The following is a 112,260-nucleotide window of genomic DNA, read 5'->3' as shown; positions in this document are numbered from 1 at the left end:
CCCCCAGCACGCGGTCGCCGTGGTCCCCGTCGCCGAGGTGCCGCGGCTGCCCAACGGCAAGGTCGACCACGCCGCCGTCGGCCGCCTGGAGCCGCATCGCGTCGGAACGGTCGAGGTCTCGCCGACCGCCTCCCTGACCGCGCTCTACGGCGCGGTCCTCCGTCGGGCAGCCGTCACCCCGGAGGACTCCTTCGCCGGGCTCGGCGGCGACTCGCTGTCCTACGTCGAGCTCGCCCTCCGCCTCGAGCGGCGGCTCGGGACGCTGCCGCCCGACTGGCCGGACCGCAGCATCGCCGACCTCGCCGCACTTGCCGACCTCTCGGCCGACCACCCCCGGTCGCGATGGGTCCGCCTCGACACCGGGATCTTCCTCCGGGCGGCGGCGATCGTGATGATCGTCGGCAGCCACACCAACCTCTTCGTCCTGCTCGGCGGCGCCCACGTGCTGCTCGGGGTCGCCGGCGCGAACTTCGCGCGCTTCCACCTCACCGACGGTGGGACCGACCGTCGCGATCGGCGCCGCAACCTGGTCCGGTCGATCGCACGGATCGCCGTTCCGACCTCGCTCTGGGTGGCGGCGGTCTGCTTGCTCACCAGCCAGTACGGCTGGCGCAACGTCCTGCTCCTCAACGACGCGCTCGGGTCGCACGGCTGGCGGGAGCCGGCGTGGCACTTCTGGTTCATCGAGGTGCTCGTCTACCTGATGGTCGTGGCCGGCCTGCTCACCGCGGTCCGTCGGGTGGCGGCCTGGGAGCGGCGGTCGCCGTACTGGTTCGCGGTCGTGCTCTTCGTCGCGACGCTGGCGCCGCGGTTCTGGGCCACGGCGACCGAGTACGACGGCGACCTCATCCACTCCTCGACGTTCGTGGCCTGGCTGTTCGTCGGCGGCTGGGCCGCCACCCGCGCGCGCCACCACGGCCACCGGCTGCTGCTGTCGGCGCTCCTGGTCGCCGGGACGGCCGGGTTCTGCGGCGACCCGACGCGCGAGGCGACGATCGTCCTCGGCCTGCTGCTCCTGGTCTGGGTGCCGACGGTGCCGTGGCCGCGCGCCGCGATCGGCCTCGTCGGACAGGTGGCCAGCGCGTCGCTCTACGTCTACCTGACCCACTGGCAGGTCTATCCCCACCTCGAGCACCGGTGGCCCCTCGGTGGCCTGCTCGCCTCGCTCGTCGTCGGCGTCGCCGCCTGGCGGCTCGTCGACCTCGTCTCGGACCGGGGCCGCCGGCTCCGGCCCTCGCTTCGCATCTTCCCCACCCACCGCACTCCCGCACGTTCACACAGCAAGGACGCACGATGATCGCTACCCGCACCGCGCTCGGCCTGGCCGCGCTCTCCCTCGGACTCCCCCTCCTCGCCGCCTGCGGCGAGGACGAGCCGACGCTGGTCATCTACAACGCCCAGCACGAGCAGCTGCTCGAGGAGATCGCTCCGGCCTTCGAGGAGGAGACCGGGATCAAGGTCGAGCTCCGCAACGGCAAGGACCTCGAGCTGTCCAACCAGCTGGTCCAGGAGGGCGACGCGTCCGACGCCGACGTGTTCCTCACCGAGAACTCGCCGGCGATGTCGCAGGTCGAGCAGGCCGGGCTCTTCGAGGAGCTGCCGGCGGAGATCCTCGACGTGATCCCCGCGACGTACCGCCCGACGAGCGGTCTGTGGACCGGGTTCGTCGCGCGGTCGACCGTGCTGGTCTACAACACCGACCTGGTCGAGACCTCCGAGCTGCCCGACTCGATCCTCGACCTCGCCGACCCCGAGTGGGCCGGCCGCATCTCCTTCTCGCCGACCGGCGCCGACTTCCAGGCGATCGTCGCCGCCGTGCTCGAGCTCGAGGGCGAGGAGGCCACCCGTGCCTGGCTCGAGGGCATCAAGGAGAACGGCACCGTCTACGACGGCAACAACGTGGTGCTCGAGGCGGTCGACTCCGGCGAGTCGGAGGTCGGCATCGTCTACCACTACTACTGGGAGCGGGACCGGGTCGAGGGCGGTGACGTCAGCGACAACAGCCAGCAGTACTACTTCTCCGACCAGGACGCGGGCGCGTTCCTCAGCGTCTCCGGTGCCGGCATCCTGAAGTCCAGCGACATGAACGACGAGGCCGAGGAGTTCCTCGAGTTCCTCGTGGGTGAACAGGGCCAGCAGATCCTGGCCGACAGCTATGCGCTGGAGTACCCGCTGAACCCGGCCGTCCCCCTCGAGCAGGGCGTGAAGCCGTTCGCCGAGCTGGACCCGCCGCAGGTCAACGTGTCCGACCTCGACTCCGAGGCCGTCGTCGACCTGATGACCGAGGTCGGCTTCCTCTGAGCATCGCCGCACCGCCGGCCCCGGAGCGCGAGACGGGGCGCCGCCACCACCGACGGACCTCGGTGGCCGGCGGCGCCTCGCCGTTGCTGCTCCTCGTCGGCCTGGCTGTCGCGGTGCTGGCGCTCGTGCCCCTCGGGTACGTCGTCACGACGACCGCCGAGCTCGGCCGCCAAGAGGCCGTTGACTTCCTGTGGCGTCCCCGCATCGGTGAGCTGCTCTGGAACACCGTGCGGCTGCTGGTCGCGGGTGTCGTGGCGAGCACCGTCCTGGGCGTCGCCGGCGCCTGGGTCGTCGAGCGCACCGACGTCCCGGCCCGCGGCTGGTGGCACGCCGTGCTCTGCGCGCCGCTCGCCGTACCCGCGTTCGTCAACGGCTACGGCTGGGTCTCCACCACGCACGCCGTGCAGTCGTTCCCGGGCGCGGTCATGGTCGTGACGCTGTCCTACTACCCGCTCGTCTACCTGCCCACGGTCGCGGCGCTGCGCCGGCTCGACCCTGCGGTCGAGGAGGTGGCGACGTCGCTGGGCCGCAGCGGGTGGAGCGTCTTCACCCGGGTGACCCTGCCGGCGATCAGCCCGGCCGTGCTCGGTGGCGCCCTGCTGGTGGGACTCCACCTGCTGGCGGAGTACGGCGCGCTCCAGCTGCTCAACTACCCCACGCTGACCACCGCGATCCTCCAGCAGTACGCGACCGTCTTCAACGGCCCGGAAGCCACGCTGCTCGCGCTCGTGCTCGTCACGTTCTGCCTGCTGCTGCTGGGGCTGGAGCTCCTCGTGCGCGGCCGCCGGCGCCGGGCGCGGGTCGGCTCCGGGAGCAGCGGCGTCCCGGTGCGCGTCGCGCTCGGCCGCTACCGCCCGCTGGTCCTCGCCGCGCTGACCGCGGTCGCCCTCTGGGCGCTCGCGGTGCCGCTCTACGCGCTCACCCGCTGGCTGGTGCGCGGCACGTCGGCGTCCCTCGACGTCGGAGAGCTGGCCGCCACCGCCGGCACCACGCTGTGGCTGGCCCTCCTCGGCGGTCTGACCGCCACCGCGGTCGCCGTACCCGTCGTCTGGCTGGCCGTCCGGCACCGCGGCCTGCTCACGACCGCGATCGAGCGCAGCGTCTACACCGCCAGCGCGATGCCCGGCATCGTGATCGCGCTGGCGCTGGTGACCGTCTCGATCCGGGTGGTGCCGACGCTGTACCAGACTGTGCTCGTGCTCCTCCTCGGCTACACGATCCTCTTCCTGCCGCGGGCGGTGGTCAGCGTGCGGTCGACGTTCGAGCTGGTGCCGCCCGGGCTCGAGGAGGTCGCCCGCAACCTCGGCTGCAGCGGGCCGGCGGTCGCCCGCCGGGTCACGCTGCCGCTGGTGCTGCCGGGTCTCGCCGCTGCGACCGCGCTGGTGTCGCTGGCCGTCGCCACCGAGCTCACCGCGACCCTGCTGCTGGCGCCGCTCGGCACCAACACCCTCGCCACCCAGTTCTGGTCCGACGCCTCCTCCATCCAGTACGGCGCCGCGGCGCCCTACGCACTGGCGCTGATCGTGCTCTCGGTCCCGTCGACCTGGATCCTCGGCAGCCTGAGCCTCAGGACGACCAGGTGACCGCCGCGCTCGAGATCGAGGGCCTGGAGGCCGGGTACGGCGGCGCGCCGGTGCTCCGCGGGCTCGACCTCGTCGTCAAGGACGGCATCACGGCGATCCTCGGGCCGTCGGGGTGCGGCAAGACCACGCTGCTCCGCTCGGTGGCCGGGTTCGTCTCGCCGACCGCCGGCCGGATCTCGGTCGCCGGCACCGAGGTCGTGCGGGGCCGCCGGTCCGTGCCGGCGCGCCAGCGTCGGCTCGGCTACGTGCCGCAGGACGGCGCCCTCTTCCCGCACCTCGACGTCGCCGCCAACATCGGCTTCGGGCTGAGCGGCGCCGAGCGGCGCGGCAACGGCCCGGACCGGGTGACCGCGATGCTCGAGCTCGTCGAGCTGCCGACCGGCCTCGCGCACCGCTACCCCCACGAGCTCTCCGGCGGCCAGCAGCAGCGGGTGGCGCTGGCACGAGCGCTGGCACCGCGGCCCACGCTGGTGCTGCTCGACGAGCCGTTCTCGTCCCTCGACGCCTCGCTGCGCGAGGACACCGGCCGGGCCGTCGCCCGAGCACTGCGCGCGGCCGGCGCCGCCGCCCTCCTCGTGACCCACGACCAGGGAGAGGCGCTCTCGCTGGCCGACCAGGTGGCGGTGATGATGCGGGGATCGTTCCTCCAGGTGGCCTCCCCCGCCGCCGTCTACCTGACGCCGACCGAGCCGGAGGTCGCCTCCTTCCTCGGTCACGCCTCGCTCCTCGACGGGCGGGTCACCGACGGCGAGGACGTCACCTGCGCCCTCGGCAGGCTGCCGCTCCGCACCCCGTGCGCGTCGGGAGCGGTACGGGTCGCCGTACGCGCCGAACAGCTGCAGATCCGCGACGCCGTCCGCGAGGGCCGGCCGGCCACGGTCGTCGACATCAGCTTCTACGGCCACGACGCCACCGTGCGGGTGCGTCTCGACTCCGGCGAGGAGCTCGCGGCGCGCACCCCGGCGACCTCGGTGCCCGCTCCCGGCGAACGGGTGCGGGTGAGCGTGGTGGGTGACGTCGTCGCGTTCGCCGCCACAGGGTGAGCCGGCGAGGTGCGGGTAACGAGCGCCCATGCAGACCATCGAGCGCACCATCTCCGTGCCTACCCCGCTCGCGCAGGTGTGGGACTACCTCCTCGACTTCACCAACACCGAGGAGTGGGACCCGCCGACCGAGTCCACCACGCGCGTGACGGGGGACGGCGGCGTCGGCACCGTCTACCGCAACGTCACGAGCATGCTCGGCAACAAGGTCGAGACGAAGTACACGGTGGCCGAGGTGGTGCCGCACCGCACCCTGCGCCTCGAAGGTGAGAACTCCTCGATGAAGCTGCACGACACGATCTCGTTCTCCAGCGACGAGGGAGGTACGACGGTCACCTACCGCGCCGAGTTCGAGCCGACCGGCGCAGCCAAGCTCGTCGAGCCACTGATGCCGCTCGGCCTCAAGCGGCTCGGCGACAAGACCGCCGACCAGCTCGAAGAGTGCCTGCGTCAGCTGCCGGGTTGAGATCCGACCGGGCAGCCCCGGGCCGACGGTGACCCGCCGACGCTGACCCGCGTCCCCGACGCCGGACGGGTCGGCCTCCGGCGCATCGAGAAGTGCCGGTCCTGCGGGGTCAGGTCGAGGCCGTCGATGCAGGCCAGCAGGCTGACCGTGAGTGCGACCAGCCCGTTGGAGACGCCTTCGCCGGGGCACCGGTGGCCGGAGTCGACCGGCCCGCCGCCCTGGGGCACGTAGTGCGTGATCGTGCACGGGTCGGCCTCGAGGAAGCGGGCCGGCTCGAACGACCACGGGTCCTCCCACTCCGACCCGTGGTTGGTGCCGTAGACGTCGAGGAGCACCCGCTGCCCCTTGCGCACGACGTGCCCTGCGAACCGGAAGTCGCGACGGGCCCGTGCGGCGAGGACGGGAACGAAGGGGTAGTAGCGCCGTACCTCGTGCGCGAACGCGGTCGCGATTCTGCCCGCCCCGCCGGACGCCTGCTCGGCCTCCTCGCGGATCCGGTTCCGCCAGTGGGGGTGCTCCACCAGCGCGATCGTGGCGAACGAGGCCAGCCAGGCCGCTGCGACGGTCGGGCGCAGGATGTTGAGCAGCTCGACGGCCGCCACCCGCTCGGGGAGCGGGTTGCCGTCGTGGTCGACGAACGCGGCAACCCTGGCCAGCCAGCTGTCGGGATCTCCCGACTGGTGGGCCCGTTCGTCCCGGACGAGCTCGCTCGCCCACCGGTCGCAGCGGCGCCGCGCGCCGGCGGCGCGCACGTAGGCGGGGCCGGGCACGCCGAACCCGTCGACGATCCGGGCCAGCCACCGCGCGTGCTCGCGGGCCTGCTCCTCCGGCTCCCGGATGCCCGCCCACTCGATCACGCTGGCGCCGAAGACGTCGACGGCGGCGGCGTACACCTCACCGCTCCCGGCCTCGGTCCAGCTCTCCAGCTCGCTGCGCCACCGGCGCTCGGCGACCTCGAGCAGCCGCTCGACGTCGGCCTGCGTCAACGCGTCGCGGAACATGGACTTGCGGTGCCGGTGCGCGTCGTCGTCGAGCGCGTGCACGGCGCCGGGCCCGAAGAGCGACAGGCCGATCGGCGCCGGCACCGCTCGGCGGCGCTGGACCCTGCCCTCGTCGTAGAACAGCCGGACGCCCGCGTCGCCGGTCACCAGCAGCGCCTGCCGGCCGAGCAGCGAGATCGTGAGCGCCCCGGTGTCGGCGAGCTCGCGTCGCTCCTCGTCCGCCAGCTGCGCGGTGAACAGGTAGCCCTCGCGCGCGAGCAGCAGCGAGTGGTCGATGCGGGACGGGCGGGCGAGGCCGAAGGGCATCCGGGGCTCCTGGGATCGAGGGTGGGTCGGTCCCTCGGGCGGTACCCGGTGCCGCTGGTCGTAGAAGGCGTCAGGCCCGGCGGTAGGTGAGGTGGGTGACGTGCGGCGTCTGCCGCGCACCTGCCGGCACGAGCCCGTGGGCCGGCACGCCGTCGAAGATGCGGGAGCCGGTCGCGAGACCGGAGACGTAGGGGACGACGTGGAGCCGCAGCTCGTCGATCGCGCCGATCGCCAGGCAGGCATTGATGGTCGTGGCGCCGCCGGCGATCGAGATGTCACCGTCGCCGGCGGCGGTCCGGGCCTGCTCGAGCGCGGACTCCAGTCCGTCGGTGACGAAGTGGAAAGTGGTGCCGCCCTCCATCACCTCGGGTTCCCGCGGGTAGTGGGTGAGCACGTGGACCGGGCCGTGGTACGGCGGGTCGTCGCCCCACCACCCGCGCCAGTCGATGTCCCACTCGCCGCGTCCGGGCGTGAACATGTTGCGGCCCATCACGTAGGCCGCCGCACCGACGATCGCGTCGACCTCCGCCCTGTTCTCGGCGCCGTGGTCGAACATCCAGGCGTGCAGAGGCCGCTCGTCGACGTCGCCGAACGGGCGCTCCAGGCTCTGGTTGTCGCCCGCCGCGTAGCCGTCGAGGGTGACCGACAGGTCTGCTTTGACGATGCCCATGCGGGGCAGACCGCGCTGCCGGCCGGAACTCATCGCCGGATGGTCAGGCCGGGTCGATCCCCAGCAGCTCGTGGCGCGGGACCGGGTTGTCCCGGTGCGCCTTGCAGGTGAGCCGGGTCGCGGTGGCAGGGTCGCGCGTGGTGCGGACGCGGACGTCGTACGTCGCGCCGGCGGCGGTGAACGTCGCGGTGGTGACGTCGTCCTCGACCGTGCGCCGCTGGAGGACCACGGCGGTGATCCGGCTCTCGCCCAGCTGCCTGCGGAGGTGGTGCTCGGCGGCCTGGACCGCCATCGGGTACGCCGACCGCCCGCGCAGGTGGTCGAGGTCGAGGTCGCCGGCGAGGTGGGCGCCGGCGAGAGCGACACCCTGCTGCGGGTCGAGCCGACCGTAGTACAGGCCCTCCGGCAGGACGACGAGGTTGCCGGCGAACCGGTCGCCGCCGATGTGGGAGACCTCCCAGGCGTACTCGGGGTAGGCGTCGTCGAGCGCCATCGCGACCGGCCGGCCGAACTCCGCGCAGCAGGCGTCGTGCCGGCCGTTGGTGCAGACGCAGAACAGCGGGCCGTCGTACGTCGAGAGGCCGGTCGAGCCGCCCTCGCGGAACGCCGTCAGGTCCAGGTCGAGCACCTCGCGCAGGTCGGCGACGGTGCCGTGCTCGAGCCGGGGCCGGCGGTGGTCGGCGAACGCCGCGAACACGTTGAGCCGCTCGGGGTCGCGCTTGGCCCGCGCCCGGCGGACCAGCAGGATCTTCGCCCGATAGGCCTTCGCCTGCTGCTTCAGCGCGGCGCCGAGGCCCTCGGGCAGGCGAGCGTCGAGGAGGGCGTCGGCGCCCCACGGTCCGGAGTGCTCGAGCAGCAGCCAGGTGCGGACGTGGGTCGCAGTGCCGGCGAGCGGCTCGTCACGGAGCGCGCTGGCGGCGGCACAGGAGAACCGGGTGGTGCTGGTCTCCACGCCGTCAGGACACCGCCTCGAGCAGCCCCTCCCGGAGCAGACGCCGGCAGAGCACCAGCCTGCTCTCGGCGTCGAGGTGCTCGGCGAGGTCGCCAGGGGTGAACGTGGAGCGGGCGCGGACCTCCTCGAGCGCGGGCCTGATCCACGCGGGCACGGTCATCGAGCGGTCACCGAGCAGCACCTCGACCCGACCGCCCCGGTCGAGCAGCACGCAGGGGTGGCCGGGCCGGCGGCGCAGCCGGGCGTCGTCGTCGATCCCCTGCTTCAGGGCCAGCACGTCGTGCAGACCGCCGGCCAGGCGGGAAGGCCGGCTGGTGAGAAAACGCCGGACCTCGGTCTCGGCGGCGGCAGCGGCGTCGAGACGTCGTACGTCCTCGGCGAGGGCGGCCAGCCGGTCGGCCAGCGGCTCGCTGAGCAGGGCGGGGTCGTCCAGGAAGCCTGCGGGCAGGTGGGTGTCGGGGACATCGGCGAGGACCTTCGCGACCGTGCGCTCGAGCAGGCCGCGCCAGGTCAGCTGGTTGATGCCGAGCGTCACGTGCAACGACACGGACTCCTGGGTGCGGGCCGCGTGGGGGGTGCCGGTGGGGAGGTACAGGGAGAGACCGGGCTCCAGCACGAGCTCCTCGGGACCGTCCTCGCCATGGACCTCCCACTGCTTGGAACCGGCGGTCTGGAACACGAACACGTCGTGGGAGTCGGAGTGGACCGCGAACCCCTGCGCGCCGGGCGGCGTCAGGTAGGCGTTGACCTGGCAGGGGTGGCCCAGCTCGAGCTCGAGCTCGGCAACCAGCTCGGTGAGCGGCTGCCAGTAGCGGTGCACGCCCTGGAAGACGATCGTGGCGCCGTCGTCGAACAGGGCGAGCGCCTTGCGGGCATCGACGAGCCCGGTCAGCGGGCGACCGGTGACGGTCGCGCCCCGGGTGTACGACGACTCCGGCAGCACCGAGCCGTCCTTGGCCAGCCGGATCGCCGGCGTACGGATCGCCGAGGACGTCAGGAGCCGGTCGGCGTCGTCGAGGGTGAGCAGACCCACCAGACCGTCGGTGTCGTCGGGATCGGTCCGGTGGACGTGGACCCGCGACGCCCAGACCTTCGAGAGGAAGGTCTGGGCGTCACCGGTCAGAAGGGTGAGCGCGGACACTCAGGCGTCGGTGCCGTCGCTGTCGCTGGCGTCGCCGTCCGTCGTGTCCGTGGCGTCACCGTCGCTGGCGTCGCCGTCGCTGGCGTCGCCGTCGGTGCCGTCACTGTCGCTGGCGTCGCCGTCGGTGCCGTCGCCGTCGGTGGTGTCACCGTCGGTGGTGTCGGTCGCGTCGCCGTCGGTGCCGTCGGCGTCGCCGCCGACGCCCGGGCCGGAGCTCGCGGTCGGCTCGGTGGTCATGTCGTCGTCGCCAAGGGGTGTCTCAGTCATCTGTCCTCCTGGTGGATTCGTGGGGGGCGCCCGGTCTGCGGACAGGGTCGGGTGCACCCGCACAGTGCCCGTTCGGGGTCTTCACAGACCTGCCGTGGACCGACCCTAGAGATCGACGGCCGCGACCGCCAGGGACGCGGGGCGCCCCGGAGACAACGAACCTCCCCCGCAGCGATCCGCGGGGGAGGTTCCGTTGCTCTCGCGGCCTCGACAGCGGGTGGCTGGACTGCCGGGGCCTGGCCGATCCGGTCGTCCGGGCGACCGTGATGGCTACAGAGGGGATACCCGAGGCGGTCGCTTTCTACACATCAATGCCGGGGTGATCACATGCACAGCCACACCAGGAGGGCGTTCACCGCCACGATGAGCACGACGAGGATGATGCCGGAGAGCTCGGCGTCCTCGGTCGTTCGGGCGTCGGGAACGTGGCTTGCCATGACGGAGTGGCCTCCTGGTCGGGAACGGCGTACTCGAGCCCGCTACCCGGGAGTGCAGTCGCTATGCCCCGCCGGATGGGGAGTCCGTCTCCGGGTACCCATCGCGCCGTGTTGACGACCGCGCTCTACTCCGCGGGAGCATCCCTTCCCCTCGTCGCGGGTGCGCTCGTCGGCGTCCGCTGGACACCGCCCAAGCGGGTGGTCGCCGCAGCCCTGGCGTTCGCGGCCGGAGCGCTGATCATCTCCGCCTCCTTCGAGCTCTTCGAGCCCGCCTACGAGTCGGGCGGTGCTGGGCGCTCTGCCCTGTCCTTCCTGGCGGGTGCCGCCGTCTTCGTCGCTGCTGACACCTACCTGGACCAGCGGACGGCCGGCAACGCGGCCGGACTCGCGCTCCTCGCGGGCGTCACGCTCGACGGCATCCCGGAGAACACGGCCCTGGGCGTCTCCCTCAACGACTCAGCGAGCGTCGCTCTGCTGGTCGCTGTCTTCGCCAGCAACTTCCCCGAGGCCCTCGGCGGAGCGCGCGCCATGATCGATCGCGGTCGCAGTCGACGCTTCACCATCCTGCTCTGGACCGCTGCGGCCGTCCTGCTCGCCGCAGCCGTCTTCGCAGGGAAGTACCTCTTCGTGAACGCGAGCGACCAAGCCCTGTCCTACCCGCTGGCCTTCGCGGGAGGAGCCGTCCTGGCGTCGGTCGTCGACACCCTGGCGCCAGAGGCGTTCGGTGAGGGCGGACCCACGATTGCCTTGGCCAGTGCCGCGGGATTCGTGCTGGGGTTCGTCCTCAGCCTGTGACGAGCCGCCACGCCGGTGGGCCTGCGGCGCATCGTCGTTGCAGTCGGCACCTCGTCGCGCGACGGCGCGACGCGCGCCGCGATCGTGGCGAGGCCGTTGCGCCGATGTGGTCTCGTTGTTGCTCGCAGCGGCGTAGCGTCCTGGGTACGCAAGATCTCGTAGGCGCCTACGTCTTCTGGCGAGGCCCCGCTGGTTTGGAGAGAAGCCGCGGGGCTGCTTCATCCTTCGGCCGGCCGTGCCAGCCTCATGAGCTCACGGGAGCCGGGACGTCGAACCGCCCCTGTCCTGTTCGCACAGGCCAGGGGCGGTCACGTTGCCGTGGCAGGTAGTGGATTCGAACCACTGTAGGCAATGCCGGCTGATTTACAGTCAGCTCCCTTTGGCCGCTCGGGCAACCTGCCAGGGTGTGTCGAGACCGGTTCTGCAGGGTCCTGGTGGGCCCCGGTTGGCCGGTCGGCAACGACGCGAAACAATAGCGCAGCACGTGTCCGTCCAAGAAACCAGCGGAGATCAACTCATGGCCGACTCCTCGTTCGACATCGTCAGCAAGATCGACCGTCAGGAGGTCGACAACGCGCTCGGCCAGACGGCGCGGGAGGTGGCGACCCGGTTCGACTTCAAGGGCACCGGCGCCACTATCGAGTGGAAGGGTGACGACGCGATCGAGATCACCGCCTCCGCCGACGACCGCGCCTCGGCGGTGCTGGACGTCTTCCAGCAGAAGCTGATCAAGCGTGGGCAGTCCTTGAAGATCCTCGAGGCGGGCGAGCCGCGCCCGTCCGGACAGCAGTCCAAGATCGGGATCGCCCTCAAGGAGGGCATCAGCTCGGAGAACGCGAAGAAGATCAGCAAGCTCATCCGCGACGAGGGGCCCAAGGGTGTCAAGGCGCAGATCCAGGGTGACGAGCTGCGGATCTCCTCGAAGAAGCGCGACGACCTCCAGGCGGTCCAGGCACTCGTCAAGGCGCAGGACTACGACTTCGCCGTCCAGTTCACCAACTACCGCTGACCCTCGTGGCCGAGAACCCCACCGCACACGCGGAGATCGACGCCCCGCTCGAGGTCGTCTGGCGGGTCATGCTCGACACCGAGGCCTACGGCGAGTGGAACCCGTTCGTCGTACGGGCCGAGACTGTGCAGCCGCCCGCGGTCGGCAACCCGATCGTGCTCCACGTGAAGTGGGCCAACGGCAAGGGCACGCGCTCGCCCGAGGTGATCACCGGGATCGACGAGCCGCGGACCGACTCCGACGGCACGGCGACCGCCTGCCTGACCTACGCGTACGCCGGTCTGCCGGCCCGGCTCGGGCTGGTGCGCGGCACCCGGCACCAGCGGCTGACCCAGCTGGCGGACGGGCCCACTCTCTACGACACCGTCGAGGAGTTCTCCGGGCCGCTGGTGAAGCTCGCGGGTCCCGGACGGGTAGCCGAGGGCTTCCGCCGGCATGCCGAAGCGCTCAAGCGGCGAGCAGAGTCGCTGACCGCTTGAGCGCCGGGTCTCGATACGTCCTCGCCTAGAGGCTCGGACTACTCGACCACCGAATGCCGGTCAGACGGCGACCATGGCCGGCACCGTGACGGCGCCGACAGCAGCGGTGAGCCAGACCCTCGAGCCCAGCTCGAGGTCGAGGCCGCGGGCGTGGCTGCGCGGAAGCACCACGGACACCGGCTCGGCGCCGGACGCGACCTCCGGGTCGAGCTCGACCTGGAGCCGCACCTCGAAGCCGACGCGCAGCAGCCGGGTGATCCGCCCCGGGAACGATCCAGCGCGGCCGGGCTCGACGCTCACGTCGACGTCGTGCGGCCGCAGCCGGACCGGCCCGAGCCGGGTGACCTCGCCGAGGAAGCCCATGACGAAGTCGTTGGCCGGCTCGTCGTAGAGCTCGTCGGGGCTGCCGACCTGCTCCACGCGGCCCTGGTTGATGACCACGATCTCGTCGGCGACCTCCATCGCCTCCTCCTGGTCGTGCGTGACGAACACCGTTGTCACGTGCACCTCGTCGTGGAGGCGGCGCAGCCACTCCCGCAGCTCCTTGCGGACCTTCGCGTCGAGGGCTCCGAACGGCTCGTCGAGCAGCAGGACGGTCGGCTCGACCGCGAGCGCCCGCGCCAGCGCCATCCGTTGCCGCTGGCCGCCCGAGAGCTGCGAGGGCAGCCGGTCGGCGAACTGCGAGAGATGGACGAGCTCGAGGAGCTCGCCGACCCGGCGCTTGACCTCCGCCTTCGGCGTCTTGCGGATCTCCAGTCCGAACGCCACGTTCTTCGCCACGGTCATGTGCTTGAACACGGCGTAGTGCTGGAACACGAACCCGACGTTCCGCTTCTGCGGCGGCAGCTTCGTGGCGTTGGTGCCCTCGATCGCCACGGTGCCGCTGTCAGCGGTGTCGAGGCCGGCGATGATCCGCAACAGGGTCGACTTCCCACCACCCGACGGGCCGAGCAGCGCGGTGAGCTGTCCGGTCGGCAGCGAGACGCTGACGTCGTCGAGGGCGTGGAAGTCGCCGTACTTCTTGGTCACGTTGGTTACTTCGATGCTCACTTCTTGTGCTCCTTGGGTCGGAGGAGGGAGACGACGACGATGCAGACCACGCTCACGAACGCGAGCACGAACGAGACGCCGTAGGCGCCGGTCTGGTCGAAGCTCTGGTACTGCTTCTCCACGACGAGAGTCGCCGTCTGGGTCTGGTTGGCGACGTTGCCGGAGACGACCTTGACCGCACCGAACTCGCCGAGGCTGCGGGCGAGGCTGAGGACGACGCCGTAGACGACCGCCCACTTGATGCTGGGCAGGGTGATCCTCAGGAACGTCTGGCGGGCGTTGGCGCCGAGGCTGCGCGCAGCCTGCTCCTGGTCGTCGCCGATCTCGGTCAGGACGGGGACGACCTCGCGGATCACCAGCGGCAGGGCGACGAAGCAAGTCGCCATGATCATGCCGGTGCCGCTGAAGATGATCTGGACACCCCACTCCTCGAGGGTCTTGCCGAACCACCCGTCGCGACCGTTGTAGACGAGCAGCAACGACAGGCCGACCACCACCGGCGACACGGACATCGGCAGGTCGATCAAGGCGGACAGCACCCGTTTGCCCGGGAACTCGTACCGCACCAGCAGCAGCGAGATCCCGACGCCGAAGACCAGGTTGATGGCCACGGCCTGCAGCGCGACCTGGGCGGTCAGCGCCAGCGCGTTCACCACCTGCTCGTCCTGGAAGATCTCGAAGAACGCACCGACGCCGTCGGCGAAAGCGTCCTGGACGATCGTGCTCACCGGCCACGCGACCAGGAGGAACACGTAGCCGATCGCCAGCAGCCGAAGCAGCCACTTGACGGGGGTGGAGACCTCAACCACGGCGCGACACCCGCCTCTGGATCACGTCGAGCACGACGATCACCACGAGTGCCACCGCCAGCATCAGGCTGGCGACCGCGGCCGCGGAGGCAGTGCTCCCGTTCTCGATGAACGACAGCACCCGGACCGAGACCACCTCCGTGCTGAACGGCTTGTTGCCGCTGAGCAGCACCAGCGAGCCGTACTCCGCGATGGCCCGGGCGAACGACAGCGCCGCCCCTGCGGTGATCGCCGGCACCAGGCTGGGCAGGATGATCCGCCGGAAGATCGTCAACCTGCTCGCGCCCAGCGAGGCCGCAGCCTCCTCGACGTCGTGGTCGAGCTCCTCCAGCACCGGCTGCACCGTCCGGACGATGAAGGGGAGGGTGACGAACGCGAGCGCGAGCATGACTGCACGGTCGGTGTAGGCCCAGTCGAGCCCGATCGGGCTGTTGTTGCCGTAGAGGCCGAGCAGCACCAGGCCGGCCACGATCGTCGGCAACGCGAACGGGATGTCGATGACGACGTCCAGGATCCGCTTGCCGAAGAACCGGTCGCGGACCAGCACCCAGGCGATGAGCGTGCCCATCACGATGTTGACCCCGGTGACCAGGGCGGCCTGGCCGACGGTCAGCTGGATCGCGGCCATGGTCTGGTCGTTGGTGATCGTGTCGACGTAGCCGGACCAGCCGCGTTCGGCCGACGTCGCGACGATGGCGGTGAGCGGGATCAGCACGAGGAGGCTGAACCAGGTCACCGCGATGCCGAGCCCCAGGGAGGACCCGGCTGTCAGTGTGGTGCGGGCGCCCGCCCGACGCCGCGGTGGCGGCGTCGGGCGGCCCGCTACATCAGGCGCATCCAGGGTTGCGGTTGCCACAGAGGGTCCTACTCCTGGGCGTCCGCGCCGGACTCTTCGATGAGGGTCGGGATGATGCCCAGGGGCTCGCCGTCCTCGCCGTCGGCGAAGAACTTCTCCGCTGCCTCACCCCATCCGCCGAAGTCACCGTCGATGGTGAACAGCTGCTCCGGGGCGGGGAACGGGTCGGCCGGGTCGTTGGCGCCCTCCACCTCGGGCAGCTCGACGCCGTCGACGCCGGCGACCGGCCGGAAACCGAAGCCGGCGTAGATCTCCTGCGCCTCCGCGGACGTCACGAACTCGAGGAAGTCCTCGGCGCCGTCCTTGGCGTCGACGGTCACCGCGGCGGGGTTCTCGATCAGCAGCGTGTCGGTCGGCACCACGTAGTCGATGGCCTCGCCGTTCTGCTTGGCGAGGATCGCCTCGTTCTCGTAGGAGAGCAGCACGTCCTGGTCACCCTCGACGAAGGCCGAGGTCGCCTCGCGACCGCTGGCCGGCAGCGCGGGTGTGTTGGCGAGCAGCTGCGAGACGAACTCCTTCGCCTCGTCCTCGGTGCCGCCGTTGCCGACGATGTGCGCCCAGGCAGCCAGGATGTTCCAGCGGGCCGCGCCCGAGGAGCCCGGGTTCGGCGTCACGATCTCGATGTCGTCCTGGGCAAGGTCGTCCCAGGAGTCGACGCCGAGCGGGTTGCCCTCGCGGACCACGAAGACCACGACGGAGGAGGTCGCGATGCCGTTGGTCGGCGTCGCCTCCTTCCAGTCCTCGGCCACGAGGCCCTCGCCCACGAGGCGGGTCACGTCGGTCTCGAGCGAGAAGTGCACGTAGTCCGCGTCCTTCCCGTCGACCACGGCACGGCTCTGGTCGCCCGAGGCGCCGTACGACGCGGCGAACTCGATGTCCTCACCTGCGTCGCTGTCCTGGAACGCCTCGAACACCGGCTCGTTCGCCGCCTCCATCACCGAGAACGCCACGACCGACAGCGAGTCCTTGGACTCGCTTCCGCCGGCCGAGGTGCAGGCGGTCAAGGCCAGCACCCCGGTCAGCCCCGCGACCGTCGCCTTGATCGTCTTCTTCATGTGTCACTTCCTGACTTCGTGTCCCTGCCGATGCCCCTGTAGGCCCGGCCTTCATGCCAATGACAGGTAGATTACTAGACTTTAGCGAGTCAGTACGCAAGTCCGCGTGTCGGACCACCAACCGCGTGCGCGCTCCGCGGCCCGCGGGGCTGTGAGAGAGGTCACCCCGTCCGGGCTCCCACAGGTCGGCGACGAATCGGGTGCAGCGTGCGGGCCGACTACCCTGGGACGGGTGTGCGCCACGGCCCGTGCGCCGTCGTACGCGGAGATCTCGGACACGTGTCCAGCGGAAAACTGAAACACGTTCTAGAATCAGCAGAGTGCTCAGCGAAAGTGGTCAGCAAGTGAGTCAGACCAAGCAGGTCAAGCAGCTCGACCGGGTGATCATCCGGTTCGCCGGCGACTCCGGCGACGGCATGCAGCTGACCGGTGACCGGTTCACCCAGGAGTCGGCCGTCTTCGGCAACGACCTGGTGACCCTGCCGAACTTCCCCGCCGAGATCCGCGCTCCTCAGGGCACCCTGCCGGGTGTCTCCTCGTTCCAGGTCCACTTCGCCGACCACGACATCCTCACCGCGGGCGACCGCCCCGACGTGCTGGTGGCGATGAACCCGGCGGCGCTGAAGGCCAACGTCGGCGACCTGCCCAAGGGCGCGGCGATCATCGTCGACACCCACGACTTCACCAAGCGCAACCTCGACAAGGCCGGGTACGACGTCAACCCCCTCGACCTGCTGGGGGACGCGAACGACCCGCTGGGCGAGTTCCAGGTGCACCCGGTCGACCTGACCGGGATGACGGTCGAGGCGGTCAAGGAGTTCGGCCTGTCGCGCAAGGACGCCGCCCGGGCGAAGAACATGTTCGCGCTGGGGCTGCTGTCGTGGATGTACGGCCGGCCGACCGAGCCGACCACGAAGTTCCTCGAGGGCAAGTTCAAGAAGAGCCCCGACATCCTGGGCGCCAACCTCGCGGCGTTCAAGGCCGGGTGGAACTTCGGTGAGACCACCGAGACGTTCGTGGTCCGCTACGAGATCAAGCCCGCGACGCTGCCGGCCGGCACCTACCGCAACATCACCGGCAACCTGGCGCTGTCCTACGGCCTGATCGCCGCCGGGGTCCGCTCCGGCCTGCCGGTGTTCCTCGGGTCCTACCCGATCACCCCGGCCTCCGACATCCTCCACGAGCTGAGCAAGCACAAGTCGTTCGGCGTGACCACGCTGCAGGCCGAGGACGAGATCGCCGGCATCGGCGCCGCGATCGGCGCCGCGTTCGCGGGGTCCCTCGGCGTCACGACGACCTCCGGGCCCGGCATCGCGCTGAAGTCCGAGGCGATCGGGCTCGCGGTGATGACCGAGCTCCCGCTGCTGGTCATCGACGTCCAGCGCGGCGGGCCGTCCACCGGGCTGCCGACCAAGACCGAGCAGGCCGACCTGCTGCAGGCGATGTACGGCCGCAACGGCGAGGCACCGGTGCCGATCGTGGCGCCGCAGTCACCCGGCGACTGCTTCTCCGCAGCGGTCGAGGCCGCGCGGATCGCCATCACCTACCGCACCCCGGTGATGCTGCTCTCCGACGGCTACCTCGCCAACGGCTCCGAGCCCTGGCGCATCCCCTCGCTGGAGGACCTGCCGCAGATCGACCCGGCGTTCGCCACCGGCCCGAACCACGCCGACGGCGAGGGCAACGAGGAGTTCTGGCCCTACCTGCGTGACGAGGAGACCCTGGCGCGGCCGTGGGCGGTCCCCGGCACCGCCGGTCTCGAGCACCGCATCGGCGGGCTGGAGAAGGGCGACGGGCACGGCAACATCTCCTACGACCCGGCCAACCACGACTTCATGGTCCGGACCCGGCAGGCCAAGGTCGAGGCGATCGCCAAGTCGCTGCCGCCGCTGGAGGTCGACGACCCCTCGGGCGAGGCACGCGTGCTGGTGATCGGCTGGGGCTCGACGTACGGCCCCATCGGTGCCGCGTGCCGCCGTGTCCGCCGCGCCGGCTACCACGTGGCGCAGACCCACCTGCGCCACCTCAACCCGTTCCCCGCCGACCTCGGCGACATCCTGAGCCGCTACGACAAGGTGCTCGTGCCCGAGATGAACCTGGGCCAGCTCTCCAAGCTGCTGCGCGCGGAGTACCTCGTCGACGCCATCGGCTACAACCACGTCCGCGGACTGCCCCTCAAGGCGGCCGAGCTCGCCGAGGCCATCGGCCAGCTCGTCGGCCAGGCCGAGGGCATCGACGTCGACCTGGGCGAACACGGACTGAACCCGCCTGCCGACCACGAAGAGGCACCCCTGTCATGAGCTCGACCACCACAGACCTCGGTACCCCGTCCTTCCGCTCCGGCACGGAGCTGATCCCGCGGCACGACTCAGCGGACGGCGCGCAGACCGCCAAGGAGTTCTCCTCCGACCAGGAGGTCCGCTGGTGCCCGGGCTGCGGCGACTACGCCGTGCTCAAGGCCGTGCAGTCCTTCCTCCCCGGCCTGGGCCTGCGCCGCGAGAACATCGTGTTCGTCTCCGGCATCGGCTGCTCCTCGCGGTTCCCCTACTACCTCGACACCTACGGCATGCACTCGATCCACGGCCGGGCGCCGTCGATCGCGACCGGCATCGCGACCGCCCGCGAGGACCTGTCGGTGTGGGTCGTCACCGGTGACGGCGACGCGCTGTCGATCGGCGGCAACCACCTCATCCACGCGCTGCGCCGCAACGTCAACATGACGATCCTGCTGTTCAACAACCGGATCTACGGGCTCACCAAGGGTCAGTACTCCCCCACCTCCGAGGTCGGGAAGATCACCAAGTCGACGCCGGTGGGGTCGCTCGACCACCCGTTCAACCCGGTCTCGCTGGCGCTCGGCGCCGAGGGCTCGTTCGTCGCGCGCACCATCGACAGCGATCGCAAGCACCTCACCGCCGTGCTCGAGGCCGCGGCCGCGCACCGGGGCACCTCGTTCGTCGAGATCTACCAGAACTGCCCGATCTTCAACGACGGTGCGTTCGACGCGATCAAGGACAACGACACCAAGGAGCACGCGATCATCCCGCTCGTCCACGGCGAGCCGATCACCTTCGGCACCCGCGGCGAGGACGGCCGGGGCGACAAGGGCCTGGCACGGGGCGCGGGCGGTGGTGTCGAGGTGGTCGAGACGGCGGCGGTGCCGGCGGAGCAGCTGCTCGTGCACGACGCCCACAACCCCGACCCGTCCACGGCGTTCGCGATCTCGCGGCTCACCGACGCGGGCTACCTCAACCGGTCCCCGATCGGCATCTTCCGCCAGGTCGAGCGGCCGACCTACGACGACCTCGCCCGCGCACAGGTCGCCGACGCCCGGACCGCGGCCGCTGCCGGCGGCAGCGACGACGACCGGCTCACCAAGCTGCTCAACGCCGGCGACACCTGGAACGTCGGCTGACCCAGCCAGTCCGGACCGGGTCGGCCCGGATCAGCTCGGGTTGTCGACGATCTTGCCGACGTAGATCTTCGTTGCCTTCGCCCAGCCGGCCGCGGGGATGAGCACCCGGTAGTGGCGGCCGACCTCACCGCGGAAGGTGATGCGCCAGACGCCGCGGGCCGAGGTGCGACCGGTCTTCACCGCGGTCCAGCGGCTGGTGCGGTTGCGCGCCGACTGCAGCGTCACCGCGCGGTTCTTCCACGTGACCACCCGCCCGCGGGTCCAGAACTTGTCGCCGGTCTTGCCGCGGGATGCCCAGCGGACGTCGTGCGGCGGGAGCTCCCCGCCCGGCGCTGCGGCCAGTGCGGCCGACGTCGTCGGGTGGTGGGCGGCCGCAGCGGGAGCGGAGGGGAGACCCACGAGAACCGGACCGACCAGGACGACGAGCGCGAGGAGGATGCGGCGCATGGGGGTCACCCTATAACCGGTGGTGTCATGACCGTCGCGGTCGTACGCTTGTGACGTGACGGAGTCGCGGCGCGGGCTGTTGTTCGGCGTCGGGGCCTACGGCCTGTGGGGCGTCTTCCCCCTTTACTTCCCGCTCCTGAAGCCCAGCGGGCCGGTCGAGATCCTCGCCCACCGGATCCTGTGGTCGGCGCTGGTCATGGCCGTGCTGGTGCTGGCGCTGCGGCGTCGCGCCGCCCTCCGCGACCTGCTCCGCGACCGTCGTACGACGCTGCTGCTGTTGCTCGCCGCGGCCACGATCACCGCCAACTGGGGCACCTACATCTACGGCGTGAACTCCGAGCGCGTCGTCGAGACCTCGCTCGGCTATTTCATCAACCCGCTGGTGACGGTGCTGATGGGCGTCCTCGTCCTCGGCGAGCGACTGCGGGCCGTGCAGTGGTCGGCGCTCGCCATCGGCTTCGTCGCGGTCGCAGTGCTCACCTGGGACTACGGACGGCCGCCGTGGGTGGCGCTCGTCCTGGCGTTCTCGTTCGGCACCTACGGCCTGGCGAAGAAGACCGCCAGCGTCGGCGCGATCGAGAGCCTCGCGGTCGAGACCAGCCTGGTCGCGCCGTTCGCACTCGTGTTCCTGATCTGGCTCGGCTCCTCCGGCGACGCGCACTTCGCCAGCGAGGGCGTGGGCCACGTGCTGCTGCTGATGCTGTCCGGCATCGTCACCGCCGTCCCGCTGCTGCTCTTCGGTGGTGCCGCCACCCGGATGACGATGACCTCGCTCGGGCTGCTGCAGTACCTCGCCCCGATCCTTCAGTTCGCCCTCGGCGTCACCGTCCTCGGCGAGCACATGCCTCCCGGCCGCTGGATCGGCTTCGCCCTGGTCTGGCTGGCCCTCTCCGTCTTCACGTGGGACGCCATCCGCGAGCGCCGCCGCCAGCAGATCGCGCTCGTCACCGAGGCCGCTGCCGTCTAGCGCGACCCGGCTCAAACTCGCACTCAGACCCCGCCGACCCGTCGCGAACTCGCACTCAGAACCCGTCGACCCGTCGCAAACTCGCACGCCCGGATGTGAGTTTGCGCCGGGTCGGCGCGTATCCGGCGTGAGTTTGCGCCGGGTCGGCGCGCTTCCGGCGTGAGTTTGCGCCGGGTCGGCGCGTTTTCGGCGTGAGTTTGTGCCGGGTCGGTGAGGGGGTCAGGCGGTGCGGACGGCGACGACGTCGGCGAAGGCCTCGAGGGCGCTGCGGACCGAGCCCTCGGGGAGGGCGGTGAGCAGGGCCTTCGCCTCCTGGGCACGGGCGACGACGTAGGCGCGGGCCTCGTCCATCGCGGGGTGCTTGCGGAGCAGGTCGAGGGCCTCGGCGTGGAGCTCGTCGTCGGTGAGGTCGGAGCGCGCCGGGTCGAGCAGCTCGAGCAGCCGGGCGTCGGCCGGATCCGTCGAGGCGCGGGCCATCAGCACCGGCAGGGTCGGCACGCCCTCGCGGAGGTCGGTGCCGGGAGTCTTGCCGGACTCCTCGGAGTCCGAGGCGATGTCGAGGATGTCGTCGGAGAGCTGGAAGGCGGTGCCGACGAGCTCGCCGTACTCCGTCAGCGCCGCGACGACCTCCGGCTTCGCACCGCTGAAGAGAGCGCCGTAGCGGGCGGACGTCGCGATCAGCGAGCCCGTCTTGCCGGCGACCACCTCGAGGTGGTGCTGCAGCGGGTCGTCGTCGGGACCGGGCTCGACGGTCTCGAGGATCTGCCCCTCGACCAGCCGGGTGAACGTCTCGGCCTGGATCCGCACCGCCTCGGGACCGAGCTGCGCGGTGAGCTCGGAGGACTTCGCGAACAGCCAGTCGCCGGTGAGGATCGCGACCAGGTTGTCGTAGCGGGAGTTGGCGGAGTCGGCGCCGCGACGCAGCGCGGCCTCGTCCATCACGTCGTCGTGGTAGAGCGACCCGACGTGGGTGATCTCGACGACGCAGGCCGCGGTGCGGACCTCCTCGGCGTCAGGACGCTCGCCGGCCTCGGCCGCGAGCAGCACCAGGAGCGGGCGGAACCGCTTGCCGCCCGCGGCGAGCAGGTGGCGCGCCGCTTCGGTGACGTACGGCGCGCGGCTGCTGGCGTGCTCGAACAGCGCCGCCTCGACCTTGGTCATCCGCTCCCGCAGCCGAGCCGCGAGGGCAACGTCTGCGATCGGGAGGGCGAGCTCAGCTGGGGTCACCTGATGAATTCTCCCGCACCCACCACGAGATCGAGCACCGGGCCCGGCACGATGCCGAGGACGAGCGTCGCCGCGAGACAGATCGCGACGGTCCCGGTCGTCAGCAGCGAGGGCTCGGTGACGGCGGCCGCGCCGTCCGGGTCGGGCTCGCTGAAGAACATCAGCCGGATCTGCCGGATGTAGAAGAACACCGCGATGATGCTCGCGGTGATCGCCGGGAGCACCACCCACCAGAAGCCCGCGGACATCGCCGAGGTGAAGACCGCCCACTTGCCGACGAAGCCCGACGTCAGCGGGATGCCCGCCATCGAGAGCATGAAGAACGCGAACGCTCCCGCCACGAGCGGCGACCGCTTGCCGAGCCCGGACCACGAGGACCCGCCGGTGGCCTCGCCGCCGGCGTCACGGACCACGGTCAGCAGCGCGAAGGCGCCGACGGAGGCGAAACCGTAGGTGGTGAGGTAGAACAGCACGCCCTCGAGCGAGGTGTACTGGTTGTCACCGAGCTCGCCCGAGCCCTGCGCACCGATCACGCCGGTCAGCAGGAAGCCGGTGTGCGCGATCGCGGAGTAGGCGAGCATCCGCTTCACGTCGGTCTGCGCGACCGCGAGGACCGCACCGAGCAGCATGGTCACGATCGCGACCACCGCGAGCATCGGCTGCCAGCTCCACCGCTCGGCGTCGAACGCGACGTAGAAGAGGCGGAGCAGCGCGCCGAACGCCGCGACCTTGGTGGCGGCCGACATGAACGCGGTGACCGCGGTGGGCGCGCCCTGGTAGACGTCGGGGGTCCAGGCCTGGAACGGCGCGGCGCCGACCTTGAACAGCAGACCGACCGCGAGCAGCGCGATGCCGACGAGCAGCAGGGTGTGGTCGGCGGTGCCCTCGCGGACGGCCTGGTCGATGTCGGAGAGCGACACCGAGCCCGCGTAGCCGTAGACCAGCGCGGCGCCGTACAGGAAGAAGCCGGAGGAGAAGGCGCCGAGGAGGAAGTACTTCATCGCCGCCTCCTGGCTGAGCAGGCGCCGGCGTCGGGCCAGCCCGCAGAGCAGGTAGAGCGGGAGCGAGAGCACCTCGAGCGCGACGAACATCGTCAGCAGGTCGCCGGACGCCGGGAACAGCAGCATGCCGCCGATCGAGAACAGCAGCAGCGGGTAGACCTCGGTGTGGTCGAGACCCTTGGTCGCGGCGATCCGCTCCGCCTCGGTGCCCGGCAGCGCCGCCGCCTGGCCGGCGAACGCGGAGAGCCCACCCTCGAGCCGACGCTCGGCGAACAGCGCCGTGCCGAGGATGCCGAAGACGAGCACCAGGCCCCAGAGGTACAGGGTCGGGCCGTCGACGATGATGCTGCCCTCGGCGCCGACCAGGCCGCGGGCGGCGCCGTCGGCGTGCTTGTCGACGTCGGTGGCGACGTAGATGGTCGCGCCGAGCGCGCCCGCGAGGCCGACGAGGGTCACCAGCACCTGCGGGACCCGGCGGGTCTCGCGCGGGAGGAACGCCTCGACGAGCACTCCGAGACACGCAGCGCCGAAGACGACGAACAGCGGGATCAGCTCGACGTACTCGATCGTGGGCTTGCCGAAGTCAGGCATCAGTGGTCACCCTCCGTCTCGGCGTGGGGGACGTCGGCTGGTACGTCGGGGGCGTCGTCCTCGACGCCGACGTGGGCCAGCAGCTCGTCGGTGAACGGGTTGGCGACGTCGAGCAGCGGTGCCGGGTAGAACCCGAACAGCACCAGCGCCACCAGCAGCGGCGCGACCGCCCCGACCTCGCGCGGACCGAGGTCCTTGGCGTCCTTCTCGACCTCGACGGCGGTCGGACCGGTCATAGTGCGCTCGTACATCCACAGGACGTAGATCGCGGCCAGGACCACCGCGGTGACGGCGATCGCGCCGACCCACCAGGCGTAGTCGAACGCCGAGACCAGCACCAGGAACTCGGACACGAACGGGCTGAGGCCCGGGAGGCCGAGCGTGGCGAGGCCGGCGACAAGGAACACCCCGGCCAGCACCGGCGTCGCCTTCTCCAGCCCGCGCAGCTCGCGGATGCTCATCGTGCCGCGGCGGTGGTAGATGTAGCCGGCCGCGAGGAACAGCGCGGCGGTGCCGATGCCGTGGTTGACCATGTAGAGAATCGCGCCCGTGCTGCCCTGGCTGCTCAGCGCGAAGATGCCGAGCGTGATGAAACCGAAGTGGCTGAGCGAGGTGAGGCCGATCAGCCGCAGCATGTCGTCCTGGCCGATCGCGATGAGCGCGCCGTACACGATGGAGATCAGCGCCAGCGTGATCACCAGTGGCGTCGCCCACTCCGACGCCTCCGGGAAGATCCCGAGGCAGAACCGCAGCATCCCGAACGTGCCGATCTTGTCGAGCACGCACACGAGCAGCACCGACGTGCCGGGCGTGGCCTTCTCGGTGGTGTCGGCCAGCCAGGTGTGCAGCGGGAACAGCGGCGCCTTGATGGCGAACGCGATGAAGAACCCGAAGAACAGCCAGCGGCCGGCGTCGGTCCCGATGTCGAGCGCCATCAGGTCCGAGAGCAGGTACGACGGGTCGCCCTGCTCGGCGGAGACGACGTACAGCCCGATGACCGAGGCCAGCAGGATCAACCCGCCCGCGAGCTGGAACATCAGGAACTTCGTGGCCGCCGCGCTGCGTCCGTCGCGGCCGAAGCCGCCGACGAGGAAGTACGCCGGGACCAGCGTGGCCTCGAAGACCACGTAGAAGAGGAACACGTCGGTCGCGCAGAACACCGCCAGCGAGAGCGCCTCGAGCGCGAGCGTCCACGCCACGAACGACCGCGCGCCGGCGCCCTTCGCGTCGTCGGCGGTGAACCACTCGGCGGCCAGCACCAGCGGCACCAGCGCGACCGTGAGCAGCACGAGCAGCAGGCCGAGACCGTCGACGCCGAGCGCGTAGTGGACCCCGAACGCCTCGATCCAGGTGTGGGTCTCGGTCAGCTGCATGCCGCCGTCGACCTCGTAGCGGACCGCGACGACCACGCCGAGGACCAGCGTCACCAGGGCGACGCCCATGCCCAGCGTCTTGCTCAGCGCGCGCGGCGCGACCGCGACAGCAAGCGCTCCCACGAGCGGGAGCCAGATCAGGACACTCAGCATCAGAGGTTCACCGCCACCAGGGTCAGGACGAGGATCAAGGCGCCTCCGAGGACGGACAGGGCGTAGGAGCGCACGTAGCCGGTCTGCACGTGGCGCAGGCCGTGGCCGATGCCGCGGACGATGCCCGAACCACCCATGAAGGTGCCGTCGACGACCTTGCGGTCGGTCTCGACGAGCGCGGTGACCAGCTCGCTGCCGGGGCGGACGACGATCACGTCGTTGATCGCGTCGCCGTAGAGGTCGGCGCGCGCCGCCTTCACCGCGAACGACACGTCGGCCGGGGCCTCACGCGGCACGTCGCGCTTCTGGAAGAGCAGGAACGCGAGGCCGGCACCGAGGGCGACCACCAGGACCACGATGATCGTGATCACGATCGCCGGCAGCGGCGGGTCCTCGTGCTCGACGTGCCCGACGACCGGGCTCAGGAAGTCGACGATCCAGTTGCCGGCCAGCATGATGCCACCGAGCACGGAGAGCGCAGCCAGCACGATGAGCGGCACCGTCATCACGGCGGGCGACTCGTGCGGGTGGACGCCGTCCTCCCACCGCTTCTTGGTGAAGAAGGTCAGCAGCATCATCCGGGTCATGTAGAAGCCGGTGATGCCCGCGCCGATCGTCGCGAGGATCCCGACGAGCAGGTTCTCGGTCAGCGCGACCTCGATGATCTTGTCCTTGGAGAAGAAGCCCGAGAACCCGGGGAACCCGATGATCGCGAGGTAGCCCATCGCGAAGGTCAGGAAGGTGACCGGGAGCAGCTTCTGCAGGCCGCCGTAGTGACGCATGTTCACGTCGTCGTCCATCGCGTGCATGACCGAGCCGGCACCCAGGAACATGTTGGCCTTGAAGAAGCCGTGGGTCAGCAGGTGGAAGATCGCGAAGGCGTAACCGGCCACGCCGAGCCCGGCGCCGAGCATCATGTAGCCGATCTGGCTCATCGTGGAGCCGGCCAGGCCCTTCTTGATGTCGTCCTTGGCGCAACCGAGGATCGCGCCCCACAGCAGCGTCACCGTCGCGACCACCACGACCGCGGTCTGCGCGGTCGGCGCCAGCTCGAAGATGAAGTTCGAGCGGGTGATCAGGTAGACGCCGGCGGTGACCATGGTGGCCGCGTGGATGAGCGCCGACACGGGGGTCGGGCCCTCCATCGCGTCGAGCAGCCAGGCCTGCAGCGGCACCTGGGCCGACTTGCCGCAGGCGCCGACGAGCAGCAGCACGCCGATCCAGTTGAGCGTCGTCTCGGACGCGCCGGCGCTCAGCGCGCTGACGCCGCTGAAGCTGGTCGTGCCGAACGTGACGAACATCAGGAAGATCGCCAGGCCCAGGCCCATGTCGCCGACCCGGTTGATGACGAACGCCTTCTTGGCGGCGGCCGCGGCGGACGGCTTGTGCTGCCAGAACCCGATGAGGAGGTACGACGCGAGGCCCACGCCCTCCCAGCCGAGGAAGAGGCCCACGTAGTTCTCCGAGAGCACCAGCATCAGCATCGCGGCGACGAACAGGTTGAGGTAGCCGAAGAACCGGCGTCGGCGCGGGTCGTGCGCCATGTAGCCGATCGAGTAGACGTGGATCAGCGAGCCGACGCCGGTGATCAGCAGCAGGAACATCGCCGACAGCGGGTCGTAGAGCAGGTCCATCCCGACGTCGAGGCCGCCGACCTCGAACCAGTCGTAGAGGTGCTGCGCGACCTGCCGGTCGCCCTCGTCGCGACCGAGCACGTTGATGAAGCAGACCAGGCTGATGACGAACGAGCCGATCGGCAGGGCAGTGCCGAGGTAGTGGCCCCACTTGTCGGTGTACTTGCCACCGAGCAGCAGGATCGCGGCACCGAGCAGCGGCAGCGCGATGATCAGCCACAGCAACGAGAAGGCGCCGTCGGCCTCGGCCGGTGCGACCACGGGGATGTGGTGCTCGACGTCCGCGGCAGCGGTGAGCAGCAGTTGGGTACTCATCGGCCTCTCAGAACTTCAGCAGGCTGGCGTCGTCGACCGAGGCCGACCGACGGGTCCGGAAGATGGTCATGATGATCGCGAGCCCGATCACGACCTCGGCCGCGGCCACCACCATCACGAAGAAGGCGGCGACCTGACCGTCGAGGTTGCCGTGCTGGTGGGCGAACGCGACGAAGGCCAGGTTGCACGCGTTGAGCATCAGCTCCACGCACATGAACACGACGATCGCGTTGCGCCGGGTCAGCACGCCGATCGACCCGATGGTGAAGAGGATCGCGGACAGGACGATGTACGGCGTAAGGCTCACTTGTGGTCACCCTTTCCCTGGCCTCGCACACCGTGGTCACCGTTGGTCGCGGCCTGATCTTCCTCAGAGCTCGCTGTAGCGCCGGCCTTGCCGCTGGTCTCCGGCTTGGTGGCGACGTCCTGGCCGAGCTGGGCGGTGATGTCGTCGATGTCGTCGGCGAGGGTGTCGGCCGCGCGGACCGAGCCGCGCGCGGCGAGCACCCGGGAGACCGAGGCCGGCGCCGGGCTGCCGTCAGGCAGCAGGGCAGGGGTGTCGACCGCGTTGTGCCGCGCGTAGACGCCCGGCGGGGGCAGCGGGCCGAGGTGGGTGCCCTTCTCGGTGAAGTCGCGCACCCGCTGGGCGGCGATCGCGGCCTGGCCGGCCTTCGGCGAGAGCCGCTCGCGGTGTGCCAGCACCATCGCGCCGACGGCCGCGGTGATCAACAGCGCGCTGGTGACCTCGAAGGCGAAGACGTAGCGGGAGAACAGCAGGTTGGCCAGCGCCTGGACGTTGCCGCCCTCGTTGGCCCCGCCCTCGCCGTCGAGGCCGACCGCGGTGCCGAACGTGATCTGGGTGAGACCGACGAGCAGGACGACGGCGAAGACCAGACCGGTGAGCCAGGCCAGCGCGCGCTGGCCCCTGATGGTCTCGACGAGGGAGTCGGACGCGTCGACGCCGACCAGCATCAGCACGAACAGGAACAGCATCAGGATCGCGCCGGTGTAGACGATGATCTGGACCGCGAAGAGGAACGGCGCCTCGAGCACGGCGTACAGGATCGCCAGGCTGATCATGACGACGGCCAGCAGCAGCGCGGCGTGCACGGCCTTGCGCACGAACAGGATGCCCAGCGCGGCCAGCACCATGATCGGTGCCAGGACCCAGAACGCGGTCATGCGGTGTCCCCTCCTGCCGCCGCGGCCTTGTACTCGCCCTTGTAGTAGTCCTTCTCGTCGTCGCCCAGCCGCATCGGGTGCGGGGGCTGCTCCATGCCGGGCAGCAGCGGGGCGAGCAGGTCGGACTTCTCGTAGATCAGGTCGCGCCGGTTGTCGTCGGCGAGCTCGTACTCGTTGGTCATCGTCAGCGCGCGGGTCGGGCACGCCTCGATGCAGAGCCCGCACAGGATGCACCGCAGGTAGTTGATCTGGTAGACGCGGCCGTAGCGCTCGCCGGGCGAGTACCGCTGCGAGTTCCCGTCGGGGTCCGGCTCGTCGACGTTGGACGCGCCCTCGACGTAGATCGCGTCGGCCGGGCAGGCCCACGCGCACAGCTCGCAACCGACGCACTTCTCCAGTCCGTCCGGCCACCGGTTGAGCTGGTGGCGGCCGTGGAAGCGCGGCGCGGTCGGGAGCTTCTCCTTGGGGTACTGCTCGGTGACGACCTTGCGGAACATCGTCCGGAAGGTCACGCCGAACCCGGCGACCGGGTCCCAGAACTGCTCCTTCAGGGAAGGAGAGCCCTGCTTGCCGGGGTTCTCAGCCATGGGTCGTCCCTCGCTCGTCGGTGCTCTGGGTAGTGGTCACGGGGTCGCTGGCGAACACCAGCGGCCGGGCCGCGCCCTGCACGGCGCCGCCGTCGGGCATCGGCGGGACGGGGAACCCGCCCTTGCGCTGCGAGTCCCGGCTCCGCTGTCCGTCAGCGCCGGTGGTCGAGCCTGTCGCGGCCCTCTCGGGGATGAGGAAGAGCACCAGGAACAGCGCGAGCAGGCCACCGGCGACGATCATCGCGGTCTGCCGGTCGAACTCGAGGTCCTCCCGGGCGACCCGCATCGTCGCGACCGCGACGATCCAGATCAGCGAGATCGGGATCAGCCGCTTCCACCCGAACGCCATGAACTGGTCGTAGCGCAGTCGCGGGAGCGAGCCACGCAGCCAGATGAAGATGAAGATGAAGAACATGACCTTGCCGAAGAACCACAGCACCGGCCAGTAGCCCTCGTTGGCGCCGGCCCAGAGCTCGTCGATCCAGAACGGTGCGTGCCACCCGCCGAGGAAGAGGGTGGTCGCCAGCGCGGACACGGTGGCCATGTTGATGTACTCGGCGAGGAAGAACAGCGCGAACTTCAGCGAGGAGTACTCGGTGTGGAAGCCGCCGACCAGCTCGCCCTCGGCCTCGGGGAGGTCGAACGGCGCCCGGTTGGTCTCACCGACCATCGCGATCGTGTAGATGACGAACGACGGCAGCAGGATCAGCCCGAACCACCAGTCCTCCTGGGCCGCGACGATCTCGCTGGTCGACATCGAGCCGGCGTACATGAACACCGACACGAGGGCGAGGCCCATCGCGACCTCGTAGGAGATCATCTGCGCGCTCGAGCGGAGCCCGCCGAGCAGGGAGTACGTCGAGCCGCTGGACCAGCCGCCGAGCACGATGCCGTAGATGCCGATGGACGCGATGGCCATCACGAACAGCACGGCGACCGGCATGTCGGTGAGCTGGAGCGGCGTGTGCTCGCCGAACAGGTTCACCTCGGGGCCGAACGGGATCACGCTGAACGTCACGAACGCGGGCACGGTCGCGATGACCGGCGCGAGGATGAAGACGACCTTGTCGGCGCCCTTGGGAGTCAGGTCCTCCTTCAGCGCCAGCTTCACGCCGTCGGCCAGCGACTGGAGCAGCCCGAAGGGGCCGTGCACGTTGGGACCGATGCGGTGCTGCATCCGGGCGACGACCCGTCGCTCCCACCAGATGTTGAACAGGGTGAGCAGCACCAGGACGACGAAGATCATCAGCGTCTTGACGACGACGATCCACCAGACGTCGTTGCCGAAGCCGGGCAGTTCGCCGGCCGCCAGGGGCACCAGGTCCGGAGTCATGCCTGTCCTCCCTCGACTCGCACGCGACTGCCCGGTGAGGCCAGGTCGCTGAGAACGCCGGCGCCGAACGAGTTCGCCGGCACCCACACCACACCGTCGACCAGGTCGTCGGCCACCGCGGCGGGCAGCGTGACCGACCCGCGGTCACCGGTGATCGTGATCGTCGGACCGTGGGCGTCGAAGACCGCACGGGTCACCAGCGCGACCGGCGGCCGCGCCGTGGCCTTCAGGTACTTGTCGCCGTCCTGCATCCGGCCGTTGTCGAGCGACTGCTTCCAGGTGGCGAGCCGGAGGTGGTCGACGCCGTCGGTGGTCTCGACAGGCTCGACCGACGACGACGGCTCGACCGGCTGGGCCCCGGTGGTCGAGCTTGTCGAGACCCCGTCCCACGGCCCCAGCTGGGCCATCTCGGCGCGGACCTCGGCAACCGTTCGGAAGCCGAGCGGTGCCGCAGCCGAGACCAGGCTCATCTCCTCGGCGATGCCGGAGAGGATCCGCAGGTCCGGCAGCGAGGACGGGTTGCTGAGCGTGGCCTCGAACGGGCGGAGGCGGCCCTCCCAGTTCACGAAGGACCCGGACTTGTCGCTGACCGGCGCGACCGGCAGCACCACGTCGGCGAGGGCGGTCACCTCCGAGGAGCGCAGGTCGAGCGCGACGACGAAGCCGGCGCCCTCGATCGCGGCGCGCGTGGCAGCGGGATCAGCGGTGTCGAGCGGGTCGACGCCGGCAACCACCAGGCCGCCGAGCTCGCCGGCGGCCAGCGCGGCGACGATCGCGTCGGCGTCCCGTCCCTCGGCCTCGGGCAGCGCGTCGACGCCCCAGGCGGTGGCGACGTCGACCCGGGCGGCCGCGTCGGCCACCGGACGGCCACCGGGCAGCAGGTTCGGCAGGCAGCCGGCCTCGACCGCGCCGCGGTCGCCGGCGCGGCGCGGCACCCAGGCCAGCCGGGCTCCCGACTTCGCCGCGAGCTCGGCCGCAGCGGAGAGGGCCCCGGGCACGGTCGCGAGCCGCTCGCCGACCAGCACCACGGCGGTGCTGTCGATGCCGTACTCGGACTGCTCGAGGAGGGAGCGGATCGCGGCCGGCTCGTCGCCGGGTGCGGTCGGCACCAGCCGGCCGGACAGCTTGCCCAGCCCCCGGGTCGTGTACGGCGCCAGCGCGACCACCTGGGTGCGTCCGGCGAGCACCGCCTTGCGCAGCCGCAGGAAGATCGCACCCGCCTCGTCCTCGGGCTCCAGCCCGACGAGCACCACCTTCGAGGCGGACTCGAGGTCGTCGTACGTCACGCCCCCGTTGCCCGGGGTTGTCAGCACCACCTGCGCGGCGAGGAACGAGGTCTCCTCGGCCGAGAGCGGCCGCGCGCGGAAGTCGATGTCGTTGGTGCCGAGCGCCACCCGCGCGAACTTGCTGTAGGCGTAGGCGTCCTCGGCCGTGAGCCGGCCGCCGGTCAGCACACCGACACCGCCGGCGTCCTTGGCGGCGGCGAGGCCGCGCGCCGCGACGGCGAACGCCTCGGGCCACGACGCCGGACGCAGGTTGCCGTCGGTGTCCCGGACCTGCGGGTAGGTGATCCGGTCGTCCAGGTGGGCGTAGGTGAACGCGAAGCGGTCCTTGTCGGTGATCCACTCCTCGTTGACCTCGGGGTCGTTGCCGGCCAGCCGGCGCATCACCTGGCCGCGCCGGTGGTCGACGCGGATCGCGGAGCCGCAGGCGTCGTGCTCGGCGACGGCCGGGGCCGACACCAGGTCGAACGGACGGGACCGGAAGCGGTAGGCCTCCGAGGTCAGCGCGCCGACGGGGCAGATCTGGATGACGTTGCCGGAGAAGTACGACAGGAACGGCGCGTCCTCCGCGATGCCGATCTGCTGCTGGGCGCCACGCTCGAGGAGCTCGATGAACGGGTCGCCGGCGATCTCGTCGGCGAACCGGGTGCACCGCTGGCAGACGATGCACCGCTCGCGGTCGAGCAGCACGATCGGCGAGAGGTTGATCGGCTTCGGGAAGGTGCGCTTGATGGCGGGGGCGATCCCCTCGTCGCCGCCGGAGAACCGCGACTCGGCGCGACCGTTGGACATCGCCTGGTTCTGCAGCGGGCACTCACCGCCCTTGTCGCAGACCGGGCAGTCCAGCGGATGGTTGATGAGCAGGAACTCCATCACGCCCTGCTGCGCCTTGTCGGCGACCGGGCTGGTGGCCTGCGTGTTGACGACCATGCCCTCGGCGACGGGGAGCGTGCACGAGGCCTGCGGCTTGGGGAAGCCGCGACCGTTGCCCGCGTCCGGCACGTCGACCAGGCACTGCCGGCAGGCGCCGACCGGCGCGAGCAGCGGGTGGTCGCAGAACCGCGGGACCTGGACGCCGACCTGCTCGGCGGCGCGGATGACCAGGGTGTCCTTCGGCACGGCGACCTGGATGCCGTCGATCGTCACGTTGACCAGGTCGGTCCGCTCGACCTCGCCGGCCGCCGCCTTCTCGGGAGTGGTCGTCATGCCGTCACCTCCTGGCCCGCCCAGGCGGTCGACCGCTCGGGGTCGAACGGGCAGCCGCCCTGGGTGAGGTGGGCGAGGTACTCGTCGCGGAAGTACTGGATCGAGCTCGAGATCGGGCTGGTCGCACCGTCGCCGAGCGCGCAGAAGGAGCGACCCAAGATGTTGTCGCACTGGTCGAGGAGCAGGTCGAGGTCGGCCTCGTTGCCCTGCCCCTTCTCCAGCCGGGCCAGCGTCTGCACCAGCCACCAGGTGCCCTCACGGCACGGGGTGCACTTGCCGCACGACTCGTGCTTGTAGAACTCCGTCCAGCGCAGCACGGCGCGGACGACGCAGACGCTGTCGTCGAAGATCTGCAGGGCCCGGGTGCCGAGCATCGAGCCGGCGGCCCCTACCCCCTCGAAGTCGAGCGGGACGTCGAGGTGCTCGGCGGTCAGCAGCGGCGTGCTGGAGCCGCCGGGCGTCCAGAACTTGAGGTCGTGTCCCGCGCGCACGCCGCCCGCGAGCTCGAGCAGCTGGCGCAGGGTGATGCCGAGCGGAGCCTCGTACTGTCCCGGCTTCTGGACGTGCCCGGACAGCGAGAAGATCCCGTAGCCCTTGGACTTCTCGGTGCCCATCGACGCGAACCAGGCCGCGCCGTTGGCGACGATGCTCGGCACGGAGGCGATCGACTCGACGTTGTTGATGACCGTCGGGCTGGCGTAGAGACCGGCGACCGCGGGGAACGGGGGGCGCAGCCGCGGCTGGCCGCGGCGTCCCTCCAGACCCTCGAGCAGCGCGGTCTCCTCGCCGCAGATGTAGGCGCCGGCGCCGGCGTGGACGACCACGTCGAGGTCGAAGCCCGAGCCGTGGATGTTCTTGCCGAGGTGGCCGGCGGCATAGGCCTCCTGGACCGCGGCCTGCACCCGGCGGATGACGTGGAGCACCTCGCCGCGGATGTAGATGAACGCCTTGTTGGCCCGGATGGCGTAGGAGCTGACGATCACGCCCTCCACGAGCACGTGCGGGTTGGCCATCATCAGCGGGATGTCCTTGCAGGTGCCCGGCTCGGACTCGTCGGCGTTCACGACGAGGTACTTGGGCTTCGGGTTGTCCTGCGGGATGAACGACCACTTCATGCCGGTCGGGAAGCCGGCGCCGCCACGGCCCCGCAGGCCGGAGTCCTTGACCGCGGTGATGACGTCGTCCTGGCTCATGCCGAAGGCCTTGTCGAGCGCCTGGTAGCCGCCCTTGGCCTCGTAGGCCGCCAGCGTCCAGGAGCGATCGACGTCCCACATGTCCGTGAGGACCGGCGTCAGCGTGCTGGTCACTTCGCCTCCTTCTTCTCGGCCCCGGCCTCGTCGGCACCGGACGTCTCGTCGACGGTCTCGGCCTCGGCGCGCGAGGTGTCGGCCTCGGCGACCGCGCCCTGCTTGGAGTCGGCCGACCCGACGGCGGCAGCAGCAGGTGCGCCCTCGGGGGCGGTCCAACCCTGCTCGCGCGCGATCTCGAGACCGGCGAGGCTGGCCGGCCCGGCGGCCGGGCCCTCGTCGACGAGCCCGTCGGGGAAGCCCGCGAGCACGCGCTCGGCCTCGCGCCAGGTGCACAGTCTCGGGCCACGCGTGGACCGCACGTCGTGGCCGGCGCGGAGCGACTCGACCATCTGGACGGCGCCCTCGGGCGTCTGGTTGTCCATGAACTCCCAATTGACCATCACGACCGGTGCGTAGTCGCAGGCCGCGTTGCACTCGATGTGCTCGAGGCTCACGGAGTACTGGTCGCCCTGCCGCTTCTCGGCGACCTCGTCGTTGCCGACGTCGAGGTGGTCCTTCAGCCGGGCGAAGATCGCGTCGCCGCCCATCACCGCGCACAGCGTGTTGGTGCAGACGCCGACGTGGAAGTCGCCGACCCCGTGCCGCTTGTACATCGTGTAGAAGGTCGCGACGCCGTTGACCTCCGCCGGGGAGATGTCGAGGATCTCCGCGCAGACCTCGATGGCCTCCGGGGTCACCTTGCCCTGCGCCGACTGCGCGAGGTGCAGCATCGGCAGCAGGCCGGAGCGCTTCTCCGGGTAGCGGGCCGCGATCTCGCGCAGCTCGCCGAGCGTCTTGTCGTCGAGTGGGGTGATCACCGGTCGACGCCTCCCATCACCGGGTCGAGGCTGGCGATCGCGACGACGACGTCGGAGAGCATGCCGCCCTCGCTCATCACGCCCATCGCCTGCAGGTTGTTGAACGACGGATCGCGGAAGTGGGCGCGGAACGGGCGGGTGCCGCCGTCGGAGACCACGTGGGCCCCGAGCTCGCCACGGGGCGACTCGATCGGCACGTAGGCCTGGCCCGCCGGCACCCGGAAGCCCTCGGTGACCAGCTTGAAGTGGTGGATCAGGGCCTCCATCGACTCGCCCATGATGTGGCGGATGTGGTCGAGGCTGTTGCCCATGCCGTCGCTGCCGATCGCGAGCTGGCTGGGCCAGGCGATCTTCTTGTCGGCGACCATGACCGGCTCGCCCTCCATCTTCGCGAGACGGTCGGCCGCCTGCTCGATGATCTTCAGCGACTCCCACATCTCGTTGAGACGCAGCCGGAACCGGCCGTAGGAGTCCGAGGTGTCCCAGGTCTGCACGTCGAAGTCGTAGGTCTCGTAGCCGCAGTACGGCGAGGTCTTGCGCAGGTCCCACGGGTAGCCGGTGCTCCGGAGGACCGGACCGGTGACCCCGAGCGCGAGACAACCCTCGAGGTCGAGGTGCCCGACGCCCTCCAGGCGGGCCTTGAAGATCGGGTTGGCGTTGCAGAGCGCGGCGTACTCCGGCAGCCGCTTCTTCATCAGGGCGACGAAACCGCGGATCTCGTCGAGAGCACCCGGGGGGAGGTCCTGGGCGACGCCGCCGGGGCGGATGAAGCCGTGGTTCATCCGAAGACCGGTGATCAGCTCGAACAGGTCGAGGACCAGCTCGCGTTCACGGAAGCCGATCGTCATCACGGTGAGCGCGCCGATCTCCATGCCGCCGGTGGCGATGCAGACCAGGTGGGAGGAGAGGCGGTTGAGCTCCATCAGGAGCACCCGCATCACGTTGGCCTTCTCCGGGATGGCGTCCTCGATGTCGAGCAGCCGCTCGACGCCCAGGCAGTAGGTCGCCTCGTTGAAGAACGGGCTCAGGTAGTCCATCCGGGTGCAGAACGTGACGCCCTGGACCCACGACCGGTACTCCATGTTCTTCTCGATGCCGGTGTGCAGGTAGCCGATGCCGCACCGGGCCTCGGTCACCGACTCGCCGTCGAGCTCGAGGATGAGCCGGAGCACACCGTGCGTCGACGGGTGCTGCGGACCCATGTTGACGACGACCCGCTCCTGCGCGTCGCCGCCCTGCTCGCCGAGACCGGCCGCGATCTCGTCCCAGTCCTGACCGGAGACGGTGAAGACCTTGCCGTCGGTGGTCTCCGACGCACCGGCGTAGATGTCTTCCGTCCCGGTGGTTGAGCTTGTCGAAACCATCAGGTGTAGCTCCTCCGCTGGTCGGGCGGCGGGATGGTGCCGCCCTTGTACTCGACCGGGATGCCGCCGAGGGGATAGTCCTTGCGCTGCGGGTGGCCCGGCCAGTCGTCGGGCATGAGGATCCGGGTCAGGGCTGGGTGGCCGTCGAAGATCAGCCCGAACATGTCGTAGGTCTCGCGCTCGTGCCAGTCGACGGCCGGGTAGACCGAGCAGATCGACGGCAGGTGCGGGTCGGCGTCGGGGACGCTGACCTCGACGCGGATCCGTCGGTTGTAGGTCATCGACAGGAAGCTGTAGACCGCGTGCAGCTCGCGACCGGCGTCCTCGGGGTAGTGCACGCCGTTGACGCCCGCGCACAGCTCGAAGCGGAGGCTCGGCTCGTCACGGAGCAGCTTGACCGCGGCGACCAGGTTCTCGCGCGCGATGTGGAAGGTGATCTCGCCCCGGTGGATCACGACCGACTCGATGAGGGGGTCGAGGCCGTCGGCGACCACGTCGAACCAACCGGCCCCTCCTGACCCTGTCGAAGGGCCGTAGGGCCGCTGGGCGGCCCCGGGGAGGACGACCGGTGCCACGAGCCCGCCGTACCCGCTGGTGTCGCCGGTGCCGCTGACGCCGAACATGCCGCGGCGCTCGCCGACCGGTCGGACCTCGCCGGTGGGCGCCGGCACGTTCTCGGGCGACTGGTCGACGGCCGGCTGCTGGACGGCAGGCTTCGGCTCCACGACCTCCTTCTCGGCGACCGGCTTGCCGACCTCGTCGGGCACCTCGCTCTTGCCGGTGCGGTCGACGCCGTCCTTGGACTTGTCGTCGGTCACCGCAGGAGGCCCTTCATGTCACCGGTGGGCAGGGCGACCAGGCCCTCGGCCTCGAGCTCGCGGATCTGCGCCTGGCGGTTGGCTCCGAGCGGGGTGCCCTGCACCTTGTCGTGCAGCTTGAGGATCGCGTCGATGAGCATCTCCGGGCGCGGCGGGCAGCCCGGCAGGTACATGTCGACCGGGACGACGTGGTCGACCCCCTGCACGATGGCGTAGTTGTTGAACATGCCGCCGCTGCTGGCGCAGACGCCCATCGCGAGCACCCACTTGGGCTCGGCCATCTGGTCGTAGATCTGACGGAGGACCGGTGCCATCTTCTGGCTGACACGGCCAGCGACGATCATCAGGTCGGCCTGGCGCGGGCTGGCGCGGAAGACCTCCATGCCGAAGCGCGCGAGGTCGTACTTCGGGCCGCCGCTGGTCATCATCTCGATGGCGCAGCACGCGAGGCCGAAGGTGGCCGGCCAGAAGCTGGCCTTGCGGAAGTAGCCGGCGACGCCCTCGACCGTGGTCAGCAGGACGCCGCTCGGGAGCTTCTCTTCGAGACCCACAGGTTGTTCCCTCTCAGTCCCACTCGAGCCCGCCGCGACGCCAGACGTAGGCGTAGGCGACGAAGACGGTGGCGATGAAGACGACCATCTCGATCAACCCGAACCAGCCCATCGCGTCGAAGTGCACGGCCCAGGGGTAGAGGAAGATGATCTCGATGTCGAAGACGATGAACAGCATCGCGGTGATGTAGTACTTCACCGGGAAGCGGCCGCCGATCGCCTGGGGCGTCGGCTCGATGCCGCACTCGTAGGAGTCGAGCTTGGCGCGGTTGTAGCGCGCGGGCCCGACGAAGGCGCTCATGACGACCGAGCCGACCGCGAACAGCGCGGCCAGGGCGGCCAGCACCAGTACCGGCGTGTAGAGCTCCAACTGCCTCCCCTTCCCGTGCGCCGGGCCCTGTCCGGGAGGGCCCGATCGTGATCTTGTGAAAGGAATCACGAGTGGCGTGAGGCACATACTGCCACCACGGGACGCGAACCGCACAAGGGGGGCGGAACGTTCGTAACCCGCCGCTGACCTGCGGATTTACCCCACGAGGACGTGCCCTAAATCATGGTCCGTGGTCACGCGGTGGCGCGGTGCAGGGCGACGATGCCGCCCGAGAGGTTGCGCCACTCGGGAGCCGCCCAGCCCGCCCGGGCGATCATCGCCGCCAGCCCGGCCTGGTCGGGCCAGGCGCGGATGGACTCGGCGAGGTAGACGTAGGCGTCCGGCGAGGACGACACGGTCTTGGCGATCGCCGGCAGCGTCTTCATCAGGTACTCGAGGTAGACCGTGCGCCACGGCGCCCAGGTCGGGTGGCTGAACTCACACACGAGCAGCCGGCCGCCGGGACGGGTCACCCGACGCATCTCCGCAAGACCCTCGAGCGGGTCGACGATGTTGCGCAGCCCGAAGGAGATGGTGACCGCGTCGAACGTGTCGTCGGCGAAGGGCAGCTTGGTGCCGTCGCCCGCGGTGAACGGCAGGTGCGGGAGCTGCTTCTTGCCGACCTGCAGCATGCCGATGGAGAAGTCGCACGGGACGACGGTCGCGCCGGCATCGGCGAACGGCTGGCTCGAGGTGCCGGTGCCGGCCGCGAGGTCGAGCACCCGGTCGCCGTACGACGGGTCGACGGCCTCCAGCACCTCCCGGCGCCAGCGCCGGTCCTGGCCGAAGGACAGCACGTCGTTGGTGATGTCGTAGCGCTTCGCGACGGCGTCGAACATCCGCCGAACGTCGGCGGGTTGCTTGTCGAGTGCTGCGCGGGCCACCCCGGAAGCGTAGGGCTTGGCGGATCTTCGCAACCAAACGGGCCGTCGATGCGTCAACCCGGTACACACCGAGAAACGCACCACCCACGACCCCACAAGGATCCCGCCATGTCTCCCCGGACCGCCCTCCGCCGCTCCGCCATCGTCGCCGTGATCGCGGCGCTGCTGTGTGGCCTCGCGTACGGCGTCGGCTGGGCCGCCCAGGAGGGCAACCTCCCCTGGCAGCAGCGCCCCGCCGACTCCGCCGCGAACGACTCCGCCCCGTCCGCCACGGACCGTCCCGACAGCCACCGACCGGAGGAAGGGCCGTCCCAGCCCGCCGACGAGCCGGACGAGCCCACGGAGCCGGAGCAGGAGAAGCCGGAGCAGCCGGAGCAGCCGGAGCAGCCGACGGAGCCCGCCCTCCAGCCCGGACCCACCCTGCTCGCGCCCGGCGACGAGGGCGCCGACGTCCGTGACCTGCAGGCCCGGCTGGCCCAGATCGACTGGTTCGACGCCGACGTCACCGGCTACTACGGCGACGTGACGGCCGAGGCCGTGCGCGGCTTCCAGGCCAAGCGCGAGATCCCGGTCACCGGCGAGGTGGACCAGCGCACGCTCGACCGGCTCTACGCGATGACGACGAAGCCGACCCAGGCCGAGCTGACCAACCAGCCCACCACCAACACCCCGGGCGCGCTCGACCCGCGCTGCGAGGTGGGCCGGGTGCTCTGCATCGACAAGACCAGCCGCACCCTGCGCTGGGTCGTCGACGGCAAGGTCGTGAAGACGATGGACGTGCGCTTCGGCGGCGAGTACACGCCGACCCGCGAGGGCGAGTTCAGCGTCTTCCAGAAGAGCCGCGACCACGTGTCGAGCCTGTACGACACCTCGATGCCGTTCGCGATGTTCTTCTCCGGCGGCCAGGCCGTGCACTACTCCCCCGACTTCGCGGCCAACGGCTACAACGGCGCCTCCCACGGGTGCGCCAACATCCGCGACTACGACGGGATCGCCTGGCTGTACGACCAGGTCCAGATCGGCGACAGGGTCATCGTCTACTGGTCCTGACCTCAACGGTCGTCGAGCAGGAGCGAGCGCGGCAGCACCCGGTCGTCGAGCAAGAGCGAGCGCAGCAGCACCGGTCGTCGAGCAGGAGCGAGCGCGGCAGCACCCGGTCGTCGAGCAGGAGCGAGCGCAGCAGCACCCGGTCGTCGAGTAGGAGCGAGCGCAGCGAGCGACGTATCGAGACGCCGCAACGACTGCATCCGCCAGCGTGCCGCGTCTCGATACGTCCTCGCGCCAGAGCGCTCGGACTACTCGACGACCAACCGGCGCGCGGACTACTCGACGACCAACCGGCGCTCGGACTACTCGACGACCAACCGGCGCTCGGACTACTCGACGACCAACCGGCGCTCGGACTACTCGACGACCAACCGGCGCTCGGGCTGCTCGACGACCAACCGGCGCTCGGGCTGCTCGACGACCGACCGGCGCTCGGGCGGCTCGACGACCGGGAGCTGTCACATCCTCCGCGGATGCGGTGTCTCCATGTCGTCACGACGAAGAGACACCGCAACCGAGGAGGACCAGTCATGAGTGAGACCCGCATCCCCGCCGCCGAGATCACCGGTTTCAAGGGCGCTCTGCTCAAGCGGATGATCAAGAAGACCCTCGGCCAGGTGCCGACGTCGGTCGGCGTCTACTGGCACAACCAGAAGGTGCTGATGGCGATGGGCGGCCTGGGCGGCAAGCTGAAGAAGTGGGACGCCTGCGACGAGGGGTTGAAGACCTTCGCCCACATGGCCGTCGCCTCCTACATCGGCTGCACCTGGTGCCTCGACTTCAACTACTTCGAGGCCCGCAACAAGGACATCGACCTGGACAAGGCCCGCGAGGTCCCGCGCTGGCGCGAGTCCGACGTCTTCACGCCGCTGGAGAAGGACGTGATGGCCTACGCCGAGGCGATGAGCTCGACGCCGGTCACCGTCGACGACGCGATGGTCGCGAACCTGCGCGAGCAGCTCGGCGACGCCGCGATGGTCGAGCTGACGGCGGTCATCGCGTTCGCGAACTTCACCACCCGGCCCAACGTCGCGCTCGGCATCGAGTCCGACGGCTTCGCCGCCGCGTGCGGGCTCAAGCCGCTCGCCGAGCCGTCCGTCGCCGCCGTACGGTCGTGACCGTGACCCCGTCGTCGGTCGACCCGTTCGTCGAGCACCGCAACCTGCTCTTCACCGTCGCCTACGAGATGCTCGGCTCCGCGGCCGACGCCGAGGACGTCGTGCAGGAGAGCTGGTTGCGGTGGGCCGCCAGGAACGAGGAGAGCGACCGGGACGAGGTGCGCGACCCGCGCGCCTACCTGGTCCGCATCGTCACCCGGCAGTCGCTCAACCGGCTGCGCTCGCTGTCACGCCGGCGCGAGGACTACGTCGGCGAGTGGCTGCCCGAGCCGTTGCTGACGGCGCCGGACGTGGCCGAGGACGTCGAGCTGGCCGAGAGCGTCTCGATCGCGATGCTGACCGTCCTCGAGACGCTCGGACCGGCCGAGCGGGCCGTGTTCGTGCTGCGGGAGGTCTTCGACACGCCGTACGACGAGATCGCGGAGGCGGTCGGCAAGTCGCCGGCCGCCGTGCGGCAGATCGCGCACCGGGCCAAGGAGCACGTCGCCGCGCGGCGACCCCGGATGCAGGTGAAGATCGACGAGCAGCAGGCCGCTGTCGAGAGGTTCCTCGCGGCGGTCCGCGGCGGCGGCATCGACGACCTGCTCGCCGTGCTCGCACCCGACGTGGTGCTGGTGGCCGACGGTGGCGGGATCGCCAACGCGGTCCGCAAGCCGGTGCACGGCGCCGACCGGGTCGCGGCCTTCCTGGGTACGGCGAAGCGGCTGGCCCTCGAGTTCACCAGCATGCCGATCTCGCTCAACGGCCTGCCGGGCGCGCGGCTCGACGTCCCCTTCGACGGCTCGACCACCGCGCTCAGCTTCGTCGTGGAGGACGGTCGGATCACGCACATCTACGCGATGCGCAACCCGGAGAAGCTGCAGCGACTGGGCGAGGAGACCCCGTTGCAGCGGTGAGCGGCGCTCAGCTCAAGCCGGCCTGGGTCGCGACGTCGGCGGCCAGGTCGGCGGTCTGCTGGGTGTCGAGGCCGCCGGCCTCGTAGACGTTGATCGTGCGGCCGCCGGCGACCAGCTGGCACTGCACCTGGAACGGCGGGCCGCCCTCGGCCTTGGCCTGCGACTGGTACTGGGCGAAGCAGACGGCGTCGCCGTGGCGGACGTACTCGCCCTGGGTCTCGGAGTTCGCCGACATCTCCGGCGGCACCGGCGGGCCGGTCTGGATGAACAGCCCGGACTCGCCGTTGTAGATCGTGACCGCCACCCGCACCTGCTCGTCCGGCGTCGCGTAGACACCGACCGCGCTGTCGGTGTCGAAGCTGTCGGTCAGCTGCTCGCCGCCGTACGCCTCCACGTCCTCGAACAGCGGAGCCAGCTCCTGGTTGAGGGAGGTGTAGCGCACGAGCGCGCCGTCGAGGAGGTCCTCGGGCAGCAGGTCGGTCGCGGGCGTCCCGCTGACGTCGGACTGCTCGGTGCCGCCCCCGTCGGGTTCGTCGCCGGTGACCTCCGGGAGGCCCACGGCGAACCCGACGACGCCGGCGAGGAGGGCTGCACCGGACGCGGCGCCGACCAGGGTGGAGCGAAGAGGCATCCGGCCATCATGCCGGTCCGGGTCACGGCCTCACAGGTCGGTGCCCTCGGCGAGACGCACGTAGTCGAGACCGGCCTCGCCGAGGAAGCGCCCGAAGTGGCTGTCCGCGACGCCGAGTCCGGCGTCGGAGTAGATGCGGTCGTGGATCGCCACGTTGCGGGGCGCGCCGACCGACCGCGCGAAGTCGATGCCCTCGGAGACCTTCATCCACGGCGCGCACACCGGCGCGAGCAGCACGTCGACCGGTCGGTCCGGACCGGTCAGCGCGTCGCCGGGGTGGAAGACCGTGGTGTCACCCAGCGTGAGCAGGTAGCCGCTGTTGTCGAACCGCGGCAGCTCGGGGTGGATCACTGCGTGCAGCTCGCCGACCGCTCGCACCGGGATCCCGCCGATCGACAGCTCCTCTGCCGGCGTGACGACGGTGACCCGCTCCGCCAGGTCGGGCGCGCCCTCGCGGATCTGCGCAGCGACCGCCTCGATCGTGTAGACCGCCGCGTCGCTGCGCCGCAGCTGCTCCGGGTCGTAGTGGTCGGGGTGCTCGTGCGTGATGAGCACGGCGTCGGCCCCGTCGATCGCGCCGTGGCCGGTGAAGACGCCGGGGTCGAGGACCAGCACCGTCCCGTCGTGCTCGACCCGCACGCAGGAGTGCCCGAGCTTCGTCAGTCGCATGGGCCCACGCTAACGACGGAATCAACGCCGCAGCTGCCCGGTTGAGGCCGGCATGATCGCCATCACCGGAGCAACGGGAGCCGTCGGCGGCCGGGTCGCCCACCTCCTCGCCGACCTCGCGCCGCGCCTCGTCGTCCGGGACCCGTCCCGAGCCCCGGACGTGGGCGGCGAGGTCCGCACCGCGTCGTACGACGACCGCGCCGCTGCCGTGTCCGCGCTCGACGGCGTCGCGACGCTGCTGCTCGTCTCGGGGTCGGAGTCGGCGGACCGGCGGGCCCAGCACCGCACGATGGTGGACGCCGCCGTGGCGGCCGGCGTCGGGCACGTCGTCTACACCTCGTTCGTCGGCGCCGGACCGGACGCGACGTTCACCCTCGGCCGCGACCACGGTGACACCGAGCAGGCGATCCGCGAGAGCGGGCTGGCGTTCACCCTGCTCCGGGACAACTTCTACCTTGACGTGCTGCCGTACTTCGCCGACGCGAACGGCGTCATCCGCGGCCCGGCCGGCAGCGGGCGGATCGCGGCGGTGGCGCGGGCGGACGTGGCCGACGTGGCGGCCGTCGTGCTGCGCGAGCCGGAGGCGCACGCCGGCGTGACCTACGACCTCACCGGCCCGGAGTCGCTGACGATGACCGACGTCGCGGCCCGCGCCGGCGCCGCTCTGGGTCGCGACCTGCGCTACGAGGAGGAGACCCTCGAGGAGGCCTACGCCTCCCGCCGCGCCGCCTACCCCGACGCCGCCGACTGGCAGCTCGACGCCTGGGTCAGCACCTACACCGCCGTCGCCGACGGCTCGGTCGCCGGGATCAGCGGCGACGTCGAACGGGTCACCGCCCATCCCGCGCGCACGCTCGAGCAGACGCTGGGCCCGGCCCGGTAGGCCGGCTGCCGATCAGCCGGTCACGTGGTGCACGAAGCACCAGCGCCAGTCCTCGCCCGGCTCGACCGAGCGCATCACCGGGTGGGTGGTGGCGCGGAAGTGGGCGGTGGCGTGGCGGTGTGGCGAGGAGTCGCAGCAGCGGATCTCGTGGCAGGTCAGGCACATCCGCAGGGCGACCCAGCGGCTGCCGATCGCGACGCAGTCGACGCACTCGAGCGCGCCGGAGGGGTCGGCGAGGGCGATCGACTCGAGGTGCTCGCACAGGTCGCCGGGTGTTCTGCGCACGCGTTCTGCCTCCACGTCTGCTCGCTCCTGATCCGCGGCGTCCAGCATGGACTCCTCGATGTCGAGCATGGCCAGCACGTCGCTGACCACCTCCGAGGGGACCGACCCGGTCGAGCGGATCTCCAGGACCCGGGCCCGCTCGGCCTCGATCATCTCCTCCCGCAGCCGCGCGTAGAGGGCGGCGGGGCTCTCCTCCCCGGCCGTGGTGCCCAGCCGCTCCCAGGCGGCGAAGTTGCGCTGCTCGGTGCGCTGCTTGATCAGCGCGGCGACGCCGTACGGGTCGTCCTCGGCGTCGACGAGCTCCGCCAGCCGCGCGTGGCCGGCCTTCGAGGCCTGCTGCAGCAGGGTGGCGCGCGCCAGCGCGTCGTCCATCGGGTCCGGTGGCGGCACGTTCAGCCGGCGCGCCAGCCAACCCAGCGTCGTGCCCTGCAGCAGCAGGGTGCCGGCGACCACGGTGAACGCGATCATCAGCAGCACCTCCCGGTGCGGCACCGACTCGGGGATGACGAATGCGGCGGCGAGCGTGACCACCCCGCGCATCCCGGCCCACCCGATGAGGAAGGTGTACGACGCCGGCGGCCGCTGTCCCGTCAACGGATCCGGTCCCGGCCGGATCAGCAGGTAGCGGGCAGGGAACACCCACACCATCCGCAGCACCACCACCGCGCCGAGGGTCGCGAGGCAGGCGCCCACGATGGTGCCGGTCGGCAGCGTGCTCGCCCGGACCTCGTCGATCAGCCACCGGGCCTGCAGACCGATGAGCAGGAAGACCGTGTTCTCGAGCATGAACGCCAACGTGCGCCAGTTCATCCGCTCGGCGATGCGTGACTGCGCGGTCTGCACGATCGGCGCCTTGTGGCCGAGCAGCAGCCCGGCGACGACCACGGCGACCACGCCGGACGCGTGGATCTCCTCCGCGGCCATGTAGGTGGCGAACGGGACCACCAGCGAGATCCCGGTGTCGAGCACCGGGTCGGTGACGTGCCGGCGGATCTTCGCGACGAGCACGAACCCGGCGATGCCGATCAGCAGGCCACCGCCCGCGGCGAGCAGGAAGTCGAGGCCGATCTCCCAGGCCGGGGCCATCGCCGCGGCCGAGCCGATGCCGGCGATCGCCGTGCGCAGCGCGACCAGTGCGGTCGCGTCGTTGAGCAGCGACTCGCCCTCGAGGATGGTGACGATCCGGCGCGGCAGCCCGATCCGGCGGCCGATCGCGGTGGCCGCCACCGCGTCGGGCGGCGCGACGACCGCCCCGATGGCGAACGCTGCGGGCCAGCCCACCTCCGGCAGGATCGCGTGCACGAGCAGCGCGACGCCGGTCGTGGTGAACACGACCAGGCCGACGGACAGCAGCAGGATCGGACGGCGGTTGGCGTTGAAGTCGACGAGCGAGGTGCCGAGCGCCGCTGCGTAGAGCAGCGGCGGCAGCAGCCCGATCAGCACCACCTCGGGCTCGAGGTGGACGGTCGGGACGCCGGGGACGTAGGAGCCCACCCATCCGACGACGATCAGGGCGATGGGGGCGGCGACCCCGAGGCGGCCGGCGATCGCCGTGACCGTGAGCACGGTGACGGCGATGGCCACCAGTAGCAGCGGGATCTCCACGGGCTCATTCTCCCTGGCGGGCGGTGGACCGGTGGATGGGTGGTGCGCGCCGAGACGGGCCGGGTCCTGGCTCAGGTCTCCTCGGCCAGCGCGCGGATCCGCCGGTCGAGGTCGCGGCGACCGGTGCGGTCGACGACGGCCTCGACGACCTCGATGCCGCCGTTGGGGCTGGCCAGCGCCTGGTCGAGCTCGGGGCGCGACGTCACCCGCAGGTGCGGGGTCCGGGTCGCCGCGCAGAGGCTGCCCAGGTCCACGCCGTGCGGCGTGCCGAACAGCCGCTCGAACGCCGCCGCGTGCTCGGGCGCGCCCTGCTCCAGCATCGAGAAGATCGCGCCGCCGTCGTCGTTGACGACGACGATCGTCAGGTCCGGCCGCACCTCCTCGGGCCCGAGCACCAGCGAGGACTGGTCGTGCAGGAACGTCACGTCGCCCATCAGCGCGATCGACCGGGGCGCGGACGAGTGCCCCTCCGCCCGGCTGATCGCTGCACCGATCGCGGTGCTGATGGTGCCGTCGATGCCGGACAGGCCGCGGTTGGCGATCACCTTCCGCCGCTCGCCGACCGGTGCCGGCGGTTGCATGATGTCGAGGTCGCGGACCGGGCTGGAGGCGCCGACGACGAGCAGGCTCTCCGCGGGCAGGGCGGCCGAGACGGCAGCGGCGACGTCGTACGGCGTCAGCGCGGGCTCGTCCGCCAGCAGCCGGTCGATCCGCCGGCCGAGCTCGCGGTCGGCCACCCGCCAGCGGTCGGACCAGTCGGAGCCGTCGGGCTCGGGCGGCCCGGGGAACCCGTCGAGCACGGTCGACCCCGGCGGCCGCACCGGCCACACACCGCGGCCCGGGACCACCAGCACCTCGACGTCCGCGCGCGCGAGCAGCCGGCTCACCGGACGGGACAGCGTCGGCCGGCCCAGGACGACGACCCGCTCGATCTCCGCACCGAGGGCGGTGGCGAGGAGGAGGCGGTAGGTGCGCAGCGCCTGGGTCCCGCGCCGCGCCCCGCTCGACGGCTCCGCCAGCAGCGGCCAGCCCGCCCGCTCGGCCAGGAGGCGGGCCCGGGGTCCGGCGTCGTCGCCCGCCACGACGACGGTGCGGGGTCCGGCGGGCAGGAGGTTGACGGGCAGCTCCGGCGGGTTGTCGGGCACTGCAGTGGCCGACAACCCTGGGGAACCCCCGGCCGACCGGGGATTCCCCGCCGGGTCGACCAGCGGCTCATCCAGCCGCACGTTCACGTGCAGCACGCCATCGGCGTCCCACGGGACGGCGTCGAGGTCGGCGGGCGTGGCGACGTCGTAGGTCGGGACCAGGGGGCCGAAGATGCCGACCTGGTCGGTCGTCTGGTTGGCGCCGGTGCCCATCAACCGGGCGGGCCGGTCGGCGCTGAGGACGACGAGGGGCACGCCGGCGTGGGCCGCCTCGAGCACGGCGGGGTGCAGGTTGGCGACGGCGGTGCCGGAGGTGCACATCACCGCGGCCCGGCTGCCCGCCTTCGAGAGGCCGAGCGCGAGGAAGGCCGCCGAACGCTCGTCGATGCGGGTGTGCAGGTCCAGCCCGCGCTGCCAGGCGGCGAAGGCGAGCGGCGCGTTGCGCGAGCCGGGCGACAGCACGACGTCACGGACACCCTGGGTGCCGAGCCGGTCGACGACCGCCCGGCCGAGCTCGACGCCGCTGATCCCGCTCACGACCGACCATCCTGCTGCAGCGCCCGGACCTCGGCGAGCCGGGCCTCCCAGTGCGCCACCCGGTCGGACGGTGCCGCCACCCGGTCGAGGGCGCCGGCGTCGATGACCGGGCGGAGGACGGGCAGGGCGCCGTCGACCGGCAGCAGCGGGTCGGCGACGACGTCGTCGGTCAGCAGCTGCACGGTCGCGAGCCCGCAGGCGTAGGGAAGCTCGGGCAGGGCCGCGGCCAGCGCGACGCCGGCCGCGATCCCGACGGACGTCTCGAGCGCGGAGGACACCACGACCGGCAGGCCGATCTCCTCGGCGATCCGCAGGCAGGCGCGGACCCCGCCGAGCGGCTGCACCTTGAGGACGGCGACGTCGGCGGCCTCGAGGTCGCGGACCCGGTAGGGGTCCTCGGCACGGCGGATCGACTCGTCGGCCGCGATCGGCACGGAGACGCGACGGCGGACGGCGGCCAGGTCCTCGACCGAGGGCGACGGCTGCTCGACGTACTCGAGTCCGCCGGCGGCCCGGTCCAGCGCTCCGATGGCCGCGACCGCGTCGTCGACCGACCAGGCCCCGTTGGCGTCGATCCGGATCCGGCCGTCAGACCCCAGGGCGTCGCGCACCGCCTCCAGCCGGGCCCCGTCGTCGGCCAGCACCTGCCCGGGCTCGGCGACCTTGACCTTCGCGGTCCGGCAGCCGCCGCGGGTGACGATCGCGTGCGCCGTGGCGGGGTCCACCGCGGGCACGGTGACGTTGACCGGCACGGTGTCGCGGACCGCCGCGGGCCAGTCCCCCACCGCGGCCTCCTCGGCGCAGCGCAGCCACGGCTCGGCCACGCGGGCGTCGTACTCGAGGAACGGGCTCCACTCCCCCCACCCCTCCGGTCCCTCGACCAGCGCGGCCTCGCGCACGGTCACGCCGCGGAACCGGGTGCGCATCGGGATCGAGACGACCCTCATCGGGCGCGGTCCTCGTGGAGCGCGAGCAGCCCCTGCCGGTCCGGCTTGCCGTTGGCGAGCAGCGGGACCTCGTCGAGGGCGACGAGCTGGCGCGGCGCCCAGGCTCGCGGGTGCACCTCGGCGACCCAGTCGCGGGCCGCGTCGAGGCCGAGGTCGCCGACGACGAACGCGACGACCCGGTTGCCCCACTCCTCGTCCGGCACGCCGAGGACCTCGGCTGCGGCGACGGCGGGGTGCTCGCGCAGCCGCGTGGCGACCGCGACCGCGGGCACGTTGACGCCTCCGCTGACGACGACGTCGTCGACGCGGCCGAGCACCCGGAGCAGGCCGTCCTCGTCGAGGGTGCCGGCGTCGGAGGTGAGGTACCAGCCGTCGACCAGCGTCCGCGCCGTGAGCTCCGGGTCTCCGACGTACTCCTGGAAGAGCGTCGGCCCGCCGATCCGGATCCGGCCGCCCTCGCCGATCGCGACGGCCACGCCGTCGAGCGGCAGGCCGTCGTAGACGCAGCCGCCGGCGGTCTCGGCGGCGCCGTACGTCGCGACCACGTGGATCCCCGCCTCGGTCGCACGCTGCCGCAGGGCCGGGTCGATCGGGCCGCCGCCCAGCAGCACGGTGTGCGCCCGTCGCAGCGCGTCCGCCGCGCCGGCGTCGTCCAACAGCCGGCCCAGCTGGGTCGGCACCAGCGAGACGAACCAGCCCTCGTCGTCGGGCCAGCCGTCGCGCTCCAGCCATACCGGGTCGCGCCCGGCGACCAGCGAGCGGACCACGACCTGGACGCCGGCGACGTACGTCGGCGGCAGCGCGAGCACCCAGCGACCCGTTGCGCCGAGCCGTCGGGCAGAAGCGGCCACCGAGGCGAGCACGGCGTCCCGGGTGAGGGCGACCCGCTTAGGCGCGCCGGTCGAGCCGGAGGTCGCCACGACCAGGCGCACGTCGTCGGGCCCGTCGAGCCAGGTGCGGACCTGGTCGACCACCTCCGGCGCGGCGTCCTGCGGGGACCAGAAGCTCACGGGACAGCAACCTACTGGCGGCCGTGACGCTGCCGGAACCCGCCGTAAATCGATGGCGGCTGTCGGTGGCGAGGTGTGGAATCTGCGGAGTGACGACCACCCTCTCGGGCGAGCGGCGGGGCTTCTTCCGACGTCTCATCCCGCCCACGCCGCTCTCGCGTCGACTGGCGACGCAGTCGATGCTCTTCTCGACCGGCGAGGGCACCTTCCTCACCGGGAGCGCGGTGTTCCTGACCCAGGTCGTCGGCATGAGCGCGGCCCAGTCCGGCCTGGCGCTCACCATCGTCGGCGTCGCCGAGTTCCTCTTCGCCTACCCCGCCGGCCGGGTCGTCGACCGGCTCGGCCCGAAGCGGATGTGGGCCGGCAGCACCGTCGGCCGGGCCGCCTGCTTCGTCGCGCTGCCGTTCGTCGACGGCTTCGGCCAGTACATCGCGGTCGGCGTCGTGTTCGCCGTGTTCGGGTCGCTGGGCGGTGCCAGCCACGGGGCCTACATCCTCGACGTGCTCAAGCCCAAGGAGCGCGTCGAGACCCAGGCCTACATGTACTCCTCTCTCAACCTCGGCTTCACCCTCGGTGCCGCCATCGGTGGCGTCGCGCTCGCGACGGGGAGCCTGACCGTCGTCCAGTACACGCCCTTCTTCGCTGCCGCCCTGATGCTGGCGAACGCCTACTGGGTGACCCGGCTCCCGGCTGCGCCCCACGACCTGCGGGTCGCCAGCGGCGAGCAACGCGAGCGCCCACCCGGCCCGAGCGCCCACCGCAACGTCGGCTGGATCCTCACCAACTTCTGCATCGGCGTGCTGTGGACCAACCAGGTGCTGCTCAACGTCGTCATCCCGCTCTGGCTGGTCGAGGCGACCGACGCGCCCCACGTGCTGCTGGCCTGGCTGTTCGGCACCAACACGGTGCTCTGCATCTTCCTGCCGGCCTACACCTCCAAGGGCGTGCGGACGATCGACGACGCCCTGCGCTACGCGTGGGTCTCGACCGGGTTCTTCGTGGTGTCGTGCCTGATCACGATGTACACCCACTCGACCGTCGGGTTCGTCACGGTCGTCCTGGTCTGGCTCGGCCACGTCACCGTGACCGGCGCCGAGCTGGCGATCTCGGGCGCGACCTGGGCGATCCAGGCAGAGCTGATGGACCCGCGCCGGCGCGGCGACTACCAGGGCGTCGAGGAGGTCAGCCGGGCGCTCGGCGGCCAGTGGGCCCCGTGGCTGTTCACCGGCTTGGCGATGTCGTGGTTCGCCGAGGGCCGTGGGTGGCTGATCATCGCCGGCGTCATCGTCGTCGCCACGATCGGCCTCGGCCCGTCGGTGCGGATGGCCGAGCGGTTCCGGGACCGGCACTTCCCGGTGCAGCCGGAGGACGACGACCGGGCGGGGAATCCCCGGTCGACCGGTGACTCACCAGGGTTGACGGGCATTGCAATGGCCGACAACCCCGGGGAGTCCCCGGTCGACCGGTGATTCCTCGCCTCACCTAGACTTATCTTGATGTCAAGAGATCTCCTCGCCCGCGTCACCCGACTGGCGGGTCCCACCTCGCTGGTCCGCCGGCTGTCCGCCCAGTCGGTGCTGTCGGCGTTCGGTGACGGGGTGTTCCTCACGGGCAGCGCGGTGTTCTTCACCCAGATCGTCGGGCTGTCGGCCTCCCAGGTCGGACTGGGCCTGACGATCGCGGGGGTCGCGACGTTCGCGCTCGCCGTACCGCTGGGCAAGCTGAGCGACAAGTACGGCGCCAAACGGGTCTGGGCGCTCGCGTCGCTCGTCGAGGCGGTGGTCTACCTGGGGTGGCTGGCGATCGGCGACATGCTCACGTTCGTCGTCATGCTCATCGGGCTCGAGCTGGTGTCGACGGCGAGCCGGTCGGCGCGCAACGCCTACCGGTTCGACGTCTTCCCGCGCGAGGAGCGGGTCCGCTCCAACGCCTACTTCCGCGCCGCCCGCAACGTCGGCTACACCCTCGGCGCGCTGCTCGCGGGCATCGCGCTCGCGACCAACAGCGACGACGTCGTCCGGACGGTGCCGGTCATCACCGCCGGCCTGCTGCTGCTCAACGCCGCGCTCGTCGCGCGGCTGCCGCGCGCCCTCCACCACGTCGGGACCGAGCCGCTGCTCGAGGTCGCGGTCGAGGCGGTGCTCGAGGGCAAGGACGGTCGCAGCGCGCTACGCAACCGCGCGTACCTCGCCATGGCGATCCTCGGTGGCGTCCTCTCCACCCACCAGGTGCTGCTCAACGTCGTCATCCCGCTGTGGCTGGTCGAGGAGACCGACGCGCCGCGGGTGCTGATCGCGTGGCTGTTCGGCACCAACACCGTGATGGCGGTCCTGCTCCAGGTGGCGGCGGCGCGCGGCATCACCACCGTCGCCGACTCCCTGCGCGCCCAGCGCCGCGGGGCCTTCTTCTTCGTGGTGTCCTGCGGCATCGTGGCCGTCACCCACGACACCGTCGGCTGGGTGACGATCGCGCTGGTCTGGCTCGGCCACGTCACCGTCACCGGCGCCGAGCTGTTCCAGTCCGCCGGCGAGTGGGGCCTGCAGGCCGAGCTGTCCGACCCGGAGCGGCGCGGCGAGTACCAGGGCGTCTCCCAGCTCGGCTTCACCCTCGGGTCGGTCTGGGCGCCGGCGCTCTACACGTTCCTCTCGATCTCGTGGGGCACGCCGGGCTGGATCGTCATCGGCGCGATCGTGGTCGTCGCCGCCGCGCTCATCCACCCGGCAGCGAGGGCGGCCGAGCGCCACCTGACGCGCCTGGGGATCGAGCAGCCTGCTTGAATCGCTGCATCATGGCGACTCCCGGACAATGGCTGCAGGGCGCCCGTCCGCGCACCCTCCCGGCGGCGGTCGCGCCGGTGCTCGCGGGCACCGGCGTGGCGACGTACGACGACGAGCTGGTCGGGTGGAAGGCGCTGCTGGCGCTCGTGGTCAGCCTGGCGCTGCAGGTGGCGGTCAACTACGCCAACGACTACTCCGACGGCATCCGCGGCACCGACGACGAGCGGGTCGGTCCGCTGCGGCTGGTCGGTTCCGGGCTCGCGACGCCGGGAGCGGTGAAGCGGGCCGCGTTCCTCGCGTTCGGCGTGGCCGGTGCCGCCGGGCTGGTGCTCGCCGCGACGACCGCGTGGTGGCTGGTGGCGGTCGGCCTGCTGTGCGTGGTCGCGGCCTGGTACTACACCGGCGGGTCGAAGCCCTACGGCTATCTCGGCCTGGGCGAGGTCATGGTCTTCGTCTTCTTCGGCCTGGTCGCCGTGGTCGGCACGACCTACGTCCAGACCGAGGAGTGGGGCGACTCCGGCTGGACCGCCCTCGTCGCCGGCGCCGGCGTCGGCGCGCTGGCCTGCGCGATCCTCGTCGCCAACAACCTGCGCGACATCCCGACCGACACCGTGGCCGGCAAGATCACGCTGGCGGTGCGGCTCGGCGACCGCCGTACCCGTGTCTTCTACGCGCTGCTCGTGGCTCTCGCGCTTGCCGCGCTGGTCGGCGTCGCCGTGCTGGCCACGCCGTGGGCGCTGCTCGGCCTGCCGTTCCTGGCGCTGGCCGTCCCCGCCACCCGGACCGTGCTCGCCGGTGCCGCCGGTCCGGGACTGATCCCCGTGCTCCAGCAGACCGGGCTCGCCGAGCTGGTCTGGGCGCTGGGCTGTGCGGTGGGGCTCGTCGCGGGGTAGGTCCCGGACGCCTGCGTGGAATACCCGGTCGACCGGGTGTTCCGCGGGTTGTCCGCCTCTGCAATGGCTGACAACCCGTGGGATACCCGGTCGACCGGGTATCCCGCGCCCCGTCAGTCCGCATCCTCCTTGGACTTCTGCGCCTCGAACCTCTCCGCGGCCTTCGCGGCCCGGCCCTCGACCTTGGCGGCGAACGCCTCGCGCTGGCGCTCGAGCAGGAAGTACGAGCCCACGCCGCTGACGACGAAGGCGATCACGATGACCCACAGGACGGGCACGTCACCGGTGATGAGGAACCAGAGCCCGAAGACGATGGCGAACGTCCCGACGAACAGGCCGAGCCGCAACAGGGTGTAGGTCCAGAACTCCTTCACGGTTCCAGGGTAGGTCCCGCGGGACCAGTGTTCTCAATCCGTGACCTCCGCCTACCAGGGACGATCTACCCTGGAGGCGTGGGCAAGTTCCTCCTGGTCGTCCTGGTGTTCGCAGTGGTGACCTACCTCGTCACCCGGGCGCTGCAGCAGCGCGGCCCGGGCGAACGCCCGACCCTCCAGCGGCCCAAGCCACCCCGCCGCCCGAGCCCGCCGCCGCGGATGGTGGCGCCGGACGACGACGAGGACTTCCTCCGCGACCTCGACCGCAAGCGGCTCAACCCGCCGGACGACGCGTAGTCCGTCCGACGACGCGTAGTCCGTCCGAGGACGCGTAGCCCGTCCGAGGACGCGTAGCCCGTCCGAGGCACGAGGACGGGCTACGAGATCGTCCGAACATCGAGTAGCGACCGCGAGCGAGGAACGAGCTCGCGACGTCGCGTATCGAGATGCCCGCACCCGACCGCCGGCCGTCCCCAACGGCACTGGGCACGTCGCCGCGTCTCGATACGCCGCCGCTCGTCCCTCGCGGCGGCTACTCGACGACCAAGGGCCCGTCCCTCGCGGCGGCTACTCGACGACCGGATACCGCGCGTTTCTCGCGGCGGCTACTCGACGACCAGGGACTCGTCCCTCGCGGCGGCTACTTGACGACCAAGGGCCCGTCCCTCGCGGCGGCTACTCGACGACCAGCAGGACCGCCGGAGCCTGCAGCGCGTACGCGTGCTGGCTGCTCGTCGAGAAGTAGTTGATGCCGATGAAGTTGAACCACAGCGTGGCGAGACCGACGAGGGCGAGGATCGCGGCGTTGCGGCCCTTCCAGCCGGCGGTCGCGCGGGCGTGCAGGTAGCCCGCGTAGACGACCCAGGTGATGAACGCCCAGACCTCCTTGGGGTCCCAGTTCCAGTAGCGCGACCATGCCTCGTGCGCCCAGATCGGGCCGGTGATGAGCACGGCGAAGGTCCACACCGGGAACGCGAAGGCGTGCACCCGGTAGGCGAGCTTGTCGAGCGCCTCGAGCCCGGGCACCCGGGCGAGGAACCCGGTGGCGCCCTCCTCGGGCTCGCCGGCGCGCATCTTGACCAGGTACATGATCGAGGCGAAGCCGCCGAGGGTGAACGCGCCGGTCGCGATCACCGCGGACACGACGTGGATGACGAGCCAGTAGGAGTTGAGCGCCTCGGTCAGCGGCTGCACCGGCTCGTGCAGCCAGATCACGGCCACCATCAGGACGGTCAGCACGAAGCCGACGACGATCGGCGCCATCCAGTCGAGGCGGAACCGGCGGTAGAGCGCGAGGTAGCCGACGGTGACGACGAAGGTGCCGGAGACGGTGAACTCGTACATGTTGCCCCACGGGACCCGATTGGGGTCCGCGGCCATGCCGCGGCCGACCAGGGCGACCAGGTGGGCGGCGGCCGCGATGCAGATGGTGAGGAAGCCGAGCCGGTTGAGGAACGCGACCCGCTCCTCCGGCGTACGACGACCGGCGGGCGCCTCGCTGACGGCGGGCGTCTCGCTCTCCCCACCGACGGCGACGGCCTGCTTGACCTCGTTGGCGGCCGGCTGTCGGAGTGCAGCCCACTCGGCCAGGTGGACGATCAGCGCGACGAAGTAGACCAGCCCGGCCGCTGCCACGGCCTGGTTGCTCAGGGTCTCCCATGCACCGTCGGACACGTCCACATCACTCCTTCTTGAGTGCGGCGACCAGGTCGGCCAGCACCTCGTCGAGCTCTCCGTTGCCGGACCGGTCCAGTCCCGCGACGTCGACCACGGTCATTGTCCCTCCTCCGCCCCCGGCTGCCCCATCCCGGGTCACGGTCCGGGCCCGCACCCAGATCCGTCGGGGCCGGATGAACAGCGACCCGCAGAGCCCGATCAGGGCGAGCACGACGCCCAGCAGCGCGACCTCCTTGCCAGGGGTCTGGCTGATCTGGACGCGGATCCACGGGTCGACGCGCTCGAAGGTGACCGACCCGAGCCCGTCGGGCAGCTCGACGGTCTCGCCGACCGAGAGGTCGAGCCGGAACGGCTTGCCGTCCTCGCCCTCCAGCTGGGTGGCCTTGTCCTTGTCGAGCACGTAGACCGACTGCGAGGTCCCGTCGTCGAGGCCGAGGTCGCCGGTGTAGACGAGCATCGAGACCAGCGGCTTGAGCGCCTCGGGGAACACCGAGACCGGGTCGCCTTCGTAGAGGTCGAAGGTCGGGTAGAAGAGCCCCTCGAGCCCGATCTGCTCGGGCTCGGCGGTCGGCGCCTTGATCACTCCGAAGGAGACGAACGAGGAGTCCTGCGGGAGGAACACGGTCGGCCCGGTCCATGCGACGTTGCCCTCGCCGTCGCGGACCGTGATCACCGGCGCGTAGCCGTGGCCGATGAGGAAGACGTCGGTGCTGTCGATGGAGAGCGGGTGGTTGACGCGGAGGTCGTACTCCTCCTGCGGTCGGTCGCCCTCGCGGTAGGAGATCCCGGCCTCGAAGCCTCGTGCGGTGCCGGCGCCCGACCCGCTCCGCAGCCAGTCGACCTCGAAGCTGTCGACGGTGAAGTCGAAGTCGTCGAGCTGCTCGGGGGTGAAGAGCCCGCCGGGGTCGAAGTCGTCGTACTGGGTGAGGCTGTTGCCGAACGTCGAGCCCTGCACCAGGATCACGCCGCCCTGGTAGCCGTAGAGCCCGCCGATGCCGAAGCCGGCGAGCACCACCAGCACCGAGAGGTGGAAGAGCAGGTTGCCGGCCTCGCGCAGGTAGCCGCGCTCCGCACTGACCGAGTCGGCCGGCCCGTCGGCGGGGTCGACCGCCCGCAGCCGGTGTCGCTTCCCCAGGACGGCGCGGGCCCGGTCGAGGACCTCCTCGGGCGCCAGGTCGGTCTCGTAGGAGACGTGGTCGGCGAGCCGGGTGAGGTGCCGCGGCGTGCGCGGCGGCTGCGCGCGGAGCGCCCTCGCGTAGACGAACAGCCGCGGCACGATGCAGCCGACCAGCGACAGCACGAGGAGCAGGTAGATCGCCGAGAACCAGATCGAGTCGTAGACCGAGAACAGGTCGAGCTTCTCGTAGATCGGCGTCAGGTCCGGGTGCTCCTCCTTCCACCGCGTGACCTCGAGCGCGTCGACCCCGGTCTGCGGGATGACCGATCCGGGGATCGCGGCGAGGGCCAGCAGCAGCAGGAGCACCAGTGCGGTGCGCATAGAGGTGACCTGGCGCCACACCCAGCGCAGCAGCTCGCGTGCGGTGAGCTCGCCCCGACCGACCGGGCGCTGGTCGGTCTTGTCGTCGACGCTCACAGCGCGGTCTCGCCGTACTCGACCATGCGCAGCTGCACCCACTGCACCAGGTGGTCCCACCAGCCGAAGACCATCGCCAGGCCGAGCGCGACAAGGAACGCCCCGCCGATCCGCATCACCCAGACCTGGTGACGCCGGACCCAGGCGACGGCGCCGAGGGTACGGCGGTAGGCGAGCCCGGCGACGATGAACGGGATCCCGAGCCCGAGCGCGTAGCACAGCGACAGCAGCGCGCCGCGGGTCGCGGTCGCGTCGGAGTAGGTGAGGTTGACGATGACGGCGTACGTCGGGCCGATGCAGGGCGTCCACCCGATGGCGAAGAGGGCGCCGATCAGGGGCGCGGCGCCGAGGCCGACCGCCGGCAGCTTGTGGATCCGCCAGTCCCGTTGCAGCCACGGGACGACGCCGGAGAACACCAGGCCGAGCACGACGAGGAGGACGCCGAGCCCGATCGTGACCTCGTCCTGCCAGCTGCGCAGCCACACCCCGACGCTGCCGAACGCGGCGCCGACGAGCACGAAGACCACCGCGAAGCCGAAGACGAACAGCAGCGAGCCCGCGAGCATCCGGCCGCGCGGCGCCTTGCGGCCGCTGTCCTTGTTGTCGACGATGTCGGCGAGGTCGGCGCCGGAGAGCCCGGTCGCGTAGGAGAGATAGCCCGGCAGCAGCGGGATCACGCACGGTGAGAAGAAGGAGACCAGGCCGGCGACGAGGGCGACGGGTACGGCGAGGCCGAGCGACCCTGCCGCGGCCTGGCTCTGGAACCACTCACCCATCGGAGGCCTCGCCGAGCAGGTCCTCGACCAGGGTCACCAGCGTCGTCTTCGAGGAGATCTCGCCGCTGATGAGCGCGGCCACGCGCCCCTCGCGGTCGAGGATCGCGGTCGAGGGCATCGACGCGGGTCGGTAGCGGCCGAAGTGCGCCAGGGTGACGCTGCCGGGGTCGTAGATCGAGGGGTAGTCGACCCCGCGGTCGCGCTCGAACGCCGCGGCGGTCTCGGGCGCCAGGTCGCGGATGTTGATGCCGACGAACTCGGTCTCGTCCGCGGGCAGCTCGTCGGCGGCCTCGACGAGCAGCGGCATCTCCGCGCGGCAGGGACCGCAGCCGGACCACCACACGTTCACGACGACGACCTGGCCGCGGTAGTCGGCGAGGTCGACCGTGCCGCCGTCGACCGTGTCACCCTCGAGCGTGACCGGGTCGCCCCGGTCGGTCGCCTCCACCTCGGTGACGTTGCCCTCGCCGGGCACGTAGTCACCGTCACCGGTGCTCAGGACGTCGGTGCAGCCGGTGAGGAGGAGCGCCGCCGCGAGGGCGGGCGCGATGCGGCGGACGATGCTCAGGGCCCGGGCTCCCCGTCGTCGTCGAGCGCGCCCTCGGGCCGCTTGTCGACCGGCGCGTCACCGGCAGAGAACGGCGCCGAGCGGTCGCTCTTCGGGATCAGGTCGATCGCCGGCTCGTGGTAGCTGACCTGGGTGAGCCGCTCCTCGGTGAAGTGGAACGACGTCACGGAGCAGAGCGTGCACTGGCGACGGCGCGGGTCGTGCAGGAACGACCGGCGCTCGACGTGCAGCCGCGTGGTCCAGATCGGAAGCTGGTGGGACACGATCGCGCCCTCGTGGCCGGTCGCCTCGCGTCGTACGTCGTGGACGGCGGCCATCATCCGCTCGACGATCTGCCGGTAGGGCTCGCCCCACGACGGCTTGAACGGGTTGTAGAGGTAGCGCCACAGCAGCGGGTTGCGGAGCGCGTTGGTGCCGCGGCCGAAGGTGAGCCCCTCGAACCGGTTGGTCGACTCGATGACCCGCTCGTCGATGCCGATCTCGAGCCCGAGCTTCTCGGCGAGCGGCGCGGCCGTCTCGCGGGCGCGCTCGAGCGGCGAGCTCCGCACGACGGTGATGTCGCGCGAGGCCAGCGAGGCCGCCGTCTTCTCGGCCATCTGACGGCCGAGGTCGGAGAGGTGGAAGCCGTCGCGGCGGCCGTAGAGGATGCCGTCGGGGTTGTGGACCTCACCGTGCCGGACCAGGTGGACGACGGTGTCGGGCGTGGCCATTCAGGAGCCTTCCTTGATGGTCGAGCTTGTCGAGACCGCAACCGCGGCCGCCGCCTCCGCTGCTGCGGGGAGCGCGTCGAGCACGGCCTGCACGGCCCGGTCGTCGTGGGCGGCGGACACGAACCACGCCTCGAACGCCGACGGCGGCAGGTGCACGCCCCGGTCGAGCATGGCGTGGAAGAAGGCGCCGTAGGCCTTCACGTCGGTCCGGGACGCGCCGGCGAAGTCGGACACCGGCTCGTCGGTGAGGAACACCGAGAACATCGACCCGGTCGACTGGATCACGTGGGGCAGGCCGGCCGCGGCGAAGGCGCCCGCGACCCCGGCCTTCAGCGTCTCGGCGACGGTGGCGAGGCGGTCGTAGACCTCGGGCGTCGCGAGCCGCAGGGTGGTGAGTCCGGCCGCGGTGGCGATCGGGTTCCCGGACAGGGTGCCGGCCTGGTAGACGGGACCGTCGGGCGCGAGAGCGCCCATGACGTCGGCGCGGCCGCCGAACGCCGCAGCGGGCAGCCCCCCGCCCATCACCTTGCCGAACGTCATCAGGTCCGGCTGCCAGCCCTCCACGGCGCCGTCGGTGCCCCACTGCCCGCTCGCGGAGACCCGGAAGCCGGTCATCACCTCGTCGCTGACGAAGAGGGCGCCGTGCTTGCGGCAGGTCTCGGCGAGGAACGCGTTGAACCCGGGCGCCGGCGGCACCACGCCCATGTTGCCGGGGGCGGCCTCGGTGACGAGGCAGGCGATCCGGTCGCCGTGCTCGGCGAACGCCGCCTCGACCGCGGCCCGGTCGTTGTAGGGCAGCACCAGCGTCAGCGCGGTCGACGACTCCGGGACGCCAGGGGTGCCCGGGATCGAGAAGGTGGTGAGGCCGGACCCGGCCGACGCGAGCAGCGCGTCGAGGTGACCGTGGTAGCAGCCGGCGAACTTCACGACCACGTCGCGGCCGGTGAAGCCGCGGGCGAGCCGGATGGCCGACATCGTCGCCTCGGTGCCGGAGGACACCAGCCGGACCTTCTCGACCGGGGTGCGCGCGATGATCTCCTCGACCAGCGCGACCTCGCCCTCCGTCGGCGTGCCGTACGACGTCCCGCGGGCCACCGCCGCCTGAACGGCGGCGACCACCTCGGGGTGGGCGTGGCCGAGCAGCATCGGTCCCCAGGAGCAGATGAGGTCGACGTACTCGTTGCCGTCGACGTCGGTGAGCCAGGCGCCGTTCGCCGAGGCGATGAAGCGCGGGGTGCCGCCCACGGCGTTGAAGGCGCGGACCGGCGAGTTCACCCCACCCGGCGTCACGGCGCGGGCGCGGTCGAACAGCTCCTCCGAACGCTGGGTCACCGCCTCATTGTCGCTGATCGGGCGCGAACCTTATGCCTCGGGGCCGCCCTGTGGTGTGCGCCACGCGAGTCCGGGGTATTTCCTAGGTGTGACACCCGTAACGCCAATGTGGGATCATTCGTTCAGCCTGTGTCGCACCCGTGGGAGCAGGCGCGACGCCACAGCGGACCCGTGACGAGGGAGAGGTCCGCGTGACCGAGGAGTGGGCCGCTCAGGCCGGGGAGAGAGTTCGAATGTCGAGGAAACGCTTGGGACGGCTCCAACGCGCCGCCACGATCGTTCCGCTCGCACTGCTGTCGGCCGCGTGGACGGCCAGCGTCGCGGGCATCGGCGGGGTTCCGCCCGTCGCCTCCGCGAGCCAGGAGCCCGACGGCTCCCTGCCGGACGGCACCAGCGTGCCGACCGAGGCGATCGACGCCCCCGCCAGCGTCTCGGACCCCGACGACCTCAGCTCCACCGGCAACACCCAGAACATCGTCGCCACCGCGTCGACCAACCAGATCCCCTCCGCGGCGCTCGCTGCCTACCAACGCGCCGAGGCCGTGATCAACAAGGCCGACAAGTCCTGCAACCTGACCTGGCAGCTGGTCGCGGCGATCGGCCGCGTCGAGTCCAACCACGGTCGGTTCGGCGGCAACTCCCTCGACGACGACGGCGTCGCCCAGCCGGGCATCTACGGCGTCGCGCTCAACGGCCGCAAGGGCACCAAGGCGATCAGCGACACCGACGCCGGCCAGTACGACAACGACACCCAGTGGGACCGCGCGATCGGCCCGATGCAGTTCATCCCGTCGACCTGGTCGATCGTGGGTGTCGACGCCGACGGTGACGCCAAGCGCAACCCGCAGGACATCGACGACTCCGCCCTCGCCACCGCGGTCTACCTCTGCTCCGGCAAGGACGACCTCTCCACGGTGATGGGCCAGCGCAACGCGGTCTACCGCTACAACCACAGCCAGTCGTACGTCGACCTGGTGCTCGAGATCATGGACGCCTACCTCGAGGGCGACTTCACCACGATCCCGAACAACACCACCGCCGCCGGCTACATCGTGCCGAAGGCCCCGGAGTACAACCCGGGCACCTACAACGGCACCCAGACCAACGACGGCAACGACGACACCGGCTTCCAGCCCGACGACGACTACACCCCGATCGACCCGGGCACCGACCCCGGCACCGACCCGGGCACCGACCCCGGCACCGACCCGGGCACCGACCCCGGCGGGAACCCCGGCAGCCTGCCGGACATCGACAACGGTGGTCCGATCGACAACACCGTCGACGCGGTCGAGGACACGGTCACCAACCTGCTGCACGGCGTGCTCGGCGCGCTGGCGAAGGAAGAGGTCCGGGCCGCCTGCAAGGCGGAGTTCCCCGGCCTGCTGCAGGTCGTGCAGTTCACCAACTGCGTCCTCTCCTACGGCCTCAAGCCGTGAGCAGCTGAACAACCCGCACGAGGGCCCCGGATCCACGGATCCGGGGCCCTCGTCGTTTTCGGACTGATCGCGGCACCGTTGCGGAGGTCCGGGGTTGCGACCGAAAGCTTGGGACGAGGAGGAGAGCGCCGGGTCGGCGCCGCCGTCGACGTGCGGTGCTGCCTTGCGTCACCAGACGACTCAAGATCGCACGCCAGGCCTTGGGTCGCGCTTCACCGGCACCCGGTGCCGGTGGAGCGCGCGTGAAGGGTGCGCGCCGCAGACCCGAGCGACAGGAAGGCGTCCGGCCGGCGGGGGTCTCGATACGCCCTCGCCTGGCGGCTCGGGCTACTCGACCACCGGAGGACGAGGGGTCTCGATACGCCGGAGGCGTCAGAGGAGCCCGGCCGCCTCGACGGCCCAGTAGGTGAGGATGACGTCCGCGCCGGCCCGGCGGATGGCGGTGAGGGTCTCGAGGATGGCGGGCTCGCGGTCGATCCAGCCGTGGGCGGCAGCCGCCTCGACCATGGCGTACTCGCCGCTGATGTTGTAGGCCGCGACGGGGATGCCGCGCAGCTCGGGGGCGTCGCGGACCTGGCGCAGCACGTCGAGGTAGGCCAGGGCCGGCTTGACCATCACGATGTCGGCGCCCTGCTCGACGTCGAGGACCGCCTCGCGGACGCCCTCGGCGCCGTTGCGGAAGTCCTGCTGGTAGGTGCGGCGATCGCCCTGCAGCGAGGAGTCGACGGCCTCGCGGAACGGACCGAAGAAGGCGGAGGCGTACTTCGCGCCGTAGGCCAGGATGCCGACGTCGGTGTGGCCGGCCCCGTCGAGCGCGGCACGGACGACGGCGACCTGGCCGTCCATCATCCCGCTCGGGCCGACCAGGTGGACCCCGGCGGCGGCATGGGCGAGCGCCATGTCGGCGTACGCCGCCAGCGTGGCGTCGTTGTCGACCCGGCCGGCCGCGTCGAGGACGCCGCAGTGGCCGTGGTCGGTGAACTCGTCGAGGCAGAGGTCGCTCATGACGACCACGGTGTCGCCGACCTCGTCGACGACGTCGCGGATCGCGACGTTGAGGATGCCTTCGGGGTCGGTCGCGCCCGACCCGACCGCGTCCTTGCTCTCCGGGATGCCGAAGAGCATCACCCCGCGGATCCCCGCCTCGGCCGCCTCGACGACGGCCTTCCGCAGCGTCTCGCGCGAGTGCTGCACCACACCCGGCATCGACGAGATCGGCGTGGGCTCGGTCGCCCCCTCGCGCACGAACAGCGGCAGCACCAGTTGCGACGGCCGCAGCGTCGTCTCGGCGACCAGGTCGCGCATCGCCGGCGTCGTCCGTAGCCGTCGCGGGCGGACGACGGGACGCTCGATCTCACTCATGCGGACCATCATCCCCGAATTCGCGCTCGAGGGAGCGAGCGCAGCGAGCGACCGATGCCGCGAGCCGACCCGGCGGATCCTCGCGCGGCGAGCGCAGCGAGCTCGGGCGAAGATGCGCCGTGTCGGCGAGCGAGCGAAACAGCCGTGACCAGACCCTCACTCAGCCTTGCGGCGCCGCCCGGAGGCCTTGCGGTCCGAGGGCTTGGTCACCGGCTCGCCGGCCTCGACCAGCGCCTGGCGGCGGGCCGCGCCGAAGTCGGCGAGGGCCTCGACGAGGACGTCGACGTCGGGCTTGGGCGCCATCACGTCGACGCGGAGGCCGTGCTCCTCGGCGGTCTTCGCGGTGGCGGGGCCGATGACCGCGATCACCGTCGACGGGTGCGGCTTGCCGGCGATGCCGACGAGGTTGCGCACGGTCGAGGAGGAGGTGAAGACGACGGCGTCGAACTTGCCGGTCTTGATCGCGTCGCGGGTCGGCGCCGGCGGCGGGGCCGCACGGACGGTGCGGTAGGCCGTGACGTCGTCGCACTCCCAGCCGAGGTCGATCAGGCCGGCGACGAGGTTCTCGGTGGCGATGTCGGCACGCGGCAGGAAGACCCGGTTGATGGGGTCGAGCTGCTCGTCGTACTCGGGCCAGTCCTCGAGCAGGCCGGCCGCGGACTGCTCGCCGGAGGGCACCAGGTCGGCGCGCAGGCCCCACGCGGCGATCGCCTGGGCGGTCTTGTCGCCGACCGCGGCGATCTTGAGGCCGCTGAAGGCGCGGGCGTCGAGGCCGTACTCCTCGAACTTCTCGCGGACCGCCTTGACCGCGTTGACCGAGGTGAACGCGATCCACTCGTAGCGGCCCTCGACGAGACCGCGGACGGCCTTGTCCATCTGCTGCGGGTTGCGCGGCGGCTCGACCGAGATGGTCGGGACCTCCTCGGGCACGCCGCCGTAGTGGCGCAGGCGGGTCGAGAGCGAGGCGCTCTGCTCCTTGGTGCGGGGCACCAGGACGCGCCAGCCGAACAGCGGCTTGGTCTCGAACCACGAGAGCGCGTCGCGCAGGTCGACCACCTTGCCGATCACGGTGATCGCGGGCGGGGCGATCCGTGCGGCGCGGGCGTCGGCGGCGATCCGGGCGAGGGTCGAGGTGACGGTCTGCTGCTCGGTGGTCGTGCCGACGCGGGTCATCGCGACCGGCGTCTCGGGCGAGCGTCCGGCGGCGATGAGCTCCTTGGCGATGTCGCCGATCTGGCCGACGGCCGAGAGCAGCACCAGGGTCGGGGTGTCGCAGTAGCGGGTCCAGTCGACGCGGTCGCCACAGGTGACGACGCTGACCTCGCGGTGGTCCTTGGTGGTGAGCGGGATGCCGGCGTACGCCGGGACCGCGCCGACCGAGGACACGCCAGGGACGATCTCGAAGCCCAAGCCGGCCTTGGCGACGGCCTGCGCCTCCTCGGGACCGGAGGCGTAGAGGAACGGGTCGCCGGCGAGCAGCCGGACGACGCGGAGTCCGCGCTTGGCCTGCTTGACGACCACCTTAGCGCGGGCGGCGTGGGTGAGCGGCTGCCCGTCCTCGCCGAAGCCGCCGTCGACGACCTCGGGGCCGGTCTCGGGCTCAAGCGCGTCGGCGCCGCGCACCGCCGCCACCAGCTCGAGGTGCTCGGGAGCCTCGGTGATGAGCACGTCGGCGTCCTCGATGAGCCGGAGCGCGCGGACGGTCAGCAGCTCGGGGTCACCGGGACCGGTGCCCACGAACGCCACACCGGCGGCGTGGTTCGGGGCGGTGGACTTGGCAGCCGTGGTGGCTGTCTTGGCTCGCGTCATGCGTTGTGCACCTCTGTCGATCCTGCGGTGGGGGCGGCGGGGCTGGATGTGGCTTCGGGAGCGGAGCGGAGCTGGTCGGCGCCCTCGTCGAGCAGCTCCTGCGCGAGCGAGGCGCCGAGGGCGGCGGCCGCGTCACGATCGGTGATGGTGGGGAGCGGGGTCGAGGCGGAGCGTCGTACGGCGAGCGTCCCGTCGTCCGACAGCACGGTCGCCCGCAGCCACAGCTCGGGGCCCTCCTCGCCCTCGACCACCTCGGCGAGCGCGCCGATCGGGGCGGAGCAGCCGCCCTCGAGGGTGGCGAGCGCGGTGCGCTCGGCGACGACGGCGGCGTGGGTCGCGGGGTCGTCGAGCGCGGCGAGCAGCTCGACCAACGGGTCGCCGGTGCGGGCCTCGACCGCCAGCGCACCCTGTCCGGGGGCGGGCAGCATCTGGAGCGGGTCGAGCACCTCGCTCACCTCGTCCAGTCGCCCGATCCGGGCCAGACCCGCTCGCGCCAGCACCACCGCGTCAACCTCTCCTGCCCGCACCTTGCCGATCCGGGTGTCGACGTTGCCACGGATGCCGACCACGTCCAAACCGAGGCCGAGGGCGTGCAGCTGGGCGGCGCGACGCGGCGAGCCGGTGCCGACCTTGCTGCCCACCGGGAGCTCGCCGAGGGTGAGCCCGTCGCGGGCGACGACGACGTCGCGGGGGTCCTCGCGGCCCGGCACGGCGGCCAGCGTGACGCCCTCCTGCGGGTAGGTCGGGAGGTCCTTGAGCGAGTGCACGGCGAGGTCGACCTCGCCGGCGAGCAGCGCGTCGCGGAGCGCGCTCACGAAGACGCCGGTCGTCGGCGACTGCGGCAGCGGCGTGCCGGCGGCCTGGCTGCGGTCGCCCTCGGTGGTGACCTCGACCAGCTCGGTGTCGACGCCGAGCCGGTCGCGCACCAGGGCGGCCACCTGCTCGGACTGGGTCGTGGCGAGGACGCTGCGGCGGGTGCCGATGCGCAGGGTGGTCAAACGCCCAGCGGCGCGCGCGTCAGCGCGGACCGCTGCGGGCGACGAGGTCGAGCAGGCGACGTCCGGACGAGCTTGCGAGTCCGGATGCGAGCCGTATCGAGACCCGGTGAGGTTCTCGGAAGCCTGTTCCGGGGTCACGGCGTCCCCTCCTCGGGCACGCCCATCGGGCGGGTCACGGCGTCGACGGCCTCGGGGTCGAGGGCGAACAGCTCGGCGAGCGCTGCGGCGTAGGACACCGCGCCCTGCTCGTTGGCGAGTTCCTTGACCCGGACGGTCGGCTCGTGGAGGAGCTTGTCGGCGACCCGGCGCACGGCATGGCGGATCTCGGCCCGCAGCTCGGGGTCCAGGTCGGGCAGCCGGCTGTCGAGCCGCGTCATCTCGGCGTCGACCACGGAGGTGGCCATCGAGCGCAGCGCGACGACGGTCGGGGTGACGCTCGCCTGGCGTCGGGCCGCGAGGAACGCGGTGACCTCCTCGCCCAGGATCCGGCGCACTTCGACGACCTCGGTGCCGCCGGCGCCGTCGTGGAGCCGCTCGGCGAGGTCGGCCAGGCCGACCAGGGTCACACCGGGCAGCTCGGCTGCGGCCGGCTCGACGTCGTGCGGCAGCGCCAGGTCGATGATCGCGAGCGGCCGGTCGGCGCCGGCGCGGGCACCCGCCAGCAGCTCGCTGCTGACCAGGGTGGTCGCCGAGCCGGTGCAGGTGATGAGGACGTCGGCCGCCGCCAGCTCCTCGGCCAGGCCGGGCATCGTGACCGCCACGGCGTCGTACTGCGCCGCCAGCCGCCGGGCCCGGTCCTCGGAACGGTTGACGACCGCGACCCGCCGGGCGCCCATCCGGGAGACGGTGGCGGTGGCCAGCCCGGCCATCGCACCGGCGCCGAGGACGACGACGTCGCGACCGCGGACGGCGTCCGTGCCGCCGTCGATCTGCTCGATGGCGGCCGACACCAGGGTCGGGGCGACCTGGTCGATCGCCGTCTCGGCGCGGGTGCGCTTGCCGACCCGGAGGGCCTGCTGGAAGAGCGTGTTGAGGGCGGGGCCGACGGTGCCGAGCTCCTGGCCGCGGCGCAGCGCCTCGCGGGTCTGGCCGAGGATCTGACCCTCGCCGAGCGCCATCGAGTCGAGGCCCGCTGCCACCTGGAAGAGGTGCGAGATCGCGCCGTCGTCGTAGTGCACGTAGAGGTGCGGCAGCATCGCCTCGGTGGTCTGGCCGGCCCGCTCGACGAGCAGCCGGGAGAGCGCCTCGACACTGCCGTGGAAGCGCTCGACCTCGGTGTAGATCTCGACCCGGTTGCAGGTCGCGATCACCGTGGCCTCGGCGACGTGCTCGCAGGCGGCCGCGTCGGCGACCAGCTTCTGCACGCCGTCGTCGTCGAGGGCGACCCGCTCGAGCAACGACACCGGCGCGGAGTTGTGGGAGATGCCGACCACGAGGACGCTCATGAGTCGCCTCCCACGGTCGCGACCTCGACCCCGTCGACGGCCACCCCGTCGACCCCGTCGACCCCGTCGACCCCGTCGACCTCGCCGCGCGCCTGCCCGTGGGCCTTGCGCTGCTCGTGGTAGGCGAGGATCTGCAGCTCGATCGACAGGTCGACCTTGCGCACGTCGACGCCCTCGGGCACGGAGATCACGGCGGGGGCGAAGTTGAGGATGCTGGTGACGCCGGCGGCGACCATCCGGTCGGCAACGTCCTGGGCGGCGGCCGCCGGGGTGGCGATGACGCCGATCGCGACGGCGTGCTCGCGGGCGATGGTCTCGAGATCGTCGAAGTGGCGTACGGCGACGCCGGCCACCATCTCGCCGGTGCGCTCGGCATCGGCGTCGAGCAGCGCGACGACCCGGAAGCCGCGGCTGCGGAAGCCGGAGTAGTTGGCGAGCGCGTGACCCAGGTTCCCGATGCCGACGATGACGACCGGCCAGTCCTGGGTGACGCCGATCTCGCGGGCGATCTGGTACCGCAGGTAGTCCACGTCGTAGCCGACCCCGCGGGTGCCGTAGCTGCCCAGGTAGGAGAGGTCCTTGCGGAGCTTGGCGCTGTTGACCCCCGCCGCGGTGGCGAGGTCCTCGCTCGAGCAGGTGCGGATGCCGCCCTCGGCGAGCGCCGTCAGCGCCCGGAGGTAGACGGGCAGGCGCGCGACCGTCGCCTCGGGAATGACCCGGGTCGTCTCGCTCGAACTCCGTGCGGTCACAGCTCTACTTTCCAGCCGCGCTCTCGGGGACCGCGGCCCGATCAATTTATGAGTTTGTGAACGCGAGAACAAATCGCGAACGGGAGTTCGGCTGTGGTCACCATCACCCCCCGGATCAACGCACCGGGGCGCCGCGGCTACTCCGGGTCGGCGTGCGTGAGCGGGTCCGCGTGGACGTGGGTGATGGGCCACACGACGAAGCGATAAGCAGCGAAGTTGAGCACCAGGCTGCACGCGATCGAGGCCAGCTTGGCCGCTGCCAACCGCAGGTCGGCGTCGGAGCCGTCGGCGACCTGCTCGAGCACGAACAGCCAGCCGTGGATGAGCAGCGGCTGGGCGACCCACATCACGGTGCCGGTGGTGACGACGAAGAGAGCGGCCTGACGCAGCGTCAGCCGCTCGGCGCGGAACGTGAACAGCCCGTTGACGACGAAGCTGAACACCATGCCGGCGCTGGAGGAGCAGAAGTTCGCGACGGTGATGCCGAGCCGGTCGTGGAGCAGCAGGAAGAGGGCCCAGTCGATGGCGGTGTTGCAGACGCCGACGCCGGCGAACCGCACCACCGTCCACGGGATGCGGCCGGTCAGGAGACCACCCCGGGGTCGGCCTGTCCCATGTCCCGGTGCCGCCGCGGGTGCGGCGGACCGCCGTCGCGGGCAACGAGGGAGAGGGAGTACAGCGGCCGGTCCTGGGCCTCGATGTAGACCCGGCCGAGGTAGGAGCCGATCACGCCCATCATGATCAGCTGGAGACCGCCCAGCAGGAACATGCCGACCCCGAGGAACGCCCAGCCGGGCACCGTCTGGTCGGGCTCGAAGATCCGCACGTAGAGCACGTAGAGCGCCAGCAGCACGCTGAGCAGCGAGATCGCGATGCCGAGCCGGCTGATCATCCGCAGCGGGGCGGTCGAGAACCCGAGGATGCCGTTGGCGGCGAAGCTGAGCATCTTGCGCAGCGGGTACCCGGTCTCGCCGGCGTACCGCTCGTCGCGGTCGAAGAGCAGCGCCTCCTGCCGGAAGCCGACGTGCGCGACGATGCCGCGGAGGAACCGCCCGTGCTCCCGGTAGCGGGACACCTCGGCGACGACGCGGGCGTCCATCAACCGGAAGTCGCCGACGTTGCGCGGGATCTCGATCGAGGCCAGCCGGTCGAGCGCCCAGTAGAAGACATAGGCCGTGCTCCGCTTGAAGACGCTGTCCTTGCGGCTGCGGCGTTGGCCGTAGACGACGTCGACGCCGGTCTCCCAGAGGCCGACCATCTCGATGCTGACGCGGGGCGGGTCCTGGAGGTCGGTGTCCATCACGATCACCGCGTCCGCCGTGCCGTCCTCGGCGACCAGGTCGAGGCCCGCCGTCACGGCGAGCTGGTGGCCGAAGTTGCGCGAGAGCGACAGCACGGTGACCCGGGGATCGGCGGTGCGCAGCTCGAGCAGCCGCTCGAGCGAGCTGTCACGGCTGCCGTCGTCGACGTAGACGAACTCGAAGTCGAGGTCGTCGCGCGCGGCGGTCGCCTCGGTGAGCGCGTCGTGGAAGACCGCGATGTTGTCCTGCTCGTTGTAGACCGGCAGGACGTAGGCGATCCGTCGCCGGGCGGGAGCAGCGTCGCCGGGATCGGGCATGCGGGGAACTCTAGATGAGCGGGGAGGACCGGTCAGATCGCCATCACGCCGACGACGAGCAGCGCGCCGACGAACACAGCGGACAGCGCCACCTGCAGGGGTTTGAGCCACCGGCTGAGCTGCGCGTCGGTGCCGTCGAGGTGCTCGCGGACCGGGGCGACGTGGCGTCGTCGTACGTAAAGCTCCCGAAGGAAGCCGGCTGCGGCGAGGATGAACAGCGGGCCGGCGGTGGTCCAGTAGCGCGACCCGGCGACGTGGACGAACGGCTGCACGAACAGCGCGAGCAGCGCCAGCTTGGTGAGCGTGTCGAGGATCTGCGCCTCGAGCGAGCGCAGCTGCACGAACAGCATCGACAGCAGGGTGAGCAGCAGGACCGGGATGAAGTAGGCGTAGGTCGCACCCCAGATCAGCTTCTGGGCGGCCATGCCCACCGGCCCCCTTCCCTCGGGCGGCGCGATGTAGCGGACGAAGTTGGCAGGGAGCAGGAAGTAGGAGCCGATGTTCCACCAGGTCTGGCGGGCGTAGTCGCGACGGTCGAGGTCGCGCAGCGCGTAGTCGGACATCTGCTTCTCGACCTCGACCTCGGACTCCCCCGTCGCCCGCGCGACCTCACGCGCGTAGCGCAGCGGCCGGAACCACAGGAAGCTGTCGGGGTCGCACTCGCCGAAGCAGACCTGCTCGCGGTCGCCGAACGTGTTGGCCAGCGAGATCGGCACCGTCGTGGTCGTGACGACCCTCGCCTCGAGCGACCTCGACGCGGCGATCGACCACGGGGCGAGAAGCATCAGGAACACCACGCCCGCGAGGCCGGCGGCGGCGAGGGCGCGCCACCGCGCGGCGCCGCGGAGCAGCACCAGCGCCGCCACCAGCGTCACCAGGCCGAGGGCCGCGAGGACGATCGACGTGCTCGACCGCAGGTAGAGGACGGCGATCGCGAGCAGGCCGAGCTGGAGGGCCTCCTTCCAGGCCGGCGGCTCGCCGGCGCGGAGCCGCCGCAGCATGTCGACCACGTGCGCGACCAGCACGACGAGCACGACGCCGCTGAGCGGGTCGCCGTAGGCGGTGAACGACATCAGCACCCAGCTCGGGAGCAGCGCAGGGAACGCGACGAGCAGCGTCGCGTAACCAGGACCGAGGCGTTTCTTGACGGAGCGGACGGCCCAGAGCAGGACCAGGAAGTTCGCGACGCCGAGGTAGGCGCGGCACAGCGGGTCGGCGGCGTCGGGGAGGACGACGAACAGCGGCGTCATCAGGATCGCCATGCCGGGCATGAACCACCCCGACGCGACGACGTTGCGCTCGAGCTCCGCGCCGTCCGGCGCGGTGAAGGCGAAGACGTCGCGCAGCAGGTTGGAGAGGGCGCGGGCGCCGTCGTAGTACTGCTGCTCGTCGTTGTAGGCCGGCGCGTGCATCGTCAGCGGGTAGATCAGCAGCTTGAGCACGACGTGGGCGACCAGCAGCCACACCAGCAGCACCTCGGGGCGGGGCAGCCGGGCCGCGACCCGGCCGACCCAGCCGAGCGGGCCGGTGGTCGCGAGGGGCGTGGTCGTGGTGGGTGCGCTCACTCGTCGTCCCACCGCTTCGTCGACCTCGGGTCGGCGCAGACCTCGGCGTCGCTCGCGAGCTCCGCGACCGGGAGGTCGAGCTCGAACGTCCCGCGGACCAGCGTGTCCTCCTCGAGTCCCGGCAGCTGCTCGACGGTCAGTCGCACCTCCTCTGCGGGGCCGGCGCCGGGCTGCCGCAGCACCGCGTCGTACGGCGCGGGTCGGTCGGACGCGACGTACCCGACGTCGGTGAAGTCCTCGACGATCGTCTCGAGCGCCGCGGCGTCGTCGACCTCGTCGTACTGGCCGACCAGGACGCGGCGCAGCTCTCCGTCGACGACGACGTCGCCGTCGCGTCGTACCTGGTAGGCGAGGTCGAGGGAAGCGCCGCCGGGCAGCGGGTAGCAGCCGGTGGCGAGCGCGTCGGGCGGGAGGTCCGGCCGGTAGTCCGCTGTGGGCTCCGCACGCCCGAACCGGTGGCTCAGCAGGAGCACGACGAGGACCACGACGATCCCCGCCAGCGCCCCCGTGCGCCGCGTCGTCCCAACCACAACCCCGACCCTAAGGGTCGCGGGACGTCAGGCCGTGAGGGCCCTCCGGAGGCGGGTCGCGTCGACCCGCCAGAAGTCGTGCTGCTTCCCGTCGACGAACGTCACCGGGATCTCCTCGCCGAACCGCTGCTGCAGCGCGGGGTCGTCGTCGATCGACACCTCGGCGTAGGTCTCGCCCAGCTCGGCGCAGACTGCCGCGACGATCGCGCGGGCGTCGTCGCAGAGGTGGCAACCGGGCCGGGAGTAGAGGGTGACGCGGGGCTCGGACATCGCCGCTACTCGATCAGACCGAGCGCGCGCCGTCGCTCCTGGCCGCGCAGCCGGCCCTTCTGGACCTTGCCGGTGACCGAGTGCGGGAGCTCGTCGACGACCTCGAGCCGGGTCGGCTGCTTGAACCGGGCCAGCCGGTCGGCGCACCACGCGGTGACGGCGGCTGCGAGCGCGTCCCGGTCCGCCCCCGCGTCGGCAGGTACGACGAACGCGACGACCGTCTCTCCGGTCACCACGTCGTCGGCGCCGATGACCGCGACCTCGCGAACGCCGGGAACGTCGCAGATCACCGACTCGACCTCGGTCGGGTAGACGTTGAACCCCGAGACGATCACCAGGTCCTTGACCCGGTCGACCAGGTGCAGGTCGCCGGCGGCGTCGAGGACACCGACGTCGCCGGTGGGCCACCAGCCGTCCTCGTCGGGGCCGTCCACCCCGTCGGGCCAGTAGCCGCTGAACAGGTTGGCCCCGCGGATCTCGATCTCGCCGGGGTCGCTCAGGTCGGCACCGGTCAGCTGCACCCGGTCGTCGTCGACGAGCCGCAGCTCGATGCCGTCGAGCGGCGAGCCGACCGAGCCGGGCTCGGAGCCCTCGGACCGCAGCGTGGTGGTGACGACCGGCGCCGCCTCCGTGAGGCCGTAGCCCTGGTGGACCGGCACGCCGGTGCGAGCGGTGAACTCGTCGATGACCTCCGCGGACAGCGGGGCCGACCCGGAGAGCACCAGCCGGACCGGGCCGAGCCGCTCCTCGAGCGCGTCGACGCCGCGCCAGTGGGCGAAGACCGGCGGCGCGACCGGCACCACGCTGCACGCCTCGTCCTCGATCAGGTCGAGGGTGCCCTCGGGGTCGAACCGCTCCGCGAGCACGAGCTTGGCCCGGTGGCGCAGCACCCCGCCCAGCACGGCGTTGAGCCCGTAGACGTGGAAGAGCGGCAGCACGCCGAGCACGACGTCGTCGCTGTGGATCATCGGCGGCTCGACGGTGGCGACCTGCTCCAGGTTCGCGACGAGGGCGCGGTGGGTGAGCATCACCGCGCGCGGTCGGCCGGAGGTGCCACTGGTGTAGAGCAGCACCGCGAGCGCCTCGGGGTCGCGCAGCGGCAGCGGGTCGCGCGGTTCGGCGGTCCGGAGGTCGTCGTACGACTGCTCGTCGGGCGCGGGCTCGCCACCGACGAGGACCACCCGCAACGGGCGGTCGTCGTCCTGGCGGACCTCGGCGACCGCGGCGCGGACGGGGCCGATCGTGTCGGGGTCGGCGACGACGAGCCGGGACCCGGAGTCGGCCAGCATCCGGGCCAGCTCGTTGGGGGTCGAGCCGGGGTTCACGGGGACCGCGACGGCCTGCGCCCGCAGCACCCCGAGGTAGGTCGTCACGAACTCGAGCCGGTTGCCGAGGGCCAGGAGCACCCGGTGCCCGGCGACGATGCCGGCCGGGCCGAGACCGCTCGCGACCCGGCTCACCTCGACGTCGAGCTCGGACCACGTCATCCCGCGGCCGCCGGCCTCGACCACGGCGAGCCGATCGCCTGCCTCGGCTGCAGCGGTTCCCACGAGAGCAGCCACGTCGGCGACGACAGACATGGCCGCGATAGTACGCGGGATGACCGGCCCTGGCGGCCGTTAGTCTCTAGCCATGCCCGCGCCCTCCGAACGCGCCAAGCGGCTGAACCTGAAGCAGCGCTCGAAGCTGGCCGGCGAGGCGGCGGCGTCCGCGGCCGAGGTCGAGTCGGCGCTGGCGACACCGGCCGACGCCCGCGCAGCCGCCTTCTTCGACGTGGACAACACCGTCATGCAGGGCGCCAGCATCTTCCACCTGGCCCGCGGCCTCTACCGCCGCAAGTTTTTCACGACCCGCGACCTCCTCGGTGCCGCCTACAAGCAGGCGTACTTCCGCTTCGTCGGCGTCGAGGATCCCGAGCACGTCGCCGAGGCCCGCAACTCGGCGCTGGCGTTCATCGCCGGCCACACCGTGGCCGAGCTCGAGGAGGTCGGGGAGGAGATCTTCGACGAGGCGATGGCGCACCGGATCTGGCCCGGCACCCGGGCGCTCGCGCAGCTGCACCTCGACGAGGGGCAGCGGGTCTGGCTGGTCACCGCAGCACCGATCGAGATCGCCCGGCTGATCGCGAAGCGGCTGGGCCTCACCGGCGCCCTCGGCACCGTCGCCGAGCACGTCGACGGCGTCTACACGGGCAGGCTCGTCGGCGACATGCTGCACGGCCCGGCGAAGGCGGAGGCGATCTTGGCCCTCGCCGAGCGGGAGGGCCTCGACCTGACCCGGTGCTCGGCGTACTCCGACTCCTCCAACGACCTGCCGATGCTGAGCCTGGTCGGCGACCCCTGCGCCATCAATCCCGATCCCAAGCTGCGCGCCCACGCCCGGGAGCACGGCTGGCGGATCCGCGACTACCGCACCGGTCGCAAGGCGGCCCGGGCCGGGCTCGTGGTCGGCTCCGCGGCCACCGGGGCGGCCCTCGCGAGCGTCGTCGTGCGCCGTCAGGTGCGCCGTCACCTCGGTTGACCGCCCTTCAATTCTGCCGATTTCCGGCGGAGCTCCCGCGGAAATCGTGTAATCAGATGTGATCCAAGGGGTCCACGGTGACCGTTGCGGTTTCACAAGCGGCCAATCGGCCCTAAGATCGGTGACCGGGGCGTCAACCTGGGAGGGAAATCCAGTGAGCCTGGAGACAGACATCACGCGCGGCCTCGCGGCCTTGCGCGCTGCTGTCGCCTCCGCGCTGCTCCCTCCCTCAGCCCCCGACCTCGCCGTCGCCGGCGGCGCGGCGCCGGTTCCGGCCGGCCGGCCCTCCGCGCTCGGCTGGCTGCTCAGCGAGGCCGACACCGGCTACGACGCCGAGGCCGGCTCCGGCTCCGGGTACGGCGACGCCCGGCTGGCCGCGTCCTCGGAGGACTCCCCCGAGGAGCGTGAGCGGCTGATCGGCCTGGTCGAGCTGGCCCGCGGCGGCGACGCCGACGCGTTCGGCCTCCTCTACGACCACTACCAGCCCTCGGTCTACCGGTTCCTCTACTACCGCACCCGTTCGATCGTCGTGGCCGAGGACCTCACCTCGGAGACGTTCTTCCGGGCGCTGCGCAACATGTCCTCGTTCCGCTGGCAGGGCAAGGACTTCGGCGCCTGGCTGATGACGATCGCCCGCAACCTCGCGACCGACCACTTCAAGGCCGGCCGCACCCGCCTCGAGATGACCACCGAGGACATGGGCCAGCACGACGACACCACCGAGGGTCCCGAGAACGCGGTGCTCGCGAGCCTGACCAACGAGATCCTGCTCGAAGCGCTGACCGACCTGCCGAACGAGCAGAAGGACTGCCTGGTCATGCGGTTCCTCCAGGGGATGAGCATCGCCGAGACGGCACAGGTGCTCGGCCGGAGCGAGGGCGCCATCAAGCAGCTCCAGCTCCGCGGGGTCCGCAACCTGGCCAAGCTGATGCCGGAGGGCCTGCGATGACGGCCCTGCGCCACCTAGTCCCGACGGGCCATGCCGTCCTAGTCCACCCGGATTACGCACGTCACATCCGATCAGGCGTAACCAACGCTCCGGCGCGGTCGTTGGCCGGTTGGAGACTTTCGAACGATCAAGGGTGGAGAGCATGACGGGGGCCTACGTGAGCAGGCGCCGTGCCGAGGAATTCGACGCGCTGCTGACTGCTCCTGCCCGTGAGCAGGAAGCGGCCACCGAGCACGCCGAGCTGCTCGAGCTGATCGGCGCGCTGAGCGCCGTGCCCGTCGTCGAGGCCCGCCCCGACTTCGTGCTCGACCTGCGCAGCCGGCTGGTCGTCGAGGCGGCCCGGATGACCCGTCCCGTCGACGACGCGGTGCGGGTCCGGCTCACGCCGCGCCAGCGCTCCGGCGCCCGCGAGCGCCGCGCCGCGACCGTGCTCGGCGGCTTCGCGATCGTCGCCGCCACCGGCTCGATGGCCATGGCATCCCAGTCCGCGCTGCCGGGCGACGTGCTCTACCCGGTCAAGCGGGCGATCGAGAACGCCCAGACCAATCTCCAGTCCGACGACGCCGCGAAGGCGCGCACGCTCCTCGCCCACGCCGAGAACCGGCTGGCCGAGGCCGAGCAGCTCACCGCCGAGGGCGCCGACGCCAAGACCGTCGCCTCCACGCTGCAGGACTTCACCGACCAGTCCAACCAGGCCGCCGAGCTCGCGCTCGACGAGTACGCCTCGACCGGCGACCAGGACGCGATCGGCGACCTGCGCACCTTCGCCGACGACTCGATGGCCGAGCTCAACAGCCTCGGCGACGTCGTGCCGACCGAGGCACGGCCGGCGCTGATCACCGCGGCGCAGTCGGTGCAGCAGGCCGACACCGCCGCCTTCCAGCTCTGCCCGACCTGCGGCAACGGCGACGTCACCGAGCTCCCCGAGTTCGCCACGATGTCGCTCGCGCGCAGCCTGCACGGCCTCCTCAGCCTTCAGGAGACGCCGCTGACGATCGACGGCGTCCTCGACACCGAGAAGGTCGAGAAGATCGCCAAGAACGAGGACGGCAAGACCTCCGACCAGGAGCCGCAGGGCACCGAGACCCGGACGCCGCCGACCTCGACCGACGACACGCCGACCGTGCCGCCGGTCGACCCCGATGTGGACCCCGACGACGTGTCCGGTCCGCTGAAGGACCTCGGTGACCAGATCAAGGACGGTCTCGACGCCGGCGGTCAGGTGACCACCACGACCGTCAACGAGACGCTCAACGGCGTCGTCAACGGCATCGGCGAGCTCGTCGACGGCCTGCTGGGTTCGAAGTAGCCGACGATCCGGCCCTGCGTGCAGACGCCGGCCGACCTCGTGCCGACCGGCGCACCGGCCCTGTCTCCGCCCGGAGCGGAGACGCGCTCGGCCGACTCTCGGCCGACTACTTGAAGACCGACTGGCGCTGCATCAGCAGGCTGTAGAGCGTCTGCTGGATCGTCTCGCGCACCTGGTCGGTGACGTTGAAGACCAGCATCGGGTCCTCGGCGGCGTGGTCGTCGTACTCGTCGGTGCGGATCGGCTCGCCGAACTCGAGCAGCCACTTCGACGGTAGCGGCACCATCCCGAGCGGACCAAGCCAGGGGAACAGCGGCGTGATCGGGATGTAGGGCACGCCGAGCAGCCGGGCCAGCGCCGGCACGTTGCCGACGAGCGGGTAGATCTCCTCGGCGCCGACGACCGACAGCGGCACGATCGGGACCTGGGTGCGCAGGGCGGCCGAGACGAAGCCGCCGCGACCGAACCGCTGCAGCTTGTACCGCTGGGAGTAGGGCTTGCCGATGCCCTTGAAGCCCTCGGGCCACACCCCGACCAGCTCCCCGCCGGCCAGCATCCGCTCGGCGTCCTCGTTGCACGCGAGGGTCGCGCCGCCCTTGCGTGCGACCTTGCTGACGAACGGCAGCTTGAAGACCAGGTCGGCGCCGAGCGCCCGCAGGTGCCGGCCGGTGTGGTCGTGGACCATCGCCATCGTCATCAGTGCGTCGACCGGGATGGTGCCCGAGTGGTTGGACACGATGAGCGCGCCGCCCTCGGCGGGGATGTTCTCGGCGCCGCGGACCTCGACGCGGAACCACTTCTCCGCGATCGGCCGGACCGCGGCGAGGAAGAACCGCTCGGTGATCTCGGCGTCGAACCCGAACTCGTCGACGACGTAGTCGCCGGTCAGCCGCCGACGGAGGAAGGCGAGGAAATGGGCGAGCTGGTGCTCCCACTGCTCGCCGAACACCTCGCGGGCTGCCGCCTGGAAGGCGTTCAGCAGGTCGCCGAGCGGGATGCCGGGGCCCTCGCGCTCCGAGAGCTCGAGCCGCGCGCTGGTGGCGGGCTGCTCGGAGGCGAGGGGCACGACGGGCTCGGTCTCCGGCGCCGGGACAGCAGCCTCGTCGGGGGCCGCCGCGGTCGGCGTCTCGGTCTCGGCGTCGGCGCGCGGCGGCTCGGACTTCGCGCCGCCGGAACGGCCCTTGGGCGCCAGGTTGCGCGCCGCGGCCGACGGGCGGGTGCCCGTGCCGCGACCGGGCCGGCCCCGCGTGCCGATCGGGATGATCTCGGCGTCACCCATCGCTGCCTCCGGTGCCAGTCAGTGCGGTCAGGGCGGGCGGGCGGTCGTCGCTGACCTCGGGCAGGCGGTCGGCGACGGCGCCGAGCAGCCGTTCGGTGCGGCCGCCGGTGGGCGGCAGGGTCGAGGCGAACTCACCGAACGCCTCGGCCGTGGTGTAGCGGGGCTCGAAGCCGAGCTCGGCGCGCATCCGCGTCGTGTCGACGCCGCGACCGTAGGTGAGGAAGGTGACCAGCTCCGGGGAGAGGTCGGCGAGGCGGGTGGACTTGAGCGCGGACCCCAGACCGCCGAACGCGAAGCCGGGCAACGGGACGCTGGGGCGCTGGAGGCGCCGCAGCGCCTGCGACAGCATCAGCACGTCGTCGCCGGCGATGTTGAAGGTGCCGTGCACGCCGGCGGTCACCGCGTGCCGGAGCACCCGGTTGAGGTCGGACTCGTGCAGGAACTGCAGGCGCGGGTCGAACCCGAGCACGGTGGGGATCACCGGGAGCCGGAAGTACGACGTCACCGGGCTGACCACGCCCGGCCCGATCACGTTGGCGCAGCGCAGCGTGGTGACGGTGACGTCGGGGCGGCGGCGGGCGAAGCCGCGCACGTAGGCCTCGACCTCGGCGGCGTCCTTGGCATAGCCCGTGCGGGCGCGGCCGCGCGGCTGCATGTCCTCGGTGAACATGGCAGGGTCGGCGCTGCTGGCGCCGTAGACGGTGGTCGTGGACTTCACGACCAGCTGCTGGAGGGACTCGGCCTTCTGGCACGCAGCGAGCAGCTGCATGGTGCCGATGACGTTGAGCTCCTTCATCGTGCCACGCGCCCCGGCGCTGCCGGGGGTGGCGATGACGCTCATGTGGACGACGGTGTCGACGTCCTCCCGCGCGATCACCTTGGCGATCACCGGGTTGCGGATGTCGGCGCGCACGAACTGCACGTCGCCGATGTCGCCGCGCGGCGGCATCACGTCGACGCCGATCACCCGCGCGACCGACGGGTCGGCGGCCAGGGAACGTGCGCAGGTGCGGCCGAGGTCCCGGGACACCCCGGTGACCAGCACGGTCCGACCGCTCATGCCCAATGTCTCCCGACTCCCCCAGCCAAAGGAACAGCTACGCCCCGCGCGGGGCGTGGGTCACTTGCCGAGCTTGCGGCGCTGCACCCGCGTCTTCTTCAGAAGCTTGCGGTGCTTCTTCTTGGCCATGCGCTTGCGCCGCTTCTTGATGACAGAACCCACGTGAACCTCTCCAACGCACCGGACCCCGTGGTCCGGCATCAGACGACCGCCGAGCCGACGGCGGTGTCGGACGACCCCGACAGCCTATCGGCCGGATCGAGCGGTTGGAGAATCAGGAGCGACGATGAGAGGAACGTCCCATCAGCGTGCGCGCGGTCGGCGTCCGTCTCACCGGGTCTCGATACACGCCGTCGCGAGCTCGTTCCTCGCTCGCGGGCGCACTCGACCTGGATGGCTTTTCGCGAGCTCCCTCGCTGACGCTCGGGACCTCGCGGTCATCCAGCGTTGTAGAAGGACTTCCGCAGGTACTCGTCCACGTCGCTCTCGGGCACGCGGAAGGAGCGGCCGACGCGGACGGCGGGGAGCTCACCGTTGTGCACCAAGCGGTAGACGGTCATCTTGGAGACGCGCATCATGGTCGCCACCTCGGCGATGGTGAGGAACTTCGGGTCCGGACGCGACTCGGACCGGTCCTGGGAGGAAGCCATGGCGAACCACCTTTTCTGCGCGTCCGTCACCGCCTTCCCCAGCCGTGATCTGCGGACGCCTGTCGTGAGAATAGGGCCAGATGTGACTCGTGGGGAAGGGATTCATCAGAGCAACTTTTGAGGCGTCGGCGTGTCGGCTTGCGCTCGGGCGCGCCGAGCGCCGCGAATGCCAGCCGTGTCAGGAGCGGCCGGATCAGGGCTGCGGGTCGAGCCCGTGGAGCGGGAACACCGCCATCCGGGTCGCGTGGACGGCGCGGTCGAGCCACGCGCCGGGGTCGTAGCCCTCCTCCCAGGGGCGGTACGACGTCCGGCCGGCGTCGGTCATCCGACGGGGTGCGTCGGCGCCGTACCGCTCCAGCGTGTACTCGCGCCAGGCGTCCGGCACCGGCTGCGCGGCGTCGAGCGGGCGGCCGGCTACCACCGCGAGCAGGTGGGTCCAGGCGCGGGGGACGACCTGGACGAGCGAGTAGCCGCCGCCCCCGGTGGCGACCCAGCGGCCGCCGGCGACCTCGTGGGCAAGGTCGTGGAGGGCGAGGTACGCCGCGCGCTGGCCGTCGACGCTCAGCATGAGGTGAGCCAACGGGTCGTCGGCGTGGGAGTCGCAGCCGTGCTGGGTGACGAGGACGTCGGGGCCGAACTCCCGCAACAGGGGCGGGACGACGGCGTGGAAGGCGCGGAGCCAGCCCCCGTCGCTCGTGCCGGGCGGCAGGGCGACGTTGACGGCGCTGCCGGGGGCGTCCGGCCCGCCGGTGTCGTCGGGGAAGCCGGTGCCGGGGAACAGGAACTGCCCGGACTCGTGCAGCGAGATGGTGAGCACCCGCGGGTCGTCGGCGAAGATCGCCTCGACGCCGTCGCCGTGGTGGACGTCGACGTCGACGTACGCCACCCGCTGCGCGCCGTTGTCCAGCAGCCAGCGGATCCCGATCGCGACGTCGTTGTAGACGCAGAAGCCGCTCGCCCGGTCCGGCATCGCGTGGTGCAGCCCGCCGGTGACGTTGGCGCTGTGCAGGCTCTCGCCGGTCCAGACGCGGCGGAACGCCTCGTGGCTGGCGCCGACGATGTGGGCGGCGGCGTGGTGCATGCCGCGGAAGACCGGGTTGTCGTCGGTGCCGAGCCCGCGTAGCTCCTCCCCGGGGCCGGGCTGTGCGCTCATCCGCTGGACGGCCTCGATCAGGGCCGGGTCGTGCACGGTGGCGACGAGATCGTCGGAGGCGATCGGCGCCGGCACCTGCTCGAGGTGGTCGAGCACCCCGCACTCCGCGGCGAGCCGCATCGTCAGGTCCACGCGCAGCGGCGCCATCGGGTGCTCGGGGCCGAAGTCGTACTCGGTCAGCGACGGGTCGAAGACGACGCTGGTCCGGCCGGCGCACTCCTCGCTCGGGCCCGTCGTCATGTCCGCAACGTACTCGCTGCCCGAACTCCTCTTGTCGTACACCAATGTTTGACTTATGATCCTGAACATCACTGTTCGACTTGACGGAGGATCCCGATGCAGACCACCTCGACGGCGGAGCCGGTGCCCCGGCCGGCTCCCGCCCCTCACCGATGGAAGGCGCTGGCGCTCCTCGGCACCGCGCAGCTAATGCTGATCGTGGACGTCACCGTGGTGGCCATCGCGCTGCCACACCTCGGCGCCGACCTCGACCTGACCCGGGAGGCGACCACCTGGGTCGTCACCGCCTACACGCTCGCCTTCGGCGGCCTGATGCTGCTGGGCGGGCGGCTCGCCGACCTGTTCGGCGCCCGGCGGATGGTGCTCGTGGGCCTGACCGTCTTCACCGCCGCGTCCCTCGCCAGCGGGTTGGCCGGAAGCAGCGAGGTGCTGCTCGGCGGCCGGGTCGCCCAGGGCGTGGGGGCCGCCTTGCTGTCGCCGGCAGCCCTGTCCGCCGTGCTGCAGCTCTTCGACGGCGACGAGCGCACCAAGGCGCTCGGCATCTGGTCGGCGCTCGGTGGCGGCGGTGCCGCACTCGGCGTGCTGCTGGGCGGGGCGCTCACGGCCGGCCCCGGGTGGCCGTGGGTCTTCTACGTCAACGTGCCGATCGGGATCCTCGTCGCGGTGGCGCTGCTGCGCCTCCTGCCCCGCAGCACGGAGCGGGGCGCCGGTGCACTCGACGTGCCGGGTGCCCTGCTGGTGACGGCCGCGACGGGCACCGCGATCTACGCGCTGATCGAGGCGGGCGACCGCGGCTGGACCGACGGTACGACGCTGCTCCTGCTCCTCGGAGCGCTCGCGCTCTACGGGCTGTTCGCGCTGCGCCAGCGCGCCGCGCGGTCCCCGCTGATGGACCTCCGCCTGCTCGCGCGGCGACCCGTCGCCGCGGGCACCTTCCTGATCGTGACCGCCACCGCGCTGATGGTCGCCGGCTTCTTCCTCGGCACGTTCTACCTCCAGCACCACGCGGGCCACGGCGCCTTCGCCGCCGGCCTGATGTTCCTCCCGGTCGCGGTGGCGACCACGATCGGCGCGACCGGCGGTGGGCACCTGATCGCCCGGCTCGGCGGGCGCGGCCTCGCGGCAGCCGGGTTCGTGGTCGCGGCGGCCGGGTTCGCCGTACCCGCTCTCCTCGACGGCACCACCGCCGTCGTCGCGGGCATCTCGTCCGGTGCGCTCGGGCTCGGCGCCATCTTCGTCGCGGCCTCGGCGACCGCGCTCGGCCAGGTCGCGGCCCACGAGTCCGGCATCGCCTCCGGGATCGTGAGCACGTTCCACGAGTTCGGGGCCTCGCTGGGCGCCGCGGCCATCTCGAGCGTCGCTGCCGCCAGCATCGGCGGCGCGACGACCGCCGGCTTCGTCGACGGCTTCACCCTTGCGACCGTCGTCGCGGTCGTCGCCGGGCTGGCGTCGCTCGTGCTGGTGCCGGGGCGGGCGCCGGGGGCCGGCCACGTCCACGGAGGTGTCCACTGACGGGCCTCCAGGAGGCACGGATCTCCTAGGCTGGCGTCATCGTGACCACGAAGACCACCGGAAGCAGCGCGCGACCGCAGCGCGCCGACGCCCGCAGGAACGTCGCGGCGATCCTCGACGCCGCGACGTCCTGCCTGGCGCGCGACCCCGACGCCAGCATCAGCGAGATCGCGAAGGCGGCCGGCGTCGGGCGCGTCACCCTCTACGGACACTTCGACTCGCGCGCGACGTTGGTCGCCGCGGTCGTCGAGCGGTCGATGCGCGAGTCGGACGAGGCGCTCCGCGGCCTCGACCTGTCCGGCGACCCGGCCGACGCGCTGGAGCGGCTGATCGAGGCGACCTGGAGGATCACCTTCCGGTACGGCGCGCTGGTGGTCGCCGCCGAGCGGTCGATGCCGGACGCCGACCTGGTGGCCGCCCACTCGCCGCACCGCGACCGGGCCGAGAAGCTCCTCGAGCGCGGGCGCGCGGAGGGGCGGTTCCGCAGCGACGTGCCGACCTCCTGGCTGATCACGGTGCTGCACACGGTCGTCCACGCGGCGGCGAACGCCGTCCACGACGGTGAGCTGACGGCCGAGGAGGCGCCGCGGATGATCAGGGCGACGATGCTCGGCGTGACCACGCCACCCGGTGGCGTGGTGCCCGAGGCTGCGCCATGATCGTCCGGTGCTGACGGTCGGACTGGTGCTGGCGGGGCTGGCCGCCGCGCTCCACCTCTACATCTTCTACATGGAGTCCCTGGCCTGGACCCGGCCGAGCACCCGCGCGGTGTTCGGCACGTCGGCCGAGGAGGCCGAGACCACCAAGGAGCTCGCCTACAACCAGGGCTTCTACAACCTGTTCCTGGCGATCGTCACCGCGATCGGCATCGCCGTCACGGGCGGCCAGGACGGGGCGGGGTACGACGACGCGGGTCCGGTGCTCGTGCTGGCCGGCGTCGGGTCGATGCTCGCGGCGGCCGTCGTGCTGGTGGCCTCGAACCCGGCTCGCGCCTCGGCCGCCACGAAGCAGGGCTTGCTCCCACTGCTCGCCGTCGTCGCCGTCGTCGTCGGGCTCGCGTAGGGCTCGGCACGTCACGCGGCAGGGCCGCGGCGTCGTACCTCCTCGACCTGGACGAGGGACTCGCGCAGGTCGGCCAGCCACTCGTCGGCGTGCTGCTGCACCAGCCGGACGCACCAGCCGAGCGCGTCGCTGCGGCTGCGGGCGACGCCGCCGGCGACCAGCAGGTCGAGCACGCGGCGCTCGGGCTGGCGGAGCCGGGTCATCACCGGCGCCGCCACGTGGGTGAAGAGGGTGCGGGTCCCGTCGCACTCCACGCCCCACGACACCTTGCGGTCGAACTTCCGCTCCGCCTCGCGGGCGACGGCCATCCGGTCGCCACGGGTGCGCTCGCGGAACTCCGCGACCTTCCCCTCGACGGTGGCAGCGCGCTCGGCGTCGGACGCGTCGTCCGCAACCTCGGGAGCCGGGACCCGGCCCACCACGGTGATCTCCTCGCGGTCGACGGTGACCTCGACCAGCTCCTCGAACAGCCCCTCGGGCAGGCGGCCGGCGAACCAGCCGCGGACTTCTTCTGTCGTCATGTAATCAAGATTACCTCCTTGCAGAAATGCGCCGCGCGGCGTCGGTCGCGGACGTGGGACCATGACGTCGTGCTGACTCCGACGACGTACCGCTGGTGGCCCGCCTGACGGCGGCCACCTGCTTCAGCACCTTCCTATCGACGGCCGCCCGCGGGCGGCCGTTCGTCGTACCCGACCCGAGTGGTCGTCCGCGGGCTCTCATCCCCTGGAGAACCTGTGACCCACTTGTCCCTGCTCAAGCCCACCGGGCACCTGACCCTCGGCAACCACCTCGGCGCGCTGCGGCCGATGCGCGAGCAGGCGGTCGACGACGTCTGCTTCTACGGCGTCGCGGACCTGCACGCGCTGACGGTCGCCCACGACCCCGCCCGGCTGCGCATCCTGGTGCGGGAGATGACGACGCTGCTGCTCGCCGTCGGTCTCGAGCCGGCGACGCTCTTCGTCCAGAGCCACGTGCCGGCCCACTCCGAGCTCGCGTACCTGCTGGAGTGCACCGCCCACACCGGCGAGCTGAACCGGATGATCCAGTTCAAGGAGAAGGGCCGGTCGAACCCGGCCACCCGCGCCTCGCTCTACACCTACCCGGTCCTGATGGCCGCCGACATCCTGCTCTACCGCGCCGCGCGGGTGCCGGTCGGCGACGACCAGCGCCAGCACGTCGAGCTCACCCGCGACCTCGCACTGCGCTTCAATCGCGAGTACGGCGAGGTGTTCACGGTGCCGGAGATCGTCACCCCGGCCGCCGGTGCGCGGGTGATGGACCTGCAGTACCCGACCACCAAGATGGGCAAGTCCCACGAGAACGGCGCCGGGATCGTGTACCTGCTCGACCCGCCCGACGTCGTACGGCGGAAGGTGGCGCGGGCCGTCACCGACTCCGACACCGGCCCCGACGCCGTCCGCCGCGACCGGGCCACGAAGCCCGGCGTGACGAACCTGGTGGACATCCTGGAGGCGTGCGGGGGCTCGGCCGAGGGCATCACGTCGTACGGCGCCCTGAAGGCAGCCGTCACGGACGCGGTGGTCGACGAGCTGGCCCCCGTGCAGAGGCGGTACGCCGAGCTCGCGGCCGACCCCGGTCGGGTCGACTCGGTCTTCGCAGCCGGTGCCGCGCGGTGCCGCGAGGTCACCGCGCCGGTGCTCGAGGCGGCCCGGATCGCGATCGGGCTGGGTTGAGGCTCGGCGAGGGTGGCCTGTCGGTGCTGTCGGAGGGTCTTGCGAGGATGGGCGCATGGCGGTCACGGGAGTCCTCTTCGACCTCGATGACACGCTGTTCGACCACCGCGGCGCGGCCGACCGTGGCCTCCGGGCGTGGCTGGCAGGGCTCGGGCTGGACGGGATGCTCGAGGACCACGCGGAGCGGTGGTTCGCCCTCGAGACCTACCACCACGAGCGCTTCCAGCGCGGCGAGGTCTCCCACGTCGAGCAGCGCCGGGCCCGGATCCGGGCGTTCCTGCCCGGCTGGGACCTCGCCGACGACGCGGTCGCCGACGACACCTTCGCGGGCTACCTCGCCTGCTACCGCGCGGCGTGGGCGGCGTTCGACGACGCGGCTGCCGCGCTGGAGCGGGCGCTCGGCGCCGGCCTGGCGGTCGGCATCCTCACCAACGGCGAGCAGAGCATCCAGGAGACGAAGATGCAGCGCACCGGACTGGCGTCGTACGACGTGCGCGTTTACGCGTCCTCCGCGCTCGGCGCCGCCAAGCCCGACCCCCGCGCCTTCCACCACGCGTGCGCCGACCTCGGCGTCGACCCGTCCGGCGCGGTGATGGTCGGCGACTCGCTGCGCCACGACGTGCGGGGAGCCCGGGCCGCCGGCCTCGGGTCGGTGCTGATCGACCGGGTCGGGCGCTACCGGGCGCACGAGGTGGCCGGCGTCGAGCGGATCAGGTCGCTGGCGGAGCTCAGCTGGTAGCTGGGCGCGCCGTGGAATACCCGGTCGACCGGGTGTTCATCGGGTTGTCAGCCTCTGCAATGGCTGACAACCCGTGGGATACCCGGCCGACCGGGTATTCCACGCCCGGCCCGTGAGCCCGGCCCGTGAGCCCGGCCCGTCAGCCCCCGCTCGCCAGCTCCCGCGACCGGTCCCGCGCGGCTTCGAGCGCGGCGAGGAACGCGGCGCGGACGCGGTGGATCTCGAGCTCGCGGAGGGCGGCGGCGGTGGTGCCGGCGGGTGAGGTGACCTGCTCGCGGAGCACGGTCGGGTGCTCGCCGGTCTCGCGGAGCATCGCGGCGGAGCCGACGAGGGTCTGGATCGCGAGCTCGCTGGCGGTGGTGCGGGGCAGGCCGAGGTGGACGCCGGCCTCGATCATCGACTCGACGACGAAGAAGATGTAGGCCGGGCCGGAGCCGCTGATCGCGGTGACGGCGTCCTGCTGCTTCTCCGGCACCAGGACGACCCGGCCGACGGAGGCCATCAGCTCCTCGGCCTCGGCGAGATGGGCCTCGTCGCAGTGGGAGCCGGCCGAGATCGCCGACATGCCCTGGTCGACGAGCGCGGGGGTGTTCGGCATGACGCGGACGACGGCGACTCCCTCGGGCACGTGCGACTCGATGAGGTCGGTCGTGATGCCGGCGGCCAGCGAGACGAGCAGCTGGCCGGGGCGGAGGACGTCGGAGATCTCGCGGAGCACGTCGACCATGTCCTGCGGCTTCACCACGAGCGCGACGGTGTCGGCCTTGGAGGCGGCTTCGACATTGGAGACGACGGCGACGTCGTACCGCTCCTCGAGCTCCTTGGCCCGCGCCTCGCGCTTCTCGCCGACGAGCAGCTGGTCGACGCGACGGCCGGCCCGGACCAGTCCGGACAGCAGGGTCTCGCCCATGACGCCGGCGCCGATGACCGCGGTCTGCTTCATGGGGAAAGGGTAGAGGTCCTCAGCTCTTCTTGATGAGCGACGTGAGGAAGAAGGACAGGTTCCGCGGGCGCTCGGCGAGCCTTCTCATGAGGTAGCCGTACCACTCGTTGCCGTAGGGGATGTAGACGCGCACCGTCTCGCCGGCGGCCGCGAGCCGGCGCTGCTCGGCCGGGCGGATGCCGTAGAGCATCTGGAACTCGTAGGTGCCCTGCGCGCGGCCGTACCGGCTCGCGAGCGAGGACGCGATCTCGATCAGCCGCGGGTCGTGGGAGGCGATCATCGGGTAGCAGTCGCCGTCGGGGCTGGTGTGGCCGAGCAGGATCTTCAGGCACCGCACGTAGGCCTTGTCGACCTCGTCCGGGTCGGAGTAGGCGACGTCGGACGGTTCGTCGTAGGCGCCCTTGCAGAGACGGACCCGGCTGCCGGCGTACGCGAGAGCGCGGCAGTCGGCCTCCGTGCGGTAGAGGTAGGCCTGCAGGACGGCACCGGTCTCGGGGAAGTCCTTGCGCAGCTCGCGGAGGATCACAAGCGTCTGGTCGGTGGTGGTGTGGTCCTCCATGTCGATGGTGACCGTGGTGCCGGCGTTGCGCGCGGCGCGGCAGATGGCGCGGGCGTTCTCGAGCGCGATCTTGCGGCCGCCGCCGGGCGCGACGTCGGAGTCGAGGGAAAGGCCGATCGCGGTGAGCTTGACGCTGACCTCTGCGCGCCGGGCCAGGCCCTGGGCGGAGAGCTGCTTGAGGAGCTCGAGGTACGCCGCCACCGTCGCCTCCGCCTGCTCGACGTCGGTCGTGTCCTCACCGAGGTAGTCGAGCGTGACGGCGATGCCGCCCTCGACCAGCTCCGCGGTCGCCGCGACGGCCTCCTCGGCGCTCTCGCCGGGGACGTACGACCTCACCACCGCAGCCGACACCGGGAGGGTCGTGATGAGGCGCTTCACCGCCTCGCTGCGCGAGAGGAGGAGGAGCGAGTCACGCAGGGGACGCATGCCTCCAACGGTACGACGGAGGCCCGCGAGATGCCGCTTCCGCGGGGTCAGGGGCTGCGGCGTCGCAGGGTGCCCGCGCCGAGCGCGAGGCCGGCGACGGCGTACGCCGCGACGACGGCCAGGTCCACCCACACCTCGCCGGTCGTGGTGGAGCGGGTGAGGTGCTCCATGGCGTCGACGGCGTAGGACAGCGGCAGCACGTCGCTGATCGCGCCGAGGACGTCGGGGAGCGCGGAGCGGGGGACGAAGAGGCCGCAGAGAAGGATCTGCGGGATCACGACCGCCGGCATGAACTGGACCGCTTGGAACTCGGTGCGGGCGAACGCGCTGACGAACAGCCCGAGCGCGGTGCCGAGGACGGCGTCGACGATCGCGACGACGGTCAGCAGCCAGACCGGCCCCTCGATGGTCAGGTCGAGCACGCCGACGCTGAGGGCGACGGCCAGGGCGGACTGGACCGCTGCGACCAGTCCGAAGGCGACGGCGTAGCCGAAGAGGAAGTCGAGCTTGCCCATCGGCATCGCGAGCAGCCGCTCCAGGGTGCCGCCGGAGCGCTCGCGCAAGGTCGTGACGCTGGTGATGAGGAACATCACGACGAAGGGGAACATCGCCAGCAGGGCCGGCCCGATCCGGTCGAAGGTGCTGCCCGGCAGGTCGTCGAACATCCACCACAGCAAGGTGATCAGCAGGCAGGGCAGCACCAGCATGATCGCGAGCGTCCGGTGGTCGCGGCGCAGCTGCACCAGCACGCGGGCCGCGATGGCGAGGGTGACCCGCGGCGTCATGACGCGCTCCTGACGATCGCGAGGAAGGCGGCCTCGATGTCGTCGGCCTCGGCGAGGCCCGCCGTCCGCTTGATCTCGGCCGGGGTGCCGTCGGCGATGAAGACCCCGTCCCGCATCAGCAGCAGCCGGTCGCAGCGCTCGGCCTCGTCCATGACGTGGCTGGAGACGAGTACGGCGACGCCGGACTCGGCCAGGCCGTGGAAGGTGGACCACAGGTCCTCCCGCAGCACCGGGTCCAGCCCGACCGTCGGCTCGTCGAGGACGAGCAGGCTGGGGCTGCCGAGCAGGGCGACGGCGAGGCTGGCTCGGGAGCGCTGCCCGCCGCTGAGGTTGGCGACCACGTCGTCGCCACGGTCGGCGAGGTCGACCGTCTCCAGGCAGCGGCCCACCTCTGCCCGGTCGACACCGAGCACCCGCGCGAAGAAGGCGAGGTTCTCGGCGACGCTGAGGTCGTCGTACACGCTCGGCGCCTGGGTGACGTAGCCGATCCGCGGTCGCAGCGCGCGCGAGCCGGCGGGTTCGCCGAGCACCGTGCAGGTGCCGCGCACGCCGGCCTGGACGCCGACGAGAGCACGCATCAACGTCGACTTGCCGCAGCCGGACGGGCCCAGCAGGCCGGTCACCTCCCCGACGGGGATCGTGAAGTCGAGCCCGCGCAGGACGTCACGGCCGCCGCGGGCCACGGAGAGGCCGACAGCCTCCACGGCGCTTTTCATCATGTGATGAATAATGCCGTGGAGGGCGCTCCGGCGCAACCTGCGACGCGATCAGCCCGGGGGAAGCTCTCCCGTCAGGTAGCGCTGGATCGTGGGCCCGTAGATCCCGACGAGGACCTCGGGGTGGAGGGAGGCGACGGGTTCGAGCCGCACCACGTAGCGGGCGAGGATCAGCCCGATCACCTGGGACGCGACGAGCGGCATCCGCAACGACGGCCGGTCGAGGCCGAGCTGCTCCCCGATCGGCACGAGCACGACCGGCACGAACCCGTCCCGGACCAGCCGGTCACCACCGGGCTCGAGCACCCGGCGCACGAGGGCGAGCAGCCCTGGCTGCAGGCCCGGGTCGTCCCAGACCGACAGGAAGGCGCGGACCAGCGCCTCCCCGGCCTGCTCGGGCTGTCCGGCGACCGCGGCGCTGATCACCTCCCGCGGGTCGACGGGTGCCTCGAGGGCCGCGACGAACAGGTCGTCCTTGCTGCCGAAGTAGTGGTGGACCAGCGCCGTGTCGACACCGGCCGCGTTGGCGATCGCGCGGATCGTCGTCCCGGCGAAGCCCTGCTCGGCGAACGCGTTGCGCGCCGCCACCAGGATCTCCGCACGCGTGTCGGGTCGTCCCGGGCGCCGACCGCGCCGGGGCCCCTCGGTCACCGCTCCGTCGCCGGGCGCGGGGCCACCGGTGCCACCGGTGCCACCGCGGCGCCCGGGGCGACCGTCAGGTGCTCGCGCGCGAACTCCAGGGACGCCCGCAGGTCGGCCGCCCGCTCCTCGCGGGTCGTGCACCGGCGGGTGTTGATCTCGAGCACCACCTCTCCATTGAAGCCGTTCGCGACCACGTGGTGCAGGAAGTCGGCCGCCCGCATCGCTCCGCGCCCCGGCACCAGGTGCTCGTCCTTGGCCGACCCGGTGCCGTCGGTGAGGTGGATGTGGCGCAACCGCGGTCCCAGCCGGTCGGCCATCGCGATCGGGTCGTCGTGGGCGATCGCCGCGTGGGAGAGGTCGATCGTGGTGTTCGCGTAGGGCTCCGAGGAGGGGTCCCACCCCGGGAGGTACATCTCCATGCTGCGCCTGGCCGAGGCCCGCCAGGGATACATGTTCTCCACCGCGAACGCGATGCCGCTGGACTCCTCGAGCGCCGCGATCCCGTTGACGAAGTCGCGGGCGTACTCCCTCTGCCACCGGAACGGGGGGTGGACGACGACGACCTCCGCGCCCACCGCGGCCGCCATCTCGGCCGACCGCTCGAGCTTCCCCCACGGTTCGGTGCCCCAGACCCGCTGGGTGAAGAGCAGGCACGGCGCGTGCACGGCACTCACCGGGATTCCGTGGTGCTCGACCAGCTGCTCGATCGCCACGACCTGCTGGGACAGCGCGTCGATGCCGACCATCACCTCGACGGCCTCGTAGCCGACCTCCGCCGCCCAGCTGAAGGCGTGCGCGGTCGACTCGGGATAGACCGAGGAGGTCGACAGCCCGATCCGCGGCCGCCCCGGGCGGGCGGCTCCGTCGCTCACCATCTCAGTCCCCGCCGATGACGCTGAGCTTGTCGATGCGCTCGAGGATCACACCCTCCCGCAGCGCCCAGGGGCAGATCTCCAGCTCGGACAGGCCGAAGATGTCCATGCACGCCTCGGCCACGAGCGCGCCGGGCACGATCTGGTGGGTGCGGCTCGGCGAGACGCCGGGCAGCGCGGAGAGCTCGTCGGGCGTCATCGCGACCAGCTTGGGGATCCACCGCCGCAGCTCCTCCTGCGCCAGGGACCGCGGCACCAGCGGCCCCTCGGTCGACGGCGCGGCGCCGCAGATCCGCGCGAGCGAGCGGAACGTCTTCGACGTGGCGGCGGCGCGGTGCGTCGTACCGGTCCGCAGCACCTGGCCGGCGTCCTTGGCGATGTCGGCCCGGATCGTGCGCCGGATGTCCTTGAGCCGCTCCTCGTCGATCGCACCGGAGAAGTGCGTCGCCGCGAGCCGGGCCGCCCCGAGCGGCAGGGACTGTGCGACGGCGGGGCGCTCGTCGGCCCCGGTCGCGATCTCGAGCGAGCCGCCACCGATGTCGAACACGGTGAGCCGCCCGGCGGACCAGCCGAACCAGCGACGTACGGCCAGGAACGTCAGCCGTGCCTCGTCCTCGCCGGAGAGCACCTCGATGGCGACGCCGGTCTGCTCGCGCACGTGGTCGAGCACCGCGTCGGCGTTGCGGGAGTCGCGCACCGCCGAGGTCGCGAAGCAGATCATCTCCTCGCAGCCCTTCTCCTCCGCGACGACCACCGCCTCGGCGGCGAAGCCGGCGAGCGCGTCGATGCCCGTCTGGGTGACGGCGCCGTCGTCGTCGAGGTGCTCGGCCAGCCGGAGCGGCTGCTTGAAGGAGTACGCCGGCAGGGGCGCGGACCCGCCGTGGGCGTCGACGACGAGCAGGTGCCCGGTGTTCGAGCCGATGTCGAGCACGCCCAGCCGCATGCCTCCACCGTATCGCCCGGGCGGAGGCGTTCCAGGGGTCCCGAGTACGTTGGCGGGGTGCCCGAGGTCGACCTGGACTTCCCCCGCGCGTTCGTCGAGTTCGTCAACCCGGCCGACGCGAGCGAGGTCATGCGCTGCGACCTGACCTGGCTGACGTCGTCGTACACGTGCATCTTCGGGCAGGGCTGCCAGGGCATCTACGCCGACTCCCCCGACACCGGCTGCTGCACGCTCGGCGCGCACTTCAGCGACAAGGACGACGAGGAGCGGGTCGCGGCGTACGTCGAGCAGCTGACCCCGGAGCAGTGGCAGTTCCATCCCGGGCGGCTCGGGAAGTCCGGCCGCGTCCGCCGCCGCGACTGGGTCGAGAAGGACGAGGACGGCGAGCGCAAGACCCGCTCGATCGAGGTCGACGGGCAGCGCGGCTGCGTCTTCCACAACCGCGCAGACTTCAGCACCGGCGCGGGTTGTGCGCTGCACGGGCTCGCGTTGCAGCAGGGCCGCAACCCGCTCGAGACGAAGCCGGACGTGTGCTGGCAGCTGCCGATCCGCCGCACCTACCGCGAGGTCGAGCGGCAGGACGGGTCGTCGTACACCGAGGTCACGATCACCGAGTACGACCGCCGCGGCTGGGGCCCCGGCGGCCACGACCTCGACTGGTACTGCTCGGGCAACACCGAGGCCCGCGTCGCGGTCGAGCCGCTCTACGTCACCAACGAGCCCGAGCTGGTCGAGCTGATGGGCCGGGCGGCCTACGACGAGCTCGTCCGCCACTGCGAGGCCCACCTCCGGTCCCGCTCGGCGCTCGCGATCCACCCGGCCGACCGGTTCGCGTGAGTGCGGGTCGTCTCTCGATATCAAGAGACCCCGACCCCGATTCGGCGTGACGATCGGCACATGCCGACAATGTCTGACATGCGCCTGGACCACCTGTCGTACGCCGCCGGACCGGACGGACTCGCGAGCACGGCCGCCCGCCTCGGTGCCGCGCTCGGGTGCGAGTTCATCGACGGCGGGGTGCACCCGCGCTTCGGCACGCGCAACATGATCCTGCCGCTCGCGGACGCGACCTACCTCGAGGTCGTCGAGTGCCTCGACCACCCCGCCTCCGACAAGGCGCCGTTCGGCCAGGCCGTGAAGGCCCGCTCCGCGCTCGGCGGCGGCTGGCTCGGCTGGGTGGTCTCCGTCCCGGACATCACGCCGGTCGAGGAGCGCCTCGGTCGCGCGGCCGTGACCGGCAACCGGCACCGCCCCGACGGCACCGAGCTCCGCTGGCGCCAGATCGGCATCCAGGGCCTCATCGCCGACCCGCAGCTCCCGTTCTTCATCCAGTGGGAGGTGCCGGCCGACCTGCACCCGTCCGCCGGCGCCGACGGCACCGTCTCGCTCGCGGGCATCGAGATCGCCGGCGACCCGCAGCGCGTCAGCGAGTGGCTCGGCGAGACCGTCGAGGCGCCGCTCGAGGACGTCAAGGTCGAGTGGGTCGCCCCGCACGGCACCCCGGGCATCCTCGCCGCGCAGGTGCAGACCGCGAACGGCATCGTCCGGCTCTGACCCGCTCGTCGTGAGCGACGGCCCGGCGACCCCGGTCCGGGGCGCGGTCCCGAGCCCGAACATCTGGCAGCACACCGCCACCTACGAGATCGAGAACCACGCCGCCGACCCCGACGGCCGGCTCTGGGCGGCGATGGCGGACCGGGTGTCCTGGCGCGGCCGCACCGTGCTCGACCTCGGCTGCGGCACCGGCTTCCACCTGCCGCGCTTCGCCGAGTCGGCGACCTCCGTCATCGGCGTCGAGCCGCACCCGGGGTTGGTGCGCCTGGCCCAGCGCCGGACCCGGGGACTGCCCGCGGTCGACGTACGGCTCGGGACGGCACAGGAGATCCCGCTCCCCGACGCGAGCGTCGACGTCGTCCACGTGCGGTGGGCCTACTTCTTCGGCCCGGGCTGCGAACCGGGCCTGGCCGAGCTGGACCGCGTCGTACGACGCGGCGGCACCGCGCTCGTCATCGACAACGACGCGTCGCGCTCGACGTTCGGCGCCTGGTTCCGCCGCGGCTACCCGCACCTCCCCACCCCCCGCACCATCGAGCGGTTCTGGGCGCAGCGCGGCTGGAACCGCACGTCGGTCGACATGGGCTGGCGGTTCGGGAGCCGGGCGGACCTCGAGGCGGTGGTGCGGATCGAGCTCAAGCCCGACGTCGCCGAGCAGGTCCTGCGGCACCACGAGGGGTTGGAGGTCGACTACGCGGTCAACCTGTGGTCCAAGGACTTCTGAGAGGCGGCGGGGAATCACCGGTCGACCGGGGGTTCCCCAGGGTTGTCGGGCATTGCAGTGCCCGACAACCCCTGTGATTCACCGGTCGACCGGTGACTCCCCACCTAGCCCGACGACCCACGCACCGCCAGCGTCGGCACCAGCAGCACCCCGCGCGCGTCGTACGGCTCGCGGGCGAGGAGCGCCTCCAGGGCCCGCACCAGCTCGATGGCGACCTGCTCCAGCGGCTGCCGGACCGATGTCAGCCCGCCGGGCACCACCTGGGCGACCTGGGAGTCGTCGAAGCCGACGACGGCGACGTCGCGACCGGGGTGGAGGCCGCGGGCGGCGAGGGAGTGCAGGACGCCGACGGCCTGGGTGTCGCTCGCGCAGACGATCGCCGAGGGACGCACCGAGTCCAGCAGCACGTCGGCCGCCTCCCGGCCGGCGTCGACGGTGTCGGCGACGCGGACAGCGAGCCCGTCGGTCGGCCGGCCGGCCGCAGCCATCGCCCGCTCCCAGCCGGCGCGCCGGTCCTGGCCGATGAAGGAGGTCTCGGCCCAGCCGATCCAGGCGATCCGCTCGTGGCCGCGGTCGAGGAGGTGCTGGGTCGCGAGCTCGACGCCGGCGGCACCGTCGACGTCGACCCACGGGTGCGTCTCGTCGGGGTCCTCCCAGGGCCGGCCGAACGCGACGAACGGCGCGTGCCGCTCGCTGAGCCATCGGGTCTGGGGGTTCCCGAGGTAGGTGTCGGTGACGATGAACGCGTCGACGGCGGTCGATCGGAGCAGGTCGTCGTAGCCGCGCACCAGGTCCTCGGCGGTGGTCTCGGGCTTGCCGGGCCCGCCGGAGAAGAGCAGCAGGTGGTAGCCCGCCTCCCGCGACGCCTCGACCAGCGCGTGCACGAACCGGTCCATCGCCGCGTTGGCCGTGAACTCCTGGGCCGGCGGGAGCCGCAGGCCGATCAGGTGCGAGGCCCGGGTGCGGAGGTGACGGGCGGCACGGTTGGGCCGGTAGCCGAGCTCCTGGATCGCCGCCTGCACCCGCTCGAGCGTCTGGGGACGCAGCAGGTCGGGGTTGTTGATCGCGTTCGAGACCGTCTGCCGCGAGACCCCCGCCCGCTCGGCGACGTCGGCCAGGGTCGGCGGCACGAGCGGCGCGTCGTACGACGACGCTGAGGTCACGGTCGCCTCCGGGCAGGTCTCAGGTGCGGTTGGAACGTTAACGAGGATACGTCCGCACCGCCCGGTACCCGGACACGCAGCGCGTCATTCGAACATACTGTCGGACGGGTGGCCTACGGTCGTCCCATGGCCACGAGCACGCGATCCCGCGCCGCCCAACCCCGCGCCTCCTACCGCTGCTCGGAGTGCGGCTGGACGACGACGAAGTGGGTCGGCCGGTGCGGCGAGTGCCAGGCCTGGGGCTCGGTCGCCGAGGCCGGCGGCGCACCCGCCGGCCGCACCGTCGCCGCACCGGTGTCCACACCGGCGGTCCCGATCGGCGCGGTGTCGGCCGAGCAGGCCGTCCACCACGGCTCCGGGGTGCCCGAGCTCGACCGCGTGCTCGGCGGCGGGCTGGTGCCGGGAGCCGCCGTGCTGCTGGCCGGTGAGCCGGGCGTCGGCAAGTCGACCCTGCTGCTCGAGGTCGCGGCGCGCACCGCCGCGCGCGACCAGCGCACGCTCTACGTCACGGGCGAGGAGTCCGCGTCCCAGGTCCGGCTCCGCGCCGACCGCACCGACGCGGTGCACGACCAGCTCTACCTCGCCGCCGAGACCGACCTCGGCGCGATCCTCACCCACATCGAGGAGGTGCGACCGCGGCTCGTGGTCGTCGACTCCGTCCAGACCGTCGGCGCCGCCGGCATCGAGGGCGTCCCGGGCGGCGTCACCCAGGTCAGGGAGGTCGCCGCAGCGCTCGTCCGCGTCGCGAAGACCCGCGGCGTCACCGTCGTGCTCGTCGGCCACGTGACCAAGGACGGCTCGATCGCCGGGCCGCGCGTGCTGGAGCACCTGGTCGACGTCGTCCTCCACTTCGAGGGCGAGTCGGGCAGCCGGTTCCGGATGGTGCGGGCGATCAAGAACCGCTTCGGCCCGGTCGACGAGGTCGGCTGCTTCGACCTCGGGCCCGAAGGCATCCGCGCCGTCGCCGACCCGACCGGCATCTTCGTCGAGCGCCACCACGGCCGGGTGCCCGGCACCTGCGTGGCCGTCACGATGGAGGGTCGCCGGCCGCTCCTCGCCGAGGTGCAGTCGCTGGTCGCCCAGGCTGGCGAGCGCCCACGTCGTACGACGTCCGGCATCGACGGCTCCCGGCTGGCGATGGTGCTCGCGGTGCTCCAGCAGCACTGCGGGGTCGACCTCAGCCAGCGCGACGTCTTCGCCTCCACCGTCGGCGGCGCCAAGATCACCGAGCCCGCCGCCGATCTCGCGCTCGCCATCGCGCTGGCGTCGTCGCACTTCATGACCTCACCGCCGACCGGGTTGGTCGCGATGGGCGAGATCGGCCTGTCCGGCGAGCTGCGCCGGGTCCGCGACGTCCAGCAGCGGCTGGCCGAGGCGGCCCGGTTGGGGTTCGAGATCGCGCTGGTGCCGGCCGAGGTGGGCAAGGGCGGCCGGCAGCGGATCGTCGACGGGATGCAGGTCGTCGAGGTCTCCCACGTGCGCCGTGCGCTCGAGTTCCTCAACCCCACGCGCTCCTTCCGGGTGATCGAGGGCGGCTGAGTTCCGGCGCCGGGTGCGGCCTCAGGCTCTAAGGTTGCGTTCGACCAGGGTGTCGACCCGGGCCTAGGGATGGGAGTGCGTAGTGGTTGAGCGGCCGGGTGACCCGCGCCTCCGCGACACGTTGGCGTCGATCGCGCCGGGCACCGGCCTGCGCGACGGCCTCGACCGGATCCTGCGCGCCCGCACCGGCGCGCTCATCGTGCTCGGTCGCGACCGCATCGTCGACGGCATCTCCACGGGCGGTTTCGAGCTCGACGTCCCGTTCAGCGCGACCGGGCTCCGCGAGCTCGCGAAGATGGACGGCGCGATCATCATCGACCGCGACATCACCCGGATCATCCGGGCCGCCGTCCACCTGATGCCCGACCACACGATCCCGTCGGAGGAGACCGGCACCCGGCACCGCACCGCCGACCGGGTCGCCAAGCAGACCGGCTTCCCGGTCATCTCGGTGTCGCAGTCGATGCAGATCATCGCGGCGTACGTCGGCGAGACCCGCCACGTCCTCGAGGACTCCGGCCAGATCCTCTCCCGCGCCAACCAGGCGCTGGCGACCCTCGAGCGCTACAAGCTGCGTCTCGACGAGGTCTCCGCCACGCTCTCCGCGCTCGAGATCGAGGACCTGGTGACCGTGCGCGACGTCGCCGTGGTCGCCCAGCGGCTGGAGATGGTCACCCGGATCGCCCGCGAGATCGACGACTACGTGCTCGAGCTCGGTACCGACGGTCGGCTGCTCGCCCTCCAGCTGGAGGAGCTGATCACCGGCGTCGACATCGAGCGCGAGCTGGTCATCCGCGACTACGTGCCCTCCCGCAAGCGCAGCCGCGAGCCCGACGACCTGCTGACCAAGCTCGAGAACCTGTCGGCCACCGACCTGGTCGACCCGGCCTCGGTCGCGCGGGTGCTCGGCATCGGTGCCGGCGAGCACCTCGACGGGGCGGTCGCCCCGCGCGGCTACCGGCTGCTGACCAAGGTGCCGCGCCTCCCCGCCGGGGTCGTGGAGGGCCTGGTCGACCACTTCGGCACCCTCCAGAAGCTGCTCTCCGCCGGCATCGACGACCTCCAGGCCGTCGAGGGCGTCGGCGAGCTGCGCGCCCGCAGCGTGCGGGAAGGCCTGTCCCGGCTGGCCGAGTCGACGATCCTCGAAAGGTATGTCTGATCGGGTCTTGGCCGCCGTGTAGGCGACGCAACGGGGAATTTTGTCGTGGTTCCAGCGCGACCGCTACAAGAATCCCCGGTGTGACGAGCTCTCAGCGCCGCGGCTCCTCGCCGTCCTGGGCGCCCTGCGCCTCCTCCTGGGCGGTCTCCTCGTCCAGCTGGTTGCGGCTCTTCCTGTCGCGCTCGTCCTGCTTGTCCCGCTCGTCCCGCTCGTCCTTCTTCGTCTTCTTGACGATCTTCTCCCGCTCCGGCGCGGCCAGCGTGAACGCCGACTCCCCCGGCTCGCCACCCAGCGCGGCAGCGGTGACGGTGTAGTCGCCGGGCATCAGCCAGTCCTTGGTGCCGGGGCACTCCTTGCCGTGGCGGGTGCCCTCGGGGAACGGGGACCACTCCATCTGCACGACGGTGGCGATCGACCGGCGCACGACCACCGACGTGCTCGGGACCGCGCCGGGGCAGTGGCTCGACCGCCACAGGGCCTGCTGCCCGCGGGTCACCTTGATCGTGACCTTGTCCGCACCGATCCGGAAGTAGCACGCCTCGGCCTGCACGGTCTGGAGCGCGAGCCCGATCGTCACCGGCTTGCCGGCGACCGCCGACTCCACCCGCGGGGTGATCCGCACGTCGGCGGGCTCGCAGTTGCCGCTCGGCTCCGCCGCGAGCAGCGTCGGGTCGAAGGTGGGGCCCTGCTGCGGACCGAGGTCCCGCTTGCCCTTGCGTCCCTGGGGAGCGGACTGCTGCTCGCCCCGGGCCTTGCGGCCCTGGTCGACGGTGATCGTCTGGGACGGCTCGACCTCGTTGCCGGCCTGTCGGGCGACGGGCACGTCGTCTTGGCCGTCGCTGCCGCCGGTCAGGACGCTCGCGACGAGGAACACCAGCGTGGCGGCCAGCGCCAGCACGAAGAACCGGCGGCGCCAGTAGACACCCGCCGGCAGCGGGCCACGGGTCAACGGCGGCATGGTCCGAGGTTAAGGACGGAGGGTCCCCGATCCGTGGAGGCACGACGGGTGGTGGAGAATCCCACGGTGCCCGACCTGGTCGCCCCGATCCTCGCGTGGTACGACGCGCACGCCCGTGACCTGCCCTGGCGACGGCCGGACGCGTCGGCCTGGTCGGTGCTCGTCTCGGAGTTCATGCTGCAGCAGACGCCGGTCGCGCGGGTCCTCCCGGTCCACCAGGCCTGGCTGGACCGGTGGCCCTCACCCGCGGCGCTCGCCGCGGAGGCCAGCGGCGAGGCGGTCCGCGCCTGGGGTCGGCTCGGATACCCGCGCCGGGCGCTGCGCCTCCACGCGGCTGCGGTCGCGATCGTGGCCGACCACGGCGGCGTCGTACCCGACTCCTACGACGCGCTCCGCGCCCTCCCCGGCGTCGGCGACTACACGGCCGCGGCCGTGGCGGCCTTCGCCTACCGCCAGCGCCAGGTCGTGCTCGACACCAACGTGCGCCGGGTGCTCGGGCGGGCGGTGTCCGGCGTGGAGTTCCCGCCGCGCTCGGTCACCAAGGCCGAGCGTGCGGTCGCCGAGGAGCTGCTGCCCGCGGACCCGCCGACCGCCGCCACCTGGTCGGTCGCGGTGATGGAGCTCGGCGCGCTCGTCTGCACCGCCGACCGCCCCCGGTGTCCCACCTGCCCCGTCGTCGACCGCTGCGCGTGGCACACCGCCGGCCGCCCGGCGTACGACGGTCCGCCTCGCCCCGTGCAGACCTACGCCGGCACCGACCGCCAGTGCCGGGGCCGGTTGCTCGCGGTGCTGCGCGACGCACCCGGGTCGGTGCCGAAGAGCCGGTTGGACGCGGCGTGGGACATCGCCGACCAGCGCGAGCGCTGCCTGGCCTCGCTCGTCGCCGACGGGCTGGTCGTCGCCACCGGTAGCGGCCGCTACTCGTTGCCGTGAGGCCGACGGATCGACCTCTGCAGACGAGAACCGACGCGCTGAAATGCGAAAGGCGTCCGATCGCAGTCACCTGGTGACTGCGATCGGACGCCTTGTCGCTCGTCCGGCTGCTACTCGCTCGCGGTGCGCGGCACGTCGGTCGGGCCGTCGCCGCCGAGCGGGTTGGCCGGGCCGTCGAGGCCGCCGTCGGCCGCACCCTCGGAGATCGTCTCCAGCGGCGGCAGGTCGGGCAGCTCGCTGACCTTCTGGCCCTCGAAGGTGAAGGTCGCGGTCGGACCCTCGCCGTCGACGTCCACGAGCACGATCTGGCCGGGGCCGACCTCGCCGTAGAGCATCTTCTCGGCCAGCACGTCCTCGATCTCGCGCTGCACCGTGCGCCGCAGCGGCCGCGCGCCCAGCACCGGGTCGAAGCCCCGGGTCGCGAGCAGGTTCTTCGCGGCCTGGGTGAGCTCGATCCGCATGTCGCGGTCGCGCATCCGCAGCTCGACCGAGGCGATCATGTTGTCGACCATCGCGACGATCTGCTCCTGCGACAGCGGCGGGAACACGACGATCTCGTCGACGCGGTTGAGGAACTCGGGGCGGAAGTGCTGCTTGAGCTCCTCCGACACCTTGGCCTTCATCCGCTCGTAGGAGCCTGCCGAGTCGCCGCTCTGCTGGAACCCGAGGTTGACGCCCTTGGAGATGTCGCGGGTGCCGAGGTTCGTGGTCATGATGATCACGGTGTTCTTGAAGTCGACCACCCGGCCCTGCGAGTCGGTGAGCCGGCCTTCCTCGAGGATCTGCAACAGGCTGTTGAAGATGTCGGGGTGGGCCTTCTCGACCTCGTCGAAGAGGACGACGGAGAACGGCTTGCGGCGCACCTTCTCGGTGAGCTGACCGCCCTCCTCGTAGCCGACGTAGCCCGGAGGCGAGCCGAAGAGCCGCGACACGGTGTGCTTCTCGCCGTACTCGCTCATGTCGAGCTGGATCAGCGCGTCCTCGTCGCCGAAGAGGAACTCGGCGAGCGTCTTGGACAACCACGTCTTACCGACACCGGACGGGCCGGCGAAGATGAACGAGCCGCCGGGACGCTTCGGGTCCTTCAGGCCGGCACGGGTACGACGGATGGCGCGGCTGAGCGCCTTGACGGCCTCCTCCTGCCCGATGACCCGCTTGTGGAGCTCGTCCTCCATCTTGAGCAGCCGCGAGGACTCCTCCTCGGACAGCTTCACGATCGGGATGCCGGTCGCGACGGCGAGCACCTCGGCGATCAGCTCCTCGTCGACCTCGGCGACCTCGTCCATGTCGCCCGCGCGCCACTGCTTCTCGCGCTCGGCCTTCTTGAGGATCAGCTGCTTCTCCTCGTCGCGCAGCCGCGCGGCGGCCTCGAAGTCCTGGCCGTCGATGGCCGCCTCCTTGCGCTGGCGGACCTCGGCGATCTTGTCGTCGAACTCGCGCAGGTCGGCGGGGGCGGTCATCCGGCGGATGCGCAGCCGCGAGCCGGCCTCGTCGATGAGGTCGATCGCCTTGTCGGGCAGGAAGCGGTCGGAGATGTAGCGGTCGGCGAGGGTGGCCGCGGAGACCAGCGCCTCGTCGGTGATCGTCACCCGGTGGTGCGCCTCGTAGCGGTCACGCAGACCCTTGAGCATCTCGATCGTGTGGGCGATCGACGGCTCGGCGACCTGGATCGGCTGGAACCGGCGCTCGAGCGCGGCGTCCTTCTCGAGGTACTTGCGGTACTCGTCGAGGGTCGTCGCACCGATCGTCTGCAGCTCGCCGCGGGCCAGCATCGGCTTGAGGATGCTGGCGGCGTCGATCGCGCCCTCGGCAGCGCCGGCGCCCACGAGCGTGTGGATCTCGTCGATGAACAGCACGATGTCGCCGCGGGTGCGGATCTCCTTGAGGACCTTCTTGAGGCGCTCCTCGAAGTCACCGCGGTAGCGGCTGCCCGCGACCAGTGCACCCAGGTCGAGGGTGTAGATCTGCTTGTCCTTGAGCGTCTCGGGGACGTTGCCCTTGACGATGTCCTGGGCCAGGCCCTCGACGATCGTCGTCTTGCCGACGCCCGGCTCTCCGATGAGGACCGGGTTGTTCTTCGTGCGGCGGGACAGGATCTGCATGACCCGCTCGATCTCCTGCTCGCGGCCGATGACCGGGTCGAGCTTGCCCTCGCGGGCGTCCTGGGTCAGGTTGCGGCCGAACTGGTCGAGCACCAGCGAGGACGACGGGGCGTCGCTGCCACTGCTGCCGGTCGCGGCCGCGGCGGAGCCCGACTCCTTGCCCTGGAAGCCCGAGAGCAGCTGGATGACCTGCTGGCGGACCCGGTTGAGGTCGGCGCCGAGCTTCTGCAGCACCTGGGCGGCGACGCCCTCGCCCTCACGGATCAGACCGAGCAGGATGTGCTCGGTGCCGATGTAGGAGTGACCGAGCTGCAGCGCCTCACGCAGCGACAGCTCGAGCACCTTCTTGGCCCGCGGCGTGAACGGGATGTGCCCGCTCGGCGCCTGCTGGCCCTGGCCGATGATCTCCTCGACCTGGGCGCGCACGGCCTCCAGCGAGATGTCGAGCGACTCCAGCGCCTTGGCGGCGACGCCCTCACCCTCGTGGATCAGGCCGAGCAGGATGTGCTCCGTGCCGATGTAGTTGTGGGAGAGCATGCGGGCCTCTTCCTGGGCCAGCACGACCACCCGGCGGGCTCGGTCAGTGAACCGCTCGAACATCTGTTGCTCCTCCACGCGTCTGCAGGGCGTACGACGGGTACAACCCGATCAACAGCCTACGCGTTCCGTGGGCAGCGAAAATCCCGTCCGCTATCAGCGAACGCGCCGGGCTGGGAATCACCGGTCGACCGGTGATTCCCCGGGGTTGTCGGGCATTGCAGTGCCTGTCAACCCTGGGGAACCCCCGGTCGACCGGTGATTCCCCGCGCCCGGTGGCTCAGCGGGCGTCGAACGCCTCGCGCACGTCGGCGGGGATCCGGCCGCGGTCGGGGACCTTGAAGCCGTTGGAGCGGGCCCAGTCGCGGATCTCCTTGGCCGAGGGGCCGGAGCCGGCGGCGGCGGACTTGGAGCGGGTACGACGACCGCCACCCACCTTGCGGGCGTGGCCGACGTAGGCGGCGAGGGCGTCGCGCAGCTTGGCGGCGTTCTTGTCGTTGAGGTCGATCTCGTAGTTGGTGCCGTCGAGACCGAATGCGACGGTCTCGGTGGCGTCGGAGCCGTCGATGTCGTCGACGAGAACGATGTTGACCTTCTGTGCCATGGCTGGCGCCTTCCCTCGAAATAGGTTATTCGCGTCCCGATATCCCCCGGAACGACCCTCGCATAATGTCGTAAACCCGCGATGAAGGAAAGTCGGCGGAATACCGGTGCCGTTTTGTCGACTATTTCGCGTTGCGGAGGAACACCATTTCGAGCCCGCGCAGCGTCAACCACGGTGAATGGTGGGTGAAGCAGCGGCATTCCTCGGTGACCAGTGGCGCGAGATATCCGGTGGCGACCACCCGGACCTCACCGGCCGCGACGCCGAGGGCCGCGGTGATCCGCTCGACCATCCCCTCGACCTGGCTGGCGACGCCGAACACCATGCCGGACTGGAGGGCCTCGACGGTGTTCTTGCCGACGACGCCGCGTGGCCGCACCAGCTCGACCATCCGCAGCTGCGCGCCGCGCGTGCCCAGTGCCTCGAGGGAGATCTCGATGCCGGGGGTGATGGCGCCGCCGACGTACCGGCCCTGGTCGTCGATGACGTCGAACGTCGTCGCGGTGCCGCCGAAGTCGACGACGATCGCTGGTCCGCCGAAGTCGTTGGCCGCTGCCAGCGCGTTGATGATCCGGTCGGTGCCGACCTCGCGCGGATTGTCGACGAGGATCGGTACGCCGGTGCGCACGCCGGGCTCGACAATGACGTGCGGGATATCAGGGAAATGACCGAGCAGCATCTCGCGCCAGGACTGCAGAACCGCAGGGACGGTCGAGCAGACGGAAATACCGGAGATCTCGCTGACTTCCGCCCCGAGCAGGCCGCGGAGCAGCACCGCCCATTCGTCGGCGGTGCGGTGCTCGTGGGTGGCGACCCGCCAGTGCGAGCCGACCTCGCCGTCACTGATCATCCCGAGGACGGTGTGCGCGTTGCCGATATCGGCCGCCAGCAGCGTCATTCCTGCTCCCGGAAGTCCAGCCCGAGGTCGAAGACGTTGACCGAGTGCGTGAGCGCGCCGACCGAGATGAAGTCCACGCCGGTCTCCGCGACCTCGCGGGCGCGCTCGAGGGTGAGCCCGCCGGAGGCCTCCAACGCCGCCGGACGGCCGGCGGCCACGTTGATCTCCACCGCCGCCCGCATGTCGGCCGTGCTCATGTTGTCGAGCAGCACCTCGGTGCAGCCGGCGTCGAGCACGGCTCGCAGCTCGTCGAGATCCATCACCTCGACCTCCACCCGCAGACCGGGGTTCGCGGCGACCACGGCGCGGTAGGCCTCGACGACCCCGCCGGCGGCGACCGCGTGGTTGTCCTTGACCATCGCGCGGTCGACCAGGCTGAACCGGTGGTTGACCCCGCCGCCGCAGCGCACGGCGTACTTCTGCAGCGCCCGCCAGCCGGGCAGCGTCTTGCGGGTGTCGAGCACCCGGGCGCCGGTGCCGGCGATCGCGTCGACCCAGGCGGCGGTCGCGGTGGCGACTCCGGAGAGGTGGGAGGCGAAGTTGAGCGCGGTGCGCTCGGCGGTCAGCACGCCCTTGACGGGTCCCGCGACCGTGAGCACCACGTCGCCGGGCTTCACCCGGCTGCCGTCGGGCAGCCGGCCGGTGACCTCGACGTCGTCGCCCAGCGCGTAGCGGAACGCGAGCTCGGCGATCGCGAGCCCCGCGACCACACCGACCTCACGGGCGGCGATGTCGGCGACGGCCCGTCCCATCTCCGGCATCGCGGCGCTGGTCGCGTCGTCCGCGCCGCCGGGAAGGTCTTCGTCGAACGCCGTCACGACGTGGGCGTGGACGGCGGCGGGATCGAGCCCCGCGTCGGCGATCTCGGTGACGAGCGCCGAGGGCAGCGCGTCGTACGGCGTCCGGGCGAGCGTCATGCTCCTGCTCCGTCGGTCGGCAGGTCGGTGTCGGTGGCCGGCGCCGGGCTGAAGGTCACGGTCGTCACCCCGTCGGACATCGAGACGTCGAAGTGGCCGGCCCAGCGGGCGTCGTCGCGCTCGGGGAAGTCGTCGCGCCAGTGCGAGCCGCGGGTCTCCTCGCGGAGCGCGGCGGCGTCGGCCAGGGCGGTGCTGATCGTCAACAGGTTGGTGGTCTCCCAGGAGTCCTGGTCGACCTGCTCGGCCACCTGGCCGGTGAGCTTGTCGAGCAGGCCGGTGGCCTCGGCGAGCCCGCCGGCGGACCGCAGCACGCCGACCTTGGAGGTCATCGTCTCCTGGAGGTCCCGGCGCGCGGCACCGGTCACCAGCCCGGCGGTGCGGCCGTCGGCGGCGACGTCCTGCCACGGGCGCAGCTCGCCCGGCAGCACGGCGGCGATCCGGCGGGAGAAGACCAGGCCCTCCAGCAGCGAGTTGGAGGCGAGCCGGTTGGCCCCGTGCACGCCGGAGCAGGCCACCTCCCCGGTGGCGTAGAGGCCGGGCAGGTCGGTGCGGCCGTCGAGGTCGGTGCGTACCCCGCCCGAGGCGTAGTGACAGGCCGGTGCGACAGGGATCAGCTCGGTGACCGGGTCGACGCCGTGCGACCGGGCGGTGGCGAGGATGGTCGGGAATCGCCTCTCCCAGAACTCCGCACCCAGGTGCCGCGCGTCGAGCCACATGTGCGGCCGGCCGGTCTCGAGCATCCGCTTCATGATCGCCTTGGCGACGACGTCGCGGGGGGCCAGGTCGGCGAGCTCGTGCACGCCCTGCATGAAGCGGGTGCCCTCGTCGTCGACGAGGAACGCGCCCTCGCCCCGCACCGCCTCGGAGATGAGCGGCTGCTGGCCGCGGGACTCCGGGCCGAGGTACATCACCGTCGGGTGGAACTGCACGAACTCCAGGTCGCGCAGCGTCGCGCCGGCCCGGAGCGCGAGCGCCATCCCGTCACCGGTGGAGACGGCGGGGTTGGTGGTCTGCGAGAAGACCTGCCCGAGCCCGCCGCTGGCCAGCACCACGGCCCGGCAGTGGACGGCGCCGACGCCGTCGCGGACGCCCTCGCCGATCACGTGCAGGGTCAGGCCGGCCACGCCGCCGTCCTGTTCAGGCGGCGCGAGCAGCAGGTCGACCGCCAGCGCGTGCTGGATGACCTCGATGTCGGGAGCCGCCTCGATCGCCGCGATCAGCGCGCGCTGGATCTCCGCGCCGGTGGCGTCGCCGCCGGCGTGCGCGATCCGGTCGCGGTGGTGGCCGCCCTCACGGGTCAGCGAGAGCTCGCCCGCGGCGTCGAGGTCGAAGTTCGTGCCGAGCGCGATCAGCTCGTGCACCGCCTCCGGCCCCTCGGTGACCAGCGCGCGGACCGCGTCGCGGTCGCAGGCGCCCGCCCCGGCCACGAGCGTGTCGACCTCGTGCTCCTCCGGGGTGTCCTCGGGACCGAGCGCCGCGGCGATGCCGCCTTGGGCCCACTGCGTGGACCCGGCGTTGAGCACGGTCTTGGTCACGACGAGCACCTTCTCGACGTGCTCGCGCAGCCGCAGCGCCGCGGTGAGGCCGGCGATCCCGGAGCCGACGATCACGACGTCGGCACGGGTGGTCCACCCGGGCTCGGGCGCCGTCAGCCGGCCGGGGAGGCGTCGGGTCGCGGCGGCCCGCTGCGGGTTGGGGTCGGACATCCGAGCAGGCTACCGATGTTCGGGACGCGAGCGCGCGTCGTCAGACCCCTGCGGCGGTCAGGTCGCCGCGACGGAGGTCCGGGTCGTCGAAGGTGTCGGCCGGGTCGGCACCGGTGCCCAGGATCCGGTTGTCGGCGTCGACGAACACGACGTGCGGCTGGTGGGCCTTCGCCTCCTCGGTCGTCATCTGCCCGTAGGCGATGAGGATGACCAGGTCGCCGGGGTGCACCAGCCGGGCGGCGGCGCCGTTGATGCCGATCACCCCGGAGCCCCGCTCGCCGGCGATCGTGTAGGTCTCCAGCCGGGCGCCGTTGGTGATGTCGACGATGTGCACCAGCTCGCCGGGCAGCAGGTCGGCCGCGTCGAGCAGGTCCTCGTCGACGGTGACGGACCCGACGTAGTGCAGGTCGGCCTGGGTCACCGTGGCGCGGTGGATCTTCGACTTCATCATCGTGCGCAGCATCAGCTGTCCCCCTCGGGGTCGGAGTTGTCGGGGGCCGCTCCGATGGTGAGGGCCAGGTTGTCGATGAGGCGGGTGGTGCCGACGCGGGCGGCGACCAGCGCCCGGCCGGGCGTGCCCGGCGGTACGTCGGCCGGCAGCTCCGCGAGCTCGAGCGTGCGGATCTCGAAGTAGTCGACCTCGACCCCGTCGGCCGCGCGCAGCTCGGCGCCGGCCGCGTCGAGAGCCGCCGCGACGCCGTACGGCGCCTCCTGCCGGGCCGCGCGCAGGGCGCGGCTCAGGGCGACCGCCTGCCGGCGCTGGTCGGTGTCGAGGTAGCGGTTGCGGCTCGAGCGGGCCAGGCCGTCGTCCTCGCGGTCGGTCGGTCCGCCGACGACCTCGACCGGCAGGCAGAGGTCGGCGACCATCCGGGTGATGAGCGCGAGCTGCTGGTAGTCCTTCTCGCCGAACACCGCGACGTCCGGGCCGACCAGCCCGAGGAGCTTGGCGACGACGGTCAGCACGCCGCGGAAGTGCCCGGGCCGGCTGGCGCCCTCGAGGATCGTCGCGAGCGCGCCAGGCTCGACGGTGACCGTCTCCTCGGTCGCGACGCCGCCCGGGTAGACCTCGTCGACGACCGGCGCGAACACGACGTCGACGCCCTCCTCACCGCAGACGGCGAGGTCGGCGTCGAACGTCCGCGGGTAGCGGTCGAGGTCCTCACCCGGGCCGAACTGCAGCGGGTTGACGAAGATCGACACCACGACCGAGCCGTCCGCGCCGGCCCGCTCCCGCGCGATCCGCATCAGGCTGGCGTGACCCTCGTGCAGGGCGCCCATGGTGGGCACGAGCACGACGGGACCGGTCGCGCGGCGCTCGGCGAGGTGGGCGCGCAGGTCGGCACGCGTGCGCACGACCACGGGCGTGCGGACGGTTGCGGTCACGCGTGCTCGGGCCGCCACGCCGTGCGCCGCTCGGCGGCGTCCAGGGCGTTGCGGATCTTGAGCGCCTGGATCGGCACCAGGCGGCCGTCGGTCACGGCCCGGTCGAGGGTGGCCCGCGCCATCGTGAGGTACGACGGCAGCGTGTCGGGGGCGTTGACGGCAATGTCGTCGAGGTGGGCGGCCACGGTCCGCACGTCACCGCGCACGATCGGGCCGGTGAGAGCGGCGTCGCCGTGGGCCAGCGCGTTGTCGAGCGCGGCCTCCAGCAGCGGGCGCAGGGTGCCGGCGGGGTCGGCCGAGCCGGCAGCGGTCAGCATCTCCATCGCCTGGGTGACGAGGGTGACCAGGTGGTTGGCGCCGTGGGCCAGGCCCGCGTGGTAGAGCGTGCGCATCTCCTCGGGCACCCAGGTCGGGCGTCCGCCGAGCTCGGCGACGAGCCGCTCGGCGAGGTCGTGCTCGGCCGGGCCGGCGGTGAGGCCGAAGACGCACCCGTCGAGGCGCTCGAGGTCGACGGCGGTGCCGGTGAACGTCATCGCCGGGTGCAGCGCGATCACCTTCGCGCCGACGGCGGCGGCGGGCTCGAGGACGGCCAGTCCGTGCCGCCCGGAGGTGTGCACGACGTACTGCCCGGCGTGCAGCGCACCGGAGTCGGCGAGCACCCGGACCACGTTGGGGAGCATGTCGTCGGGGACGGTGAGCAGCAGCAGCTCGCTGCCGCGGGCCACGGCGCTCGGCTTGTCGAGCGGGACGCCCGGCAGCAGGGTGGCGGCCCGCTCGCGCGAGGCGTCGGACTCGCCGGCGACGGCCGTGACGGGGTGGCCGGCCTGCCGGAGACGGGCGGCCAGCACGGCGCCGACCTTGCCGGCACCGATCACGCCGACGCTCAGCGGCGGCGCAGGAGTCTTCGCAGGAGTCTGCAGGGACCCGGTCATGTCTTCAGAACCTTTCGTTCCAGTCCCTCCGACCACCCGCGGGTGCGGGCCGGTGTGGGTACCGGACGTGTGCTCATTCGATGCAACAAGCGTAGGTCCAACCGCCATCCGGGCGACAGGTCACGTCCGAGTGACGTGGACCACCCGTATGGGCTGCGGCTGGGCCGGATGTGACCTGAGTACGGTCGTGGTGTGTTCAAGCGCCGGTCGGGTCCTCGCGTCCCCGAGGTCAGCGTGGTCGTGCCGGCCTACGACGTCGCGGCCTACCTCCCGACCTGCCTGGACAGCCTGCTCGGGCAGAGCCTGGAGGCGCTCGAGGTGGTCGTCGTCGACGACGGGTCGCCGGACGACTCCGGCGCGATCGCCGAGGCGTACGCCGCCCGCGACCCGCGGGTCCGGGTCGTGCACATCGAGAACCGCGGCCTCGGCGCCGCCCGCAACGAGGGCATCCGGCACGCGACGGGCACCTACCTGGGCTTCTGCGACGCCGACGACGCGATGCCGGCGAAGGCGCTAGAGGCGCTGCTGGGCCTGGCCCACGAGACCGGCGCGCCGCTCGTCACCGGCAACGTCGCGCGCTGGGACGGCGAGCAGCGCAGGCCGCTGCCCTGGATGAACAAGCTGCACCCGCAGCGCGAGGCGGTCGCGATCACCGACCGCCCGCGGCTGCTCGGCGACGTCTTCGCGTGGAACAAGCTCTTCCGGCGCGACTTCTGGGACGCGAACGGCCTGGCCTGGGCCGAGGGCGTTCGCTACGAGGACCAGCCGACGACGACCGAGGCCTACCTGTGCGCGGACAGGATCGGCGTCCTCCCGGCTGTCACCTACCTCTGGCGGGAGCGCGCCGACGGGTCCTCGATCACCCAGCAGCGCGGCACCCTCGCCGACCTCACCGACCGCTGGACGACCAAGCGGAGCGCGCTCGCCTCCGTCGAGGCGTACGGCGACGCGGGCCTGGCCGCGACCTTCCGGATGGGTGTGCTGCCGGGCGACCTGTGGCGCTACTTCGTCCACGTCCCCGACTGCGCGGACGACTGGTGGGCGCTGCTCGTCTCCGGCGTGCGGGAGCTGTGGGGGCCGCAGCGCTCGCTGACCGGCAGCACCCTGCCGCCGGCCCAGCGGCTGGTCGGCTGGCTGGTCGAGCAGGACCGTCGCGACGACGCCGCCTTGGTCAGCACCTACGCCCGCGACCTCGGCGGCCCGCTGCCGCGAGTGCCGCTCGACGACGGCGGGGTGCGGATCGACGTACCGGGCCTCGACCCGACGACCGTGGTCCCGGAGGCGCTGCGCCTCCGGGACCACGAGTCGTAGCTTGCTCGGTCGTCAGCCGATCAGCCGATCAGTCGATCAGTCGATGAGGCCCTCTTGCTCGAGGAAGTCCTCGGCGACGTCCTCGGGGGTCTCGCGGTCGATGGACACCCGGGCGATCAGCTCCCCGAGGGTCTCGTTGTCGAGAGCCGCCATCAGCGCGTTGAGCGGCTCGGCGACGTCCTCGTGCTCGGCGAGGAACTCCGAGGACACGGCGGGCACCAGGTTCTGCGCGGGCTGGATGCCCCGGTCGTCCTCGAGCAGGACCAGGCCCTGGTCGTCGAGGGTGCCGTCGAGGGTGCCGGTCTGGCCGAGCTGCGACTCGCCGTCGATGACCGATTGGTAGGTCTGCGGCGAGGCGTAGCCCAGCGGCAGCAGCTCGATGTCGATGCCGTAGACGTCGGCCAGGCCGGCCTCGCAGTCGTCGCGCCCCTCGCAGTCGGGCGCGGCCGCGAGCTTGATCGACTCGCCCTCGAGGTCGGAGAGCTTGGTGACGCCGTTGTCGTCGGAGTACTCCTGGGTGACGAAGTAGGCGTTCTGCGACGCCGCCTCCGACGGGTCGAGGAGGGTGACGCCCTTCTCGTCGAGCAGCGGCTGCATCGCCTCGAGCGTGGCGTCGAGGTCGCTGCTGCTGATCGGCTCGGCACCCTCGCCGTTGGCGTCGGTGTTGAGCTGGTCGCCGAGGCCGGCGACGTACTCCGGGACGATGTCGACCGAGGCCGGGAACTCGCTCAGGTAGGCGGGCCGGGTGTCGACCAGCTTCTTGGTCACCTCGTAGCCCGCGTCGTCGAGGAGCTCCTCGTACATCGCGGTCACGAGCGCAGCCTCGTCGAAGCTCTGGCTGGCGATGGTGACCGCGCCGCCTCCCGAGCCGGAGTCGTTGTCGGCGTCGTCGTCCGCGACGTCGTCGCCGGCACAGCCGGCGGTGAGGATCAGGCTGCCCGAGAGGACGGCAGCGAAGAGGGTCCGGCGGAGGGTCATGGCTGTCTACCTTCTGTGTCCCGCGGCGGTCGCCGCGCGTGTCCGGTCGGCGGGGAACCCCGCCCGCCTCGCGATGGAGGCCTGCGCACACGATAGGGCCACGCCCCGACAGCGTGCCCTAGCTCGTCCGTACAGTGGCCCCGCGGCCGGGCTGGACGGCCCGCTGCGCCGCGGCCGCCAGCAGCTCGAGGACCAGCGCCGCGACGGCCACCACGAAGGCGGCGCCGATGCCCTCGCTGTACTTGTTGCGGGCGAAGCCGGACACGATGATCGCGCCCACGCCGGGCCCGGCCACCAGCGCGGCGATCGTTGCCGTCGCCCAGACCTGCACCAGCGCCAGGCGGACGCCCGACACCACCAGCGGCAGCGCGAGGGGCAGCTCGACCCGCCAGAACCGCTGCCGCCCGGACATCCCCATCCCGTCGGCTGCCTCGAGGACGTCGGCGGAGACCTCTCGCACCGCGGTGTAGGCGTTGGTGACCAGCGGCGGCAGCGCGAACAGCGCCAGCGCGATCAGGG

Annotated in this window: 110 protein-coding genes and 1 tRNA gene (2 of these 111 running past the window's edge); 35 read left to right on the top strand and 76 right to left on the bottom strand. The window is 71.8% G+C overall.

Translation table 11 applies throughout. The features are described 5' to 3' along the window. From DJ010_RS15785 to DJ010_RS15765, 5 genes are all read left to right on the top strand, one after another. Window positions 1-1,297, top strand: the 3' end of a protein-coding gene (locus tag DJ010_RS15785; protein WP_109695461.1) for an AMP-binding protein. It extends 1,301 nt beyond the left edge of the window; the window shows 1,297 of its 2,598 coding nt (coding positions 1,302-2,598); the start codon falls outside the window, past its left edge; the stop codon is at window positions 1,295-1,297. Continuing rightward, window positions 1,294-2,301, top strand: a complete 1,008-nt coding sequence (locus DJ010_RS15780) for an iron ABC transporter substrate-binding protein (RefSeq protein ID WP_109695459.1) — start codon at window positions 1,294-1,296, stop codon at window positions 2,299-2,301. The genes DJ010_RS15785 and DJ010_RS15780 overlap by 4 nt, the downstream gene beginning before the upstream one ends. 62 nt (window positions 2,302-2,363) lie before the next feature. Beyond that, on the top strand, window positions 2,364-3,884 hold the full coding sequence (locus DJ010_RS15775) for an ABC transporter permease (RefSeq protein ID WP_211318825.1): 1,521 nt from the start codon (window positions 2,364-2,366) through the stop codon (window positions 3,882-3,884). After that, window positions 3,881-4,927 carry an ABC transporter ATP-binding protein gene (locus DJ010_RS15770; protein ID WP_109695456.1) on the top strand — a complete coding sequence of 349 codons (1,047 nt, stop codon included), beginning with the start codon at window positions 3,881-3,883 and terminating at the stop codon, window positions 4,925-4,927. The genes DJ010_RS15775 and DJ010_RS15770 overlap by 4 nt, the downstream gene beginning before the upstream one ends. A gap of 28 nt (window positions 4,928-4,955) precedes the next feature. Further along, a complete protein-coding gene (locus DJ010_RS15765; RefSeq protein ID WP_109695454.1) occupies window positions 4,956-5,393 on the top strand; it encodes an SRPBCC family protein in 438 nt (145 codons plus the stop codon). Here DJ010_RS15765 and DJ010_RS15760 read toward each other — a convergent pair. The 5 genes from DJ010_RS15760 to DJ010_RS15740 form a co-directional block, all read right to left on the bottom strand. Next, window positions 5,378-6,700: a cytochrome P450 gene (locus DJ010_RS15760; protein WP_109695452.1), complete on the bottom strand. Its 1,323-nt coding sequence runs from the start codon at window positions 6,698-6,700 to the stop codon at window positions 5,378-5,380. The genes DJ010_RS15765 and DJ010_RS15760 overlap by 16 nt on opposite strands. Before the next feature lie 70 nt (window positions 6,701-6,770). Continuing rightward, the gene (locus DJ010_RS15755; RefSeq protein ID WP_211318824.1) at window positions 6,771-7,403 is read right to left on the bottom strand and encodes a dihydrofolate reductase family protein; all 633 of its coding nucleotides are present in this window, start codon (window positions 7,401-7,403) and stop codon (window positions 6,771-6,773) included. A gap of 10 nt (window positions 7,404-7,413) precedes the next feature. After that, window positions 7,414-8,322 carry a ferredoxin family protein gene (locus DJ010_RS15750; RefSeq protein ID WP_158283030.1) on the bottom strand — a complete coding sequence of 303 codons (909 nt, stop codon included), beginning with the start codon at window positions 8,320-8,322 and terminating at the stop codon, window positions 7,414-7,416. A 4-nt stretch (window positions 8,323-8,326) separates the two neighbouring features. Further along, on the bottom strand, window positions 8,327-9,463 hold the full coding sequence (locus DJ010_RS15745) for a cupin domain-containing protein (RefSeq protein WP_109695447.1): 1,137 nt from the start codon (window positions 9,461-9,463) through the stop codon (window positions 8,327-8,329). Next, on the bottom strand, window positions 9,464-9,730 hold the full coding sequence (locus DJ010_RS15740; RefSeq protein WP_146207369.1) for a hypothetical protein: 267 nt from the start codon (window positions 9,728-9,730) through the stop codon (window positions 9,464-9,466). 545 nt (window positions 9,731-10,275) lie between these two features. Between DJ010_RS15740 and DJ010_RS15735 the strand changes: the two genes are divergently transcribed. Further along, window positions 10,276-10,962 (top strand): ZIP family metal transporter, encoded by a 687-nt coding sequence (locus tag DJ010_RS15735; protein WP_109695443.1) that lies wholly within the window; start codon window positions 10,276-10,278, stop codon window positions 10,960-10,962. A 319-nt stretch (window positions 10,963-11,281) separates the two neighbouring features. Here the strand turns inward: DJ010_RS15735 and DJ010_RS15730 are convergent. Continuing rightward, a tRNA-Tyr gene (locus DJ010_RS15730) sits at window positions 11,282-11,363 on the bottom strand. 116 nt (window positions 11,364-11,479) lie between these two features. Between DJ010_RS15730 and DJ010_RS15725 the strand changes: the two genes are divergently transcribed. Together DJ010_RS15725 and DJ010_RS15720 are read left to right on the top strand one after the other, a co-directional pair. After that, the gene (locus DJ010_RS15725) at window positions 11,480-11,971 is read left to right on the top strand and encodes a YajQ family cyclic di-GMP-binding protein (RefSeq protein WP_109695441.1); all 492 of its coding nucleotides are present in this window, start codon (window positions 11,480-11,482) and stop codon (window positions 11,969-11,971) included. A gap of 5 nt (window positions 11,972-11,976) precedes the next feature. Next, window positions 11,977-12,450, top strand: coding sequence for an SRPBCC domain-containing protein (locus DJ010_RS15720; RefSeq protein WP_158283029.1), 474 nt, complete (start codon window positions 11,977-11,979; stop codon window positions 12,448-12,450). Between the two features lie 60 nt (window positions 12,451-12,510). Here the strand turns inward: DJ010_RS15720 and DJ010_RS15715 are convergent, their stop codons facing one another. The 4 genes from DJ010_RS15715 to DJ010_RS15700 are packed head-to-tail and all read right to left on the bottom strand — an operon-like array spanning window position 12,511 to window position 16,220. After that, complete coding sequence (locus DJ010_RS15715; protein ID WP_109695437.1) at window positions 12,511-13,500, bottom strand: sulfate/molybdate ABC transporter ATP-binding protein; 990 nt, start codon at window positions 13,498-13,500, stop codon at window positions 12,511-12,513. Beyond that, window positions 13,497-14,309 (bottom strand): sulfate ABC transporter permease, encoded by an 813-nt coding sequence (locus tag DJ010_RS15710; RefSeq protein ID WP_109695435.1) that lies wholly within the window; start codon window positions 14,307-14,309, stop codon window positions 13,497-13,499. The genes DJ010_RS15715 and DJ010_RS15710 overlap by 4 nt, the downstream gene beginning before the upstream one ends. Continuing rightward, window positions 14,302-15,165 (bottom strand): sulfate ABC transporter permease subunit CysT, encoded by an 864-nt coding sequence (cysT, locus tag DJ010_RS15705; protein WP_109695433.1) that lies wholly within the window; start codon window positions 15,163-15,165, stop codon window positions 14,302-14,304. The genes DJ010_RS15710 and cysT overlap by 8 nt, the downstream gene beginning before the upstream one ends. A gap of 8 nt (window positions 15,166-15,173) precedes the next feature. Then, window positions 15,174-16,220, bottom strand: a complete 1,047-nt coding sequence (locus DJ010_RS15700) for a sulfate ABC transporter substrate-binding protein (protein WP_109695430.1) — start codon at window positions 16,218-16,220, stop codon at window positions 15,174-15,176. 311 nt (window positions 16,221-16,531) lie between these two features. Between DJ010_RS15700 and DJ010_RS15695 the strand changes: the two genes are divergently transcribed. Together DJ010_RS15695 and DJ010_RS15690 are read left to right on the top strand one after the other, a co-directional pair. Then, entirely contained in the window at window positions 16,532-18,520 is a 1,989-nt protein-coding gene (locus DJ010_RS15695) for a 2-oxoacid:acceptor oxidoreductase subunit alpha (protein ID WP_439331697.1), read from the top strand. Further along, a complete protein-coding gene (locus DJ010_RS15690; protein WP_109695426.1) occupies window positions 18,517-19,635 on the top strand; it encodes a 2-oxoacid:ferredoxin oxidoreductase subunit beta in 1,119 nt (372 codons plus the stop codon). Before DJ010_RS15695 ends, DJ010_RS15690 begins: the two co-directional genes overlap by 4 nt. A 30-nt stretch (window positions 19,636-19,665) precedes the next feature. Here DJ010_RS15690 and DJ010_RS15685 read toward each other — a convergent pair whose 3' ends face one another. Next, window positions 19,666-20,082, bottom strand: a complete 417-nt coding sequence (locus DJ010_RS15685) for a hypothetical protein (protein ID WP_109695425.1) — start codon at window positions 20,080-20,082, stop codon at window positions 19,666-19,668. Between the two features lie 55 nt (window positions 20,083-20,137). On the opposite strand from DJ010_RS15685, the gene rarD reads away from it, so the two are divergent. Next, window positions 20,138-21,049 (top strand): EamA family transporter RarD, encoded by a 912-nt coding sequence (gene rarD / locus DJ010_RS15680; protein WP_211318822.1) that lies wholly within the window; start codon window positions 20,138-20,140, stop codon window positions 21,047-21,049. A gap of 219 nt (window positions 21,050-21,268) precedes the next feature. Here the strand turns inward: rarD and DJ010_RS15675 are convergent, their stop codons facing one another. The 16 genes from DJ010_RS15675 to DJ010_RS15600 form a co-directional block, all read right to left on the bottom strand. Then, window positions 21,269-22,276, bottom strand: a complete 1,008-nt coding sequence (locus DJ010_RS15675) for a polyprenyl synthetase family protein (protein WP_109695423.1) — start codon at window positions 22,274-22,276, stop codon at window positions 21,269-21,271. After that, window positions 22,273-23,868, bottom strand: a complete 1,596-nt coding sequence (gene nuoN, locus DJ010_RS15670; protein WP_109695421.1) for an NADH-quinone oxidoreductase subunit NuoN — start codon at window positions 23,866-23,868, stop codon at window positions 22,273-22,275. The genes DJ010_RS15675 and nuoN overlap by 4 nt, the downstream gene beginning before the upstream one ends. Beyond that, window positions 23,868-25,394 carry an NADH-quinone oxidoreductase subunit M gene (locus DJ010_RS15665; RefSeq protein WP_109695419.1) on the bottom strand — a complete coding sequence of 509 codons (1,527 nt, stop codon included), beginning with the start codon at window positions 25,392-25,394 and terminating at the stop codon, window positions 23,868-23,870. The genes nuoN and DJ010_RS15665 overlap by 1 nt, the downstream gene beginning before the upstream one ends. Further along, a complete protein-coding gene (gene nuoL / locus DJ010_RS15660) occupies window positions 25,394-27,343 on the bottom strand; it encodes an NADH-quinone oxidoreductase subunit L (RefSeq protein ID WP_109695417.1) in 1,950 nt (649 codons plus the stop codon). Before nuoL ends, DJ010_RS15665 begins: the two co-directional genes overlap by 1 nt. Before the next feature lie 7 nt (window positions 27,344-27,350). Then, entirely contained in the window at window positions 27,351-27,650 is a 300-nt protein-coding gene (nuoK, locus tag DJ010_RS15655; RefSeq protein ID WP_109695415.1) for an NADH-quinone oxidoreductase subunit NuoK, read from the bottom strand. Beyond that, entirely contained in the window at window positions 27,647-28,525 is an 879-nt protein-coding gene (locus tag DJ010_RS15650) for an NADH-quinone oxidoreductase subunit J (RefSeq protein ID WP_109695413.1), read from the bottom strand. The genes nuoK and DJ010_RS15650 overlap by 4 nt, the downstream gene beginning before the upstream one ends. Continuing rightward, the gene (gene nuoI / locus DJ010_RS15645) at window positions 28,522-29,112 is read right to left on the bottom strand and encodes an NADH-quinone oxidoreductase subunit NuoI (RefSeq protein WP_109695411.1); all 591 of its coding nucleotides are present in this window, start codon (window positions 29,110-29,112) and stop codon (window positions 28,522-28,524) included. The genes DJ010_RS15650 and nuoI overlap by 4 nt, the downstream gene beginning before the upstream one ends. After that, window positions 29,105-30,445, bottom strand: coding sequence for an NADH-quinone oxidoreductase subunit NuoH (gene nuoH / locus DJ010_RS15640; protein WP_109695410.1), 1,341 nt, complete (start codon window positions 30,443-30,445; stop codon window positions 29,105-29,107). Before nuoH ends, nuoI begins: the two co-directional genes overlap by 8 nt. Beyond that, window positions 30,442-32,934, bottom strand: coding sequence for an NADH-quinone oxidoreductase subunit G (locus DJ010_RS15635; RefSeq protein ID WP_109695409.1), 2,493 nt, complete (start codon window positions 32,932-32,934; stop codon window positions 30,442-30,444). The genes nuoH and DJ010_RS15635 overlap by 4 nt, the downstream gene beginning before the upstream one ends. Then, window positions 32,931-34,241: an NADH-quinone oxidoreductase subunit NuoF gene (nuoF, locus tag DJ010_RS15630; protein ID WP_170124656.1), complete on the bottom strand. Its 1,311-nt coding sequence runs from the start codon at window positions 34,239-34,241 to the stop codon at window positions 32,931-32,933. The genes DJ010_RS15635 and nuoF overlap by 4 nt, the downstream gene beginning before the upstream one ends. Then, window positions 34,238-35,038, bottom strand: coding sequence for an NADH-quinone oxidoreductase subunit NuoE (gene nuoE / locus DJ010_RS15625; protein ID WP_109695683.1), 801 nt, complete (start codon window positions 35,036-35,038; stop codon window positions 34,238-34,240). The genes nuoF and nuoE overlap by 4 nt, the downstream gene beginning before the upstream one ends. Then, a complete protein-coding gene (locus DJ010_RS15620; RefSeq protein WP_109695407.1) occupies window positions 35,038-36,405 on the bottom strand; it encodes an NADH-quinone oxidoreductase subunit D in 1,368 nt (455 codons plus the stop codon). Before DJ010_RS15620 ends, nuoE begins: the two co-directional genes overlap by 1 nt. Continuing rightward, on the bottom strand, window positions 36,405-37,076 hold the full coding sequence (locus DJ010_RS15615; protein ID WP_281271145.1) for an NADH-quinone oxidoreductase subunit C: 672 nt from the start codon (window positions 37,074-37,076) through the stop codon (window positions 36,405-36,407). The genes DJ010_RS15620 and DJ010_RS15615 overlap by 1 nt, the downstream gene beginning before the upstream one ends. Before the next feature lie 143 nt (window positions 37,077-37,219). Beyond that, a complete protein-coding gene (locus DJ010_RS15610) occupies window positions 37,220-37,774 on the bottom strand; it encodes a NuoB/complex I 20 kDa subunit family protein (protein ID WP_109695405.1) in 555 nt (184 codons plus the stop codon). Between the two features lie 13 nt (window positions 37,775-37,787). Continuing rightward, window positions 37,788-38,144, bottom strand: coding sequence for an NADH-quinone oxidoreductase subunit A (locus tag DJ010_RS15605; RefSeq protein ID WP_109695403.1), 357 nt, complete (start codon window positions 38,142-38,144; stop codon window positions 37,788-37,790). Window positions 38,145-38,338: 194 nt separating this feature from the next. Continuing rightward, window positions 38,339-39,028 carry a demethylmenaquinone methyltransferase gene (locus DJ010_RS15600; protein WP_109695401.1) on the bottom strand — a complete coding sequence of 230 codons (690 nt, stop codon included), beginning with the start codon at window positions 39,026-39,028 and terminating at the stop codon, window positions 38,339-38,341. Between the two features lie 108 nt (window positions 39,029-39,136). Between DJ010_RS15600 and DJ010_RS15595 the strand changes: the two genes are divergently transcribed. From DJ010_RS15595 to DJ010_RS15585, 3 genes are all read left to right on the top strand, one after another. After that, window positions 39,137-40,078, top strand: coding sequence for a L,D-transpeptidase family protein (locus tag DJ010_RS15595; RefSeq protein WP_109695399.1), 942 nt, complete (start codon window positions 39,137-39,139; stop codon window positions 40,076-40,078). Between the two features lie 527 nt (window positions 40,079-40,605). Next, complete coding sequence (locus DJ010_RS15590; RefSeq protein ID WP_109695397.1) at window positions 40,606-41,193, top strand: carboxymuconolactone decarboxylase family protein; 588 nt, start codon at window positions 40,606-40,608, stop codon at window positions 41,191-41,193. 2 nt (window positions 41,194-41,195) lie between these two features. Beyond that, window positions 41,196-42,089, top strand: a complete 894-nt coding sequence (locus DJ010_RS15585; protein WP_211318821.1) for an RNA polymerase sigma-70 factor — start codon at window positions 41,196-41,198, stop codon at window positions 42,087-42,089. 7 nt (window positions 42,090-42,096) lie between these two features. Here DJ010_RS15585 and DJ010_RS15580 read toward each other — a convergent pair whose 3' ends face one another. Then, window positions 42,097-42,720 carry a hypothetical protein gene (locus DJ010_RS15580; RefSeq protein ID WP_109695394.1) on the bottom strand — a complete coding sequence of 208 codons (624 nt, stop codon included), beginning with the start codon at window positions 42,718-42,720 and terminating at the stop codon, window positions 42,097-42,099. A gap of 30 nt (window positions 42,721-42,750) precedes the next feature. After that, the gene (locus DJ010_RS15575; RefSeq protein ID WP_109695392.1) at window positions 42,751-43,389 is read right to left on the bottom strand and encodes an MBL fold metallo-hydrolase; all 639 of its coding nucleotides are present in this window, start codon (window positions 43,387-43,389) and stop codon (window positions 42,751-42,753) included. A 52-nt stretch (window positions 43,390-43,441) separates the two neighbouring features. Between DJ010_RS15575 and DJ010_RS15570 the strand changes: the two genes are divergently transcribed. Then, the gene (locus tag DJ010_RS15570; protein ID WP_109695390.1) at window positions 43,442-44,272 is read left to right on the top strand and encodes an NAD(P)H-binding protein; all 831 of its coding nucleotides are present in this window, start codon (window positions 43,442-43,444) and stop codon (window positions 44,270-44,272) included. Between the two features lie 12 nt (window positions 44,273-44,284). Here the strand turns inward: DJ010_RS15570 and DJ010_RS15565 are convergent, their stop codons facing one another. The 4 genes from DJ010_RS15565 to DJ010_RS15550 all read right to left on the bottom strand — a co-directional run bounded on the left by DJ010_RS15565 (window position 44,285) and on the right by DJ010_RS15550 (window position 49,801). Then, window positions 44,285-46,162 carry a cation:proton antiporter domain-containing protein gene (locus tag DJ010_RS15565; protein WP_109695388.1) on the bottom strand — a complete coding sequence of 626 codons (1,878 nt, stop codon included), beginning with the start codon at window positions 46,160-46,162 and terminating at the stop codon, window positions 44,285-44,287. 71 nt (window positions 46,163-46,233) lie between these two features. After that, window positions 46,234-47,844, bottom strand: coding sequence for a 2-succinyl-5-enolpyruvyl-6-hydroxy-3-cyclohexene-1-carboxylic-acid synthase (gene menD, locus DJ010_RS15560; RefSeq protein WP_109695386.1), 1,611 nt, complete (start codon window positions 47,842-47,844; stop codon window positions 46,234-46,236). After that, window positions 47,841-48,791: an o-succinylbenzoate synthase gene (locus tag DJ010_RS15555; protein ID WP_109695384.1), complete on the bottom strand. Its 951-nt coding sequence runs from the start codon at window positions 48,789-48,791 to the stop codon at window positions 47,841-47,843. The genes menD and DJ010_RS15555 overlap by 4 nt, the downstream gene beginning before the upstream one ends. Further along, entirely contained in the window at window positions 48,788-49,801 is a 1,014-nt protein-coding gene (locus DJ010_RS15550; RefSeq protein ID WP_245927612.1) for an AMP-binding protein, read from the bottom strand. The genes DJ010_RS15555 and DJ010_RS15550 overlap by 4 nt, the downstream gene beginning before the upstream one ends. Before the next feature lie 89 nt (window positions 49,802-49,890). Between DJ010_RS15550 and DJ010_RS15545 the strand changes: the two genes are divergently transcribed. Genes DJ010_RS15545 through DJ010_RS15535 form a run of 3 tightly spaced genes read left to right on the top strand, consistent with a single transcriptional unit; the run spans window position 49,891 to window position 53,471 of the window. After that, window positions 49,891-51,270 (top strand): MFS transporter, encoded by a 1,380-nt coding sequence (locus DJ010_RS15545; RefSeq protein ID WP_245927611.1) that lies wholly within the window; start codon window positions 49,891-49,893, stop codon window positions 51,268-51,270. Window positions 51,271-51,297: 27 nt separating this feature from the next. Continuing rightward, window positions 51,298-52,578, top strand: a complete 1,281-nt coding sequence (locus tag DJ010_RS15540) for an MFS transporter (protein WP_109695382.1) — start codon at window positions 51,298-51,300, stop codon at window positions 52,576-52,578. Between the two features lie 11 nt (window positions 52,579-52,589). Next, window positions 52,590-53,471: a 1,4-dihydroxy-2-naphthoate polyprenyltransferase gene (locus tag DJ010_RS15535; RefSeq protein ID WP_109695380.1), complete on the top strand. Its 882-nt coding sequence runs from the start codon at window positions 52,590-52,592 to the stop codon at window positions 53,469-53,471. Window positions 53,472-53,584: 113 nt separating this feature from the next. Here DJ010_RS15535 and DJ010_RS15530 read toward each other — a convergent pair whose 3' ends face one another. Beyond that, a complete protein-coding gene (locus DJ010_RS15530; protein WP_109695378.1) occupies window positions 53,585-53,845 on the bottom strand; it encodes a DUF4229 domain-containing protein in 261 nt (86 codons plus the stop codon). A 78-nt stretch (window positions 53,846-53,923) separates the two neighbouring features. On the opposite strand from DJ010_RS15530, the gene DJ010_RS15525 reads away from it, so the two are divergent. After that, the gene (locus DJ010_RS15525) at window positions 53,924-54,142 is read left to right on the top strand and encodes a hypothetical protein (protein WP_109695377.1); all 219 of its coding nucleotides are present in this window, start codon (window positions 53,924-53,926) and stop codon (window positions 54,140-54,142) included. Between the two features lie 378 nt (window positions 54,143-54,520). On the opposite strand, the gene ccsB is transcribed toward DJ010_RS15525, so the two are convergent. From ccsB to hemL, 6 genes are all read right to left on the bottom strand, one after another. After that, on the bottom strand, window positions 54,521-55,519 hold the full coding sequence (gene ccsB, locus DJ010_RS15520; RefSeq protein WP_109695673.1) for a c-type cytochrome biogenesis protein CcsB: 999 nt from the start codon (window positions 55,517-55,519) through the stop codon (window positions 54,521-54,523). Window positions 55,520-55,526: 7 nt separating this feature from the next. After that, a complete protein-coding gene (resB, locus tag DJ010_RS15515; RefSeq protein ID WP_245927609.1) occupies window positions 55,527-57,116 on the bottom strand; it encodes a cytochrome c biogenesis protein ResB in 1,590 nt (529 codons plus the stop codon). Beyond that, window positions 57,113-57,892: a cytochrome c biogenesis CcdA family protein gene (locus DJ010_RS15510; protein WP_109695375.1), complete on the bottom strand. Its 780-nt coding sequence runs from the start codon at window positions 57,890-57,892 to the stop codon at window positions 57,113-57,115. Before DJ010_RS15510 ends, resB begins: the two co-directional genes overlap by 4 nt. Next, window positions 57,885-58,367 carry a TlpA disulfide reductase family protein gene (locus DJ010_RS15505; protein WP_245927607.1) on the bottom strand — a complete coding sequence of 161 codons (483 nt, stop codon included), beginning with the start codon at window positions 58,365-58,367 and terminating at the stop codon, window positions 57,885-57,887. The genes DJ010_RS15510 and DJ010_RS15505 overlap by 8 nt, the downstream gene beginning before the upstream one ends. An 89-nt stretch (window positions 58,368-58,456) precedes the next feature. Beyond that, on the bottom strand, window positions 58,457-59,170 hold the full coding sequence (locus DJ010_RS15500) for a histidine phosphatase family protein (RefSeq protein WP_109695371.1): 714 nt from the start codon (window positions 59,168-59,170) through the stop codon (window positions 58,457-58,459). Then, window positions 59,171-60,502 carry a glutamate-1-semialdehyde 2,1-aminomutase gene (hemL, locus tag DJ010_RS15495; RefSeq protein WP_245927605.1) on the bottom strand — a complete coding sequence of 444 codons (1,332 nt, stop codon included), beginning with the start codon at window positions 60,500-60,502 and terminating at the stop codon, window positions 59,171-59,173. A gap of 248 nt (window positions 60,503-60,750) precedes the next feature. Between hemL and DJ010_RS15490 the strand changes: the two genes are divergently transcribed. Next, window positions 60,751-61,941 (top strand): lytic transglycosylase domain-containing protein, encoded by a 1,191-nt coding sequence (locus DJ010_RS15490; RefSeq protein ID WP_245927603.1) that lies wholly within the window; start codon window positions 60,751-60,753, stop codon window positions 61,939-61,941. Window positions 61,942-62,313: 372 nt separating this feature from the next. On the opposite strand, the gene hemB is transcribed toward DJ010_RS15490, so the two are convergent. From hemB to DJ010_RS15435, 11 genes are all read right to left on the bottom strand, one after another. After that, on the bottom strand, window positions 62,314-63,303 hold the full coding sequence (gene hemB, locus DJ010_RS15485; RefSeq protein ID WP_109695669.1) for a porphobilinogen synthase: 990 nt from the start codon (window positions 63,301-63,303) through the stop codon (window positions 62,314-62,316). 156 nt (window positions 63,304-63,459) lie between these two features. Next, window positions 63,460-65,112 (bottom strand): bifunctional uroporphyrinogen-III C-methyltransferase/uroporphyrinogen-III synthase, encoded by a 1,653-nt coding sequence (locus tag DJ010_RS15480; RefSeq protein WP_109695367.1) that lies wholly within the window; start codon window positions 65,110-65,112, stop codon window positions 63,460-63,462. Beyond that, window positions 65,109-66,110, bottom strand: a complete 1,002-nt coding sequence (gene hemC / locus DJ010_RS15475; RefSeq protein ID WP_109695365.1) for a hydroxymethylbilane synthase — start codon at window positions 66,108-66,110, stop codon at window positions 65,109-65,111. Before hemC ends, DJ010_RS15480 begins: the two co-directional genes overlap by 4 nt. Before the next feature lie 134 nt (window positions 66,111-66,244). After that, window positions 66,245-67,555 carry a glutamyl-tRNA reductase gene (locus tag DJ010_RS15470; RefSeq protein WP_109695363.1) on the bottom strand — a complete coding sequence of 437 codons (1,311 nt, stop codon included), beginning with the start codon at window positions 67,553-67,555 and terminating at the stop codon, window positions 66,245-66,247. Further along, entirely contained in the window at window positions 67,552-68,304 is a 753-nt protein-coding gene (locus tag DJ010_RS15465) for a redox-sensing transcriptional repressor Rex (RefSeq protein ID WP_109695361.1), read from the bottom strand. The genes DJ010_RS15470 and DJ010_RS15465 overlap by 4 nt, the downstream gene beginning before the upstream one ends. A gap of 137 nt (window positions 68,305-68,441) precedes the next feature. Beyond that, the gene (locus DJ010_RS15460; RefSeq protein ID WP_158283028.1) at window positions 68,442-68,867 is read right to left on the bottom strand and encodes a GtrA family protein; all 426 of its coding nucleotides are present in this window, start codon (window positions 68,865-68,867) and stop codon (window positions 68,442-68,444) included. A 20-nt stretch (window positions 68,868-68,887) separates the two neighbouring features. Then, a complete protein-coding gene (locus DJ010_RS15455) occupies window positions 68,888-69,922 on the bottom strand; it encodes a glycosyltransferase family 2 protein (RefSeq protein ID WP_109695357.1) in 1,035 nt (344 codons plus the stop codon). 32 nt (window positions 69,923-69,954) lie between these two features. Next, complete coding sequence (locus DJ010_RS15450; protein WP_109695355.1) at window positions 69,955-71,487, bottom strand: hypothetical protein; 1,533 nt, start codon at window positions 71,485-71,487, stop codon at window positions 69,955-69,957. After that, on the bottom strand, window positions 71,484-72,017 hold the full coding sequence (locus DJ010_RS22120; RefSeq protein ID WP_158283027.1) for a hypothetical protein: 534 nt from the start codon (window positions 72,015-72,017) through the stop codon (window positions 71,484-71,486). Before DJ010_RS22120 ends, DJ010_RS15450 begins: the two co-directional genes overlap by 4 nt. A gap of 27 nt (window positions 72,018-72,044) precedes the next feature. Next, entirely contained in the window at window positions 72,045-72,287 is a 243-nt protein-coding gene (locus tag DJ010_RS15440; RefSeq protein ID WP_109695352.1) for a glutaredoxin family protein, read from the bottom strand. 5 nt (window positions 72,288-72,292) lie between these two features. Beyond that, window positions 72,293-73,867, bottom strand: coding sequence for a class I adenylate-forming enzyme family protein (locus tag DJ010_RS15435; RefSeq protein ID WP_109695350.1), 1,575 nt, complete (start codon window positions 73,865-73,867; stop codon window positions 72,293-72,295). A 52-nt stretch (window positions 73,868-73,919) separates the two neighbouring features. On the opposite strand from DJ010_RS15435, the gene DJ010_RS15430 reads away from it, so the two are divergent. The 3 genes from DJ010_RS15430 to DJ010_RS15420 all read left to right on the top strand — a co-directional run bounded on the left by DJ010_RS15430 (window position 73,920) and on the right by DJ010_RS15420 (window position 77,065). Continuing rightward, on the top strand, window positions 73,920-74,807 hold the full coding sequence (locus tag DJ010_RS15430) for an HAD family hydrolase (RefSeq protein WP_211318819.1): 888 nt from the start codon (window positions 73,920-73,922) through the stop codon (window positions 74,805-74,807). A 154-nt stretch (window positions 74,808-74,961) separates the two neighbouring features. Next, window positions 74,962-75,756, top strand: coding sequence for a sigma-70 family RNA polymerase sigma factor (locus DJ010_RS15425; RefSeq protein WP_109695348.1), 795 nt, complete (start codon window positions 74,962-74,964; stop codon window positions 75,754-75,756). 142 nt (window positions 75,757-75,898) lie between these two features. After that, window positions 75,899-77,065, top strand: coding sequence for a DUF5667 domain-containing protein (locus DJ010_RS15420; RefSeq protein WP_146207368.1), 1,167 nt, complete (start codon window positions 75,899-75,901; stop codon window positions 77,063-77,065). A gap of 106 nt (window positions 77,066-77,171) precedes the next feature. Here DJ010_RS15420 and DJ010_RS15415 read toward each other — a convergent pair whose 3' ends face one another. The 5 genes from DJ010_RS15415 to DJ010_RS15395 form a co-directional block, all read right to left on the bottom strand. After that, on the bottom strand, window positions 77,172-78,344 hold the full coding sequence (locus DJ010_RS15415) for a lysophospholipid acyltransferase family protein (RefSeq protein ID WP_109695344.1): 1,173 nt from the start codon (window positions 78,342-78,344) through the stop codon (window positions 77,172-77,174). Continuing rightward, window positions 78,337-79,404: an NAD-dependent epimerase/dehydratase family protein gene (locus DJ010_RS15410; protein ID WP_109695342.1), complete on the bottom strand. Its 1,068-nt coding sequence runs from the start codon at window positions 79,402-79,404 to the stop codon at window positions 78,337-78,339. Before DJ010_RS15410 ends, DJ010_RS15415 begins: the two co-directional genes overlap by 8 nt. A 60-nt stretch (window positions 79,405-79,464) precedes the next feature. Beyond that, complete coding sequence (locus DJ010_RS15405) at window positions 79,465-79,566, bottom strand: 30S ribosomal protein bS22 (RefSeq protein WP_008356322.1); 102 nt, start codon at window positions 79,564-79,566, stop codon at window positions 79,465-79,467. A gap of 275 nt (window positions 79,567-79,841) precedes the next feature. Next, window positions 79,842-80,054, bottom strand: coding sequence for a helix-turn-helix domain-containing protein (locus tag DJ010_RS15400; RefSeq protein WP_109695340.1), 213 nt, complete (start codon window positions 80,052-80,054; stop codon window positions 79,842-79,844). 193 nt (window positions 80,055-80,247) lie between these two features. Beyond that, window positions 80,248-81,447 carry an acetoin utilization protein AcuC gene (locus DJ010_RS15395; RefSeq protein ID WP_109695338.1) on the bottom strand — a complete coding sequence of 400 codons (1,200 nt, stop codon included), beginning with the start codon at window positions 81,445-81,447 and terminating at the stop codon, window positions 80,248-80,250. 96 nt (window positions 81,448-81,543) lie between these two features. On the opposite strand from DJ010_RS15395, the gene DJ010_RS15390 reads away from it, so the two are divergent. The 3 genes from DJ010_RS15390 to DJ010_RS15380 are packed head-to-tail and all read left to right on the top strand — an operon-like array spanning window position 81,544 to window position 84,021. Further along, window positions 81,544-82,959 carry an MFS transporter gene (locus tag DJ010_RS15390; protein WP_109695336.1) on the top strand — a complete coding sequence of 472 codons (1,416 nt, stop codon included), beginning with the start codon at window positions 81,544-81,546 and terminating at the stop codon, window positions 82,957-82,959. 41 nt (window positions 82,960-83,000) lie between these two features. Then, window positions 83,001-83,618, top strand: coding sequence for a TetR/AcrR family transcriptional regulator (locus DJ010_RS15385; protein WP_211318818.1), 618 nt, complete (start codon window positions 83,001-83,003; stop codon window positions 83,616-83,618). A 7-nt stretch (window positions 83,619-83,625) separates the two neighbouring features. Next, window positions 83,626-84,021, top strand: a complete 396-nt coding sequence (locus DJ010_RS15380) for a DUF1304 domain-containing protein (protein WP_109695332.1) — start codon at window positions 83,626-83,628, stop codon at window positions 84,019-84,021. Between the two features lie 11 nt (window positions 84,022-84,032). Here the strand turns inward: DJ010_RS15380 and abmR are convergent, their stop codons facing one another. Beyond that, entirely contained in the window at window positions 84,033-84,542 is a 510-nt protein-coding gene (gene abmR / locus DJ010_RS15375; protein WP_109695330.1) for an ATP-binding transcription factor AbmR, read from the bottom strand. A 216-nt stretch (window positions 84,543-84,758) separates the two neighbouring features. Between abmR and trpS the strand changes: the two genes are divergently transcribed. Further along, window positions 84,759-85,718, top strand: a complete 960-nt coding sequence (gene trpS, locus DJ010_RS15370; RefSeq protein ID WP_109695328.1) for a tryptophan--tRNA ligase — start codon at window positions 84,759-84,761, stop codon at window positions 85,716-85,718. 55 nt (window positions 85,719-85,773) lie between these two features. Next, the gene (locus tag DJ010_RS15365) at window positions 85,774-86,457 is read left to right on the top strand and encodes an HAD family hydrolase (protein ID WP_109695326.1); all 684 of its coding nucleotides are present in this window, start codon (window positions 85,774-85,776) and stop codon (window positions 86,455-86,457) included. Window positions 86,458-86,596: 139 nt separating this feature from the next. Here DJ010_RS15365 and proC read toward each other — a convergent pair whose 3' ends face one another. Genes proC through DJ010_RS15330 form a run of 7 tightly spaced genes read right to left on the bottom strand, consistent with a single transcriptional unit; the run spans window position 86,597 to window position 92,343 of the window. Beyond that, window positions 86,597-87,400: a pyrroline-5-carboxylate reductase gene (proC, locus tag DJ010_RS15360; protein ID WP_109695324.1), complete on the bottom strand. Its 804-nt coding sequence runs from the start codon at window positions 87,398-87,400 to the stop codon at window positions 86,597-86,599. Between the two features lie 19 nt (window positions 87,401-87,419). Continuing rightward, window positions 87,420-88,385 carry a proline dehydrogenase family protein gene (locus DJ010_RS15355; RefSeq protein WP_109695322.1) on the bottom strand — a complete coding sequence of 322 codons (966 nt, stop codon included), beginning with the start codon at window positions 88,383-88,385 and terminating at the stop codon, window positions 87,420-87,422. Window positions 88,386-88,432: 47 nt separating this feature from the next. After that, window positions 88,433-89,170 (bottom strand): ABC transporter permease, encoded by a 738-nt coding sequence (locus DJ010_RS15350; RefSeq protein WP_109695320.1) that lies wholly within the window; start codon window positions 89,168-89,170, stop codon window positions 88,433-88,435. Further along, the gene (locus DJ010_RS15345; RefSeq protein ID WP_109695318.1) at window positions 89,167-89,889 is read right to left on the bottom strand and encodes an ABC transporter ATP-binding protein; all 723 of its coding nucleotides are present in this window, start codon (window positions 89,887-89,889) and stop codon (window positions 89,167-89,169) included. The genes DJ010_RS15350 and DJ010_RS15345 overlap by 4 nt, the downstream gene beginning before the upstream one ends. Window positions 89,890-89,937: 48 nt before the next feature. Beyond that, window positions 89,938-90,474, bottom strand: a complete 537-nt coding sequence (locus DJ010_RS22755; RefSeq protein WP_281271144.1) for a TetR/AcrR family transcriptional regulator — start codon at window positions 90,472-90,474, stop codon at window positions 89,938-89,940. A 59-nt stretch (window positions 90,475-90,533) separates the two neighbouring features. After that, the gene (locus DJ010_RS15335) at window positions 90,534-91,403 is read right to left on the bottom strand and encodes a sugar phosphate isomerase/epimerase family protein (RefSeq protein WP_109695314.1); all 870 of its coding nucleotides are present in this window, start codon (window positions 91,401-91,403) and stop codon (window positions 90,534-90,536) included. Window position 91,404: 1 nt separating this feature from the next. Next, window positions 91,405-92,343, bottom strand: coding sequence for a Ppx/GppA family phosphatase (locus DJ010_RS15330; RefSeq protein ID WP_109695312.1), 939 nt, complete (start codon window positions 92,341-92,343; stop codon window positions 91,405-91,407). 57 nt (window positions 92,344-92,400) lie between these two features. Here DJ010_RS15330 and DJ010_RS15325 point away from each other — a divergent pair, with 57 nt between their 5' ends. From DJ010_RS15325 to DJ010_RS15315, 3 genes are all read left to right on the top strand, one after another. Next, window positions 92,401-93,180 carry a DUF3109 family protein gene (locus DJ010_RS15325; protein ID WP_109695310.1) on the top strand — a complete coding sequence of 260 codons (780 nt, stop codon included), beginning with the start codon at window positions 92,401-92,403 and terminating at the stop codon, window positions 93,178-93,180. A 78-nt stretch (window positions 93,181-93,258) separates the two neighbouring features. Continuing rightward, the gene (locus DJ010_RS15320) at window positions 93,259-93,897 is read left to right on the top strand and encodes a VOC family protein (RefSeq protein WP_109695308.1); all 639 of its coding nucleotides are present in this window, start codon (window positions 93,259-93,261) and stop codon (window positions 93,895-93,897) included. Between the two features lie 10 nt (window positions 93,898-93,907). Further along, window positions 93,908-94,621 carry a class I SAM-dependent methyltransferase gene (locus DJ010_RS15315; protein ID WP_245927601.1) on the top strand — a complete coding sequence of 238 codons (714 nt, stop codon included), beginning with the start codon at window positions 93,908-93,910 and terminating at the stop codon, window positions 94,619-94,621. A 104-nt stretch (window positions 94,622-94,725) separates the two neighbouring features. On the opposite strand, the gene DJ010_RS15310 is transcribed toward DJ010_RS15315, so the two are convergent. Then, window positions 94,726-95,784, bottom strand: a complete 1,059-nt coding sequence (locus DJ010_RS15310) for a LacI family DNA-binding transcriptional regulator (protein WP_170124654.1) — start codon at window positions 95,782-95,784, stop codon at window positions 94,726-94,728. A 126-nt stretch (window positions 95,785-95,910) separates the two neighbouring features. Between DJ010_RS15310 and radA the strand changes: the two genes are divergently transcribed. After that, window positions 95,911-97,323, top strand: coding sequence for a DNA repair protein RadA (radA, locus tag DJ010_RS15305; protein WP_109695306.1), 1,413 nt, complete (start codon window positions 95,911-95,913; stop codon window positions 97,321-97,323). Between the two features lie 82 nt (window positions 97,324-97,405). Next, window positions 97,406-98,482: a DNA integrity scanning diadenylate cyclase DisA gene (gene disA, locus DJ010_RS15300; protein ID WP_109695303.1), complete on the top strand. Its 1,077-nt coding sequence runs from the start codon at window positions 97,406-97,408 to the stop codon at window positions 98,480-98,482. 91 nt (window positions 98,483-98,573) lie between these two features. Here the strand turns inward: disA and DJ010_RS15295 are convergent, their stop codons facing one another. Next, window positions 98,574-99,440 (bottom strand): hypothetical protein, encoded by an 867-nt coding sequence (locus DJ010_RS15295; protein WP_109695301.1) that lies wholly within the window; start codon window positions 99,438-99,440, stop codon window positions 98,574-98,576. A 33-nt stretch (window positions 99,441-99,473) separates the two neighbouring features. Here DJ010_RS15295 and DJ010_RS15290 point away from each other — a divergent pair, with 33 nt between their 5' ends. Next, entirely contained in the window at window positions 99,474-100,373 is a 900-nt protein-coding gene (locus DJ010_RS15290; protein ID WP_281271143.1) for an HhH-GPD family protein, read from the top strand. Between the two features lie 110 nt (window positions 100,374-100,483). Here DJ010_RS15290 and DJ010_RS15285 read toward each other — a convergent pair whose 3' ends face one another. The 8 genes from DJ010_RS15285 to DJ010_RS15250 all read right to left on the bottom strand — a co-directional run bounded on the left by DJ010_RS15285 (window position 100,484) and on the right by DJ010_RS15250 (window position 109,452). Continuing rightward, window positions 100,484-103,075, bottom strand: coding sequence for an ATP-dependent Clp protease ATP-binding subunit (locus DJ010_RS15285; protein WP_109695299.1), 2,592 nt, complete (start codon window positions 103,073-103,075; stop codon window positions 100,484-100,486). A gap of 217 nt (window positions 103,076-103,292) precedes the next feature. Next, the gene (locus DJ010_RS15280; protein ID WP_109695297.1) at window positions 103,293-103,616 is read right to left on the bottom strand and encodes a histone-like nucleoid-structuring protein Lsr2; all 324 of its coding nucleotides are present in this window, start codon (window positions 103,614-103,616) and stop codon (window positions 103,293-103,295) included. 121 nt (window positions 103,617-103,737) lie between these two features. Then, on the bottom strand, window positions 103,738-104,514 hold the full coding sequence (locus DJ010_RS15275) for a type III pantothenate kinase (RefSeq protein WP_109695295.1): 777 nt from the start codon (window positions 104,512-104,514) through the stop codon (window positions 103,738-103,740). Then, entirely contained in the window at window positions 104,511-105,431 is a 921-nt protein-coding gene (nadC, locus tag DJ010_RS15270) for a carboxylating nicotinate-nucleotide diphosphorylase (RefSeq protein ID WP_109695293.1), read from the bottom strand. The genes DJ010_RS15275 and nadC overlap by 4 nt, the downstream gene beginning before the upstream one ends. Beyond that, window positions 105,428-107,137, bottom strand: coding sequence for an L-aspartate oxidase (locus DJ010_RS15265; protein WP_109695291.1), 1,710 nt, complete (start codon window positions 107,135-107,137; stop codon window positions 105,428-105,430). Before DJ010_RS15265 ends, nadC begins: the two co-directional genes overlap by 4 nt. 40 nt (window positions 107,138-107,177) lie before the next feature. Next, window positions 107,178-107,600 carry an aspartate 1-decarboxylase gene (panD, locus tag DJ010_RS15260; RefSeq protein WP_109695289.1) on the bottom strand — a complete coding sequence of 141 codons (423 nt, stop codon included), beginning with the start codon at window positions 107,598-107,600 and terminating at the stop codon, window positions 107,178-107,180. Continuing rightward, complete coding sequence (gene panC, locus DJ010_RS15255; RefSeq protein WP_211318817.1) at window positions 107,600-108,520, bottom strand: pantoate--beta-alanine ligase; 921 nt, start codon at window positions 108,518-108,520, stop codon at window positions 107,600-107,602. Before panC ends, panD begins: the two co-directional genes overlap by 1 nt. Further along, window positions 108,517-109,452, bottom strand: a complete 936-nt coding sequence (locus DJ010_RS15250) for a Rossmann-like and DUF2520 domain-containing protein (RefSeq protein ID WP_109695285.1) — start codon at window positions 109,450-109,452, stop codon at window positions 108,517-108,519. The genes panC and DJ010_RS15250 overlap by 4 nt, the downstream gene beginning before the upstream one ends. A gap of 192 nt (window positions 109,453-109,644) precedes the next feature. Here DJ010_RS15250 and DJ010_RS15245 point away from each other — a divergent pair, with 192 nt between their 5' ends. Continuing rightward, window positions 109,645-110,763 carry a glycosyltransferase family 2 protein gene (locus DJ010_RS15245; protein WP_109695283.1) on the top strand — a complete coding sequence of 373 codons (1,119 nt, stop codon included), beginning with the start codon at window positions 109,645-109,647 and terminating at the stop codon, window positions 110,761-110,763. A gap of 36 nt (window positions 110,764-110,799) precedes the next feature. Here DJ010_RS15245 and DJ010_RS15240 read toward each other — a convergent pair whose 3' ends face one another. Together DJ010_RS15240 and DJ010_RS15235 are read right to left on the bottom strand one after the other, a co-directional pair. After that, window positions 110,800-111,741, bottom strand: a complete 942-nt coding sequence (locus tag DJ010_RS15240; RefSeq protein ID WP_109695281.1) for an ABC transporter substrate-binding protein — start codon at window positions 111,739-111,741, stop codon at window positions 110,800-110,802. A gap of 118 nt (window positions 111,742-111,859) precedes the next feature. After that, window positions 111,860-112,260, bottom strand: partial view of an ABC transporter permease gene (locus tag DJ010_RS15235; RefSeq protein WP_109695279.1) — the 3' portion only. 304 nt of this gene lie beyond the right edge of the window; the window shows 401 of its 705 coding nt (coding positions 305-705); its start codon lies beyond the right edge, outside the window; its stop codon occupies window positions 111,860-111,862.

Origin of the sequence: Nocardioides silvaticus (genome assembly GCF_003160695.1) — a bacterium.
Taxonomy (GTDB): domain Bacteria; phylum Actinomycetota; class Actinomycetes; order Propionibacteriales; family Nocardioidaceae; genus Nocardioides; species Nocardioides silvaticus.
The sequence above is the reverse complement of the archived record's forward strand: the minus strand, read 5'-3'. Positions and strand labels throughout refer to the sequence as shown.

What these genes read in the sequence shown, in the direction of transcription:
- DJ010_RS15780 (WP_109695459.1), top strand. Translation starts at nt 1,294, where the DNA reads ATGATCGCTACCCGCACCGCGCTCGGCCTGGCCGCGCTCTCCCTCGGA.
- DJ010_RS15765 (WP_109695454.1), top strand. Translation starts at nt 4,956, where the DNA reads ATGCAGACCATCGAGCGCACCATCTCCGTGCCTACCCCGCTCGCGCAG.
- DJ010_RS15760 (WP_109695452.1), bottom strand. Translation starts at nt 6,700, where the DNA reads ATGCCCTTCGGCCTCGCCCGCCCGTCCCGCATCGACCACTCGCTGCTG.
- DJ010_RS15755 (WP_211318824.1), bottom strand. Translation starts at nt 7,403, where the DNA reads ATGAGTTCCGGCCGGCAGCGCGGTCTGCCCCGCATGGGCATCGTCAAA.
- DJ010_RS15740 (WP_146207369.1), bottom strand. Translation starts at nt 9,730, where the DNA reads ATGACTGAGACACCCCTTGGCGACGACGACATGACCACCGAGCCGACC.
- DJ010_RS15725 (WP_109695441.1), top strand. Translation starts at nt 11,480, where the DNA reads ATGGCCGACTCCTCGTTCGACATCGTCAGCAAGATCGACCGTCAGGAG.
- DJ010_RS15700 (WP_109695430.1), bottom strand. Translation starts at nt 16,220, where the DNA reads ATGAAGAAGACGATCAAGGCGACGGTCGCGGGGCTGACCGGGGTGCTG.
- DJ010_RS15690 (WP_109695426.1), top strand. Translation starts at nt 18,517, where the DNA reads ATGAGCTCGACCACCACAGACCTCGGTACCCCGTCCTTCCGCTCCGGC.
- DJ010_RS15685 (WP_109695425.1), bottom strand. Translation starts at nt 20,082, where the DNA reads ATGCGCCGCATCCTCCTCGCGCTCGTCGTCCTGGTCGGTCCGGTTCTC.
- nuoN (WP_109695421.1), bottom strand. Translation starts at nt 23,868, where the DNA reads ATGCCTGACTTCGGCAAGCCCACGATCGAGTACGTCGAGCTGATCCCG.
- DJ010_RS15665 (WP_109695419.1), bottom strand. Translation starts at nt 25,394, where the DNA reads ATGCTGAGTGTCCTGATCTGGCTCCCGCTCGTGGGAGCGCTTGCTGTC.
- nuoL (WP_109695417.1), bottom strand. Translation starts at nt 27,343, where the DNA reads ATGAGTACCCAACTGCTGCTCACCGCTGCCGCGGACGTCGAGCACCAC.
- DJ010_RS15650 (WP_109695413.1), bottom strand. Translation starts at nt 28,525, where the DNA reads ATGACCGCGTTCTGGGTCCTGGCACCGATCATGGTGCTGGCCGCGCTG.
- nuoI (WP_109695411.1), bottom strand. Translation starts at nt 29,112, where the DNA reads ATGGCTGAGAACCCCGGCAAGCAGGGCTCTCCTTCCCTGAAGGAGCAG.
- nuoH (WP_109695410.1), bottom strand. Translation starts at nt 30,445, where the DNA reads ATGACTCCGGACCTGGTGCCCCTGGCGGCCGGCGAACTGCCCGGCTTC.
- DJ010_RS15635 (WP_109695409.1), bottom strand. Translation starts at nt 32,934, where the DNA reads ATGACGACCACTCCCGAGAAGGCGGCGGCCGGCGAGGTCGAGCGGACC.
- DJ010_RS15620 (WP_109695407.1), bottom strand. Translation starts at nt 36,405, where the DNA reads ATGGTTTCGACAAGCTCAACCACCGGGACGGAAGACATCTACGCCGGT.
- DJ010_RS15595 (WP_109695399.1), top strand. Translation starts at nt 39,137, where the DNA reads ATGTCTCCCCGGACCGCCCTCCGCCGCTCCGCCATCGTCGCCGTGATC.
- DJ010_RS15590 (WP_109695397.1), top strand. Translation starts at nt 40,606, where the DNA reads ATGAGTGAGACCCGCATCCCCGCCGCCGAGATCACCGGTTTCAAGGGC.
- DJ010_RS15580 (WP_109695394.1), bottom strand. Translation starts at nt 42,720, where the DNA reads ATGCCTCTTCGCTCCACCCTGGTCGGCGCCGCGTCCGGTGCAGCCCTC.
- DJ010_RS15575 (WP_109695392.1), bottom strand. Translation starts at nt 43,389, where the DNA reads ATGCGACTGACGAAGCTCGGGCACTCCTGCGTGCGGGTCGAGCACGAC.
- DJ010_RS15570 (WP_109695390.1), top strand. Translation starts at nt 43,442, where the DNA reads ATGATCGCCATCACCGGAGCAACGGGAGCCGTCGGCGGCCGGGTCGCC.
- DJ010_RS15555 (WP_109695384.1), bottom strand. Translation starts at nt 48,791, where the DNA reads ATGAGGGTCGTCTCGATCCCGATGCGCACCCGGTTCCGCGGCGTGACC.
- DJ010_RS15540 (WP_109695382.1), top strand. Translation starts at nt 51,298, where the DNA reads ATGTCAAGAGATCTCCTCGCCCGCGTCACCCGACTGGCGGGTCCCACC.
- DJ010_RS15535 (WP_109695380.1), top strand. Translation starts at nt 52,590, where the DNA reads ATGGCGACTCCCGGACAATGGCTGCAGGGCGCCCGTCCGCGCACCCTC.
- DJ010_RS15510 (WP_109695375.1), bottom strand. Translation starts at nt 57,892, where the DNA reads ATGGGTGAGTGGTTCCAGAGCCAGGCCGCGGCAGGGTCGCTCGGCCTC.
- DJ010_RS15500 (WP_109695371.1), bottom strand. Translation starts at nt 59,170, where the DNA reads ATGGCCACGCCCGACACCGTCGTCCACCTGGTCCGGCACGGTGAGGTC.
- hemB (WP_109695669.1), bottom strand. Translation starts at nt 63,303, where the DNA reads ATGAGTGAGATCGAGCGTCCCGTCGTCCGCCCGCGACGGCTACGGACG.
- DJ010_RS15480 (WP_109695367.1), bottom strand. Translation starts at nt 65,112, where the DNA reads ATGACGCGAGCCAAGACAGCCACCACGGCTGCCAAGTCCACCGCCCCG.
- DJ010_RS15470 (WP_109695363.1), bottom strand. Translation starts at nt 67,555, where the DNA reads ATGAGCGTCCTCGTGGTCGGCATCTCCCACAACTCCGCGCCGGTGTCG.
- DJ010_RS15455 (WP_109695357.1), bottom strand. Translation starts at nt 69,922, where the DNA reads ATGCCCGATCCCGGCGACGCTGCTCCCGCCCGGCGACGGATCGCCTAC.
- DJ010_RS15440 (WP_109695352.1), bottom strand. Translation starts at nt 72,287, where the DNA reads ATGTCCGAGCCCCGCGTCACCCTCTACTCCCGGCCCGGTTGCCACCTC.
- DJ010_RS15435 (WP_109695350.1), bottom strand. Translation starts at nt 73,867, where the DNA reads ATGTCTGTCGTCGCCGACGTGGCTGCTCTCGTGGGAACCGCTGCAGCC.
- DJ010_RS15430 (WP_211318819.1), top strand. Translation starts at nt 73,920, where the DNA reads ATGCCCGCGCCCTCCGAACGCGCCAAGCGGCTGAACCTGAAGCAGCGC.
- DJ010_RS15420 (WP_146207368.1), top strand. Translation starts at nt 75,899, where the DNA reads ATGACGGGGGCCTACGTGAGCAGGCGCCGTGCCGAGGAATTCGACGCG.
- DJ010_RS15415 (WP_109695344.1), bottom strand. Translation starts at nt 78,344, where the DNA reads ATGGGTGACGCCGAGATCATCCCGATCGGCACGCGGGGCCGGCCCGGT.
- DJ010_RS15410 (WP_109695342.1), bottom strand. Translation starts at nt 79,404, where the DNA reads ATGAGCGGTCGGACCGTGCTGGTCACCGGGGTGTCCCGGGACCTCGGC.
- DJ010_RS15400 (WP_109695340.1), bottom strand. Translation starts at nt 80,054, where the DNA reads ATGGCTTCCTCCCAGGACCGGTCCGAGTCGCGTCCGGACCCGAAGTTC.
- DJ010_RS15395 (WP_109695338.1), bottom strand. Translation starts at nt 81,447, where the DNA reads ATGACGACGGGCCCGAGCGAGGAGTGCGCCGGCCGGACCAGCGTCGTC.
- DJ010_RS15390 (WP_109695336.1), top strand. Translation starts at nt 81,544, where the DNA reads ATGCAGACCACCTCGACGGCGGAGCCGGTGCCCCGGCCGGCTCCCGCC.
- abmR (WP_109695330.1), bottom strand. Translation starts at nt 84,542, where the DNA reads ATGACGACAGAAGAAGTCCGCGGCTGGTTCGCCGGCCGCCTGCCCGAG.
- DJ010_RS15365 (WP_109695326.1), top strand. Translation starts at nt 85,774, where the DNA reads ATGGCGGTCACGGGAGTCCTCTTCGACCTCGATGACACGCTGTTCGAC.
- proC (WP_109695324.1), bottom strand. Translation starts at nt 87,400, where the DNA reads ATGAAGCAGACCGCGGTCATCGGCGCCGGCGTCATGGGCGAGACCCTG.
- DJ010_RS15355 (WP_109695322.1), bottom strand. Translation starts at nt 88,385, where the DNA reads ATGCGTCCCCTGCGTGACTCGCTCCTCCTCCTCTCGCGCAGCGAGGCG.
- DJ010_RS15350 (WP_109695320.1), bottom strand. Translation starts at nt 89,170, where the DNA reads ATGACGCCGCGGGTCACCCTCGCCATCGCGGCCCGCGTGCTGGTGCAG.
- DJ010_RS15345 (WP_109695318.1), bottom strand. Translation starts at nt 89,889, where the DNA reads ATGATGAAAAGCGCCGTGGAGGCTGTCGGCCTCTCCGTGGCCCGCGGC.
- DJ010_RS15335 (WP_109695314.1), bottom strand. Translation starts at nt 91,403, where the DNA reads ATGGTGAGCGACGGAGCCGCCCGCCCGGGGCGGCCGCGGATCGGGCTG.
- DJ010_RS15330 (WP_109695312.1), bottom strand. Translation starts at nt 92,343, where the DNA reads ATGCGGCTGGGCGTGCTCGACATCGGCTCGAACACCGGGCACCTGCTC.
- DJ010_RS15320 (WP_109695308.1), top strand. Translation starts at nt 93,259, where the DNA reads ATGCGCCTGGACCACCTGTCGTACGCCGCCGGACCGGACGGACTCGCG.
- radA (WP_109695306.1), top strand. Translation starts at nt 95,911, where the DNA reads ATGGCCACGAGCACGCGATCCCGCGCCGCCCAACCCCGCGCCTCCTAC.
- DJ010_RS15295 (WP_109695301.1), bottom strand. Translation starts at nt 99,440, where the DNA reads ATGCCGCCGTTGACCCGTGGCCCGCTGCCGGCGGGTGTCTACTGGCGC.
- DJ010_RS15285 (WP_109695299.1), bottom strand. Translation starts at nt 103,075, where the DNA reads ATGTTCGAGCGGTTCACTGACCGAGCCCGCCGGGTGGTCGTGCTGGCC.
- DJ010_RS15280 (WP_109695297.1), bottom strand. Translation starts at nt 103,616, where the DNA reads ATGGCACAGAAGGTCAACATCGTTCTCGTCGACGACATCGACGGCTCC.
- DJ010_RS15275 (WP_109695295.1), bottom strand. Translation starts at nt 104,514, where the DNA reads ATGACGCTGCTGGCGGCCGATATCGGCAACGCGCACACCGTCCTCGGG.
- nadC (WP_109695293.1), bottom strand. Translation starts at nt 105,431, where the DNA reads ATGACGCTCGCCCGGACGCCGTACGACGCGCTGCCCTCGGCGCTCGTC.
- DJ010_RS15265 (WP_109695291.1), bottom strand. Translation starts at nt 107,137, where the DNA reads ATGTCCGACCCCAACCCGCAGCGGGCCGCCGCGACCCGACGCCTCCCC.
- panD (WP_109695289.1), bottom strand. Translation starts at nt 107,600, where the DNA reads ATGCTGCGCACGATGATGAAGTCGAAGATCCACCGCGCCACGGTGACC.
- DJ010_RS15250 (WP_109695285.1), bottom strand. Translation starts at nt 109,452, where the DNA reads ATGACCGGGTCCCTGCAGACTCCTGCGAAGACTCCTGCGCCGCCGCTG.
- DJ010_RS15240 (WP_109695281.1), bottom strand. Translation starts at nt 111,741, where the DNA reads ATGACCCTCCGCCGGACCCTCTTCGCTGCCGTCCTCTCGGGCAGCCTG.